The 113,608-nt window shown below is 65.2% G+C and carries 110 protein-coding genes, 7 tRNA genes and 1 other RNA gene (2 of these 118 running past the window's edge); 76 read left to right on the top strand and 42 right to left on the bottom strand.

Annotation, left to right across the window (positions count from 1 at the left end; genetic code table 11):
- Window positions 1-194 carry the end of a signal recognition particle-docking protein FtsY gene (gene ftsY / locus LOC59_RS09225; protein ID WP_227895518.1) on the top strand. The gene continues 997 nt to the left of window position 1, outside the view, so only the last 194 of its 1,191 coding nucleotides appear in the window; the start codon falls outside the window, past its left edge; its stop codon occupies window positions 192-194.
- Between the two features lie 79 nt (window positions 195-273).
- Here ftsY and LOC59_RS09220 read toward each other — a convergent pair whose 3' ends face one another.
- The gene (locus LOC59_RS09220; RefSeq protein ID WP_229971584.1) at window positions 274-1,974 is read right to left on the bottom strand and encodes a hypothetical protein; all 1,701 of its coding nucleotides are present in this window, start codon (window positions 1,972-1,974) and stop codon (window positions 274-276) included.
- Window positions 1,975-2,227: 253 nt separating this feature from the next.
- Here LOC59_RS09220 and LOC59_RS09215 point away from each other — a divergent pair, with 253 nt between their 5' ends.
- On the top strand, window positions 2,228-3,523 hold the full coding sequence (locus LOC59_RS09215; RefSeq protein ID WP_227895520.1) for an ammonium transporter: 1,296 nt from the start codon (window positions 2,228-2,230) through the stop codon (window positions 3,521-3,523).
- A complete protein-coding gene (locus LOC59_RS09210; protein WP_227895521.1) occupies window positions 3,520-3,858 on the top strand; it encodes a P-II family nitrogen regulator in 339 nt (112 codons plus the stop codon). Before LOC59_RS09215 ends, LOC59_RS09210 begins: the two co-directional genes overlap by 4 nt.
- Window positions 3,859-3,979: 121 nt before the next feature.
- On the opposite strand, the gene LOC59_RS09205 is transcribed toward LOC59_RS09210, so the two are convergent.
- Window positions 3,980-5,398, bottom strand: coding sequence for a glucose-6-phosphate dehydrogenase (locus tag LOC59_RS09205; protein ID WP_227916566.1), 1,419 nt, complete (start codon window positions 5,396-5,398; stop codon window positions 3,980-3,982).
- A 129-nt stretch (window positions 5,399-5,527) separates the two neighbouring features.
- On the opposite strand from LOC59_RS09205, the gene ffh reads away from it, so the two are divergent.
- The 14 genes from ffh (at window position 5,528) to LOC59_RS09135 (ending at window position 15,070) form a co-directional block, all read left to right on the top strand.
- Complete coding sequence (ffh, locus tag LOC59_RS09200; RefSeq protein ID WP_229971582.1) at window positions 5,528-7,111, top strand: signal recognition particle protein; 1,584 nt, start codon at window positions 5,528-5,530, stop codon at window positions 7,109-7,111.
- 86 nt (window positions 7,112-7,197) lie between these two features.
- Window positions 7,198-7,746 carry an NUDIX domain-containing protein gene (locus LOC59_RS09195; protein ID WP_229971580.1) on the top strand — a complete coding sequence of 183 codons (549 nt, stop codon included), beginning with the start codon at window positions 7,198-7,200 and terminating at the stop codon, window positions 7,744-7,746.
- Window positions 7,747-7,782: 36 nt separating this feature from the next.
- Complete coding sequence (locus LOC59_RS09190) at window positions 7,783-8,091, top strand: hypothetical protein (protein WP_442860579.1); 309 nt, start codon at window positions 7,783-7,785, stop codon at window positions 8,089-8,091.
- A complete protein-coding gene (locus LOC59_RS09185) occupies window positions 8,088-8,597 on the top strand; it encodes a GNAT family N-acetyltransferase (protein WP_229971579.1) in 510 nt (169 codons plus the stop codon). The genes LOC59_RS09190 and LOC59_RS09185 overlap by 4 nt, the downstream gene beginning before the upstream one ends.
- Before the next feature lie 53 nt (window positions 8,598-8,650).
- Complete coding sequence (locus tag LOC59_RS09180) at window positions 8,651-9,535, top strand: VOC family protein (RefSeq protein WP_229971577.1); 885 nt, start codon at window positions 8,651-8,653, stop codon at window positions 9,533-9,535.
- A 193-nt stretch (window positions 9,536-9,728) separates the two neighbouring features.
- Complete coding sequence (rpsP, locus tag LOC59_RS09175) at window positions 9,729-10,136, top strand: 30S ribosomal protein S16 (RefSeq protein ID WP_227895528.1); 408 nt, start codon at window positions 9,729-9,731, stop codon at window positions 10,134-10,136.
- Window position 10,137: 1 nt separating this feature from the next.
- On the top strand, window positions 10,138-10,380 hold the full coding sequence (locus tag LOC59_RS09170) for an RNA-binding protein (protein ID WP_055240819.1): 243 nt from the start codon (window positions 10,138-10,140) through the stop codon (window positions 10,378-10,380).
- A 121-nt stretch (window positions 10,381-10,501) separates the two neighbouring features.
- Entirely contained in the window at window positions 10,502-11,044 is a 543-nt protein-coding gene (gene rimM, locus LOC59_RS09165; RefSeq protein ID WP_227895529.1) for a ribosome maturation factor RimM, read from the top strand.
- On the top strand, window positions 11,045-11,842 hold the full coding sequence (gene trmD / locus LOC59_RS09160; protein WP_227916571.1) for a tRNA (guanosine(37)-N1)-methyltransferase TrmD: 798 nt from the start codon (window positions 11,045-11,047) through the stop codon (window positions 11,840-11,842). It begins immediately after the preceding gene.
- A gap of 228 nt (window positions 11,843-12,070) precedes the next feature.
- Window positions 12,071-12,430 carry a 50S ribosomal protein L19 gene (gene rplS, locus LOC59_RS09155; RefSeq protein ID WP_227895531.1) on the top strand — a complete coding sequence of 120 codons (360 nt, stop codon included), beginning with the start codon at window positions 12,071-12,073 and terminating at the stop codon, window positions 12,428-12,430.
- Between the two features lie 13 nt (window positions 12,431-12,443).
- Entirely contained in the window at window positions 12,444-13,139 is a 696-nt protein-coding gene (lepB, locus tag LOC59_RS09150; RefSeq protein ID WP_227916727.1) for a signal peptidase I, read from the top strand.
- Between the two features lie 11 nt (window positions 13,140-13,150).
- Window positions 13,151-13,933, top strand: a complete 783-nt coding sequence (lepB, locus tag LOC59_RS09145) for a signal peptidase I (RefSeq protein ID WP_229971575.1) — start codon at window positions 13,151-13,153, stop codon at window positions 13,931-13,933.
- 65 nt (window positions 13,934-13,998) lie between these two features.
- Entirely contained in the window at window positions 13,999-14,739 is a 741-nt protein-coding gene (locus tag LOC59_RS09140; protein WP_229971661.1) for a ribonuclease HII, read from the top strand.
- A 7-nt stretch (window positions 14,740-14,746) separates the two neighbouring features.
- Window positions 14,747-15,070, top strand: coding sequence for a DUF2469 domain-containing protein (locus LOC59_RS09135; protein ID WP_154579903.1), 324 nt, complete (start codon window positions 14,747-14,749; stop codon window positions 15,068-15,070).
- On the opposite strand, the gene LOC59_RS09130 is transcribed toward LOC59_RS09135, so the two are convergent.
- A complete protein-coding gene (locus tag LOC59_RS09130) occupies window positions 15,067-15,675 on the bottom strand; it encodes a GNAT family N-acetyltransferase (RefSeq protein ID WP_229971573.1) in 609 nt (202 codons plus the stop codon). The two genes, LOC59_RS09135 and LOC59_RS09130, sit on opposite strands and share 4 nt — an antisense overlap.
- Before the next feature lie 49 nt (window positions 15,676-15,724).
- Here LOC59_RS09130 and LOC59_RS09125 point away from each other — a divergent pair, with 49 nt between their 5' ends.
- The 7 genes from LOC59_RS09125 to LOC59_RS09095 all read left to right on the top strand — a co-directional run bounded on the left by LOC59_RS09125 (window position 15,725) and on the right by LOC59_RS09095 (window position 21,944).
- Window positions 15,725-16,345, top strand: a complete 621-nt coding sequence (locus tag LOC59_RS09125) for a 2'-5' RNA ligase family protein (RefSeq protein ID WP_229971571.1) — start codon at window positions 15,725-15,727, stop codon at window positions 16,343-16,345.
- Window positions 16,346-16,457: 112 nt separating this feature from the next.
- Entirely contained in the window at window positions 16,458-16,832 is a 375-nt protein-coding gene (locus LOC59_RS09120; protein ID WP_227895535.1) for a YraN family protein, read from the top strand.
- Window positions 16,832-18,376, top strand: coding sequence for a YifB family Mg chelatase-like AAA ATPase (locus tag LOC59_RS09115; protein ID WP_227916574.1), 1,545 nt, complete (start codon window positions 16,832-16,834; stop codon window positions 18,374-18,376). The genes LOC59_RS09120 and LOC59_RS09115 overlap by 1 nt, the downstream gene beginning before the upstream one ends.
- Window positions 18,373-19,608, top strand: coding sequence for a DNA-processing protein DprA (gene dprA, locus LOC59_RS09110; RefSeq protein ID WP_229971562.1), 1,236 nt, complete (start codon window positions 18,373-18,375; stop codon window positions 19,606-19,608). The genes LOC59_RS09115 and dprA overlap by 4 nt, the downstream gene beginning before the upstream one ends.
- A 50-nt stretch (window positions 19,609-19,658) precedes the next feature.
- Window positions 19,659-20,183, top strand: coding sequence for a methylated-DNA--[protein]-cysteine S-methyltransferase (locus LOC59_RS09105; RefSeq protein ID WP_229971560.1), 525 nt, complete (start codon window positions 19,659-19,661; stop codon window positions 20,181-20,183).
- A 31-nt stretch (window positions 20,184-20,214) separates the two neighbouring features.
- On the top strand, window positions 20,215-21,228 hold the full coding sequence (locus LOC59_RS09100; RefSeq protein WP_227895539.1) for a tyrosine recombinase XerC: 1,014 nt from the start codon (window positions 20,215-20,217) through the stop codon (window positions 21,226-21,228).
- A 212-nt stretch (window positions 21,229-21,440) separates the two neighbouring features.
- Window positions 21,441-21,944 carry a DUF3145 domain-containing protein gene (locus LOC59_RS09095; protein WP_227895540.1) on the top strand — a complete coding sequence of 168 codons (504 nt, stop codon included), beginning with the start codon at window positions 21,441-21,443 and terminating at the stop codon, window positions 21,942-21,944.
- 102 nt (window positions 21,945-22,046) lie between these two features.
- Here LOC59_RS09095 and fabF read toward each other — a convergent pair whose 3' ends face one another.
- The 6 genes from fabF to LOC59_RS09065 all read right to left on the bottom strand — a co-directional run bounded on the left by fabF (window position 22,047) and on the right by LOC59_RS09065 (window position 27,429).
- Window positions 22,047-23,288 (bottom strand): beta-ketoacyl-ACP synthase II, encoded by a 1,242-nt coding sequence (gene fabF / locus LOC59_RS09090; protein WP_227916578.1) that lies wholly within the window; start codon window positions 23,286-23,288, stop codon window positions 22,047-22,049.
- Window positions 23,289-23,384: 96 nt separating this feature from the next.
- Window positions 23,385-23,630, bottom strand: coding sequence for an acyl carrier protein (locus LOC59_RS09085; RefSeq protein WP_055240832.1), 246 nt, complete (start codon window positions 23,628-23,630; stop codon window positions 23,385-23,387).
- Window positions 23,631-23,710: 80 nt separating this feature from the next.
- The gene (locus LOC59_RS09080) at window positions 23,711-24,772 is read right to left on the bottom strand and encodes a beta-ketoacyl-ACP synthase III (protein ID WP_229971558.1); all 1,062 of its coding nucleotides are present in this window, start codon (window positions 24,770-24,772) and stop codon (window positions 23,711-23,713) included.
- Window positions 24,769-25,725 (bottom strand): ACP S-malonyltransferase, encoded by a 957-nt coding sequence (locus LOC59_RS09075; RefSeq protein WP_229971556.1) that lies wholly within the window; start codon window positions 25,723-25,725, stop codon window positions 24,769-24,771. Before LOC59_RS09075 ends, LOC59_RS09080 begins: the two co-directional genes overlap by 4 nt.
- Before the next feature lie 109 nt (window positions 25,726-25,834).
- Window positions 25,835-27,067: a PucR family transcriptional regulator gene (locus LOC59_RS09070; protein ID WP_227916580.1), complete on the bottom strand. Its 1,233-nt coding sequence runs from the start codon at window positions 27,065-27,067 to the stop codon at window positions 25,835-25,837.
- Window positions 27,068-27,183: 116 nt separating this feature from the next.
- Entirely contained in the window at window positions 27,184-27,429 is a 246-nt protein-coding gene (locus LOC59_RS09065) for a hypothetical protein (protein WP_442860578.1), read from the bottom strand.
- A gap of 33 nt (window positions 27,430-27,462) precedes the next feature.
- Between LOC59_RS09065 and LOC59_RS09060 the strand changes: the two genes are divergently transcribed.
- Window positions 27,463-27,648, top strand: a complete 186-nt coding sequence (locus LOC59_RS09060; RefSeq protein WP_229971555.1) for an FCD domain-containing protein — start codon at window positions 27,463-27,465, stop codon at window positions 27,646-27,648.
- 72 nt (window positions 27,649-27,720) lie between these two features.
- Here the strand turns inward: LOC59_RS09060 and aceE are convergent, their stop codons facing one another.
- The gene (aceE, locus tag LOC59_RS09055; protein WP_229971553.1) at window positions 27,721-30,459 is read right to left on the bottom strand and encodes a pyruvate dehydrogenase (acetyl-transferring), homodimeric type; all 2,739 of its coding nucleotides are present in this window, start codon (window positions 30,457-30,459) and stop codon (window positions 27,721-27,723) included.
- A 347-nt stretch (window positions 30,460-30,806) separates the two neighbouring features.
- On the opposite strand from aceE, the gene LOC59_RS09050 reads away from it, so the two are divergent.
- From LOC59_RS09050 to LOC59_RS09030, 5 genes are all read left to right on the top strand, one after another.
- Entirely contained in the window at window positions 30,807-31,226 is a 420-nt protein-coding gene (locus tag LOC59_RS09050) for a DUF3052 domain-containing protein (protein WP_227895546.1), read from the top strand.
- 6 nt (window positions 31,227-31,232) lie between these two features.
- A complete protein-coding gene (locus LOC59_RS09045) occupies window positions 31,233-31,718 on the top strand; it encodes a peroxiredoxin (protein ID WP_229971551.1) in 486 nt (161 codons plus the stop codon).
- 1 nt (window position 31,719) lies between these two features.
- The gene (locus tag LOC59_RS09040; protein WP_229971550.1) at window positions 31,720-32,679 is read left to right on the top strand and encodes an NAD-dependent protein deacetylase; all 960 of its coding nucleotides are present in this window, start codon (window positions 31,720-31,722) and stop codon (window positions 32,677-32,679) included.
- 84 nt (window positions 32,680-32,763) lie between these two features.
- Window positions 32,764-32,836, top strand: a tRNA-Val gene (locus tag LOC59_RS09035).
- A 199-nt stretch (window positions 32,837-33,035) separates the two neighbouring features.
- Window positions 33,036-33,902, top strand: coding sequence for a serine hydrolase (locus tag LOC59_RS09030; RefSeq protein WP_227895549.1), 867 nt, complete (start codon window positions 33,036-33,038; stop codon window positions 33,900-33,902).
- Between the two features lie 30 nt (window positions 33,903-33,932).
- Here the strand turns inward: LOC59_RS09030 and LOC59_RS09025 are convergent, their stop codons facing one another.
- A complete protein-coding gene (locus LOC59_RS09025; RefSeq protein ID WP_227916583.1) occupies window positions 33,933-35,138 on the bottom strand; it encodes a cation:proton antiporter domain-containing protein in 1,206 nt (401 codons plus the stop codon).
- Between the two features lie 202 nt (window positions 35,139-35,340).
- Here LOC59_RS09025 and LOC59_RS09020 point away from each other — a divergent pair, with 202 nt between their 5' ends.
- Together LOC59_RS09020 and gndA are read left to right on the top strand one after the other, a co-directional pair.
- A complete protein-coding gene (locus LOC59_RS09020) occupies window positions 35,341-36,774 on the top strand; it encodes a DUF2252 domain-containing protein (protein ID WP_229971548.1) in 1,434 nt (477 codons plus the stop codon).
- 137 nt (window positions 36,775-36,911) lie between these two features.
- Window positions 36,912-38,348, top strand: a complete 1,437-nt coding sequence (gene gndA / locus LOC59_RS09015; protein WP_227895551.1) for an NADP-dependent phosphogluconate dehydrogenase — start codon at window positions 36,912-36,914, stop codon at window positions 38,346-38,348.
- 64 nt (window positions 38,349-38,412) lie between these two features.
- Here gndA and epsC read toward each other — a convergent pair whose 3' ends face one another.
- From epsC to msrA, 3 genes are all read right to left on the bottom strand, one after another.
- Window positions 38,413-38,997 (bottom strand): serine O-acetyltransferase EpsC, encoded by a 585-nt coding sequence (gene epsC / locus LOC59_RS09010; protein WP_227916586.1) that lies wholly within the window; start codon window positions 38,995-38,997, stop codon window positions 38,413-38,415.
- 47 nt (window positions 38,998-39,044) lie between these two features.
- Window positions 39,045-39,980, bottom strand: coding sequence for a cysteine synthase A (gene cysK / locus LOC59_RS09005; RefSeq protein WP_227895553.1), 936 nt, complete (start codon window positions 39,978-39,980; stop codon window positions 39,045-39,047).
- Window positions 39,981-40,059: 79 nt separating this feature from the next.
- Window positions 40,060-40,584: a peptide-methionine (S)-S-oxide reductase MsrA gene (msrA, locus tag LOC59_RS09000; RefSeq protein WP_227916729.1), complete on the bottom strand. Its 525-nt coding sequence runs from the start codon at window positions 40,582-40,584 to the stop codon at window positions 40,060-40,062.
- Between the two features lie 87 nt (window positions 40,585-40,671).
- Between msrA and LOC59_RS08995 the strand changes: the two genes are divergently transcribed.
- From LOC59_RS08995 to LOC59_RS08985, 3 genes are all read left to right on the top strand, one after another.
- On the top strand, window positions 40,672-41,613 hold the full coding sequence (locus LOC59_RS08995) for a Nif3-like dinuclear metal center hexameric protein (protein WP_227895555.1): 942 nt from the start codon (window positions 40,672-40,674) through the stop codon (window positions 41,611-41,613).
- 73 nt (window positions 41,614-41,686) lie between these two features.
- Window positions 41,687-42,427: a zinc ribbon domain-containing protein gene (locus LOC59_RS08990; RefSeq protein ID WP_229971546.1), complete on the top strand. Its 741-nt coding sequence runs from the start codon at window positions 41,687-41,689 to the stop codon at window positions 42,425-42,427.
- Between the two features lie 4 nt (window positions 42,428-42,431).
- Window positions 42,432-43,406: a reverse transcriptase-like protein gene (locus LOC59_RS08985; RefSeq protein WP_227895557.1), complete on the top strand. Its 975-nt coding sequence runs from the start codon at window positions 42,432-42,434 to the stop codon at window positions 43,404-43,406.
- 18 nt (window positions 43,407-43,424) lie between these two features.
- Here the strand turns inward: LOC59_RS08985 and LOC59_RS08980 are convergent, their stop codons facing one another.
- On the bottom strand, window positions 43,425-44,195 hold the full coding sequence (locus LOC59_RS08980) for a YaaA family protein (RefSeq protein ID WP_229971544.1): 771 nt from the start codon (window positions 44,193-44,195) through the stop codon (window positions 43,425-43,427).
- Window positions 44,196-44,238: 43 nt separating this feature from the next.
- Between LOC59_RS08980 and rnpB the strand changes: the two genes are divergently transcribed.
- The 3 genes from rnpB to LOC59_RS08965 all read left to right on the top strand — a co-directional run bounded on the left by rnpB (window position 44,239) and on the right by LOC59_RS08965 (window position 47,926).
- Window positions 44,239-44,620: RNase P RNA component class A (gene rnpB, locus LOC59_RS08975), an RNA gene on the top strand.
- A 198-nt stretch (window positions 44,621-44,818) separates the two neighbouring features.
- Window positions 44,819-46,207 (top strand): MFS transporter, encoded by a 1,389-nt coding sequence (locus tag LOC59_RS08970; protein WP_227895559.1) that lies wholly within the window; start codon window positions 44,819-44,821, stop codon window positions 46,205-46,207.
- A 252-nt stretch (window positions 46,208-46,459) separates the two neighbouring features.
- Window positions 46,460-47,926 carry a glyceraldehyde-3-phosphate dehydrogenase gene (locus tag LOC59_RS08965; RefSeq protein WP_227895560.1) on the top strand — a complete coding sequence of 489 codons (1,467 nt, stop codon included), beginning with the start codon at window positions 46,460-46,462 and terminating at the stop codon, window positions 47,924-47,926.
- Window positions 47,927-48,039: 113 nt separating this feature from the next.
- Here LOC59_RS08965 and LOC59_RS08960 read toward each other — a convergent pair whose 3' ends face one another.
- The 5 genes from LOC59_RS08960 to LOC59_RS08940 all read right to left on the bottom strand — a co-directional run bounded on the left by LOC59_RS08960 (window position 48,040) and on the right by LOC59_RS08940 (window position 51,428).
- On the bottom strand, window positions 48,040-48,612 hold the full coding sequence (locus tag LOC59_RS08960; RefSeq protein ID WP_227895561.1) for a peptide deformylase: 573 nt from the start codon (window positions 48,610-48,612) through the stop codon (window positions 48,040-48,042).
- A gap of 45 nt (window positions 48,613-48,657) precedes the next feature.
- On the bottom strand, window positions 48,658-49,815 hold the full coding sequence (locus LOC59_RS08955; RefSeq protein ID WP_229971542.1) for an acyl-CoA dehydrogenase family protein: 1,158 nt from the start codon (window positions 49,813-49,815) through the stop codon (window positions 48,658-48,660).
- Window positions 49,816-49,908: 93 nt separating this feature from the next.
- A tRNA-His gene (locus LOC59_RS08950) sits at window positions 49,909-49,984 on the bottom strand.
- A gap of 142 nt (window positions 49,985-50,126) precedes the next feature.
- The gene (gene orn, locus LOC59_RS08945; RefSeq protein ID WP_227895563.1) at window positions 50,127-50,744 is read right to left on the bottom strand and encodes an oligoribonuclease; all 618 of its coding nucleotides are present in this window, start codon (window positions 50,742-50,744) and stop codon (window positions 50,127-50,129) included.
- 45 nt (window positions 50,745-50,789) lie between these two features.
- On the bottom strand, window positions 50,790-51,428 hold the full coding sequence (locus tag LOC59_RS08940; protein ID WP_229971540.1) for a hypothetical protein: 639 nt from the start codon (window positions 51,426-51,428) through the stop codon (window positions 50,790-50,792).
- 253 nt (window positions 51,429-51,681) lie between these two features.
- Here LOC59_RS08940 and mptB point away from each other — a divergent pair, with 253 nt between their 5' ends.
- Window positions 51,682-53,220, top strand: a complete 1,539-nt coding sequence (gene mptB, locus LOC59_RS08935; protein ID WP_229971538.1) for a polyprenol phosphomannose-dependent alpha 1,6 mannosyltransferase MptB — start codon at window positions 51,682-51,684, stop codon at window positions 53,218-53,220.
- Here the strand turns inward: mptB and LOC59_RS08930 are convergent.
- Complete coding sequence (locus LOC59_RS08930; RefSeq protein WP_229971536.1) at window positions 53,183-54,445, bottom strand: glycosyltransferase 87 family protein; 1,263 nt, start codon at window positions 54,443-54,445, stop codon at window positions 53,183-53,185. The two genes, mptB and LOC59_RS08930, sit on opposite strands and share 38 nt — an antisense overlap.
- 119 nt (window positions 54,446-54,564) lie before the next feature.
- Here LOC59_RS08930 and LOC59_RS08925 point away from each other — a divergent pair, with 119 nt between their 5' ends.
- Complete coding sequence (locus tag LOC59_RS08925) at window positions 54,565-55,041, top strand: DUF3224 domain-containing protein (protein WP_229971534.1); 477 nt, start codon at window positions 54,565-54,567, stop codon at window positions 55,039-55,041.
- Here LOC59_RS08925 and LOC59_RS08920 read toward each other — a convergent pair.
- The 5 genes from LOC59_RS08920 to LOC59_RS08900 form a co-directional block, all read right to left on the bottom strand.
- Window positions 55,038-55,862, bottom strand: coding sequence for a M50 family metallopeptidase (locus LOC59_RS08920; RefSeq protein WP_229971533.1), 825 nt, complete (start codon window positions 55,860-55,862; stop codon window positions 55,038-55,040). The genes LOC59_RS08925 and LOC59_RS08920 overlap by 4 nt on opposite strands.
- On the bottom strand, window positions 55,786-56,565 hold the full coding sequence (locus LOC59_RS08915) for an anti-sigma factor (RefSeq protein ID WP_229971531.1): 780 nt from the start codon (window positions 56,563-56,565) through the stop codon (window positions 55,786-55,788). Before LOC59_RS08915 ends, LOC59_RS08920 begins: the two co-directional genes overlap by 77 nt.
- Window positions 56,546-57,115, bottom strand: coding sequence for an RNA polymerase sigma factor (locus LOC59_RS08910; RefSeq protein ID WP_229971529.1), 570 nt, complete (start codon window positions 57,113-57,115; stop codon window positions 56,546-56,548). Before LOC59_RS08910 ends, LOC59_RS08915 begins: the two co-directional genes overlap by 20 nt.
- Before the next feature lie 68 nt (window positions 57,116-57,183).
- Window positions 57,184-57,855, bottom strand: coding sequence for a class F sortase (locus tag LOC59_RS08905; protein ID WP_227895571.1), 672 nt, complete (start codon window positions 57,853-57,855; stop codon window positions 57,184-57,186).
- Between the two features lie 109 nt (window positions 57,856-57,964).
- The gene (locus tag LOC59_RS08900) at window positions 57,965-58,792 is read right to left on the bottom strand and encodes a DUF4397 domain-containing protein (protein WP_227895572.1); all 828 of its coding nucleotides are present in this window, start codon (window positions 58,790-58,792) and stop codon (window positions 57,965-57,967) included.
- A 195-nt stretch (window positions 58,793-58,987) separates the two neighbouring features.
- On the opposite strand from LOC59_RS08900, the gene LOC59_RS08895 reads away from it, so the two are divergent.
- The 4 genes from LOC59_RS08895 (at window position 58,988) to ettA (ending at window position 62,241) form a co-directional block, all read left to right on the top strand.
- Window positions 58,988-59,063: transfer RNA gene (locus tag LOC59_RS08895), tRNA-Arg, on the top strand.
- 261 nt (window positions 59,064-59,324) lie between these two features.
- Window positions 59,325-59,885 carry a single-stranded DNA-binding protein gene (locus LOC59_RS08890; protein WP_227916594.1) on the top strand — a complete coding sequence of 187 codons (561 nt, stop codon included), beginning with the start codon at window positions 59,325-59,327 and terminating at the stop codon, window positions 59,883-59,885.
- A 57-nt stretch (window positions 59,886-59,942) separates the two neighbouring features.
- Window positions 59,943-60,449, top strand: coding sequence for a DUF6993 domain-containing protein (locus LOC59_RS08885; RefSeq protein ID WP_227916595.1), 507 nt, complete (start codon window positions 59,943-59,945; stop codon window positions 60,447-60,449).
- A gap of 109 nt (window positions 60,450-60,558) precedes the next feature.
- Complete coding sequence (gene ettA, locus LOC59_RS08880) at window positions 60,559-62,241, top strand: energy-dependent translational throttle protein EttA (protein ID WP_227895575.1); 1,683 nt, start codon at window positions 60,559-60,561, stop codon at window positions 62,239-62,241.
- A gap of 77 nt (window positions 62,242-62,318) precedes the next feature.
- Here the strand turns inward: ettA and LOC59_RS08875 are convergent, their stop codons facing one another.
- A complete protein-coding gene (locus LOC59_RS08875; RefSeq protein WP_227895576.1) occupies window positions 62,319-63,218 on the bottom strand; it encodes an acyl-CoA thioesterase in 900 nt (299 codons plus the stop codon).
- A 203-nt stretch (window positions 63,219-63,421) separates the two neighbouring features.
- Between LOC59_RS08875 and LOC59_RS08870 the strand changes: the two genes are divergently transcribed.
- Together LOC59_RS08870 and LOC59_RS08865 are read left to right on the top strand one after the other, a co-directional pair.
- Window positions 63,422-63,919 carry an acyl-CoA thioesterase gene (locus LOC59_RS08870; RefSeq protein ID WP_227895577.1) on the top strand — a complete coding sequence of 166 codons (498 nt, stop codon included), beginning with the start codon at window positions 63,422-63,424 and terminating at the stop codon, window positions 63,917-63,919.
- Window positions 63,919-64,587, top strand: a complete 669-nt coding sequence (locus LOC59_RS08865; protein ID WP_227916596.1) for a hypothetical protein — start codon at window positions 63,919-63,921, stop codon at window positions 64,585-64,587. Before LOC59_RS08870 ends, LOC59_RS08865 begins: the two co-directional genes overlap by 1 nt.
- A gap of 27 nt (window positions 64,588-64,614) precedes the next feature.
- Here the strand turns inward: LOC59_RS08865 and LOC59_RS08860 are convergent, their stop codons facing one another.
- The 5 genes from LOC59_RS08860 to LOC59_RS08840 form a co-directional block, all read right to left on the bottom strand.
- The gene (locus LOC59_RS08860; protein WP_227895579.1) at window positions 64,615-65,064 is read right to left on the bottom strand and encodes a globin; all 450 of its coding nucleotides are present in this window, start codon (window positions 65,062-65,064) and stop codon (window positions 64,615-64,617) included.
- Window positions 65,057-65,728 carry a mechanosensitive ion channel family protein gene (locus LOC59_RS08855; RefSeq protein WP_227916597.1) on the bottom strand — a complete coding sequence of 224 codons (672 nt, stop codon included), beginning with the start codon at window positions 65,726-65,728 and terminating at the stop codon, window positions 65,057-65,059. Before LOC59_RS08855 ends, LOC59_RS08860 begins: the two co-directional genes overlap by 8 nt.
- A 56-nt stretch (window positions 65,729-65,784) precedes the next feature.
- On the bottom strand, window positions 65,785-66,252 hold the full coding sequence (locus tag LOC59_RS08850; RefSeq protein WP_227916598.1) for an OsmC family protein: 468 nt from the start codon (window positions 66,250-66,252) through the stop codon (window positions 65,785-65,787).
- A 61-nt stretch (window positions 66,253-66,313) separates the two neighbouring features.
- Window positions 66,314-68,866 carry an aminopeptidase N gene (gene pepN, locus LOC59_RS08845; protein ID WP_227916599.1) on the bottom strand — a complete coding sequence of 851 codons (2,553 nt, stop codon included), beginning with the start codon at window positions 68,864-68,866 and terminating at the stop codon, window positions 66,314-66,316.
- Between the two features lie 154 nt (window positions 68,867-69,020).
- Entirely contained in the window at window positions 69,021-72,110 is a 3,090-nt protein-coding gene (locus LOC59_RS08840; protein WP_227916600.1) for an FG-GAP-like repeat-containing protein, read from the bottom strand.
- 221 nt (window positions 72,111-72,331) lie between these two features.
- Here LOC59_RS08840 and LOC59_RS08835 point away from each other — a divergent pair, with 221 nt between their 5' ends.
- Complete coding sequence (locus tag LOC59_RS08835) at window positions 72,332-72,808, top strand: ribose-5-phosphate isomerase (protein WP_227916601.1); 477 nt, start codon at window positions 72,332-72,334, stop codon at window positions 72,806-72,808.
- On the top strand, window positions 72,808-73,695 hold the full coding sequence (locus LOC59_RS08830; RefSeq protein ID WP_229971527.1) for an Fpg/Nei family DNA glycosylase: 888 nt from the start codon (window positions 72,808-72,810) through the stop codon (window positions 73,693-73,695). The genes LOC59_RS08835 and LOC59_RS08830 overlap by 1 nt, the downstream gene beginning before the upstream one ends.
- A 71-nt stretch (window positions 73,696-73,766) precedes the next feature.
- Here LOC59_RS08830 and LOC59_RS08825 read toward each other — a convergent pair.
- Window positions 73,767-73,837: transfer RNA gene (locus LOC59_RS08825), tRNA-Gly, on the bottom strand.
- A 139-nt stretch (window positions 73,838-73,976) separates the two neighbouring features.
- Here LOC59_RS08825 and LOC59_RS08820 point away from each other — a divergent pair.
- The 6 genes from LOC59_RS08820 to LOC59_RS08795 all read left to right on the top strand — a co-directional run bounded on the left by LOC59_RS08820 (window position 73,977) and on the right by LOC59_RS08795 (window position 79,267).
- Window positions 73,977-74,050, top strand: a tRNA-Pro gene (locus tag LOC59_RS08820).
- Window positions 74,051-74,105: 55 nt separating this feature from the next.
- Complete coding sequence (gene tig / locus LOC59_RS08815; RefSeq protein ID WP_227895586.1) at window positions 74,106-75,458, top strand: trigger factor; 1,353 nt, start codon at window positions 74,106-74,108, stop codon at window positions 75,456-75,458.
- A 299-nt stretch (window positions 75,459-75,757) separates the two neighbouring features.
- Entirely contained in the window at window positions 75,758-76,372 is a 615-nt protein-coding gene (locus tag LOC59_RS08810) for an ATP-dependent Clp protease proteolytic subunit (protein WP_227895587.1), read from the top strand.
- A 42-nt stretch (window positions 76,373-76,414) separates the two neighbouring features.
- Window positions 76,415-77,086, top strand: coding sequence for an ATP-dependent Clp protease proteolytic subunit (locus tag LOC59_RS08805; protein ID WP_227895588.1), 672 nt, complete (start codon window positions 76,415-76,417; stop codon window positions 77,084-77,086).
- 235 nt (window positions 77,087-77,321) lie between these two features.
- On the top strand, window positions 77,322-78,614 hold the full coding sequence (gene clpX, locus LOC59_RS08800; protein WP_227916603.1) for an ATP-dependent Clp protease ATP-binding subunit ClpX: 1,293 nt from the start codon (window positions 77,322-77,324) through the stop codon (window positions 78,612-78,614).
- 41 nt (window positions 78,615-78,655) lie between these two features.
- Window positions 78,656-79,267 (top strand): DsbA family protein, encoded by a 612-nt coding sequence (locus LOC59_RS08795; RefSeq protein WP_227916604.1) that lies wholly within the window; start codon window positions 78,656-78,658, stop codon window positions 79,265-79,267.
- A 92-nt stretch (window positions 79,268-79,359) separates the two neighbouring features.
- Here LOC59_RS08795 and valS read toward each other — a convergent pair whose 3' ends face one another.
- Entirely contained in the window at window positions 79,360-81,975 is a 2,616-nt protein-coding gene (gene valS / locus LOC59_RS08790; RefSeq protein WP_227895591.1) for a valine--tRNA ligase, read from the bottom strand.
- 101 nt (window positions 81,976-82,076) lie between these two features.
- Between valS and LOC59_RS08785 the strand changes: the two genes are divergently transcribed.
- Entirely contained in the window at window positions 82,077-82,496 is a 420-nt protein-coding gene (locus tag LOC59_RS08785) for a DUF488 domain-containing protein (RefSeq protein WP_331460431.1), read from the top strand.
- Here LOC59_RS08785 and LOC59_RS08780 read toward each other — a convergent pair.
- Window positions 82,426-82,869 (bottom strand): PGPGW domain-containing protein, encoded by a 444-nt coding sequence (locus LOC59_RS08780; RefSeq protein ID WP_227916605.1) that lies wholly within the window; start codon window positions 82,867-82,869, stop codon window positions 82,426-82,428. The two genes, LOC59_RS08785 and LOC59_RS08780, sit on opposite strands and share 71 nt — an antisense overlap.
- Window positions 82,870-83,461: 592 nt before the next feature.
- On the opposite strand from LOC59_RS08780, the gene LOC59_RS08775 reads away from it, so the two are divergent.
- The 6 genes from LOC59_RS08775 to LOC59_RS08750 all read left to right on the top strand — a co-directional run bounded on the left by LOC59_RS08775 (window position 83,462) and on the right by LOC59_RS08750 (window position 90,935).
- On the top strand, window positions 83,462-84,205 hold the full coding sequence (locus LOC59_RS08775) for an SDR family oxidoreductase (RefSeq protein ID WP_227895594.1): 744 nt from the start codon (window positions 83,462-83,464) through the stop codon (window positions 84,203-84,205).
- A gap of 409 nt (window positions 84,206-84,614) precedes the next feature.
- The gene (gene ileS / locus LOC59_RS08770; RefSeq protein WP_442860577.1) at window positions 84,615-87,884 is read left to right on the top strand and encodes an isoleucine--tRNA ligase; all 3,270 of its coding nucleotides are present in this window, start codon (window positions 84,615-84,617) and stop codon (window positions 87,882-87,884) included.
- On the top strand, window positions 87,884-89,263 hold the full coding sequence (locus LOC59_RS08765; RefSeq protein WP_229971523.1) for a bifunctional folylpolyglutamate synthase/dihydrofolate synthase: 1,380 nt from the start codon (window positions 87,884-87,886) through the stop codon (window positions 89,261-89,263). The genes ileS and LOC59_RS08765 overlap by 1 nt, the downstream gene beginning before the upstream one ends.
- Before the next feature lie 4 nt (window positions 89,264-89,267).
- Window positions 89,268-89,723 carry a DUF4233 domain-containing protein gene (locus tag LOC59_RS08760; protein WP_227895597.1) on the top strand — a complete coding sequence of 152 codons (456 nt, stop codon included), beginning with the start codon at window positions 89,268-89,270 and terminating at the stop codon, window positions 89,721-89,723.
- Between the two features lie 43 nt (window positions 89,724-89,766).
- Window positions 89,767-90,186: a nucleoside-diphosphate kinase gene (ndk, locus tag LOC59_RS08755; RefSeq protein WP_227895598.1), complete on the top strand. Its 420-nt coding sequence runs from the start codon at window positions 89,767-89,769 to the stop codon at window positions 90,184-90,186.
- A 101-nt stretch (window positions 90,187-90,287) separates the two neighbouring features.
- Window positions 90,288-90,935 carry a CG0192-related protein gene (locus tag LOC59_RS08750; RefSeq protein WP_227916608.1) on the top strand — a complete coding sequence of 216 codons (648 nt, stop codon included), beginning with the start codon at window positions 90,288-90,290 and terminating at the stop codon, window positions 90,933-90,935.
- An 8-nt stretch (window positions 90,936-90,943) separates the two neighbouring features.
- Here LOC59_RS08750 and LOC59_RS08745 read toward each other — a convergent pair whose 3' ends face one another.
- Window positions 90,944-91,594: a vitamin K epoxide reductase family protein gene (locus LOC59_RS08745; protein ID WP_227916609.1), complete on the bottom strand. Its 651-nt coding sequence runs from the start codon at window positions 91,592-91,594 to the stop codon at window positions 90,944-90,946.
- A 425-nt stretch (window positions 91,595-92,019) separates the two neighbouring features.
- Between LOC59_RS08745 and LOC59_RS08740 the strand changes: the two genes are divergently transcribed.
- From LOC59_RS08740 to LOC59_RS08680, 13 genes are all read left to right on the top strand, one after another.
- A complete protein-coding gene (locus tag LOC59_RS08740; RefSeq protein ID WP_227916610.1) occupies window positions 92,020-95,334 on the top strand; it encodes an Rne/Rng family ribonuclease in 3,315 nt (1,104 codons plus the stop codon).
- 366 nt (window positions 95,335-95,700) lie between these two features.
- The gene (gene rplU, locus LOC59_RS08735) at window positions 95,701-96,012 is read left to right on the top strand and encodes a 50S ribosomal protein L21 (protein ID WP_066297243.1); all 312 of its coding nucleotides are present in this window, start codon (window positions 95,701-95,703) and stop codon (window positions 96,010-96,012) included.
- Between the two features lie 91 nt (window positions 96,013-96,103).
- Complete coding sequence (gene rpmA, locus LOC59_RS08730; protein ID WP_066297244.1) at window positions 96,104-96,361, top strand: 50S ribosomal protein L27; 258 nt, start codon at window positions 96,104-96,106, stop codon at window positions 96,359-96,361.
- A gap of 159 nt (window positions 96,362-96,520) precedes the next feature.
- A complete protein-coding gene (obgE, locus tag LOC59_RS08725) occupies window positions 96,521-98,092 on the top strand; it encodes a GTPase ObgE (protein WP_227916611.1) in 1,572 nt (523 codons plus the stop codon).
- 51 nt (window positions 98,093-98,143) lie between these two features.
- On the top strand, window positions 98,144-99,385 hold the full coding sequence (gene proB / locus LOC59_RS08720) for a glutamate 5-kinase (RefSeq protein ID WP_227895608.1): 1,242 nt from the start codon (window positions 98,144-98,146) through the stop codon (window positions 99,383-99,385).
- Window positions 99,382-100,704 (top strand): glutamate-5-semialdehyde dehydrogenase, encoded by a 1,323-nt coding sequence (locus LOC59_RS08715; RefSeq protein ID WP_227916612.1) that lies wholly within the window; start codon window positions 99,382-99,384, stop codon window positions 100,702-100,704. The genes proB and LOC59_RS08715 overlap by 4 nt, the downstream gene beginning before the upstream one ends.
- Before the next feature lie 112 nt (window positions 100,705-100,816).
- The gene (locus tag LOC59_RS08710; RefSeq protein WP_227895610.1) at window positions 100,817-101,053 is read left to right on the top strand and encodes a hypothetical protein; all 237 of its coding nucleotides are present in this window, start codon (window positions 100,817-100,819) and stop codon (window positions 101,051-101,053) included.
- 35 nt (window positions 101,054-101,088) lie between these two features.
- Window positions 101,089-101,745, top strand: a complete 657-nt coding sequence (nadD, locus tag LOC59_RS08705) for a nicotinate-nucleotide adenylyltransferase (protein WP_269440063.1) — start codon at window positions 101,089-101,091, stop codon at window positions 101,743-101,745.
- A gap of 25 nt (window positions 101,746-101,770) precedes the next feature.
- Window positions 101,771-103,147, top strand: coding sequence for a hypothetical protein (locus LOC59_RS08700; RefSeq protein WP_227916613.1), 1,377 nt, complete (start codon window positions 101,771-101,773; stop codon window positions 103,145-103,147).
- 19 nt (window positions 103,148-103,166) lie between these two features.
- The gene (rsfS, locus tag LOC59_RS08695) at window positions 103,167-103,553 is read left to right on the top strand and encodes a ribosome silencing factor (protein ID WP_227895613.1); all 387 of its coding nucleotides are present in this window, start codon (window positions 103,167-103,169) and stop codon (window positions 103,551-103,553) included.
- 176 nt (window positions 103,554-103,729) lie between these two features.
- A tRNA-Ala gene (locus LOC59_RS08690) sits at window positions 103,730-103,802 on the top strand.
- Window positions 103,803-103,869: 67 nt separating this feature from the next.
- A tRNA-Ala gene (locus LOC59_RS08685) sits at window positions 103,870-103,942 on the top strand.
- A 176-nt stretch (window positions 103,943-104,118) separates the two neighbouring features.
- The gene (locus LOC59_RS08680; RefSeq protein ID WP_229971646.1) at window positions 104,119-105,069 is read left to right on the top strand and encodes an aldo/keto reductase; all 951 of its coding nucleotides are present in this window, start codon (window positions 104,119-104,121) and stop codon (window positions 105,067-105,069) included.
- Window positions 105,070-105,077: 8 nt separating this feature from the next.
- Here LOC59_RS08680 and LOC59_RS08675 read toward each other — a convergent pair whose 3' ends face one another.
- Window positions 105,078-106,178: a saccharopine dehydrogenase family protein gene (locus LOC59_RS08675; RefSeq protein ID WP_229971521.1), complete on the bottom strand. Its 1,101-nt coding sequence runs from the start codon at window positions 106,176-106,178 to the stop codon at window positions 105,078-105,080.
- Window positions 106,179-106,289: 111 nt separating this feature from the next.
- On the opposite strand from LOC59_RS08675, the gene LOC59_RS08670 reads away from it, so the two are divergent.
- Entirely contained in the window at window positions 106,290-107,201 is a 912-nt protein-coding gene (locus tag LOC59_RS08670) for an NUDIX hydrolase (RefSeq protein WP_229971519.1), read from the top strand.
- On the opposite strand, the gene LOC59_RS08665 is transcribed toward LOC59_RS08670, so the two are convergent.
- The 5 genes from LOC59_RS08665 to LOC59_RS08645 all read right to left on the bottom strand — a co-directional run bounded on the left by LOC59_RS08665 (window position 107,195) and on the right by LOC59_RS08645 (window position 112,520).
- Window positions 107,195-107,887: a lysoplasmalogenase gene (locus tag LOC59_RS08665; RefSeq protein WP_229971517.1), complete on the bottom strand. Its 693-nt coding sequence runs from the start codon at window positions 107,885-107,887 to the stop codon at window positions 107,195-107,197. The two genes, LOC59_RS08670 and LOC59_RS08665, sit on opposite strands and share 7 nt — an antisense overlap.
- An 89-nt stretch (window positions 107,888-107,976) precedes the next feature.
- Complete coding sequence (locus LOC59_RS08660; RefSeq protein WP_229971515.1) at window positions 107,977-109,311, bottom strand: D-arabinono-1,4-lactone oxidase; 1,335 nt, start codon at window positions 109,309-109,311, stop codon at window positions 107,977-107,979.
- Window positions 109,308-110,594 carry an amino acid deaminase/aldolase gene (locus tag LOC59_RS08655; protein WP_229971513.1) on the bottom strand — a complete coding sequence of 429 codons (1,287 nt, stop codon included), beginning with the start codon at window positions 110,592-110,594 and terminating at the stop codon, window positions 109,308-109,310. The genes LOC59_RS08660 and LOC59_RS08655 overlap by 4 nt, the downstream gene beginning before the upstream one ends.
- Window positions 110,595-110,692: 98 nt before the next feature.
- A complete protein-coding gene (locus LOC59_RS08650; protein ID WP_229971510.1) occupies window positions 110,693-111,481 on the bottom strand; it encodes a MerR family transcriptional regulator in 789 nt (262 codons plus the stop codon).
- Between the two features lie 34 nt (window positions 111,482-111,515).
- Window positions 111,516-112,520 (bottom strand): patatin-like phospholipase family protein, encoded by a 1,005-nt coding sequence (locus LOC59_RS08645; RefSeq protein WP_229971508.1) that lies wholly within the window; start codon window positions 112,518-112,520, stop codon window positions 111,516-111,518.
- 217 nt (window positions 112,521-112,737) lie between these two features.
- On the opposite strand from LOC59_RS08645, the gene LOC59_RS08640 reads away from it, so the two are divergent.
- A protein-coding gene (locus LOC59_RS08640; protein ID WP_227895621.1) for a fatty acid desaturase family protein crosses the window boundary here: on the top strand, window positions 112,738-113,608 show its 5' portion. Its footprint extends 200 nt past the window's final position; only the first 871 of its 1,071 coding nucleotides appear in the window; the start codon lies at window positions 112,738-112,740; the stop codon falls past the right edge of the window.

Below are 113,608 nucleotides of genomic sequence, written 5' to 3'. Positions count from 1 at the left end.
CCAAGGTCTTCGCCGAGGTTGTGAACATCACCGGCATCGTCCTGACCAAGCTCGACGGAACGGCCAAGGGCGGCATCGTCGTCGCCATCCAGCGCACCCTCGGAGTTCCCGTGAAGCTCGTGGGACTGGGCGAAGGGCCGGATGACCTGGCACCCTTCGACGCTGAAGCCTTTGTGGACGCCCTCCTGTCCTAGCAAGCGACAGTCCCGGCACCATACAAAAGAGAGCTCCCCGCACCATCCGGTGCGGGGAGCTCTCTTTTGTATGCCGGGACTACTCCTGGAACGTGAAGTTCAGGACAGTCACGGTTCCGGCGGTAAGGGCGAATTCCTGCGTCTCGGAGCCGTAGGCGAACCCGGGCAGGGTCAGCCGTTCTGCCACCGGGACCGCCTCGGCCTTCTGCCCGTCGATCATGGTGCTGTCCTCAGAGGCATAGGAGGCCCCGGTCATCTGGGTCATTGCCGCCGTCAGGGGCTTGGCCGGGAGCTTCAGGCTCACCTGCATCTGCGCGTCCGTCTCGGGGTTGTTGGCGTTAATCAGGACAACGCTGATGCTTCCATCGTCGTGATGGACGGAATAGGAGTGGCTGAGACCCCCGCCTTCCTCGCTGACCTGCAGGAACTGGCCCGGCGCCATCTCGGCGATCATGGACAGACCGAAGAAATTGGCGCGTTCCTCGACAACCCCGTTGGGCTGGAGGTAAGCACCCCCGGCGCAGATGACGGACATGGGGGGGCCGCCCTGGCAGGTGAGGAGCGAACTGTGGAGGCTCAGCCTGGTGATGCCAAGCTGGGCGGCACTGATGGCGTAGTCAGCCGCCCACAGGGCCGAAGCGTGGGTCTTGGTCGTCTCGTTGGAACCCGGGCAGGCGGAGATACCGGCTTCCGTGAGCCACGTTTCCAGTCCTGCCTCATTCGCAGGTTCCAGTGCGGCTACGCGGTACTCGTTGGCGTGGTCATGGATGCGCTGGGCCACTAGGTTGGCCAGGGTGGGTTCACCGAACGGATCAGCAGCGCCGTCACAAACGGAGAGCGGGTAGTGATGGAAGGAGAAGATCCGCTCCTGCGGAAGATCCACTTCGGTGAACTGCTTCCACCAGGACTGTGTGTAAACGCCGGGACCGATGATCTTCACTTCGGGGGCAGCCGCGTAGATGGCGTCGGCGTAGGCCTTGAGCTCAACAAGGTAGTCATCCACTGTCCAGCTTGGATCCCGTAGCCCGTTCTTGGGATAGCCATTGGGCTCGTTCCCAACCGTGATTCCCACCAGCCGGTCGCCAAAAATCCTGTCGGCGTGGGCGGCCATGTCTGCGGCGCGGGCAGGATCGTAGTTGCCAAGATCCACAGTGAGGTTGATGGTGGCGTCCAGGGCCGTCAGGAGCGTGTTGACCCGTTCCAGATCCGCCGGCGTCACCGCCCGAACGGGATGTGCCTTGTCGCCTTGGAGATGTCCGGGAATCGGTTCATTGGCCGAGGTCCAGAAGAACCGCCGGTCCACGGCGTTTCCGCCGAAACGCAGCAGGGGCTGTCCCAGGCCGCTGAGGGACTGCACCATTTCGGGGTTGTCACCGGACATTGCGGGATCAGCCAGATCCGTTGCCTCAAGTGAGAGACCGACCAAACCCTTGGGCAGCGACGTGCCGGTAGTCGTGGCGCTGATATCCAGCGAGAGCGGGTTTACAGCATTCAGGGGAGATCCCTCGGGCGGTCCGGCCTGGTTATAATAGGCGAACTCCGGCTCCGGCGGCAAAGTGGCCGCAGCAGCAATTGAGACTTTTTCACCCTCCGAAGAGTTCAAAGCGAGAGGAACGGCGATTCCAGCCGTCAGCAGGACGGCGCCCGCGATGCCGCCGGCAATCCATTTCTTCCTGCGAGCCTTGGCGGGGTCTGCACGGCGGAGGCGCCTGGGCGGCTGGGGCCCGTTCGTGTCCGGCTGCTGTGCACGGCTTCCGCGCGCAGGATTCTGTTGGGGCATGGAAAAGTTCCTCAGGACGGGGACGGGAGTCGCCTACATACTATCCGCGCGCCGCCCGCAACCCCTGTAGCCAACATCCCCGGCAAGTTCCCACTGCCGGGTAACGTTCCCGAAACCTTTCCGTCACTGGTCTTTTACACGTACGCCGGCTTTGTAACCTTCCGGCAATCCGGCCGGCCGAATGCTGAAACCTGACCCGGGCAAAGTTCTTTCCAGGCGGGAGATGCCCGCACGATTGTGGAAGGACGCGAAGATGGATCTGACAGCAGGTCACGTCTGGGTGATGATATCGGCGGCACTCGTGCTGCTCATGACTCCCGGAGTGGCATTCTTTTACGGCGGTATGACCCGGGCCAAGGCTGCCCTGAACATGATGATGATGAGCTTCGTCTCCATCGGTCTTGTCGGAGTCGTCTGGGTTCTCTGGGGCTTCTCAATGACCGGCGGAGACGGCGTTGCCGGGCTCTTCGGCAGCCCGTTCGCCTCCTTCGGCCTTGAGGGCCTGATCGGTACCGAAGACATGATCAGCGCCGGCTTCGGCGCCACCTTCGCCATCATCACCGTCGCACTCATCAGCGGGGCGATCGCAGACCGGGCCAAGTTCAGTGCCTGGGCGATCTTTGTCCCCGTGTGGGTCACCCTGGTCTACTGCCCGCTGGCCTTCATGGTCTGGGGCGGCGGCCTGCTCGGTGAAGAAGGAGCCATCGGCTCCGTGGTCGGGGAAGCCATCGACTTTGCCGGCGGCACCGTCGTACACGTCAACGCCGGCGTAGCGGCTCTGGTCCTGGCACTGATCATCGGCAAGCGCCGCGGGTTCGGCTCCGATCCGAGCCACCGTCCGCACAACATCCCGTTCGTCATGCTCGGTGCAGCACTGCTCTGGTTCGGCTGGTTCGGATTCAACGGCGGAGCCGCAGGCACTGCCGAAGAAGCCGGCCTGATCTGGGTGAACACCCTGGCAGCTCCCGCCGCCGCAATGGTCGGCTGGCTGATCACCGAACGTATCCGCGACGGCCGTCCGACCTCCCTCGGCGCAGCGTCGGGCATCGTGGCCGGTCTCGTGGCGATCACCCCGGCGTGCGCCAGCGTCTCGCCGATTGGTGCCCTGGCCCTCGGTCTGGTCGCCGGTATCGTTTCCGCCCTGGCGGTTGGCCTCAAGTACAAGTTCGGCTACGACGATTCCCTCGACGTCGTAGGCGTCCACCTGGTCGCCGGCCTCATCGGCACTGTCGCCCTGGGCTTCATTGCACTGCCGGTTGACGGCGAAGGCGGTGGCCTGTTCTACGGCGGCGGCTTGGCCCAGCTGGGTGCACAGATCGTTGCGACCATTGTGGCAATCCTCTTCTCAGCCATCATGACGCTCATCATCGGCCTGGCCATCCACAAGACCATCGGCTTCCGGGTATCCGAGGAGCAGGAAATCAACGGCGTGGACCTCAGCGAACATGCTGAGACCGCCTACGAACTCGGCGGCGTCGGCGTCGGCGGTACATTCCGTCCGCTGGCTGAAACCGTTCCCGCTGCCACCAAGGAGAGCATCAACTCATGAAACTCGTCACCGCAATTGTCCGGCCCGAGAAGTTCGACGCCATCCGGGGCGCCCTGGAAAGCTACGGAGTCCAGGGACTGACCGTCAGCCAGGCCAGCGGCTACGGCCGCCAGCGCGGACATACTGAGGTCTACCGCGGCGCAGAATACACCGTCGACCTGCTGCCGAAGCTGCGCGTCGAGGTGCTGGCCGCCAACGAATGGGTCAACGACATCGTGGATGTCCTTGTCTCCACTGCCAACACCGGCCGGGCCGGAGACGGCAAGGTCTGGGTGACCAATGTCGAAGAAGCACTGCGCGTCCGGACGGGCGAGCGGGGCGACTCCGCACTGTAGGTCCACCGCTGCAAGTCCACCACAAACAGGCATCTCCCATGAGGAAACCGCCCGGCCGAATTCTCGGCCGGGCGGTTTCTTCGTGCTGCCTGTCCATCAAACTGCCGGCAGGGTCGAAGGGCTACAGGCCGCTGCGGCTGGTGTTCCAGTCCCGGGGACCCTCCGTACCCGCAGCATAGGTTTGCATAGGGACCTTGTTTCCACGCCAGGCGGCGAGCACGGGATCCACGATCCGCCAGCATTCCTCGGCAATGTCCCCGCGGACGGAGAGCAGTTCGTTTCCCTCCAGGACGGCCTCCAGGACTTCTCCGTACGCGGTCAGCCGGGAGGCATGCAGCTCGGCGGTCAGGGAGCTGCGTTCGAGCTTGAAGATGTCCGCAGGGCCGTTGACGTTCATTTCCAGTTCCAGGAAGGCCGGATTGAAGGAGATCCTCAGCCGGGAGGGGAGCGCTGTATCTCCGGTGAAGCCTTCGGGCAGGTGGTTGACCGGCCGGAAGGTGACGACAGCTTCCTTGCGACGCCGGGCTTGGGCCTTGCCCGAGCGCAGGATAAACGGGACACCTGCCCAGCGTTCGTTGTTGATGGCGATTTCGATCTCAGCGAGGGTCTCTGTGCCCCGGTGGGGATCTACCCCCGGGGACTCGGTATAGCCGGTGATCTCCTTGCCCTCAATGACGCCGGCGGTGTACCGGGCACGCCGCGTGCTGGCCAGAAAGTCCTCCGGCACCGAGGAGGCCCGGAGAACTGCCGCAACCAGATCGCGCAGATCCCTTTCACCCAGGCTGGCCGGCGGGCCAATCGCCATGAAGGCCATCGTGTGCAGCAGATGGCTTTGGATCATGTCTTCCAGGGCCCCGGAGCTGTCGTAGTACTTTGCCCGGCCTTCCAGGGCAAGCTGCTCATCAAACAGGATTTCCATCTTTTCGATGTGCAGGGAATTCCACACGGGTTCCAAGAGCCGGTTCGAAAACCGCATGCCTACGAGGTTCATGACGGTCGTCATGCCCAGGAAATGGTCCACGCGGAAGATGTCCTTTTCCGGCACCAGGTCCGCCAGGAGCCGGTTGAGCTCACGTGCCGATGACTGGTCCGTTCCAAAGGGTTTTTCCAGGACCAGCAGCGTATTCGGGGGAAGGTCGTCGCGGTTGAGCCCCTGCACAGCCGTAAGGGTCAGGGCCGGGGGGAGCCCAAAGTACACGGCCAGGGGTGCATCGAGTGTTTGCAGCGAGGCTCCCAGGTCGTCCGGCCGGGACAAATCCATTTGAAGGTACCTGCTGCGCTGGACCGCGGCTGAAAGTTCGCGCTGCGCGTCCGGATCGGCGTCGTTGTTCTCCGAGCTGAAAGCCTCCCTCACCCGGTCCTGCCACTGCTCCTGGCTCCAGCTGCGGGACCCGGATCCGACAACCACCAGCCCGGGCGCCCGCCCCCGGGCGATCAGCCTGGCCAGCCCCGGCAAAAGCAGGCGGCGGGACAGATCACCGGTGGCGCCTAGGATCAGCAGGGTATGGACGCGCGTCTCGCGGACGCCTTCATCAGCCATTTCTCCAGCGTGCCACCGGGGGGCGCTTCGGTGTAAGGGCATGCGGCGAATACCCACCCGCGCTTGGTACCCTTAACAGCTGGGCCTGGCAAACATGGCGAACTACCCGATGAAAGAAGTGCGCAGCGCGTGTTCAATTCACTGTCTGACCGGTTGACCTCCACGTTTAAGAACCTGCGGGGCAAGGGGCGTCTGAGCGAAGCGGACGTCGATGCCACAGTGCGGGAAATCCGCCGTGCCCTCCTCGACGCCGACGTCGCGGTACCCGTGGTCCGGGCCTTCACTGCTTCGGTCAAGGAGCGGGCCCTCGGCCTGGAAGTTTCGCAGGCCCTGAACCCGGGCCAGCAGGTCGTCAAGATCGTCAACGAGGAGCTCGTCGGCATCCTCGGCGGCCAGACCCGCCGCCTGTCCCTGGCCAAGAACCCGCCGACGGTGATCATGCTCGCCGGCCTCCAGGGCGCCGGTAAGACGACACTGGCGGGCAAGCTGTCCCGTTACCTCAAGGACCAGGGTCACAGCCCGCTGCTGGTTGCTGCCGATCTCCAGCGCCCCAACGCCGTCAAGCAGCTGCAAGTCAACGGTGAACGCGCCGGCGTGCCGGTCTACGCTCCGCATCCCGGCGTCAGCTCGGAATTCGAAGCCGCCACCGGCGATCCGGTGGCCGTCGCCCGCCAGGGTGTGGAGGAAGCGCGCACCAAGCTGCATGACATCGTCATCGTGGACACCGCAGGCCGCCTGGGCGTGGATGCGGAACTGATGCAGCAGGCCGCAGACATCCGCGCGGCGATCACGCCGGACGAAGTGCTCTTCGTTATCGATGCCATGATCGGCCAGGATGCCGTTGCCACGGCGCAGGCCTTCAACGAAGGCGTGAACTTCACCGGCGTTGTCCTCACAAAGCTCGACGGCGATGCCCGCGGCGGTGCCGCGCTCTCCGTTGCCTCCGTCACCGGCAAGCCCGTGATGTTCGCTTCCACCGGTGAAGGCCTGAAGGATTTCGAGGTCTTCCACCCGGATCGCATGGCCAGCCGCATCCTCGACATGGGCGACATCCTCACCCTTATTGAGCAGGCGGAGAAGACCTGGGACAAGGATGAAGCTGCCCGGATGGCGAAGAAGTTCGCCGACCAGGAAGACTTCACCCTGGATGACTTCCTCGCCCAGATGGTGCAGCTGCGCAACATGGGTTCCATGAAGAAGATGCTCATGATGATGCCCGGTGCTGCCGGAATGCGTGAGCAGCTGGAGAACTTCGACGAGCGTGAAATCGACCGCGTCGAGGCGATCGTCCGTTCCATGACGCCGCACGAACGGGTAGCTCCCAAGATCATCAACGGCTCCCGCCGTGCCCGCATCGCCCGCGGCTCCGGCGTCCACGTCTCGGAGGTCAACGGCCTCCTCGAGCGCTTCGCCCAGGCACAGAAGATGATGAAGAAGATGGCTGCAGGCGGCGGCATCCCGGGGATGCCCGGCGTTGCAGGCCCCGGAGGGTTCGGCGGCAGCCGCAAGAAGCAGCAGGCTGCCAAGGGCAAGAAGAAGGCCCGTTCCGGCAACCCGGCCAAGGCCGCCCAGGAACTGGCGGAGGCCGAGGCGCGCCGCGCCGGGGCACGCAAGTCGCTGCCCACCGGTTCGGCTTTCGGGCAGCAGGGCGGGGAATTTGATCCGTCGTCCCTGAACCTTCCCAAGGGCTTCGACAAGTTCCTCGGGAAATAGCCGGCTGACCTGAGAGCTGTCATTCCTCCGCCCAGCGGATAGGCTTCACCGCAATCGTGAAGTGATCCGTACGGGGAGGAAAGAACGTGGCAGCTTCGGGTTTGGCCCGCTTCTACGGCAGCGTCTTCCGCCGCCGGGTCGATGCTGCCGCCCTGGTGCGCGACAGCGTGGGGGCCGTTCTTGCCGTCCGCTCAGGCGACGGGCCCTGGGCATTGCCGGGCGCCGTCGTCAAAGCGGGTGAAGATCCCCGGACTGCCGCTGCACGTGCGTTGTCGCCGGTCCTCGGCGACCGGATTCCTGCCGGCCGGATGCTTGTGTTCGACTGTGCGGTCGATTCGGCCCAGGACGCCGGCGGCCTCGCATTCGTGTACGACGGCGGATCGGTACCGGCCGCCACCTCCGGCTTTCGGGCGGCCGGCGATACCGTACATGCCAGGTTCTTGTCCATTGACGCGTGCACGAGGCTGCTGGAGCCGGCAGAAGTAGCCCGGCTGGCGGCAGCCCTGACTGCCCTGGAAACGCAGTCCGTGGCGGAGCTGGTCGACGGACGCCTGATCCCGGGTGCCCTGCCTGCCAGGCCGGGGATACCGGCCATGATGCCGCAGCTTCCGGAAGTGTCCCACCTGCTGGGTTAGAACATGTCCCGAACCTGCCGAAGATAAGCTATCCGGATGGCTCAGCAGCGGATGGCCTTTCTCCCCGAGGTGCACCCCGCAGGTGTACCCGATGCGAAGGCAGCAGCACTCCGGCGGATGCAGGCCCCGCCGGGGGAAGCGCCCCTGGAGATCGTTCCCGGGGTCCCGACTCTCGTGCTGACAGGTGGATGGGAGCCGCTGTACGAGGAAGTTGCTGCCTTTCCCAAATCCACCGGAGCAGGGCACATCGGAGCCGGCGGCAACCACCGTCCGCAGGACAGCCCTGAAGGCCGGGAGGCGATCCAAGCCTTTCTAAGCGGTTTCCGGGGGAGTGCCGCAGCATGAACGGCGCTGTCCGTCCCGCGTCGCCCGGCGAACTGTCCCTGCTTCCCGCGATCGAGGCCGCATCTGACACCCTGCTGCAGGATGTCCCGGGGACGCAGCCGGGCGCTGTGGACCGCTTGCCTCCGCCGACGAGCGAGGAGGCGCTGCACACAGCGCTCCAGGTACTCGTGGCCGGGCGGCCGCCGCAGGGTTTCGCGCGGATCGAGGAGGTCGGAACGGACGCGCACCTCGAGCAGCTTTCTGTCGATCCGCGGCACGCAGGCAGGGGAGTGGGGCGCGCCCTGGTAGAGGCCGCACTCGCCTGGGCCCGGGAGCAGGGTTATCCCGGCATGACTCTGTGTACCTTTGCCGATGTTCCGTTCAACGCGCCCTTCTACCGCAGCTGCGGCTTCGTCGTTATTGATCCCGAGGGGGAGCTGGCACGGGTCCGGGAGAATGAACGCCGTCTTGGACTGGACTCGCTGGGAGCAAGGGTGGCCATGCGCAAATCCTTCGAACAGGGCTGACGATGACAAGGCGCCCGCTAGGAAATACGTGAAGCTTCAAGTAAGCTATTTACATGAACCTTCAACCAAACCCTGATCTCCTACCCGCCGACCTTGCCATGGGCACCGTGATGCTGAAGGTGGGCAATATGGAGAGAGTGTGGGGCTATTACCGTGAAGCGCTCGGGCTCGACGTCGTCGCAGAGGCTGACGGTGGCCTGTATTTGGGGCGCGGGACGGTGCCGCTGGTGCATCTGGCACCCGCGCAGGGCCTGCAGGTCGCATCGCGGGGAGAGGCAGGACTGTTCCATACGGCGATCCTGTTCGAGTCCCAGTCGGACCTTGCGGCGACAGTGGCGATGGCGGCACAGTTCGATCCTTCCGCCTACGTCGGCAGCGCGGACCACCTGGTCAGCGAAGCCTTCTATTTCACTGATCCCGAAGGCAACGGAATCGAACTCTACTGGGACCGTCCCCGTGAGGCGTGGGACTGGGATACGACGGCGGCAGGCAAGACCGTCCGCATGGCATCGCTGGCGCTTCCCCCGCAGCAGTATTTCCGGGAGCACCTCTCCGAAGAGGCCATGTCGCGGGTTGCCGCAGCAGCAGCCGGTGTGGGGCACGTGCATCTGCAGGTCGGCGACACCGCCACCGCGGCCGAGTTCTACGTGGGTACCCTGGGCTTTGAACGCACGGCGGATTTCCATGGCCAGGCACTGTTCGTTTCCGCTGGCGGCTATCACCACCACATGGCAATGAATGTGTGGAACAGCCAAGGCGCCGGTCCCAGGAAGGACACGCTTGGGCTTGGTGAGGTGCTCATCCGGGTTCCAGGGCAGGATGACGTCGGAGCGCTGGCTGACCGGCTGAAGGCCGCCGGAGTTTCCAGCCACCACACAGGCGCCGAACTGCGCTTCGAAGATCCCTGGCGCAACCGCATCAGGGTTGCCGCCGCCTGAGCGGAGGCGAAACCTCCCCGGCGGGGCGTGAGTCGCAAAAGATGGAGGCATCTGGCACAATGGTCAGGTACTTGATCTGCGCGGCCCCTCTCTCCGTGCACGCATCTTGTCCTTTTGAACCCCAACGTATGGCCCGCCCCACGGGAGCAGAAGTACGGGTTCGCCCCATTTCAGATCAGGAGTGACCACAAAAGTGGCCGTAAAGATTCGCCTCAAGCGCCTCGGTAAGAAGTTCTCAGCACACTACCGCGTTGTTGTCATGGATTCCCGTGCCAAGCGCGATGGCCGTGCCATCGAAGAAATCGGACTCTACCGTCCGACCGAGGAGCCGTCGTACATCGACATCAAGTCCGACCGTGCCCAGTACTGGCTCGGCGTCGGCGCCCAGCCGACCGAGCAGGTCGCAGCTCTGCTGAAGATCACCGGTGACTGGCAGAAGTTCAAGAACATCGAGGGCCAGGAAGGTACCCTGCGTACCAAGGCCCCGAAGGAGCCCTTCGTGGTTCCCGAGAAGAAGTCCGTGATTGTCCCCGAAGCAATCACCCCGAAGGCCAAGAAGGAAGAGGCAGAAGCCGCTTCCACCGAGGCTGAGGCTGAGTAGATTGCTGGCCGAAGCGCTGGAGCACCTCGTGCGCGGAATCGTTGACTCCCCTGAGGATGTCAAGGTTTCCGCAAAGAACAACCGCCGCGGGGAAACCCTCGAGGTCCGTGTTCATCAGGACGATCTTGGCCGGGTAATCGGCCGCCAGGGACGCACCGCCCGCGCATTGCGCACGGTGATTTCCGCCCTGGCCGGCAGCGACCAGGTCCGCGTCGACGTCGTCGACACTGACCGGCGCCGCTGACGCACCAGCAATTCAAGCAGTTCTTAGCATCCGGCCCCGCACCAGATAATGGTGTAGGGGCCGGATGTTTTTTTACGCCGCCGGCCCCCACCGGCAGTCCCTTTCGAACCTAGGAGAATCCATGCAGTTACAGGTGGCACGCATCGGCAAGCCCCACGGCATCCGCGGCGAGGTGACCGTGCAGGTGCTGACCGATGCCCCCGAAGACCGCTTTGTGCCCGGTGCAGTGCTCACCGTCGAGCCGGCGTCCAAGGGCCCGCTGACTGTGCTGAGCGCACGCTGGAACAAGGACATCCTCCTGCTCGGGTTCGAAGAAGTGGTGGATCGCAACGGCGCCGAGGAACTGCGCGGCGTGAAGCTTTTCATCGACACGGACGAAGCCGGCGCAGAAGAGGACGGCGAAGGCTGGTACGAACACGAACTGGTGGGCCTGAAGGCCAAGGTGGGCGGCGACGTCGTCGGCACCGTGACTGCGCTGCGTACCCTTACTGTCCAGGACCTGCTCATCGTGGAAGACACGCAGGGGCGGGAGGTCCTGGTCCCCTTCGTCGAGGCGATCGTTCCGGAGGTCAACACGGAGGACGGCTATGTGCTGCTGACTCCGCCGGCCGGACTCTTTGAGCTCAACATCCCGGAGGCAGACAAGGGCGGGGCAGGCAGCTAAGTGCGCATCGACGTCTTCTCCATTTTTCCGGAGTACCTCGCCGCACTGGACCTGTCCCTGATCGGCAAGGCACGCCAGGACGGGCTCCTTGACGTGCGTGTCCACGACCTGCGCGCCTTCACCACGGACCGGCACCGCACTGTGGATGACACTCCCTACGGCGGCGGAGCCGGCATGGTGATGAAGCCCGAACCCTGGTCCCAGGCGCTGGCCTCTTCCCTGGCGGACGCCGGTGCCGGGGACACCGCCGGTACCCGGCCGGTCCTGATCGTCCCGTCGCCTGCCGGAGAAGTCTTCACCCAGGCCACGGCCTATGAGCTTGCGGAGGCAGAGCACCTGGTCTTCGCCTGCGGGCGCTATGAGGGCATAGACGAGAGGGTGCTGGAATGGGCCGGGGAGAACTTCGACGTCCGCCCCATGAGCCTGGGCGACTACGTCCTGAACGGCGGGGAGGTGGCCGTGCTGGCCATGGTCGAGGCGATCGGCCGCCTGGTGCCCGGCGTCGTTGGCAATCCTGAATCCCTGGTCGAGGAATCCCACTCCGACGGCCTCCTGGAGTATCCGGTCTATACCAAGCCTTCAATCTGGCGTGAACGTGCGATTCCGGAGGTGCTGCTGAGCGGCAACCACGCGAAGATCGCCCGTTTCCGCCGGGACGAACAGCTCAGGCGCACGTCCGAGCGCCGGCCGGACCTGCTGGCCAAACTCGACCCGGCCAGCCTGGACAAGGCAGACAAGGCCACGCTGGCAGCCCTGGGCTGGACGGTTACGCCCGAGGCCGTCCTGCCCCGGCCCTGACCCGGATGCGGTTGGGAGCTGGAACCAAAGCTGTGGCACAATAGGTAGTTGTGTCATCTGGGTCCGCACCTGCCACAGGGGGAGCGAGACCAACAGGTAAGGCACACCGGCAACCGATTCCCGGACCGCCGGTTTTCATAGCTTCGGCAGTATCTGTGCGCTGAGTGCGCATCCTTGCTGCCGTGACCAAAGTGGATGACCTGTGGCGTTCACCAGGAGTGAGTAACAATGCACATCCTAGATTCTGTTGACGCAGCCTCGCTGCGTTCGGACATCCCCGAGTTCCGCGCCGGTGACACGGTCAAGGTTCACGTCAACATCGTTGAAGGCAAGAACACCCGTGTTCAGGTCTTCCAGGGCTTCGTCATGAAGCGCCAGGGCGACGGCCTCCGCGAGACCTTCACGGTCCGCAAGGTCAGCTTCGGTGTCGGCGTGGAGCGTACCTTCCCGGTGCACTCCCCGGTCATCGACAAGATCGAGGTCGTTAGCCGTGGTGACGTCCGCCGCGCCAAGCTGTACTACATGCGCGACCTGCGCGGCAAGGCTGCCAAGATCAAGGAAAAGCGCGACTTCCGTCCCGCCAAGTAATAACTTGCCTGATATATCCGCCGACGGGGCCCCGCCCCGAAAGCACGCGAAACGCCGGTCCCTGGGGGACTGGCGTTTCGTGTTCTGGGCCGCAGCAGCGGCCGTTGTGCTTGCCGGAGTCGTCCGCGCCTTCTTCTTTGACGTGTTCTACATTCCCTCCGGGTCCATGGAGCCGCTGCTTGAACCCGGGGACCGCATACTGGTCTCGAGGATGGAATACCGCAGCGGCGAGATCCAGCGGGGCGACGTCGTAGTCTTCGACGGACGCGGCTCCCTGGCACCCCTGCACAGCAGTGATCCCCTCCTGCAGCAGGGGCTGGCCAAAGCGGGCCAGTGGCTGGGCCTGACGGGCAGCGATTCCATCTACGTGAAGCGCGTCATCGGTCTTCCGGGTGACCGGGTTGCGTGCTGCTCGGACGGCGGAAGCCTGACCGTCAACGGCACGCCGGTCCAGGAGCCCTATCTGTTCCCCGGCGACGCTGCCAGCGAGCAGGCGTTCGACGTCGAGGTCCCGGCCGGGCGCCTGTGGCTGCTGGGGGACCACCGTTCCGAATCAGCTGATTCCAGGTCGCTGCTCGGCGCTCCCGGAGGTGGACTCATCCCGCAGGATCGTGTGATTGGGCGCGCCCAGCAAATCCTATGGCCGTTCGAAAGAAGCTCAGAGATTGAACGGCTAGAGTTGGAAGCCGTATGGAATTTAGCGGAATAAGAGGACAGCACATGGCGCAGGACTTCCCGGACGATCCCCGTGACGGGAACGCGGACCCCGGCGAACCGCGCCGCAATGCCGCCCACGCCTCAGGCAAGGACGGCAAGAGCCGCGGTTTCGGTGCCTGGCTGCGTGAAGTACTCACCATTGTTGTCATCGCGCTCCTGCTCTCCTTCCTGATCAAGACCTTCCTGTTCCGGGCATTCTTCATCCCCTCCGGTTCAATGGAACAGACCCTGGAAATCCATGACCGGATCTTCGTGAACCTCCTGGTACCGGAGCCGTTCGATCTCACCCGCGGCGACGTCGTCGTCTTCAAGGACACCCAGGGCTGGCTGCCGCCCACGGGCAACGGGGATGACGGGAACTTCATCGCCGATGCGCTCACGTTCGTGGGACTGCTGCCGGACGAATCCGAACAGCATCTGGTCAAGCGCATCATCGGGATGCCCGGTGACCATGTCACCTGCTGCACCGCCGACGGCAAAATCACCATCAACGGTGAGCCCATCGACGAACCCTACGTCTATGCGGGGGCTCTTCCCTCCGAGGCACCCTTCGACGTTGTCGTGCCGGAGGGCAAGGTCTGGGTCATGGGCGACCACCGCAACGCCTCGGCTGACTCCCGGGAACACCAGGACGGCGCAAATGAGGGCTTCGTCAACATCGAGGACATTGAAGGCAAAGCCGCTGTCATCGCCTGGCCGCTGGACCGTGCCGGCTTCATCGGCAGCTACCCCGAAGTCTTCAAAAACGTTCCCGCACCAGCCGGAGCCGAAACGGTTTCCCCGTGAGCACCGAACCCCAGCTAAGGCTCCGGATTCCGGCGGGCGCCTCTGCAGCGAAGCCCGCTGGGAGCATACGCACCGCGCGGCCCAAGGCGGCGGGGGCGAAGGGCCCCTCGCTGCGGTATGAACGCACTTTTACCGCGGTCGGGCACCGGGTCCTGGCTGGATGCGACGAAGTCGGACGGGGTGCCCTTGCCGGTCCCGTCAGTGTCGGGCTGGTGGCGGTAGAGCTCGAGTCCGTGCGCTCCCTTAAGGGGGTCCGAGACAGTAAGCTCCTTTCGCCGGCGGACCGCGAAGCACTGGTCCCGCTCATCAAGAAGTGGTGCCCGGCGTGGGGAGTCGGACACGCCAGCGCCGCGGAGATCGACCTGCTGGGGCTTATGGGAGCGCTGCGGCTGGCCGGTACGCGCGCGTGGGCCCAGGTCTGCGAGACCCTCACCCCCGACGTCGTGCTCCTGGACGGCAACCACAACTGGCTCTCCCCGGCGGCGCAGGCAAGCCTGTTCGACGTCGAGGAGGAGGATGAGGGCGGCTGCAAGGCTCCGGTCCATACCCGGATCAAGGCTGACATGACGTGCCTCAGTGTTGCCGCGGCCTCGGTGCTGGCCAAGGTCGAACGTGACGCCGTGATGGTCGAGTACGCCCGGCTGCACCCGGCCTACGGCTGGGAAATCAACAAGGGATACGCCACCGAAGCGCACCGTGCCGCTATCGATACGCTTGGGCCTTCTCCGCTGCACCGCCTGTCCTGGCGGCTGGGAACCGGCCGAACAGAGGAAGATGGGCCTGCTGCAGGCCCGGTTGGGGGATGATGGTGCCATGAGCGCAGAGGATCTTGAGAACTACGAGACAGACATGGAGCTGCAGCTCTACCGTGAATACCGCGATGTCGTGGGGCTGTTCAGCTACGTGGTGGAAACCGAACGGCGCTTCTACCTGGCGAACCATGTGGACCTCCAGGCGCGGTCAGCCGACGGAGAGATCTATTTTGACCTCACCCTGCAGGATGCCTGGGTCTGGGATGTCTACCGGTCAGCACGTTTCGTGAAGAGCGTCCGGGTGATCACGTTCAAGGACGTCAACGTCGAAGAGCTGACGCGCAACGACGACCTGACGCTGCCCAAGGCCGACGAACTGGGTTAGCTGGCGGCCGTATCCGGTCCCGGCGCAGCCGGGAGACGCGGCAGGAGGCTCAGCACATCGCTCCACAGGATCCGCGGTGTTCGCGGGGCACTGGACTCCAGCTCGGAAAACCAGCCGTCAATCATCTGGCCCCGATGTGCCAGCATGTGCGGCACACTGACGGGAAGCGGAAACCCGTTGCGCCAGACGGTTTTGTAGCTGCCGAGGTTACCGACGTTGGAGGACCAGTTCAGCCGTTCCCAGCCCAGGGTATCGAAAGCGTAGCCGACCGCCAGACGGACAGCCCGGCTCATGAGTCCCTGGCCCCGGAACTCGGGGGAGGTCACGAATCCCAGTCCGCCGGTCCCCGCCCCCTGCCAGCGCAGGTCGATGCTGCCGGCATAACGTCCCCCGTTCTCCAATGCCCAGGACACCGTGTCCTGCTGGGGTGTGCCCACCGCGCGGATGTAGTTCAGGGCCATGTCCCGGGTGTAGTCCAGCGGCACCGTGGTCCAGGCAATGGTCTGCGGGTCCACCGAGCGCGCCACGACGGCGTCGGCATCCGACTCCGTGTGCGGCCTCAGCAGGAGGGACTCATCCCGCAGCAGCGGTATTTCGAGGACCATTTCTCCAAGGTACCGCCGGGGTCGGGACCAGACATCATAAACTGCCCTCGTGGCCAACTCCCAGCCCAATCCCGGCGCACTCTCCGGCGTGCGCATCTACGCCCAGCTCAAGCCTGACGAAGCGGCCCTGGCCCGGCTGCTCCTGCTGCAGGCCGGCGCCCGGGAGGCCGCGCCGGAAACCCGCCTGGTCTCCCCGGACCGGCTGCACCTGACCCTCATCCATTTCGGGAAGGCCGACGAAGCGTACTCGCGTTTGTCAGCCGTTACGGGAACAGGACCAAAGGCGTACCGGGAAGCGCTGGGCGATTACCTCAAGGACACAACTGCCGCCCTGCCTGACACGGACTTCCAGCTCACACCAACCTATTTGTCCGCCTTCGGAAGCCACGGCTCGACCCTCGCGTTGGAGCTTCGCTCCACGCCGGCGCTGGAAGCGCTGCACGCAGAGCTCTACGCTGTGCTGCTCGAGTTCCTCTCCGCCTGCGGCATTGCCGATCCGGCAGGGTACGCCGCGGGGGATCCTGCCCTTTGTTTCGCTGCACGGCTGCGGCCGCACATCAGTCTCCTGCACGGCTTCCGCGGCTTTCACGGTTTCGCGGACGACGCTGCACCGCGGGTAGACCCCGCGCCCCTGCGGCTGCAGGTGACGCCGGTGCTCTACCGGGTCTGATCGAGCGGTTTGCTCCTGCACATTCTCCCGGCAGTGCGGGCAGGTGGTGTGCATATCCACAGTGCTGCCCGCGCGTAATCTCCGCACCCGGGGACCGGCGCAGAATCAACGCATGAAAGCCAAAGACCTCCTGGGCAGGACAGGCGAAGAACTCGCTGTCGGCCACCTTGCTGCTGCCGGCTACCAAATTCTCGAACGGAACTGGCGGTGCCGGCAGGGAGAGATCGACGTCGTGGCCCGCGACGGCGACACGCTGGTGGTGGTGGAGGTCAAGACCAGGTCGTCCCTGGATTTTGGCCACCCGTTCGAAGCAGTGAGTGCTGCCAAACTGGCACGCCTGTGCCTGCTGGCTGCTGCTTGGGCGCGGGCCCATGCGGTTTCCACGCGCAGCTGGCGGGTGGACGCCGTCTCCGTCCTGCTACCGGCCGGAGACGGACCCGGCGACCGTCCCGCCCCTGTGATCGAGCACCTGTTGGGTATCGGCTGATGGGGCTCGGACGTACCTACGGCGTGGGTTTGACCGGGTTGGAGGGACGGATGGTTGAAGTAGAGGCAGACATCGGGCAAAGCCTTCCGGCGTTCATCCTTTTAGGACTGCCCGATGCGTCACTGAACGAATCCCGCGACCGGGTGAAGTCCGCTGCCAAGAACTCGGGGCTGCCGCTGAGCCGGAGGAAGATCACGGTCAATCTGATGCCGGCGGATGTACACAAACGCGGCTCCGGCTTCGACCTGGCCATTGTGATGGCGGCACTGTGTGCAGCCGGTGATGTCCGTCCGACGGGAAGGACAGTTTTCCTCGCCGAACTCGGCCTCGACGGCAGGCTGCGCCCCCTCCACGGTGTTCTTCCAGCAGTCATGGCTGCGGTCGCAGCGGGCTTTCCCGACATCGCAGTGGCGGCGGCCAACGCCGCGGAAGCGGCACTGGTGCCATCCTCGCGCGTGCGTGGCTTCGCTTCACTTGCAGCTGTTGCACAGGCGTTCGGAGCGGATCCCGAAAACCTGGTGTTCCCTCCGGAGGATGAACCGGCTTCCGGCACTGCCGCCCACGACGCCCCGGAAGCCGTGCCGGCGCCTGACCTGGCCGATATTGCGGGCCAGTCGGAGGCGCGGTTTGCGCTGGAGGTTGCCGCCGCCGGAGCCCACCACCTACTGATGACGGGCCCACCCGGTGCCGGAAAGACCATGCTGGCCGAACGCCTGCCCGGTCTGCTGCCTGACCTGGCGGACACTGCCGCCATGGAAGTCACAGCGATCCATTCCCTGGGCTGGCGGGGCCGGCCCTGCTCGGGCCTGGTCCGGCGACCGCCCTTTGAGAGTCCGCACCATACTGCTACGGCTGCCGCGGTCATCGGCGGTGGTTCTGGAATTCCACGCCCGGGTGCCGCTTCGCGCGCCCACCGGGGCGTACTCTTCCTCGACGAGGCGCCGGAGTACGAACCCAGGGTCCTGGATGCCCTGCGCCAACCGCTTGAAAGCGGAACCCTGGTGCTGCACAGGGCAGCGGGAACCGCCGTCTATCCTGCACGGTTCCAGCTGGTCCTCGCAGCGAATCCCTGCCCCTGCGGGCTGGCGAGCGGAAAGGGGACCGAATGCACCTGCAGCGCCCAGCAGAGACGCCGCTACTTCAGCAGGCTCTCGGGTCCGCTCCTCGACCGGGTCGACCTGCAGCTGGCAATCCGGAGGGTCTCCCTGCTGGACTTCACGGAAGCCGGCAAGGCGGAGCCAACGGCCGTTGTTGCCCGCAGGGTCCGCCAGGCGCGCTCGAGCCAGCGGGAAAGACTGCTGCCGCTGGGCTGCGAAACGAACGCCGAAGTGAGCGGACAGGTCCTGCGCGGACCGCTCCGCCCCGGAAGCCGCAGCACGGCGGCGCTGGACCGGGCACTGGATCGCCAGACACTCACTGCCCGGGGCTATGACCGTGTCCTCCGGGTCGCATGGACGGTAGCCGACTTATCCGGCCACGCGTGTCCCGACGCCGATGACATTGGGCAGGCCCTCGCGTTCCGGCAGCAAGCGGGCGCAGCATGAGCGCCGCCGCTCCCGGGATCCTGCTCGCCCGGGCAGTGCTGTCCCGGCTTATCGAACCATCTGACGTACTTGGCCAGGCACTCGTGGCAGTCGCCGGCCCCGAGTCCGCTGCCCGTATCGCTGCGGGACGCCAGCCGGCCGCGGGAGCCCTGCGCCGCAGCGTGGCCGCCTTGCTCGAAGAGAACGGCGTCCAGGCCTCGGACCGGACGTTTGAACAGGGGTTGGAGCGCTGGCTCCCGCGCGCGGCGGATGTGGCTCCGGAACGCGACCTCGCCACGGTGGCCCGCTTCGGGGGAAAGCTGCTCGTCCCTGAGTTCGAGGGCTGGCCGGAGGCGCTCAACGACCTGGGCTTGGGGACCCCGTTTTGTCTCTGGAGCCGGGGACCGGGCAGAGTTCCCGACGCCCGGCGCTGCATCGCCGTTGTCGGGTCCCGGGACGCGACGTCTTACGGCCTGGCAATCACCGCAGACATCGCGGCTGGACTTGCTGCCCGGGGGAGTACCGTGATTTCCGGCGGAGCCTACGGTATAGATGCCCAGGCCCACCGTGCGGCGCTCGCGGGAAGGCGGGAGCTGCCCGGGGATGATGGCGTGCCGGTGACCATAGCCGTCATGGCCGGAGGCATCGACCGCTTTTATCCCACCGGAAATGAGGATCTGCTGCGCGGCGTGGCAGAGGCTGGCCTGATCCTCAGCGAGGTGCCGCCGGGGTCTGCGCCCACGCGGTGGAGGTTCCTGCAGCGCAACCGGCTCATCGCAGCGCTCGCCGCCGCGACAGTCGTCGTGGAAGCTCGCTGGCGTTCAGGGGCCCTCAACACAGCCCATCACGCTGCCGGCCTTGGGCGCGGCGTCGGGACTGTCCCCGGTCCGGTGTATTCAGCCAATTCGGCCGGCTGCCACCGGCTTCTCCGCGAAGGCAGTGCCGTGTGTGTGACTGATGCCGCTGAAGTCCTTGAACTGGCTGATCCTTTCACCGTCCCGGTGGGGGAAGAACCCGAAGGGACGCTTCCCGATGCGCAGGAGCGGTCCCCGCGGGCGGACCACGACGGCTTGGCGGCGGAGGACATCCTCCTGCTGGACGCACTGCCGCTGAGGAAGGGCTCCAACCTGCAGAAGCTGGCCGTTGTGGCCGGCCTTGGCGTTCCCGCCGTCCGGGCCGGGCTGGCACGCCTGGAACTCGCTGGACTGGCGCGCAGGACAGCACAGGGCCTCTGGCAGCGGTCCGGCCGTTAGCGCAATCGGGATCATCCAATCCATACCAACCAGCAGAAAAGGACAACGCCATGAGGACCCATAAAGTCATTGCCACGCCCCTCGGAATCTTCACCCTGGTGGCGGAGGACTCCCTGCTCATTGCGGTGGAACCGTCCGCGCCCGATCCGGCCGCACCGGTCGCAGCCCGCTTCGGGCTGGCAGCGGAAACCGGATTCGAAGCAGCTGAACGGCAGCTGGAGGAGTTCTTCCAAGGCAGGAGGTGCTGCTTCGACCTCCCGGTGTCGCAGGAAGGGACCCCGTTTCAGCGCCAGGTATGGAGTGCGGTAAAGCTGATTCCCTACGGCCAGACCCGGACCTACAAACAGCTGGCCCTTGAGTTGGGCGACGCGTCCAAGGCACGCGGCGTCGGCGCCGCGCTGGCACGCAACATGCTCAATATCGTGGTTCCGACCCATCGGGTCCTCGGCAGCCGCGGAAAACTGACCGGCTATTCCGGCGGGGTTGATGCCAAGCGGATGCTCCTCGACCTGGAGGCAGGTCCGGATAACGAGGCGCTTCGCCAGCAGTGCTCCGGCGCCGGTGCGCCTGCTTGAAGCGGTCGCTGAAAGCAGGGAAGGTAGGACGGTGAGCAAAGAGCCGGGCAGCACTGCAGCAGCGGAGCAGACACGCCAATCCGCCGTTCCCGAGGCAGCCCAGGCCAGGGCAGATGCCGGAGGAACCACACCCAGGCCGGCGGAGTTCAGCCGGGCACTCGAGTCCTTCTGCAGCTACCTTGCATCGGAGCGGGGACGGTCGGCGCACACGGTCCGGGCCTATGAAGGTGATGTGTCGGCCCTCCTGGATTACGCTGCAGCCCTTGGTCTGACGACCCTCGCCGATATCGACCTGCAGGTGCTCCGCGGCTGGCTCGGCAAGCAGAATGAAGCTTCCCTGGCCCGCACGACCCTGGCCCGGAGAGCGGCCACCGCGCGGTCGTTTACCGGTTGGGCGCTGCGGGAAGAACTGATCGCCGCTGACCCGGCGCTGCGCCTGAAAGCGCCGAAGCGAAACAAGACCCTCCCGGGGGTTCTGCGGCCGGGTCAGCTCGAGACTCTCTTTGAGACCCTTGCTGCCGCTGCGGCGGAGGGAGGGCCGCTGGCGCTCCGCAACCGTGCGCTGGTGGAACTGCTGTACGCCACCGGTATCCGGGTCGGGGAACTTGTCGGCCTCGACGTTGACGATCTTGACCTGGAACGCCGGACGCTGCGGGTACTCGGCAAAGGCAACAAGGAGCGCACCGTTCCCTACGGACTGCCGGCAGCCCTGGCCGTCGATGACTGGCTGCGCCGCGGCCGGCCAGACCTGGCAGGAGCGGAAAGCGGGCCGGCTCTCTTCCTCGGCCGCCGGGGACGCCGAATCGATCAGCGTCAGGTCCGGTCCGTCACTTCTGCCCTTTTCGAAGCACTTGGCGATACATCCGCCACCGGACCGCACGCCCTTCGGCACAGCGCCGCGACCCACCTGCTTGATGGGGGAGCCGATCTCCGAAGCGTCCAGGAAATCCTGGGACACAGCAGCTTGGCGACCACGCAGCTGTATACCCACGTCTCGGTGGACCGGCTCCGGCAGAGTTACCAGCAGGCCCACCCGCGCGCCTGAGTCACGGCAGGTGCCTTCCGTGACAGATTTGCACTTGCAACCAAGTAGTTTCATTGGCGTAATCGAGTAACTTGCGGCACAATGATGCTAGGTCTCACGGTTAGCGGTTCCGCACTGACGGGCCCGCAGGAGATTTAGGGCTTACAACTTCAGGATTCCGTCCCGCTTTGCAGGTCGTTGGGGAAGACGCACCTACAGCTACGGAGGATGGAATGACTGTTGTGATGGCGCACGGCGTATTGTTCGTGCACTCAGCCCCTTCTGCGTTGTGCCCGCACATTGAGTGGGCCATCGGATCCGTCGTTGAAAAGCGGACGGAATTTCAGTGGACCCCGCAGCCAGCCGCTCCCGGAATGGTCCGCGCCGAGCTTGCCTGGTCCGGACCGCAGGGCACAGGTTCACTGCTCGCCTCCGCCCTGCGGGGCTGGGCGCACCTCCGTTATGAAGTCACCGAGGACCCCAGCGCGGGTGCAGACGGCAGCCGCTGGTCCCACACACCCGAACTCGGGATTTTTCACGCCACCACGGATGTCAGCGGAAACATCATGGTTTCCGAAGACCGCATCCGTTATGCCTATGAAAACGGCGCCGGTGACCCTGCGGCCGTCTACCACGAGTTGTCCCTGGCGCTCGGGGAAGCCTGGGACGACGAACTGGAGCCGTTCAGGCACGCAGCGGACGGCGCACCGGTGCGCTGGCTGCACCAGGTCGGCTGATTCCTCCTCCTCCACACGCGTCTTACACGATATTCAGCGTCAATCGGCAAAGGCCGGGATCCCCGCAGGGATCCCGGCCTTTGTCTGTCCTGCTGTCAGGAACTAGTGGCTGCGAAGGGCTACAACGGCGTTGTGTCCGCCGAACCCGAAGGAGTTGTTCAGCGCAACGATGTCACCCTGGGGCAAATCGCGTGCCGTGGTCACGACGTCGAGCGGGATTTCGGGATCCTGGTTGTCCAGGTTGATGGTGGCGGGGGCCTGGCGGGTGTAGACAGCCATGGCGGTCAGCACGGCTTCCACGGCACCCGAGGCGCCGAGCAGGTGTCCGGTCTGTGACTTGGTAGCCGAGACAGCGACATTGTCCACATGCGCTCCGAGTGCAGCCTTCAGTGCGGTGTATTCGGGTTTGTCGCCCACCGGAGTTGAGGTTGCGTGCGCATTGACGTGGACTACGTCCCCGGCCTGGGCGCGGGCATCGAACAGTGCGGCCTTCAAGGCACGGGTGGCGCCCAGCCCTTCGGGGTCCGGTGCCGTGATGTGGTAGGCATCCGCGGTGACGGCGGTTCCGGCCAGTTCGGCGTAGATGCGTGCACCGCGGGCAAGGGCGTGTTCTTCTGCTTCGAGTACCAGCGCACCCGCGCCTTCACCCATCACGAAGCCGTCCCGGTCCCTGTCATAGGGCCGTGAGGCGCGTTCCGGATCATCGTTGCGCTTGGAGAGTGCCTGCATGGAGGCGAAGGAGGCCAGCGGCATGGGGTGGATAGCTGCCTCCGCTCCGCCGCAGACCACAACGTCTGCCTTTCCGGAACGGATGAGTTCCAGGCCCTGGTGCAGTGACTCGGTTCCGGACGCGCAGGCCGACACAGGTGTGTGCGCTCCGGCCCGGGCACCCAGGTCCAGGCTGACGGCAGCGGCGGGACCGTTTGGCATCAGCATGGGCACGGTCATCGGCAGCACGCGACGGGGACCTTTCTCCCGCAGCGTGTCCCACGCGTCAAGCAGGGTCCAGACCCCGCCGATGCCGGTGGCGAAGGAGACGGCCAGGCGGTCGTGGTCAATCTCGCTCTCGGCCAGGCCTGAGTCGGCCCAGGCTTCGCGGGAAGCGACGACGGCGAACTGCGTCGAAGGGTCCATCCGTTTTGCTTCAACCCGGGAGAGGACTTCAGAGGCCGGAGTGGACACCCGTGCAGCGAAGGTGACGGGCAGGGCGTACTTCTCAACCCATTCGTCCTCCAGCGTCCGGGCACCGGAGACGCCCACCAGGGCGTTCTTCCACATGGTCGGGACGTCTCCGCCGATCGGCGACGTTGCGCCGAGGCCGGTAATGACTACTTTGCGGGCCATGATTCACTCTCTCGGAAAATTGGTGGCTCACCGCTCTGCGGCGAGGCGAGGTGATGCTGCAAAGGGCGGCCGCAGGCAGCGGCCGCCCTCCACGAACTACGCCTGGGCGTTGGAGATGAAGTCGACGGCGTCGCCAACGGTCTTGAGGTTCTTGACCTCTTCGTCGGGAATGCGAACGCCGAACTTTTCCTCGGCGTTGACGACGATGGTCATCATCGAGATGGAGTCAATGTCCAGGTCATCCGTGAAGGACTTGTCCAGCTCAACGGCCTCGGGGGCCAGGCCGGTTTCCTCGTTCACGATCTCGGCGAGACCGGCCAGGATTTCTTCGTTGCTAGCCATGGGGGCTCCTTTTTTTCGTTGGTACCGGTGCTGGACCGGTGTGGGTTTTCCAACCGCCGGGGCGGTGTGGTCTATCAAAACTAGGGAAGGACAATTACCTGTGCGCCAAACACCAGGCCTGCGCCGAAACCGATCTGCAGGGAGAGCTTGCCGCTAAGTTCGGGGTGCTCGCTGAGCAGCCGGTGTGTGGCCAAGGGGATGGAAGCCGCGGAGGTGTTGCCGGCGTCGGCAATGTCCCGGGCGATGACCACTGATTCGGGCAGTTTCAGCTGCTTGGCCATCTCATCGATGATTCTCATGTTGGCCTGGTGCGGGACAAAGGCTGAGAGGTCAGCGGCCGTGATGCCCGCAGCGTCAAGCGCCTGCTGCGCAGCCTTGGCCATTTCCCAGACAGCCCAGCGGAAGACAGTCTGTCCGTCCTGGCGGAGGGTCGGCCACAGCTTGGTTTCGCGCTCAGCCAGCACCGATGCCTGAATCGTGCCTTCGGACTCGGCAGCCAGGGAGAGCTCCCGGATTTCAAGCATGGAGTGGGTCATGCCGATTGCACCGGACTTGCTGCCGTCCGATCCCCATACTGAAGGCCCGATGCCCGGTGTATCGGAAGGACCGATGACGACGGCGCCGGCACCGTCACCGAGGAGGAACGAAATGGTGCGCTCGGTGTTGTCGATGAAGTCCGAGAGTTTTTCGACGCCAACCACCAGGACGTACTTGGCGGCCCCGGAGCGCACCAGGGCGTCCGCCTGGGCAATTCCGTAGCAGTAGCCAGCGCAGGCAGCGGAGACATCGTAGGCGGGCGCCGGTGTGGCACCGAGACGGTCAGCGACCTGGGCGGCTGCCGAAGGCGTGGCGTAGGGGTGTGTCACGGTGGAAATGATGACGGCATCCAGTGCGGATCCGTCGATGCCGGCCTTTTCGAGTGCCTCGCGTCCGGCCATCTCGGCCATGTCCACAACGGACGTACCCTTGTCAGCGCGGTGGCGGGTGACAATGCCCGTCCGCTGCCGGATCCACTCGTCCGAGGACTCGATCCACTGGCAGACGTCGTCGTTGCTCACAATCACGTCGGGACGGAACGCGCCAATGCCGTGGATACGGCTGAACTCGTTGACGGGGGACTGCTTCAGGGTGGGCGTGCTCACGCATTACCTTCTTGGGTTGTAACTGCTGCCGCGCCGGAGTGCTCGGACACAAAGGCCCGGGCAGCGGCGAGGTCTTCGGGGGTCTTCAGGGCCAGGGCCGGAACTCCGCGCATGCCGCGCCTGGCCAAACCGGTAAGGGTGCCTGCCGGTGGAAGCTCCAGGATGCCGGTGACGCCCATGCCTGTCATGGTTTCCATGCACAGGTCCCAGCGGACCGGGCGGGACACCTGGGCGATCAGGCTGTCGAGGTTGGCTTCACCGCTGACGACCGCGGTGCCGTCGTAATTCGAGAGCAGCGTGGGGCGCGGCTCGGCGGGAGAAAGCGTGGGGCGCAGTGCCTCAAGGACGCTGAGCGCCGGCTCCATATGGCCGGTGTGGAAGGCACCGGCTACCTTGAGCGCTATGACCCGTGCCTTGGCAGGGGGGTTTTCAGCCAGGCGGCCGAGCTGCTCCAGCGTGCCGGCGGCGACGATCTGTCCGCCGCCGTTGGCATTGGCAGCTGTGAGTCCAAGCTCGGCAAGGACGCGTGCCACGTCCTCCGGATCGCCGCCAAGGACGGCGCTCATGCCGGTGGGTAGCGCTGCCGCGGCGCGGGCCATGGCATTGGCGCGTTCGCGCACGAAGGCCATGGCGTCCGCCTCCGGCAGTGCACCCGCCAGTGCGGAGGCCGTGATTTCGCCGACCGAGTGTCCCGCGACAACCGTGGCCGCAGTCAGCGCTTCGGCATCAAACAGCAGCCGGCCGGCCACAAGTCCGGCCGCGACGATCAGCGGCTGGGCGACGGCGGTGTCCTTGATGGTTTCCTCATCGGAGACGGTGCCGTGGGCCACGAGGTCAAGCCCGGCGACGTCGGAGAGCTCTTCAAGGTGCTCCCGGACCCCGGGCAGTTCGAGCCACGGAGCGAGGAAGCCTGGCGTTTGTGACCCCTGGCCGGGGCAGACGATTGCAAGCACGTAACAAGCTTTCCAAAGAAGGTGCGATTTGCCGGGTGTTTAGGTGAACCAAGCTGTCTGGGGCGTGTTGTAGGAAGTCTACAAGCGAAGTCCCTGCTGGCAAGGGTGGTCAGGAGCGGGCTGCCGGCCGTTCCGCGGCTGATTTTCCGGCGGGTGCGAGGCGCCCGACCACCAGGGCTGTCTGCAGCACGAAGGCCTCCCGGGGCAGCATGGGGTCCCATCCGGTGATGTCGCAGACGCGCCTGAGCCGGTACCGGACCGTATTGGCGTGGACAAAGAGTTCCCGCGCCGTGGCTTCAAGGGAGTGCCCCAGGGAGAGATACGCCGAAAGGGTGTCAGCCAAGCCGTTGGAGGCGGCCAGCAGCGGGCGGTAGATGTTGCGTATCAGGGCTTTCCGGGCAGAGTCATCGCCGGACATCACGCGTTCGGGCCACAGGTCGTCGGCTGCCACTGGACGGGGAGCAGCAGGCCAGGCGCGGGCAGCGCTCAGGCTGGCAAACGCCGCCTGGGCCGATGGCCCGGCCTCCACGAGTGACTCCGCCGCCGGGCCGTAAACGACCGGGCCCGGCCCGAACAGGTCCGCAAGCCGGGAGAGGGCGCCGGCCTTGTCGGAGAGCCCGCCCAGGACCAGGATGAGGCGGTCGCCCTGGATGCCCACAAGGGTGTCTTCGGCGAGCCTTCCGGCAACCCTGCGCATCTCATTCACGAAGGTCGGGTTGGGGTCGGCCGGGGGACTGCCAACGATGACGGTCACGGGCGCTGCCGAGGTCCAGCCCACCGCAGCGATCCTTGACCGCAGCGCGTCCGAACTCTCCCCGCGCAGGATGGCGTCGACCACAAGCGCCTCCAGCCTGGTATCCCAGGCGCCGCGGGTCTCTGCTGCGCGGGCATAAACGTCAGCGGCTGCGAAAGCGACCTCGCGGGAATACCGGAGAACGGCTTCACGCAGCGGGCCCTGCACCGAACCGGCAGCGAGCTCCGGAACCCGGTCCTCGACAACCTGGACTACGACCCGGATGAGGGAAAGGGCTTTCTGCAGGCTGATGGCACGGGTCAGCTCAGTGGGTGCGGTGCCGAAAACATCGCTGAGCACCCAGGCCGGCGAGGCCGGGCGTTCGTACCAGTTGACGAATGAGGCGATGCCTTTTTGCGCCACCATGCCCAGCGCCGAACGCTCATCCGGACGAAGCCCGCGGTACCACGGAAGGGAAACGTCCAATTGCTTCAGTGTGGCTGTGGAGAGCTTGCCGATATTCGCTTTGAGGCGCTCAAGGACCAGCGGGTCTGCGCCGCCTGCTTCGGGCGGAGTTGTGGCCTTGGTCACCGGTGGGGTTGCTGGCATCTTTGAAGCTTACGGCCTTGGGCCCGCAACCTCCATTTTGTGAGAAGGCTACAACTGTGGACAGCAGGCGGGGAGGTTTTCGGAAGGTCCCCGCCGGCAGGTCCGTATGCCGGCGTTCACAGGGCCGATCCCAGGCGGCGGAACCTCTCAGCACGTCCAACAAGTGCTTTCCGCCCCGGGACGGAACGCAGGGTTGCAAGTTCCTCCACGGCCTTGGCCATCCGCCGGCAGAACGCCGGTGCCTCGGCGGAGGCATCGGGCCGTTCCTCCACAACGTGGTCCACGATTCCGTGAGCGGCCAGGGCCCCGGCGGTGTCGATGATCGTCAGCAGGGGCAGGTCCAGCTCTTCAGCCAGGCGCATGCCCCGGCGGGCTTCCCGGAGCGAAGCGGGGCCATGATGACGTTCATCGCCGAGCAGGTCCGCGAGACCCGGCTCGCGTCGCTGGGCCAGCCGGGGCGTCCTGAAGCCTCCCCGGCCTCCCACCCCGCCATAGCGGACGCGATCACCGCCGGTGATCCGCCAGCGGCTGCGGCCGCAATGCAGGCCCACATCGACCTGGTTGCCGAGACAGACCTGTAGCCGGCCTGACCTGTAGCATCCGCGGCGGCGGGGCCGCCTGGCCTAGCGCCCTGTCACAGCGCGGATGCCGGCTTAGGCGTCGCCGCCCGCGTTGCCGCTGGATCCCTTCGTGACATCCAGCAGATGGTACTTCGAGATGGCCTCCTGCGGCGCCGAGGCATCTACCTCTTTGCGCCGCGCCAGCATTTCCAGTGACCGGACCACCATGGAATGGCTGTCGATCTTGAAGAACCGGCGGGCTGCCGCACGGGTATCCGCGAAGCCGAAGCCGTCGGCACCCAGGGACGCAAACTCGTTCGGCAGGAACTGCCGGATCTGGTCCGGAAGCGCCTTCATGTAGTCACTCGAGGCAACGATCGGCCCCGTGGCTCCGGCCATTTGCTGCGTTACGAAGGGGACCCGTGCTTCGGCATCCGGGTGCAGGAAGGAATGCTCTTCCGCTGCCAGTCCGTCACGGCGCAGCTCGTTCCAGGAGGTCACTGACCAGACATCCGCCGAAACGTTCCAGTCGTCTGCTAGGAGGCGCTGGGCTTCCAATGCCCAGGGAACCGCGACGCCGGACGCCAGCAGCTGTGTCCTGGGTCCGTCAATGCTCGCGGGGGAGAGCAGGTAGATGCCTTTGATGACGCCTTCCACGTCAAGGTCCTCCGGCGCCTTGGGCTGCTGGATCGGCTCGTTGTAGGCCATGATGTTGAAGATGACGTTCGGGTCCTGCGAGTCCGGGCCGTACATCTGCTCCAGTCCGTGGCGGACAATGTGCCCGATCTCGTAGCCGTAGGCAGGATCGTAGGTCCGCACCGCGGGATTGGTGGAGGCCAGGATAGGGGAATGCCCGTCGGCATGCTGCAAACCCTCACCCGTCAGCGTCGTCCGGCCCGCGGTGGCCGAGATCATGAAACCCCGCGCCATCTGGTCCGCAGCGGCCCAGATGAAGTCCCCGGTCCGCTGGAACCCGAACATCGAATAGAACACATAGACCGGGATCAGGGGAACGCCCTGGGTCGCATAGGCCGTCCCGGCAGCGGTGAAGGCGGCAATGGAGCCGGCTTCGTTGATGCCCATGTGCACGATCTGGCCCTGCGGGGACTCCTTGTACGCCAGGACGAGGTCCCGGTCCACAGACAGGTAGTTCTGCCCCTGGGGGTTGTAGATCTTCGCCGTCGGGAAGAAAGAGTCCATGCCGAAGGTCCTGGCCTCATCCGGGATGATCGGCACAATCCGGGTGCCGAACTCCTTGTCCCGCATCAGGTCCTTGAGCAGCCGCACAAAGGCCATGGTGCTCGCAGCCAGCTGTTTGCCCGAGCCCCGGTTCGCTACTTCGTAGGACTTTTCGCCGGGCAGGTGGATGGGTTTGAAGTCCGAGCGGCGCTCCGGCAGGAACCCGCCCAGCTCCCGGCGCCGGTCCAGCATGTACCGGATCTCAGGCGCCTGCGGACCCGGGTTGTAATACGGAGGACGGTAGGGATCCGCCTCGAGCTGTTCGTCGGTGATGGGAATCCGCAGGTAGTCCCGGAACAGCTTCAGGTCATCCAGCGTCAGCTTCTTCATCTGGTGAGTGGCGTTCCGGGCCTCGAAATGCGGACCCAGCCCGTAACCCTTCACCGTGTGGGCCAGGACAACAGTCGGCTTGCCCTTGAATTCGACTGCCGCTTTGTATGCGGCGTAGACCTTCCGGTAGTCGTGCCCGCCCCGCTTCAGGTTCCAGATGTCATCGTCGGAAAGTCCTGAGACCATGGCCTTGGTCTGGGGACTCTTGCCGAAGAAGTGGTCCCGGACGAATCCGCCGGACTCGCCCTTGTAGGTCTGGTAGTCGCCGTCGGGCGTGGAGTTCATGATGTCCACCAGCGCGCCGTCTTCATCCGCTTCCAGCAGCGGATCCCACTCCCTGCCCCACACGACTTTGATGACGTTCCATCCTGCGCCGCGGAAGAAGGCTTCCAGCTCCTGCATGATCTTGCCGTTGCCGCGCACCGGACCGTCGAGGCGCTGCAGGTTGCAGTTGACGACGAAGGTCAGGTTGTCGAGCTTGTCGTTGGCCGCGACGTGCAGCAGCCCGCGGGATTCGGGTTCGTCCATTTCGCCGTCGCCCAGGAACGCCCAGACGTGCTGGTTGGAGGTGTCCTTCATGCCGCGGTTATCCATGTAGCGGTTTAGCTGCGCCTGGAAGATGGCGTTCATTGGCCCGATTCCCATGGACACGGTGGGGAACTCCCAGAAATCCGGCATGGAACGCGGATGCGGGTAGGAGGACAGTGCATGGCCTTCCCGGGATTTTTCCTGCCGGAAGCCGTCAAGGTCCTCTTCGGTGAGCCTGCCCTCCAGGTACGCCCGGGCGTACATTCCCGGAGCCGCATGGCCCTGGAAATAGACCTGGTCGCCCCGGCCCGGGAAGTCCTTGCCGCGGAAGAAATGGTTCATGCCCACTTCATAGAGGGTTGCAGCTCCGGCGAAGGTCGAGATGTGGCCGCCGACCCCAATGCCGGGGCGCTGGGCACGGTGGACCATTACGGCCGCGTTCCAGCGCATCCATGCCCTGAACCGGCGCTCGATCTCTTCGTCTCCCGGGAACTCCGGTTCCTGGTCCACCGGGATCGTGTTGACGTAGTCCGTGGTGGTGACCATGGGCACACCCACGGAGTGGGCCCCCGCGCGCTGGAGCAGAGAACGCATGATGAACTGCGCCCGTTCGGTGCCTTCGGTCCGGATCAGATCGTCCAGCGATTCGATCCATTCGGCGGTTTCTTCCGGATCCTTGTCCGGCAGCTGGCCCGTAAGCCCGCTGAGGATGTCCGTTTTGTCTTCTGCGGCCACGAAATTCTCCTATGCACAGATGGTGACTGGACATTGGTCTGACGCTGCGCTGATGATTCCCGGCCCTGTCTGCCGGGCGGCTGTGTGCTTTGGTCCCATGGGCGGCGTGCGAGGCCCCGGAGCCCTTTAGGCCACTGTAGACCGGTGGCCAATTCTTTCGTAGGGTCCGCGGCGAACCTCGTGCCTGCGGGGCAAGGGACCCTTGGGCATCACGTCCGGGGCGCGGCCGCAGGGCGCAAAACCCCTTGAAGCTTGCCCCCAAAAGGTGTTCCCTTGTGATCAGGAACGGGCAGTTCGCCCCAAGATGTGATTCCCTTGTATTTATGCAGTCAACCAGGAGGAGTGAAGTGAGCGAGGCCGATGCCGCCACAGAGAGCAATGTGGCGGAAAGAATGGGTTTCAAAGACGGCGACCTGATTCAGGAATTCGGCTACGACGACGACGTTGACTTCGATCTCCGGGAGGATCTTGAGGACCTCATCGGCGGCGAACTCCTGACGGAGGATGATCATGACGTCGTCGACGGCGTGATCTTGTGGTGGCGCGCCGATGACGGTGATTTGGTAGACGCACTGGTCGATTCGCTGACCACGCTGGACGACGGCGGCGTCGTCTGGGTCCTCACCCCCAAGTCCGGCCGGAACGGCTATGTTCCCCCGGCCGACATTGAGGAAGCAGCTCCCACTGCGGGCCTGCACGTCACCACCTCCCCGGGTGTGTGTCAGGACTGGGCAGCCACCCGCCTGGTGAGCCGCAGGAAGAAGTAGCGGCGCATGCCGGCTGCAACCGGTCCCAATCCCGGGGAGCCCGCCCCCGGCTTCGAGCTCCCGAACCAGTATGGGGAGCCGGTGAGCCTGGAGCGGTTGGCAGGAAAACCGGTGGTCCTGGTTTTCTATCCCTTTGCTTTCTCACGGGTATGTTCCGGAGAGCTGGCGGAACTGGCATCCCTGCAGCCGGAGTTCGATGCTGCCGGGGCTTCACTGCTGGCAGTCTCCTGCGACGCAAAATACTCGCTGCGGGCCTGGGCCGCGGAGCAGGGCTGGGAGTTTGACCTGCTTTCGGATTTCTGGCCCCACGGTGCCGTCGCGCGGCGCTACGGTGTGTTTGACGAAAACCGCGGGTTAGCCACAAGGTCCAGCTTTGTCATCGGAGCCGACCGCATCATCCGCACGGTCCTGAGCTCCGCGATGGGTGAACCCCGAGACCAGGCAGCATACCGGGAGGCGCTCCTGGAACTCTCAACGGCTGGCCGTAGCTGACATGCCCCTGGCGCGCAAACCCTCCGGCCCCGCCGGAACCGGCCTGACCGGGTTCGTAACCCGGGATCCGGCCGATGCTTCCACGGATCCCACGGATGCCGAGCGGGCGCAGCTGGATGCCGCCGTCGAACTTCTCGCGGGGCGCCGCATGGCACTGCTGACCGGGGCGGGCCTCAGCACTGACTCCGGGATTCCGGATTACCGCGGACCGGACGCGCCGCCGCGCAATCCCATGACGTATCAGCAATTTGTGGGCGATCCCGTCATGCGGCAGCGATACTGGGCACGCAACCACGTCGGATGGCACCACCTGCGGCACGCCGTGCCCAACGCAGGACATGAGGCCGTGGTCCATCTGGAGGAACGCGGGCTGCTGACGGGCGTGATCACGCAGAATGTGGACCGGCTCCACAGCGATGCGGGCAGCATCCGGGTCATCGACCTCCACGGCAGGTATGACCGTGTCCTCTGCCTCTCCTGCGGGTCCGTCTACACGCGCGAAGGGATCGCGCGGCTGCTGGAAAAGCTGAATCCGGGATACCTGGAACAGGTCGGTGCCGAGTGGGACACAGCACCCGACGCCGATGCCGAGATCGCGGACACGGAAGGCTTTACGGTCGCGGACTGCCCGGTCTGCGACGGCATGCTGAAGCCCGACTTCGTCTACTTTGGCGAGAACGTTCCCAAGGAACGCGTCCGGCTCGCTTACGCGGCCGTGGATGACGCCGGTGCCCTGCTCGTGGCGGGCTCCTCACTGACCGTGATGAGCGGACTGCGTTTTGTCCGCCACGCCGCGAAAGAGGGAAAGCCGGTGGTGATCATTAACCGCGGGCAGACCCGGGGGGATGATCTGGCGGACCTGAAGATCGACATGGGGGTGGGCACAGCACTGCAGTATCTGGCCCGCTCCTTGCCCGAGCCCGGCAGGACACAGCACGACGCCGGAGCGCAGCCGGATTAGGCGTTTAGGACGCCTGTCCGGTAATGTAATTCCTCGTGATGCGGCGCTGGCCGGGATATCCCAGCTGGCATAACGGGTCACGTCGGGTCTTTAGCTCAGCTGGTAGAGCGCCACGTTTACACCGTGGATGTCATCGGTTCGATCCCGGTAGGACCCACGGACAAAACCCGCCTCGGTAATAACCGAAGGCGGGTTTTTTCGTCCCGTGCGGAGGCAGGGTGACCCCCGGAGCACACCCGCCGAATGCCCCGCCAAGGTGGCAGCCGGCACACACCAGACTTTGAGGTTTTGGTGGTAAGACGGAACAGGCTGCCAACTAAGGCGGCCATTCCCATGTTCGATGTGAAAGACCACCGTTGCGCACCACCTTTTTCAAATCCCTCCTGGCATCGCTGCTGGCCGCGGGAACGCTGGTCTCCGCGGTTGCCGGCTGCACGCCTGTACCGGACCAAGGAGAGGCCGCGGTCCCTCAGCAAGCTGCGACGCCGTCGCCCACTGCGCGGCCCGAGACGCAGCTGATGACCGAATTGGACCGGTACAACGCCGAAACCAGCATTGACTTCTCGGTTGCACTGTACGAGCACGACACCGGCCAGGCCTGGACCTACAACCCGTCGGGACGCTATCTCGAAGCCAGCCTGGTGAAGGTGCCCATCCTCCTCACCCTGCTGAGGCAGGCAACTGAGGAGGGCAGGGAGCTATCGGCCGGGGAGCGCGCACTGGCGGAGGAGATGATCCGCCGGAGTGACAACACGGCAACTGACCAGCTCTACGCACTGGTTGGCGGAGCTCCTGAACTGCAGGCAACGTATGACCGGCTCGGCATCTCGGAGACTGTGGCAACGGAAATCTGGGGTACGAACGAGACCACCGCGGAGGACCAGTTGCGGATTGCGACGGCTGTGGCCCGGGGCGTGGACTGGATCGATCCCCAGCTGCATGAGTATGCGGTGACGCTGCTGGAGAGCGTAGTGCCGGAGCAGTCATGGGGGATCAGCGCCGGAACCCTCAGTTCCGTGGCAGAAGTGGGCCTGAAAAACGGCTGGCTGCAGGATGACCTGCTGTCCTGGAATGTGGGCAGCTCCGGGTTTGTTCTCGGAGACGGCGCCGAATACAGCCTGGTGGTCCTGACCGCAGGTACAGAGACTCTCGAGGACGGTATCGCCGTCCTCGAAGGCGCCGCTTCGATAGTGAACCGCTGGGAGCTGCGGGACTCCGCGTAGCGTCGGGGTCCGGGAGCCTGCGGACCGGAACTATTCTTCGCTGCCCTGCCCGGAGACCCGGTGGTACGCGGCGATCAGCGGAGCCGCTGAGAGCCCGTGTGCGAAGACGCTCAACAGCACCGTCGTGACCACCGTAGCCAGCAGGGTGCCCGCAGCAGGGATGCCGCGTTCATAGGCCAGCAGCCCGAAGACAACAGAGGCGAGCCCACGCGGGCCGAACCATCCCATGAACGCCTTGGTCTGCCACCCCGCCCCGCTGCCGGCCATGGCCAGGAAAACCGGGAGCATCCGCACCACGGTCAGGCTGAGCACGGCATAGAAAAGCACGGCCCATGACAGGTATGGCAGCGCAGCCAGAACCGCCACGGCACCGAAAACCATCCAGGTGGCTGCTGCGAGGACGGAGCCGGTATCAGCTGTGAACCGGGTCGCATCCTTCGTTCCGGGGCCGCCGGCAAACCGGAAGGCCATCCCTCCCACAAAAGCGGCAATGAACACGCTTCCACCGAGAGCACCCGCTGCGGCGTAGGCGCCCAGGGCAACGGCAAGCGTCAAGGGCTGGACCCATTCACTCTGCAGCCAGTCCCGTGCCCGGGCCGTGCGAAGGACATACCCCCCCCGGCCCCCGCCCACAGCCAGGCCCGCCACAGCGCCCGAGCCGATCTCTTCGGCTACAGCTGCTGCGACAGCCGACGGAACACTGCCTTCCAGCGTCGCCATCGTAATGTCCAGGGAGACGAGGAAGAACGGCACAGCGATGCCGTCGTTCAGGCCGCTTTCCACGGTCAGGGCTTCGCGGATCCGCGGGGGCATCGCGGCGTCATCGACGACGCTCTGGCCAAGGGCCGCATCCGTTGCACAGAGCATTGTGGACAGCAGGAAGACACTGGCAAGCGGCAGGCCGGGGAAAAGGAGCAGGCCCGCCCCCAGCCCCAGGAGCAGCGTCAGGGGCAGGCCGATCAGCAGAAGCCGTCCAGGCCATCCGGGACTACGGCGCAGCAGACCGAGGTCCAGCCGCGCCGCATCCGTAAACAGGAGGAAAACCAGGGCCAGTTCGGTTACGTGTTCGACGACGGTGCTGTCCACAGCGGGGCCCAGCGACCCCGGGGCCGCAGCGCCCAGGATGATCCCGGCCGTGACGAAGACCATGGCAGAGGTGACGCCGTAACGGTTCAGGGGCCGGGACAAGGTGCTGAAAAGAGCCAGCACGATGGTTCCGATGAGCAGGACAATCATGGGCTTTCCCTCCTGTGCCCCGCGCCGATCCGGACCTGCTGTACCGGTCACCGTCCCGGCAACGCGGACAAGGTCGAACCGCTTTGCTTCCAAGAATGCGGAAAACCTGCCCACGGCGGAAGCGGGCGGATATCCTGATCTGGTCGGCTGCGGTGCACAGGAGCCCTGGCAGCGCAGCAAGCCGCAGTGAAAGGCCCCGATTATGGGCAGGACAACCAGGCACCAGAGCATTCCGGAGCGCGCCGCAGGGGGCAGGCAGCGCCGGCAAGCCACACCCCGCGCCGTACACCGGGACTGGGTCCCGTCACCCGGGCGGCCGGACCCGGTGGCGCTCATCGAAGAGCAGAACCTGACCCGTGAACCGGACCTGGTACCGGTGAGGCACGCCAGGATGCTGGCCTCGCCGTTGACGTTCTACCGCGGGGCGGCGAAGATCATGGCCGCGGATCTCAAGGACACCGCGCGGGCGGGGCTGGATGTCCAGCTCTGCGGTGATGCCCACCTGTCCAATTTCGGCGTGTTTGCCTCCCCTGAGCGGACCCTGGTCTTTGATCTCAACGACTTCGACGAAACCCTCCCCGGGCCGTTCGAGTACGACGTTCTGCGGATGGCAGCGAGTTTCACCATTGCGGCCAGGCACAACATGTTCAGCCGGGAGGATGCGCGCGGTGTGTCCCTTGCAGCGATCCGGTCATACCGCGAAGCGATGCGCAGCTTCGCGCAGATGGGCACGTTGGACATCTGGTATGCGCGGCAGTCGGACCAGGACCTGCTCGCAGCGATCCAGCTCGTGGCCGAGTCCAGCAAGGGCAAAGCAGAGAAAAGGGCGGCAAAGCTGGCGGGAGAGAAAGTGGCGAAGGCAGTTCGGAAAGCACGCTCGCGGGACAGCCTGCAGGCGCTGTCCAAGCTTGCCGAACGTGTGGACGGCACGTACCGGATTGTCAGCCAGCCTCCGATCATCATCCCGGTCCGGGAACTGGAGGCAGTGTTCGGCACGTCCGCGGAAGAGATGGCGAACGACATGAGGGACCAGCTGCATTCCTACCGCCAGAACCTGCAGCATGACAGGCGCCAGCTCCTTGAGCGCTTCGAAATGCTCGACGTAGCCCGCAAGGTCGTGGGTGTTGGAAGCGTCGGCACAAGGGCCTTTATCGTTCTCCTCCAAGGCCGCGACTCCGCAGACCCGCTGTTCCTGCAGGTCAAGGAAGCAACGCGGTCCGTCCTGGAAGACCACCTGCCCCGCAGCGCCTACCGCCATCCCGGAGCGCGGGTGGTCCAGGGCCAGCGCAGGATGCAGGCCGCGAGCGATATTTTCCTGGGCTGGACCAAAGGCGTTCAGGAAAACCGATACCTGTATTGGCGCCAGCTGCGGGACATGAAAGGCTCCGCGGTCATCGAAGGCATACGGCCGATGGGGATGGGTTTCTATGCCCGTGCGTGCGGCTGGACCCTCGCCAGGGCGCACGCCAGGTCCGGGGACCCCATCGCGATCGCAGCCTACCTGGGCAAGGGGGACGTTTTCGACGAATCCGTTGCGGATTTCTGCGACCGGTACGCCGACCAAAACGAGCGGGACTATGAGGCCTTCTCAGCAGCCGTCCGCTCGGGGCGGGTTCCGGCCGCCGCCGGATCCTGACCTCCGCGTGCAGGCCGCGGCAAGCAGCCGTGTGGCGGGGGCGGCCTCCGGGAGAATAGGCTAAAGGCTGAAGACGGCGCCACTGCTGCGCCGACACCGTGCTGGTTCCCGGCACCTGAAGAATCCTTGGAGTGAACTTGAGCGCACAAATCGGTGTAACCGGCCTGGCTGTCATGGGGGCGAATCTCGCCCGCAACCTGGCCCGCAACGGCTACACGGTGGCCCTGCACAACCGGTCGGTGGAAAAAACGGACGCCCTGCTGAACGCCCACGGGGACGAAGGCGACTTCGTCCGCACGGAGACCCTGCAGGAGCTGGTGGATTCCCTCGAAAAACCGCGCCGCGTCCTGATCATGGTGAAGGCCGGAGCGCCCGTGGATTCGGTCATCGACCAGCTGGTGCCGCTCCTGGAGCCGGGCGACATCGTCATTGACGCCGGGAACTCCCACTACGAAGACACCCGCCGCCGTGAGGCCGCACTGGCCGAAAAGGACCTGCACTTCGTTGGCGTCGGGGTTTCCGGCGGTGAAGAAGGTGCACTCCTGGGTCCGTCCATCATGCCCGGCGGCTCCCGCGAGTCCTACGACTCGCTCGGCCCGATGCTGGAGAAGATTTCCGCCAAGTACAACGGCGAGCCGTGCTGCACCTGGGTCGGCACCGACGGCGCCGGGCACTTCGTGAAGATGGTTCACAACGGCATTGAATACGCCGACATGCAGGTCATCGGCGAGGCCTACGACCTGCTGCGCTCCGCTGCCGGAATTGAACCGGCCGAGCAGGCACAGATCTTCACCGAGTGGAACCGGGGCCAGCTGAGCTCCTTCCTCATCGAGATCACGGCCGAAGTCCTGGCCCACACCGACCCGAAGACCGGCAAGCCGTTTGTTGACGTCGTCGTGGATTCCGCCGGCCAGAAGGGCACCGGCCGCTGGACCGTTGTCTCGGGCCTGGACCTGGGCTCCCCGGTCTCGGCGATCGCCGAATCCGTCTTCGCCCGCGCCCTTTCTTCCCAGCGCGGCCAGCGCGAGGAAGCCCAGGGCATCCTGGCCGGTGAGGAAATCGGCGTCGAGCTGCCGGATACCTTTGTGGAGGACGTGCGGCAGGCGCTGTACGCGTCCAAGCTCGTCAGCTACGCCCAGGGCCTGGACATGCTCACCGGCGCTGCCAAGACCTACGGCTGGGATCTGAAGCTGGATGAGATTGCCTCGCTGTGGCGTGCCGGCTGCATCATCCGTGCCGAACTGCTCGATGACATCATGAAGGCCTACGCGGACGGAAAGGCTCCGGCCAACCTGCTGCTGGCCCCGGCCTTCGCCGAGTCCATTGCCCAGGCGCTGCCGGCCTGGCGCCGTGTGGTCTCCGTGGCTGTGCAGCTGGGGATCCCGGTTCCGGTCTTCTCCTCCTCGCTGGCCTACTACGACGGCCTGCGCCGCAAGCGCCTTCCGGCCGCGCTGACCCAGGGGCTGCGCGATCTCTTCGGCGCGCACACCTACAGCCGGGTCGACGCAGAAGGCACCTTCCACACGCTGTGGAGCGGTGACCACTCCGAAATCGAAGCCGTGGACACCCACTAGTTCCCGGAACAGCAGAAGGCCGGCCGCTCCCAATCGGGTGCGGCCGGCCTTCTGCTTTGCGCTGCTAAATGTAGATCGCGGGATCCACGTACTCCGCCGGATCCACGGCGGGCTGGTTCATCTTGGGGTCACGGTGCCGCCAGGTCGCGGGGATGCCGGTAATGATCGAATCGGCCGGAGCGTCCTTGACGACGACGGCGTTCGCTCCCACGGCGCTGTTGGCGCCGATGGTGACCGGCCCCAGGATCTTCGCCCCGGCGCCCACGACGACGCCGTTGCAGAGGGTGGGATGGCGCTTGACCTTCGCCAGTGAGCGGCCGCCCAGGGTCACGCCGTGGTAGAGCATGACGTCGTCGCCAATCTCCGCTGTTTCACCGATCACGACGCCCATGCCGTGGTCGATGAAGAACCGCCGTCCAATGGTTGCCCCGGGATGGATTTCGATTCCCGTGGCGAACCGTGCGGCCTGGGACAGGACCCGTGCCGGGAAGCGCAGCGCCGGCTTAGACCACATCCGGTGCGTCAGGCGGTGCACCCAGATGGCGTGCAGGCCGGAGTAGACGACGAGGTTCTCGAAGGAACCCCGGGCCGCCGGGTCGTGGGACGCGGCGGCGTCGAGGTCTTCGCGCAGGCGTGACAGGAGACGCACGTGGAACTTTCTGCTTGGTAGTTCTCCGCCGTCGCAGGCGGGGCTGGCTAGCCGCGGATGTCGTCGTAGAGAACCGTGGAAATGTAACGTTCTCCGAAGTCGCAGACAACGGCCACGATCAGCTTACCGGCGTTTTCGGGGCGCTTGGCCAGTTCCAGTGCGGCCCAGACGATCGCACCGGAGGAGATGCCGCCGAGGATGCCTTCCTGCGTACCCAGTGCCCGTGCCGTGGCGACGGAGTCCTCGATGGACGCGTCAAACACCTCGTCGTAGATCTCGGTGTCCAGGATCTCGGGGACGAAGTTGGCGCCAATACCCTGGATCTTGTGCGGCCCCGGGGAACCGCCGTTGAGGATCGCGGAATCCTTGGGCTCAACGGCGACGATCTGGACGCCGGGCTTGCGCTTCTTCAGGACCTGGCCGACGCCCGTGACGGTGCCGCCGGTGCCGACTCCGGCTACGAAGATGTCCACCTTGCCGTCGGTGTCTTCCCAGATCTCCTCGGCAGTGGTGGTGCGGTGGATTTCCACATTGGCCTGGTTGGCGAACTGCTGGGCCCAGATGGAGTTCTCCGTGGTGGCCACGATTTCCTTGGCCTTCTCGACGGCGCCGCGCATGCCGTCAGCACCCGGAGTCAGGACGATTTCGGCGCCGAAGGCGCGCAGCATGACCCGGCGTTCCGTGGACATCGTTTCGGGCATGGTCAGGATGACCTTGTAGCCGCGGGCGGCGCCGACCATGGCCAGGGCGATTCCGGTGTTGCCGGACGTGCCCTCGACGATGGTTCCTCCCGGGCGGAGGGCCCCGGCCTTTTCAGCCGCGTCGACAATGGCGACGCCGATGCGGTCCTTGACCGAGTTGGCGGGGTTGTAGAACTCCAGCTTTACCGCTACGTCGCCGGGCAGGCCTTCGGTGAGCCGGTTGAGGCGGACCAGGGGCGTGCCGCCTACCAGCTGGGTGACGTCGTCGTAAATTCGTGCCATGTGGATTTTCCTCTGTTCGTTGGCCTGTGGGCCGGCGTGAAGGCAGTTTCCTCAAGCCTATCGCCGGTCATTCACAGGATTAGTTGTCAAGCCATTCGGCGTAATATTTCCTGGCCTTCGCCAGCTTCGGGTTGATGATCACCTGGCAGTAGCCCTGTTCGGGATGCTTGGCGTAAAAGTCCTGGTGGTACTCCTCAGCCCGGTGGAATGTGGGCAGGGGGGTGATCTCCGTGACAATAGGGTCACTCCACAGCGCCTGGGCCCGCTGGACCGCTTTCTCCATCTCTTCGCGCTCCTGGTCTGTCCGGTAGAACATCGAGGACCGGTACTGCGTGCCGACGTCGTATCCCTGCCGGTTAAGCGTCGTCGGATCGTGCGAGATGAAGAACATATCCAGGATGACCTCGGCGGGGATGATGTTTTCATCGAATGTCACGGCCACGACCTCTGCGTGCCCGGTGATCCCAGAACAAACACTGTCGTAGTCCGGGTGGGCGGTAAACCCGCCGGTGTAGCCGGACACCACGCTCTGCACGCCGCGTGTTTTCTGATAGATGGCGTCGAGGCACCAGAAGCAGCCTCCGCCAAGAACATAGGTCTTCATGCTCATGTACAAGGCGGCTGCGCTGTCAAAGATTCCCGGGTTTGCGGTGTGCCCGCAAAGGGGTGCCGTGGGGTAGAACTTATATCTATGGAAACCCCACGCAACGGCGACAATGACGCCACCGGCGCCGACCTGCCGGACACTCCCCAGGAAACTCCGGGCACCCCGGCCACTCCGGATGCGGAAACCCTCTCCCAACCCACCGTTGGCGATGTCCTGCTGGCCGTCGAAGAGCTCTGGCCCGAGTCACTTGCCGAGGACTGGGATGCCGTCGGGATGGTTACGGGACGGCCCTCCCGCGCGGTCACGCGGATCCTGCTCGCCGTCGATCCCACGCATGAAGTGATCGACGAAGCACTCGAGTGGGGTGCGGACCTCCTGCTGACGCACCACCCGCTGCTGCTTAAGCCCGTCCACTCGGTGGCGGGTACCGGATTCAAGGGCGACGCCGTGCACCGGCTGATTGAAGGCGGCTGCGCCCTGGTGACTGCCCACACCAACGGCGACAGCGCCGTCGGGGGAGTCTCCGATGTCCTGGCAGATGCTTTTGGCCTGCACGACACCGTCCCGTTGGTTCCGGCCGTCAACGGACTTCCCGAGGAAGGCATCGGGCGGGTAGGCAACCTCGCGGAGGTCACGACGCTGGGAAACTTCGCCGAACTGGTTTTCAGCATCATGCCGGCTGTCGCCGGTGGAGTGCGGGTGGCGGGGGACCCGCAGGGACTTGTCCGCCGGGTTGCTGTGTGCGGCGGTGCAGGCGACAGCCTGTTCGACGCCGTCCGCGCCCAGCATGCGGATGTCTACGTCACCGCTGACCTCCGGCACCATCCCGCCTCAGAGGCGAGGGAAGCGGCCGTGAACGGCCGTCCCTACCTCATTGATGTCTCGCACTTCGGCAGCGAGTGGCTCTGGCTGACCCCGGCGGCCCAGGCGCTGGAGAACGTGCTGACGGACCAGGGATTCACCGTGGAAATCCGGGTCAGCAGCCGCAATACCGATCCGTGGGACTTTGTGCTGACCCCCGGCTGAACAGGCGCGGCCCCAGTGGCATAGGCTAGGAGGGCCGCACCAGACAGGCAAGCGGATCAAGTGGAGGTATTTGGTGGCAAAAGCATCATCGGCGGAGCAGCTGCGGCTGCTGGACCTGCAGGCATTGGACAGCAGGATGAAGCAGCTGGACTCCCGCGCCCGCAGGGTGCGCGAGAACCCGGACCTCACGGCCCTGGCCGGTAAAGCCGCCGCGGCACGCACCGCCCTCGGAGCCGCCGCCACGCAGAGCGCGGACATTGAGCGCAAGCTCGCGCGAGCCGAAGCGGACGTTGCATCCGTCGTCGCGCGCCTGGAACGCGACCAGAAGCACCTTGACAGCGGCCACGGCGGTTCCAAGGAACTCACGGCGCTGCAGAGCGAGATCGAATCACTGAGCCGCCGGCGTTCGGACCTGGAAGACACCGAGCTTGAGGTGATGGAGCGCCTCGAAGCGGTCAAGGCCGTAGAAGCCGAGCGCCGCACCGAGGCTGCGGCAGCCGAGACGGAACTCACTGACCTTGAGGGCCGGCGGGATACAGAACTTGCGGAGATTGAAGCCGAGCGCGCTGAAATCATGCGCCAGCGCACCGAGCTTGCCGGACGTTTTGCGCCCGACCTCCTGGCGGTCTACGAACGCACCCTTTCCCGGCACGGGATTGGCGCTGCCCGGCTGTTCCACGGAACGTCGGAGGGATCCGGCATGCAGCTGAGCCCGGGCGACCTTGCAGATATCCGCAAGGCAGCAGCAGACGACATCGTTTTCTGCCCGGATTCCGGCTGCATCCTGGTGCGCTCCTCGGAGTGGGGCAGCTAGTTCCGTGACCCTGTTTGACCCGTCGGACACGCCTGTCCATTCTTCAGCTGCTCCCGCCCGCCGGACCCTCATCGTCGAAGCGGACGGCGGTTCGCGCGGAAATCCGGGCCACGCCGGGTACGGGGCCCTGGTCCGTGATCCGGATACCGGGGAGATCCTCATGGAGAAGGCAGAATACCTGGGCATCGTTTCCAACAATGTTGCGGAGTACTCCGGCCTGATTGCTGCACTGGAGCTGGCCCATGAGGTCGACCCCGAGGCCTGGATCCTGGCCAAGATGGACTCCAAGCTCGTCGTTGAACAGATGAGCGGGCGCTGGAAGATCAAACACGAGGACATGCAGCGGCTAGCGGCCAAAGCCAGGGCCACAGTGGACCCCCGCCGCGTGAAGTACCAGTGGATCCCGCGGGAGATCAACAAGGACGCGGACCGCCTGTCCAACGAAGCCATGGACGCCGGAATTGCCGGCGTGCCGTGGAAGCAGCGGGAATCAACCCGCACAGCGACGCCCGCAGGCTCGCCGACGGCCGTGGAGAGTGAGGGTTCTTCTGCCAAGGAAGCAGCCAGCGCCGCGGATAGCGCCCCTACTGGCCGCATCCACCACACCGAGATCTGGGTGCGGGACCTGCCCCGGGCGGAAGAGAGCCTGGGCTGGCTGCTGGAGCGCCTGGGCTTCGTGCTGCGGGACCGGTGGGCCACCGGGGCGCGCTGGCAGGGCGCTGCGGGCTACATCGTGATTGAGGCAGGGCCCGACGTCCTTCCGGCGGACCACGAACGGCGCAGGCCAGGGGTGAACCACCTGGCGTTCGGAGCGGGATCTCCTGCCGACGTCGACCTTCTGGCCCGGCGCGCCGCAAGCCACGGCTGGAGCCTGCTCTTCGGAGATAAGCATCCGCATGCCGGGGGAGCGGACCACTACGCTGCCTACCTCGAAAACGCTGACGGTTTCGAAGTTGAGCTCGTAGCAGACCTTCCCTGATCCGACCGTGCCGCGGGACTAGTGGTCTTCGGGCAGGATGAGGTTGAGCTGATGCGGTTTTCGTCCCTGTGCCGGAACGAGCTCTGCTTCCCACTTTTCGGCTGCGGCGTGCTGCAGTTCGTCAACGGTGGACGGCTCGGCGCCTGTCCTGGTGAGCAGATGCCGTGCGAGTTCCCCGCGTGTGTGCTTGGCGAAGTGGGATACGACCTTGCGCTCCCCGCCCCGCACCTGGAAGACGTTGACTGCTGCGCTGCGCGCAGGATCCGGCTGCCAGGCCGCTGCATAGGTGCTGGATCGGCAGTCCACCACCAGATCGCCGGCAGCGCATTCATTCAGCGGCTCCGTGAGTGCCGCTTTCCAGAAGGCAGCGAGCCGCCCGACGCCGGGAAGATTTGTTCCCATGGACAGCCGGTAGGCGGGAATCATGTCCGCAAAGCCAATGGCGCCCCACAGGGCAGAAACAACAACGACGGCGGCGTCGGCACGTGCCCGCTGTGCCGGCGTCAGGGACGCATAGCCGAGGGCATCGTAGAGGACTCCGGAGTACACCTGGTGCGCCGGGGCGCAGGGCTCGCTCTCCAACACCGTGTTGCGGGTGACCTCGGCGGCCAGCGAGAGTCCTGCGCCGAGGATCTTGTGGGCATCTGCTGATGCACTGGTCTCGGCCAGGGCCGAGAGCACGAGCTTCCGGGCCGTGGCCAGCTCCGGAAAGCGGAGGAAATCGGGGTTCAGCGTGGGCCCCTGTGCGGGGCGGGTCTTGCCCTCCGAGGGCGGCAGCAGGATCAGCACTGATTAATCCTACGTTTGCGGGCAGGTAGCATTGACCGCGGGACGGGTTGGCCAGGCAATCGCGTCAGGACGGCTTCGGCCGGACCTGCCGAGGAAAGTCCGGGCTCCGCAGGGCAGGGTGGTGGGTAACGCCCACTCGGGGAAACCCGCAGGCCAGTGCCACAGAGAAGAGACCGCCCGCGTTCATGCGCAGGTAAGGGTGAAACGGTGGTGTAAGAGACCACCAGTGTCCCGGGTGACCGGGACAGCTAGGTAAACCCCACCCGGAGCAAGGCCAGACAGGATGTGTTTGAGGGCTGCCCGCCCGAGCATCCGGGTAGGCTGCTGGAGGGTATCGGCAACGGTACTCGTAGATGGATGATTGCCGCCCGTCCGCTGGTAACGGCGGACAGGTACAAAACCCGGCTTATCGGCCAGCCCGTCCCTCATGAGCTGGTTCGGCCGGTACTTTGCCGCTCTTTGGTCTCCCGGCGTGCCGGGACGGCGATCCCGCGGATGCGCCGCTTACGCCTGTTCGGAAGCGGAAACAACAGGCGGAGGGGCTTTCCGCTTCATTTCCGGCCACTTTTCTTCAAGCGCACGGCGAGTCATGCACTCGCATCCACCTCGGCTATTCTGTGTCGATGGTCACTACGTCTCCGCCATCACGGCATCTGGTGCTTCGCAACGCGAACTTCCGGGCCCTCTGGATTTCGTCGACCATGGGAATCCTGGGCGGATCCGTGACCGCGGTCGCCCTGCCGGTTATCGCCGCCGTGGAACTGGGGGCCAGTGACTTCGCCGTTGCTGCCCTTTCGGGAATGGTTTTCCTTCCCTGGCTCCTTTTTGGACTGCCGGTCGGAGTTATCGTGGACCGGCGCCGGCGGCGTCCGGTGATCCTCATTTCGCTCATCGCCAGGGTGGTGTTGCTGGCCACGCTTCCCATTGCTTACTGGATGGGAGTGCTCAGCACCGCACAACTGTTTGTCGTGTCGTTCCTGGCGGGCCTGGCTGCCGTCTATTTCACCCTCGCCGAGGCTGCTCTGATACCGCGCGCCGTCGCCAAAGACGAGTTGATAGAAGGCAACGGCTTGATGACCGGTTCCGGAGCTTCGGCCGACGCCGTTGGCCGCGGGCTGGGAGGCTGGCTCACGCACGCTGTCGGCGCTTCGAACTCGCTGCTGGTCCAGGTGGCAGCGTCCGTTGCCTCCTGCGCGGCGATACTGCGGCTCAACGTCGAGGAGCCCCTTCCGGCATCAACCGAGAAGCGTCACATCTGGCGTGAAATGGGATCGGGACTGCGCTATACGCTCAGCACAACGCCGCTGCGCGTCCTGCTGCTGGTCGCCGCACTGTGGAACCTCGGCGGCAACATAGTGGTGTCCCTGATCGTCCTGCTGGTGGTGAGGACGCTGGGCCAGACCGGGACCTGGCTGGGGCTCCTGATGGCCGCTACCGCGGTGGGCGGAACCCTGGGCGGGCTGAGCGTCAAATGGCTGGCGGACAGGTTCGGGTCGGGCGTCGTATGGCGCTACTCCATGTTTCCCGCCGCGATTGGCTACGCAGCCCTGCTGCTCATGACACCCGGCTGGGGCATGCTGCCGGGTTTCTTCGGAATGTTCCTGACCGGGCTCGCCATCTCGATGAACATCGTGGTTTCCACGAGTTTCCGCCAGCGGGTATGCCCGTCCGGCATGATGGGCAGGCTGGGTTCCGCCACCCGGATGGTGAGCTGGGGGATGCTGGCGGTTGCGTCCCTGGTCGCCGGCATCCTGGCCTCCACCATCGGCGTGCGCGCCGGCATCGTGACGGGAATCGTCATAGCTGTCCTGGCGCCCGTGGTTGCCTCCTTCGGTCCGCTGAGGGGTGTGCATCATCTGGAGGACCTGGCGCCCATGCCCGAGGATGACCCGGCGCACGAATCGCCGGCTGACAGCGGCCGGGGCACCGGCCCCGCGGCACCGGCCCCTGAAGACTTGGACGCAGACGAGGCGCGGTCCAGGGAAAACGGCGAAGCCGTCCTGGAAAAGTAGCAGGTGCCTGCCATAGTGCCTGAAGTCCGGACACCCGCCGCAGCCGCCCGCCGGCCTGTGATGAAGATCTCCCGGGCTGGTCCTGCTCTGCTGTTGTGGCCTAATACACTTAGTAGTGGTCCGCGGCACGCAGTATCTGCCGCCGGCCACAACGAAGACCCGGCCCTCAAGGGCTTGCCGCCGGTGTGAGTTCCGGCGGTCATACCAACCGTCACAAAGCAGTGCCGGCTGAGACAAAGGATGTGAAGATCTGTGAGCCAGAAGTCCGATACCTGCCTGGATGCGTGGATGGACAGGGAGGCAATGGCAGAAGCCATGATCCCGCTTATTGGCCGGCTTTACCGGGAGAACAGCGTTGTCACGTCAGTTCACGGCCGCCCGCTGGTCAACCGTTCCGTCATTGACATCCTGAAGGCACACCGCTTTGCCCGGCAGATCGACGACGTCGAACTTCCCGTCTCCGAGACCCTGCCGATCCTGCGCGCCCTGACCGAACTCGAACTTGGCGCAGCTTCCGTGGACCTGGCCCGCATGAATACCAAGTACCAGCGTGAAGGCAACGGCGTCCCGCTCCTGGACTTCCTCCGCACGGAGCTGGCGGACGTCGCCGGCAAGCACGGCGCGGACGAGCGCACCAGCACCGATGTGGTCCTGTACGGCTTTGGCCGCATCGGCCGCCTGCTGGCCCGCATCCTCATTGACCACGAAGGCGGCGGACACGGGCTGCGCCTGCGGGCCATCGTTGTGCGCAAGGGCGCCGAAAACGATCTGGTCAAGCGTGCCAGCCTGCTGCGCCGCGACTCGGTCCATGGTGCCTTCCCCGGCACCATCACCGTGGATGAAGAGAACAACACCATCCTGGCCAACGGAACTTTGATCCAGGTCATCTACTCCAACGACCCGGCAACCGTGGACTACACCTCCTACGGCATCAACAACGCCATTGTGGTGGACAACACCGGCCGCTGGCGCGATGAAGCCGGACTGGCTCAGCACCTGAGCGCCAAGGGTGTCTCCCGCGTACTGCTCACCGCTCCGGGCAAGGGCGACCTGAAGAACATCGTGCACGGCATCAACCACCAGGCCATCACCGACGAGGACAAGATCCTCTCGGCAGCGTCCTGTACCACGAACGCCATCACTCCGGTGCTGAAGGTCCTCAATGACAAGTTCGGCATCGTGAACGGACACGTCGAGACGGTTCACTCCTTCACCAATGACCAGAACCTGATCGACAACTTCCACAAGGGTGACCGCCGCGGCCGCTCCGCTGCGCTGAACATGGTCATCACCGAGACCGGAGCTGCGAAGGCTGTTGCCAAGGCACTGCCGGAACTGGCCGGCAAGCTCAGCGGCAACGCGATCCGCGTTCCCACCCCGGATGTCTCGATGGCCATCCTGAACGTGAACCTCGAGACCGAGACCACCAAGGAAGAGCTGAACACCTTCCTCCGGGAGACCTCGCTGAACTCCGAGCTGCACAAGCAGATCGACTACATCGATTCGCCCGAAGTGGTCTCCACCGACTTTGTCGGTTCAAAGCGCGCCGGAATCGTTGACGGCCTGGCCACCATCTCCAACGGCAAGAACGCCATCCTCTACGTCTGGTACGACAACGAGTACGGCTACAGCTGCCAGGTCATCCGTGTCCTGGAAGAGATGGCACATGTGAACCCGCCGGCGTTCCCGCGGGCTGAGGAGCTGGCCGTTACCGCCTAGCAACACCTCTGCCCGAATAAAAGCAGTGCCCGTCCGGTGACCCGGACGGGCACTGCTTTTATCTATGAGCGGCTGTTGGAGCGGTTGTTTGTTCCCGCTGCAGTATTCGGGTGTCAGTGGCCGAAAGGATCCGGATCGACGCCGGGCATCCAGGTCAGGCCGGGAACACCCCAGCCGTTGGCCTTGAGCACCTTGCGTGCCTTGCGCCCCCACCGGTCATTGAGCCGGTCAACATAGAGCTTGCCGTCCAGATGGTCGTACTCGTGCTGGAGGACCCTCGCGAACCAGTCGGTGGCTTCGAACTGCACCGGCTTTCCGGTCTCATCAACGCCGGAGATGCGCGCCCATTCGGCCCGCCGCAGCGGAAAGTTCTCACCGGGGACGGACAGGCAGCCCTCCGTGTCCTCATCCGGGTCCGGCGCAGATCCGGGGACCTTGGACGTGACCAGGACGGGGTTGATCAGGACGCCGCGGTCCGGTGCGTCGTCGTCATTCGGGAAATGGAAAGTAAAGATGCGCAGCCCAACGCCGATCTGCGGGGCAGCCAGGCCCACACCGTTGGAAACGTCCATGGTTTCGAACATGTCGGCCACCAGGGTGCGCAGTTCATCGTCGAAGACCTCGACTTCGGCAGCCCGGCGGTGCAGGACGGGTTCCCCGTGAATGACTATGGGACGGACGGTCATTGCGTGTTGTGCTTCTTTCTTCCGGGAAGGGCTGAGCGGAGGTTGCTAGGCGGCAATGCTGCGTCCGATGACGTCCCGCATGATTTCCGAAGTTCCGCCGAAAATCGTCAGGAGGCGCGCCGCGAGGAAGGCCTGCGCGACGGGATACTCCATGATGTAACCGTAGCCTCCATGGAGCTGCAGGCAGCGGTCGGTGATGGACTTGACCCGCTCGCTGGCCCAGAGCTTGGCCTTGGCAGCTGAGACGGCGTCCAGGGTCCCGGCGTTGAAGGCCAGCACCGCGGAATCGACGTAGGCTTCCGTGACCTCCACCTCGGTAAGGATGTCTGCGAGGACGAAACGTGAGTTCTGGAAATCAGCGACCCGCTGGCCAAAAGCAGCACGGTCCCGGGTGTACTGCCTGGTCGCTTCATAAACCGCACGGGCGACAGCGGAGGAGGCGACAGCGATGGCCAGGCGTCCCTGGGGGAGCTGCTCTGCCGCGTACTTAAGGCCCTGCCCCTGCACGCCCACGAGGTTCCCGGCCGGGACGAGGACGTCGTCAAAGAAGAGTTCAGCAGTATCAGAGGCCTTGACGCCCATTTTGTCCAGCTGGCGTCCGGTGGTGTAACCGTCGGTTTTCTCCACCATGAACAGGCTGAAGGAATCGCCCGACCCCCGCCCGGTGCTGCCGTCGGTCCGGGCGAGGACCAGGGCAGCGTCGCCGCTGATGCCGTTGCCAATAAAGGTCTTCTGGCCATTGAGCAGCCAGTCGCCGTCGGGGGTCCTGACCGCCTTGGTACGGACGCCCCGCAGGTCGCTCCCCGCCCCCGGTTCGCTCCACGCTACGGAGGTGACCTTGTCCCCGCTGACCATCTGCGGCAGCCAGCGTTCCTTAAGATCATCGGATCCATAGGCCAGCAGGTGGGGGAGGACCAGATCATCCTGGAGATGGAACGCAAGCGCCACGGCGAGGTGGTTGGAGCGGGCGAACTCTTCATCGAGGACCACGCGGTAACGGTAGTCCGGCATGCCGGCTCCGCCGAACTCTTCGGGGACGGCAAGGCCGAGGAGGCCCTGCTCTCCCGCTGCCTTCCAGATACGCCGCGGCATCATGTGGTCCGCTTCCCAGCCGGCATAGCCCGGAGCGATCTCCCGCTCGTTGTATTCGCGGGCGAGGTCCCGGAAAAGTTCGTGGTCCTCTTCGAACAGCGTGCGTTCCACGCAGCGACTCCTTGTGCAAAAACGAAACAACTACGAAGAAGGCCGCCCCGGAAATATCCGAGGCGGCCTGTCGAAGCTGGATGCCAGCCTCATTGGGGTGAGTAACGGGGGTTGAACCCGCGACCTCCTGGACCACAACCAGGCGCTCTGCCAACTGAGCTATACCCACCATGTGCACTCAGATATTCATTCACAAAGTCCAGGCGAGTGGTCCTTGTGAACTCATTTATCTGAGGCAGCGGATACAAGCTTACACGCTTTTTCGCGTGCTCCTGACACGTTGGGCACCGTGGGCCCCAAATGTGACGGAGCTAACCATCGAGGCCGTCCCGTTCCAGTCCCGCAGCGATCTTCTTCGCGGCAGCCGAATCGGGCCCGGGCGCCGGAACGAAGACAGCGGCACGGTAGTAACGGAGCTCATTGATGGAGTCCTGGATATCGCCCAGGGCGCGGTGCCCGCCGTGCTTCGCGGGGGCCTGGAAGTAGGCGCGGGGGTACCAGCGGCGGGCCAGTTCCTTGATCGTGGAAACGTCGATGATCCGGTAGTGCAGGTAATCGATGACTTCCGGCATGTCACGGGCCAGGAACATCCTGTCGGTGCCGACGGAGTTTCCTGCGAGCTGTGCCTTCTTCGGCTCGGGCACCCACTTGGTGATGTACTCGATGACTTCGGCTTCAGCCTCTGCCATTGTCATGCCGTGGGGGAGTTCCTCAAGCAGCTTCGACGTCGTATGCATCTGCCGGACGAAGTCGCCCATCTGCTCCAGGGCGGAGTCCTCGGGCTTGATGACGACGTCGACACCCTCGCCGAGTACATTCAGTTCTGAATCGGTAACCAGGACGGCGACCTCAATCAGGGCATCGGCACTGATGTCCAGTCCGGTCATCTCGCAGTCAATCCATACAATGCGTTCATTTGTTATTGGCACGAGACAAATGTACCCCGGCCGCTGGCCAGGGCGCCGGGCACTGGGCTAGAAGCTCGAATGGCTGCGCTGACTCCGGTCGCGCCGGTCGGTTGCCGGTGCTGCGGGTGTCCGCCGGCGGGTGGGGACGTACGGCTGCAGCGGCAGCGACCCGGTTTCCGGCGGGCCAAAGGTGCGCGTCCAGCGGCTGGGTCCGTCCTGCTGGAAGGACGGGCGGTCCGTAGAGCCGAGGAATTCCCGTACTGCCTCCGGGGCTGCCGGAATACGCGGAAGAGGGGCTTCTTCCGGGGCCGCAGCTTTCGCGGCAGCTGCGGCGGCGATGGCTTCCGCTACGGAGGGCGCCGCAGTATCGGGGGCCCCGCTGTTGCCTGGCCCGGCGACGGGTCCGGACACTGGGCTTGGCTGCAGCGCAGGAATGCGCGCAGGAACAGCTGCATCTGACGTTGCAGCTTTGGTGGCCGCAGCGGGAGAGAGGTACCAGGCGAGGATAAAGGCTGTGAGCAGCAGGGCGGACGCCCCTGCGGCCGGTCCGGCGGGTATCTCGGCCCAGGTGAGGCTCAGTGCGCTGGTCCCGGTGAGGAACACCCCCCAGGCCAGGAGTTCGGGATTGCGGCGCGCAGTCGTTCCCGTTTCGGGGGTACGCCTGCCCCGCCGGTGTTCTACTGGTTCTGCCCGGTGGCGCCCCACAGCCCATACCGCCTTGCCTTGTCCGATCCAACCCGCTCAGTCTATGTGAGCCGTGACGCACCTTTCGCTAAGCGCGCCGGGCAGCAGGGGAGCGGTTACACCTCGATGCTAATATTTGGCCTACTGACGAAGCCGCCTTGGCAGGGCCCGCTGACGGACCATGAGCCTGTGCGGATCCGCGGCGGCGCCCGTCTGCATTCGGGCGCCTGAACGTTGGGACAGCTGCACGAACCAGAGATTGGAACGACCCACGATGACCGCCCAGGTCCCTGCGACCGAGCCTTCGTCTCCCTCACCGGAGAACGTGAACGCCGATCGTCCCAATGTCGCCATCGTCCAAGGATTCGTCGGTTCGCTGCTGATGCTGGCCGGGTCCCTCGGTGTCGGATGGCTTTCCCTGTCGTCCGTCGAGCTGCGGCGGGTGGGCTTCATCATGTGGCTGCGCTTCGAGCCGGCAGGGGCGGTCATCTCCGTCTTCCTCCTCGCCGTCGGCGGCATGCTGCTGGTGCGCTCATGGCTCCGGCTGGGGCAGCGGATTGGGGACTGGGGGCCCGAATCCAGGCCTTACGTGCTGAAGGCTGTCCTTGCCTGGGGAGCGCCCATGACGGTGGCGCTGCCGCTGTTCAGCAGGGATGTCTTTGCCTACATCGCCCAGGGGCTGGTCATGGTCAGCGGCCTTAATCCCTACAAGGACGGCTACTCGCAGATTTCCAACTACCTGCAGCTCGGCGCGGACGATTTGTGGGCACAGAGTCCCACACCGTATGGACCGATTTTCCTGTGGATTGAGGAAATCGTAGTCCGCATTACCGGAGGGCAGACAGAGTTTTCCATCCTCCTGTTCCGGCTGATATCAGTGGCCGGTGTCGCCATGTGCGTGTATTACGTTCCCAAGCTGGCCGAGCTGCACGGCATCAACCCGAACCGGGCACTCTGGCTCACGGCCGCCAACCCGCTGTTCCTGACCAACTTCATCGCCAGCATCCACAACGACGCCCTTATGATCGGGCTCGCCCTTGCCGGCCTGTACTACGCCGCGACCAAGCGTGCCATTCTTGGCATCCTGCTGGTGACGCTTTCCGTGGGCATTAAGCCCATCACCCTGATCTTCCTGCCCTTCATTGGTCTCATGTGGGCAGGCAAAGGTGCCTCCTGGCCGCGCAGGTTCCTTTACTGGTTCCTCACCGCAGGACTTTCGCTGGGGCTGCTGGCTGTCCTGGGTGTCATCAACGGACTGGGCTTCGGCTGGGTAGGAGCGCTGAGCACTCCGGGCAGCGTCTGGATCTGGTACGCCCCGGTCGGGTTCCTGGGACTCATCGTGGCAACCCTGGGCAACGCACTCGGTCTCCCGGGCTGGTCCTTTGCGGACTTCATCCACACCGTGGGCCGGCTGGCCTCCCTGGCCATTGTCGCCTGGCTCATGTTCGTGGGGGACTACAGCCGGCTGGTCCGGCGCCTGACCCTGGCTTTCGCAGCGATCGTCATGCTGGCACCGATGATCCAGTCCTGGTATGTCGTCTGGCTGATCCCGCTCTTTGCTGTCACAGGCATCCGCGACGACTGGCAGGTGAAGACGCTGTACCTCTTTGTCTCGTTCTTCATGGTCTATGCGATCAGCGACCAGCTCGACATCTGGCCCTACTTTGAGTTCAGCCTCAGCGCTGCCCGCCAGATTGCGGCCGTTACCGCAGTGGGCTTCGCGCTCTACCTGATCTTCCTTGATCCCAAGACCAAGGTGCTCTTCCGGAAGAAGCTTACGGAGCCGTCTCCGGGCGAACTTCGGATTCGCTGAGCTCCCGGCCCGCCCGTGCCAGCCGGACGACGTCCAGGACCGCCCAGGCGAACAGGGCGATGACAAGGATGTTCCGGACGGTGAGCAGCAGTGCGACTCCGATGTTGAGGTCGTTGTACAGCGCTTCGTAGAAGATCGGGTAGACCAAAGTGGTCAGCCCGGCAATCGGGATCATCATGGCCGCCGGAACGAGCCAGGACCGGCCCTTCCAGGCAATGCCGACAGCGGCGACGGCGCCAAGCCAGAGCATGAACTGCGGCGAGCCGACCTTGTTGAAGACAATAAAGGCACCCACGAGTGCCAGGGAGCCGGAAGCCAACAGCGCCCCGGCGTCGGCTCCGCGGCGCAGCGCCCACAGCAGCAGGACGACGACGGCGGCCGCCGCCAGCACCAGGAGCGGGGTCATTAGCGCGGCAACCGGCTCGCCAAGGGCGCCCCGGACTTCGCGTGTGTTGATGATGATGTCTTCGTAGATGTGCGCATCCGAACTGCCCAGGATTGCCTGCCACAATCCAGGCGTCGTGAACGGTGCCTCCAGCTGCATCCCCCGGTCGCCCTGGGCTCCGACGAAACTCAGGAGGTGGCGGACGCCGCCCGCTGCTGCCACGACGGCGGCGATGGCTGCCGAGACCGCCGCACCGGTGGCCAGCACGGTCAGGCGCCGCCGGGAGACGGCCAGCACGGCCAGGATCACCGCTGCAGGCCAGACTTTGATCCAGGTGGCAGTTGCCAGCAGGGCCGCGGCGACGACGGGCCGCCGGGCCAGGAGCAGCAACCCGATGATGACCAGGGGTACGGTCAGGCCGTCCACACGCCCAACCGCGACCGGAGCCAGCAAGGCGGTAATGCCCATCCACCAATAGGCGGCAGCGTACCGCTGGCGGGTGCGCTGGCTGGTGAGGACGGCCAAGGCTGCGGCGTTGAGGCCCGCAAAAATGAGGAACCAGGCCAGCTGGTACGGCCCGTAGCCCAGGACGGCCGCCAGGAGCATTGGCACCAGTGCACCGATGGGATAGACCCAGTCCGTGCTGATGCCCTGCCAGTAGCCCTCCGTGATGCCTTCGAAGGCCCACTGGCGGTAGAACTGGATGTCACTGAGCACTTCGCCGGTAAAGATCAGCGGGGAAAGAAAGCCAAAGAAGAGCAGGTGAAGGACGGCGAACGTGATCCACAGGACGCGCGGCCGCATGTATCGGGAGTCGGCGGAAACCGGAATGGACGGCATGCGGGGTGGTTCTCCTTCGCGGGTCTTCGGGACACGCGAACGGCTGCGCCCCAGCGACTAGGGTACCGTCGGCGCATCACGGGCATGCAATCGCGGGCGGGACACGGAATACTGGAGGCATGTCCGACGGAACAGAACACTCAATCACTGCCGACTTTGACGTCTCCTCGTGGGAGCCGACCCCCTATGTGGTGGAGGGGACGAACAGCGAACTCTCCACAGTCCGGGCGGTGAAGATCTTCGAGGGAAGCATCTCAGGCACCAGCGTCGCTGACCTCCTGCTGGCCGGAAACGCCGCAGGTGCCGGCTACGTGGGCAGTGAAGTCTTTGCCGGCAGCGTCGAAGGCCGCGAAGGAACCATGGTGATTCAGCACTGGGGCCTCGCCGAGGGGGAGGCAACGGCGTCGTCGGGGCACATCATCCCGGGATCCGGAACCGGAGCACTTGCCGGAATCTCCGGCAAAGCGATCTTCACCCAGGCTGAAGACGGGCAGCACCGGCTGGAACTGCGGGTCACTTTCCCGGCCCCGGCGTCTGCCCCGAATGACCCTGAGGGCGGCGGGGACGCGGCAGCGGCAGCTGCGCCGGGTTACTAGCGCGGGTCCTGTCCCTGGGACACGAGCAGCCATCCGGACGCAAAGGCGCAGGCAGCGATGATGACGGCGAAGGCGCCGAGCCACAGAGCTGCCGGAACGCCGGTTTGCCGGGCGAGGATCCAAGCATCCGAGGAAGGCAGTGCGTGTCTCCGGCGGGTATGGACGCCCAGCAGGTTGAGCCAGTCGCGCACGCCGCCGACGACCAGGCCGATCCCGAGGGCAACGACGGCGTAGGACGCTGTCGCAGCGGAGGTCCACCAGAGCAGGAACACTGACGCGGCTGAGCAGCCGGCTGCGATGGCGATCCCCTGCAGGTTGCGGATGAAGAGCAGCGAGAGGGCGAGGACGAGCACGCCTGCAGAGAGGGCGGCCGGCGCCCATCCCTGGACCGCTGCCCATATCAATACGGCTCCGGTGAGGGCGGGAACGGGGTAACCCCAGAAACCGGCCCATACGGCCCCGAAACCGCCGCGCCCCAGGCTGCGCATCTGCCCCGAGTGGTCAAAGCGCAGTTCGATGCCTTTAATGCGGTGGCCTGCACTCAGTGCAGCGAAGGCATGGCCGATTTCGTGCACGAACGTGACAAAGAGCCCGAACCAGCGCCAGGACCCCCGGGGAATCGAAACCAGTGCCGCGCCGGCAACAAGAGCGGCCAGGAGCCACGGCGGAGCGCTGAGGCCCTCGGCCCGGGTGAAGCCCTCAAGGAGCTTGGCAGGGATTCCTGCAGCCCAGTCGCCTTGTTCCCTAGAGATCGAGCTGTCCGCGGAGGATGGATTTTCCGGAGTGTGCAGGATTGCCGTCGTTGGGCTCGTCGGAAACATCCACGATGGGATAGGAAGCAAGGTCGAGCCCCTCCGGAATCTGGAACCTGGCCTCGCGTCCGTCCATGGTGCCGAGACTGACCATGGAAGTGATGTCAGGCGAAATGAGCCAGACCTCCCGGTACCCCTCGGCATCCGAGCCGGTGGAGGTAACCACAAGTTCACGCTCTCCGTCCGGGAGTTCATCCACGGTGGCTGTGCCTTCATCCGTGTAGGACGGCAGCGGTTCCAGCGTCACTGAGGCAAGGACTTCAGGCTGTGCAGCCTGGTTCTGGAGGATGCCCCAGGTGGCTGCGCCTGCGAGTACTGCGGCTGCAGCGGCGGCGGCCAGCCACTTTGTTCCCCGCCGGCGGCTGCGCGCAGCATCCAGGGAGACCGGTGCCGGGGGTTCCTCGCTTGCGGGGCCATGGTTGGCAGGCTCTCCCGAACCCGGCCCGGTTTCAGCATGCTGGACGCCTTCGAAAGGATCCCGGCGAAGATCCGCTGAGAGTCCCAGGGATTCATGGATGCCGGCCCACACCGCGGGCGGAGGGATCGATCCGGCCGGGGCTGCGTCCGTACTGCGCCCGGCGCTGACTACACGCCCATAGGAAAGGACTTCGGCCTGGCAACGCTCGCAGTGCTCAAGATGCGCAGCCTCATCCGGGGTTGGTGCCTCACCCAGGGCAAGAAGGGCCAATGCATCATCGTGCAGGTGCTGCATCGCTTACCTCCAATCGTTGCCGCAGTTGGGTCAGTCCCCGGCGGATATGGCTCTTTACGGTTCCCAGCGGAAGCTCGAGACGATCAGATATCTGCTGGTGAGTGAGGTCTTCGTGGAAGGCCAGCCGCAGGATCGAATGCTGGGGTTCTCCCAGGCGGGTGAGTTCGGCGTCGAGCACAACTTTGTCCGCCACAGTTTCGGGATCCGGCCTGGCCGGAACAGACCGTTGTTCCCTCGACGCCGCGCCTTCCATGATTTCATCCTCACGGATCCTGGAGGAGGTCATCGTGGCAGCAACATTGCGGGAGATGCCGATCAGCCAGGCCGCCAGGGTGGAGCGTGCGGGAGAGTAAGTCTGCCGGTAGCGCCAGGCCCTGATGAAGACTTCCTGCACGGCGTCGTCGGCTGCAGCCGCGTCCGCCAGCCGCCGCAGCGACATGCTGCGCACCAGCGGAGCGAAGCGGCGGTAAGCCTCGGCAAGGGCTGCCTCCTCACCTGCGGCGAAGGCCTCGTCGAGGCCGTCGTCCCACTCGGGGGCACCGGATGACATCTGCTGCGTTCTCCTGCCGTTGGCCTGCCGACGTGCAGCCTGATGGCCGCTGAGCATGCGGAATGTCCCTATGATACCGGTGTTGCCGTAAGCACAACGTTATCTTCATAGTCATTCTCCGTGTCGAGCCACTTGCCGCCGCAGGTAACCAGCTTCAGCAGGTGCCCGCCGGTGCGGTCGAAGAGGCGGTGGCCGTCAAGCGAACGCTTGGCGATGTTTTCAACCTTTTCCGTTTGGTAGGTGAGGGTGGTGCCGTCCTCCCGGGTGACGATCACGCGGGTTCCGGGTTCAACGTCCTTCAAGGACGCGATGGGCAGGACTTCGGTCTGCGAATCGACGTGCGCTGCCAGCACTGAAGAGCCTGATGCTGCACCTGGAGCCGGCCCGTAGCGGTACCACCCGGCCTGGAAATGATTGTCGGGAATGGTCATGGCGCCGTTCTCCTCTACGCCGACGGGCACGACTTCAAGGTCAATCCCGGTTCCTTCCACCTGTACCCGGACCGGTGCCGGGATGCTTTCCGATGCCTCCGGTGAGGCCTGCCGGACAGGAATATTCCCGGGATCCCCGAGGGGAACCGGTGCAGGGGCCCCAGCCGCCGGTGCACTGGACGAGGCCTGTGTCTGGGTGGCAACTGGTTCCGGCGCGGATGCTCCGGTGCCGCAGGCGCCGATTCCCAGGGTTCCTGCGACGAGCAGTGCGCCCGCGAGGAAGCGGCGCTGACGTGCGGCCTTGGTCATAGGGGGTTCTCCTCCTGGACTGTGGTTGAAGGGGTGGCTGAAGGAAGGTGCAGCGCGGCCATGGGAGCCGCGCTGCACCTTCGCTGGAGGGCGCAGGGCGCCGTGGGGCCTAGAGGCCGGACTCAGCCTTGGCCGTGCTGCGGCGGCGTGCGACGAAGGCCGTGCCGGCCAGTGCCATCAGGGTCAGCCCGCCGGCTGCGGCCAGCATGGCACCGGAGTTGTCCTCAGCGGCCGGCAAGGCACCGGGTACGGCGTTCGGTGCGCTTTCCATGCCTTCGATCGTCTGCGTGGCGAGGGCCAGGTTGCCGTCTTCCAGCGAGCCCCAGGCGTAAACGATCGTGTGGACACCCTCGGGGAGGGTGAGGTCAGCCGGGCCAATGACGGGTTCAGTGGTTCCGGCTGCCGCGACCGAGGCGGAGATGGTCCCGGCGTCAACCGCCAGTGTCTTCTCCTCGGGGTTGGCCAGGTTGGTGATGACGGCGGTCCCGTTGGCCAGGACGTCAACAGCCGGTGCTGCCGCGACGTGCCGAACCGTCAGATGTGCCTTGCCCGGGTCCACGGTGGACATGTCGTTCGAGTACACGTTCGCCGTCGGTGTTCCATCCGCGCTCAGGTTGGCGACGGCGGTGAAGTTGCCGCCGGCGGTGAGCTGGGCGGAAACCGGACCGATAATTGGAGCGGAAGCGTCTGCGGCATCAGCTGCGGTGACGGCGAGCTCATAGCTTCCTGCCGGAAGTGAGAGCGGGCCCGCCATGCTGCCCGGAGTGAAATCGTCGAGGGTCAGTGCTCCGTTGACGTAAACGTCGACAGTGGTGTCGGGAACTGCGTGGAAGACTGAGAGCTGGGCATCGTCCGCGGCGGATGCCGCGGGGGCTGCCGCCAATCCGGCCCCGGCTGCCAGGCCTGCTGCTGCGAAAAGTGTGGCGGTCCTGCGCATGGCTTCTCCTTTGGTTTCGCCGGGCTCATGACCCGGCTTCTTTGTGGCCTACACCTCCTTTACTTCCGGGGCCTCCAATTTGGATGCAGATGAATGGAAAAAATTTTCGGCACCTCCGCGCAGGAACGAAATTCGCGCCCGGACGGAGAGCCTGCCCATGTCACACACTGGCTGCGTAGTATCATCGATTGGTCTGCCCCCGTAGCTCAATGGATAGAGCAACGGCCTTCTAATCCGTAGGTTGCGCGTTCGAGTCGCGCCGGGGGCACCACTGCGTCCCCGCATTAACGCCGGATGCTCAGTTCCCGGATCTTTCCTTGCCGGCGGGCGCGCGCTGATGCCTGCGGCGCTTCTGCCTGCGGACATTCCCTCCCCAGCCACAAGGACCGGGCAGTGCGGCACCCTGGATCCACAGCCCGGCCGAACCCGCCGAACCCTGCCGCCGAGTCGGGAACGATGAGGCGACCGGCGGATGTGCCGGGCTGGAGCAGGCGTCTTGGCGGGCGCCGCCACCGAAAGCAGGGGAAGCACCATGACCGATTCGATCACTCTTCGCGGGTTCGTTGCCACGGAGGTCCGCACCACCACAGCCGACAGCGGCCTGGCTATCGCCGGTTTCCGGATGTGCACCACTGAACGGCGGATAGACCGGGAAACCGGGCTCTGGGTGGACGGCCATACCAACTGGTACTCCGTGTCGATGTTCCGGCAACTGGCCACCAACGCGGGCGTGAGTGTCCACAAGGGCGACAGGGTCATCGTCACCGGGCGGCTGAGGGTCCGTCAGTGGGCCACCGACGGCGGCCGCAGCGGAACCTCAGTGGATATCGATGCCGACGCAGTGGGACATGACCTGATGTGGGGGACAGCTAATTTCAGGCGCAACATCAGTGACAAGTCTTCCCAGCGCAGCACCGGGGAAGACAGCCATGACCTGCCGGGCGACGTCGACCCGGTCACCGGTGAAATCCTGGGCAGCGGGGAAGCCGAGGGTTTCCAGCCCGCGGAGACAATGGACGCCGGCATAGGAATGGATTTCGGTTCCGCAGAGGCCCACACCGGGGAACCCGAGCGGGCGTCGGCGGCCTACTGATCGGCGTGCCGGGCCGGGCGCCTCGGCATCGTCCGGGCCGCGTGGCAGAATGGCGCAATGACCGCAGCTAATCACGGACCGGCAGCTGGCCCGGACGGTGCCCGGGGGACGAAGCAGCGACGTTCTGCTTCCGCAACCGTGCTCGCAGCAGTGACCCTCGTGGGACTGATCCTGACCGTAGGCGGCTGCAGTGCACCTGCAACCACGCCTGCCGAGGAACCCCAGTCCTCGGCAGCGCCGGAGGCGCCGGCCGTTTCCGAGCCGGCGGAAGGTGCTCCCGCAGAGGCAGAAGCCGTCCGCCTGGAGCTCACCGCGCTGGCTGCAGAGGTTCCTGCGCCGTCCCGGGACGAAGTGCGGGCAGCCTACGCTGCCGCCGGATTCAGCCCGGACGTCGTCGAAGTCTCGCAGGACTCCACGCCCACTGGACTGGCTGTTGATTCGATTGTTTCCGCCGCGGCGGTGGGGCAGGACTGCGTACTGGCAGAGATTCGAAGCGGGACCGCCACCGTGACCGTTGTGCCTGCGCTGGCCAATGGTGCCTGCCTGCTCGGTGATGACCGCTGATACGCCGGGCTGAACCCCGCCGCCGCAACCGGTGCATCGTGCCGATGACGCCTGCAGCCCGCTTCCCGCCAAATGGCACATAGTGGTGTCGACACACTAGCCTGAGAGCATGGCGGAATTTATCTACACGATGACCAAGGCCCGAAAGGCCGTTGGCGACAAAGTTATCCTCGACGACGTAAGCATGTCCTTCTACCCCGGCGCCAAGATCGGCGTGGTGGGGCCTAACGGTGCGGGTAAGTCCACCATCCTCAAGATCATGGCGGGGCTGGACACTCCCTCTAACGGTGAGGCACGGCTCAGCCCGGGCTACACCGTGGGCATCCTGCTGCAGGAACCCCCGCTGAACGAAGAAAAGACCGTCCTGGGCAACGTCCAGGAAGGCGTTGGGGAGATCTACGGCAAGATCCAGCGTTTCAACGAGATTTCCGAGGAGATGGCGCAGCCCGACGCTGACTTCGATTCCCTGCTCGAAGAAATGGGCAAGCTGCAGGAAGCTATCGACGCAGCTGACGCCTGGGACATCGATTCCCAGCTGGAGCAGGCAATGGATGCCCTCCGGTGCCCGCCGGCAGACGCCGACGTCACGGTCCTTTCCGGCGGTGAACGCCGCCGGGTGGCCCTGTGCAAGCTCCTGCTCCAGAAGCCGGACCTGCTGCTGCTTGATGAGCCCACCAACCACCTCGACGCCGAGAGCGTGCTGTGGCTGGAACAGCATCTCTCCTCCTACCACGGCGCCGTCCTGGCCGTGACCCACGACCGGTACTTCCTTGACCACGTGGCAGAATGGATCGCCGAAGTGGACCGCGGGCACCTCTACCCGTACGAGGGCAACTACTCCACTTACCTGGAGAAGAAGCGCGCCCGCCTTGAAGTGCAGGGTAAGAAAGACCAGAAGCTGGCCAAGCGTCTCTCCGACGAACTGGACTGGGTCCGCTCCAACGCCAAGGGACGCCAGACCAAGTCCAAGGCCCGCCTGGCACGCTACGAGGAAATGGCAGCGGAAGCTGAGCGCACCCGCAAGCTTGACTTCGAAGAAATCCAGATTCCCGCCGGCCCCCGGCTCGGCTCCCTGGTCCTGGAAGGGAAGAACCTGGAGAAGGGCTTCGACGGCCGCAAGCTGATCGAAGGATTGTCCTTCTCCCTGCCGCGCAACGGCATTGTCGGTGTGATTGGCCCCAACGGCGTCGGTAAGTCGACGCTTTTCAAGACGATTGTTGGCTTGGAGCCCCTCGACGGCGGTGAGCTGAAGATCGGTGAATCGGTCAAGATCTCCTACGTGGACCAGTCCCGCGGCGGCATCGATCCGAACAAGACCCTCTGGGAAGTTGTCTCCGACGGCCACGACTTCATTCAGGTCGGACAGGTCGAGATGCCCTCCCGCGCGTATGTCTCGGCGTTCGGTTTCAAAGGTCCGGACCAGCAGAAGAAAGCGGGCGTGCTCTCCGGCGGTGAGCGCAACCGGCTCAATCTCGCAATGACGCTAAAACAGGGCGGAAACCTGCTGCTGCTCGATGAGCCCACCAACGACCTCGATGTCGAGACGCTTTCCAGCCTCGAGAACGCGCTGCTGGAATTCCCGGGCTGCGCCGTCGTCGTCTCTCACGACCGCTGGTTCCTCGACCGTGTGGCCACCCACATCCTTGCGTGGGAAGGCACTGACGAAAACCCGGCCAACTGGTACTGGTTCGAAGGCAACTTCGAATCCTACGAGCAGAACAAGGTCGAGCGCCTCGGCGCCGACGCGGCCAAGCCGCACCGTGTGACGCACCGTCGCCTGACCCGCGACTAGCTCAAGCGGAATCTGCCTGACACGCGAAAGCGCCCTGCCGAACGGCAGGGCGCTTTCGCTTTTGCGTCCGCGCGGGACTACTGGAAGGCGGGATAATCCGGCAGCCGGAGCATGCCTTCCTGGGCCACGGTGGCCACGAGCTCTCCGGAACGGTTGAAGATCCGTCCGGAGGAGAGACCGCGGGCTCCGGAAGCACTGGGGGACTCCTGGACATAGAGCAGCCAGTCGTCCACACGCAGCGGGCGGTGCCACCACATGGCATGGTCAAGGCTTGCTACGGACATGCCGCGGCTGGCCCAGGAAATGCCGTGCCGCCGCAGGACCGGTTCCAGGATGGTGTAGTCCGTGGCATAGGCAAGCGCGGCGCGGTGCAGGTTCTGGTCATCGGGCATCGGACCGAATGTCTTCATCCACACGGCGTTGCGCGCTGTGCGTTCGGGGTCGGCCTGGAAATACACGGGCTGGGTCACGTGGCGGATGTCCATGGGCCGGTAATACGACCAGGCCTTCGCAACCGGGTGGTCGAAACCGGAGAGCAGCTGCGCCGTCGTAGGAAGGGTCTCCGGATCGGGTATGCCTTCAGGCATGGGCTCCTGATGGTCCAGGCCCTCGTCGGGGAGCTGGAATGAGGCAATGAGGGAGAGGATAGGCAGGCCGTTCTGATAGGCATGCGTCCGCCGGGCCGAGAAGGACCGGCCGTCCCGCAGCCGCTCCACACCGAACGTGATCGGCACTTCCGTGTCACCGGGGCGCAGGAAATAGCCGTGCATGGAGTGCATGAGCCGCTCCGGGGGGACCGTCCGCGCCGCGGCAACGAGCGACTGGCCGAGAACCTGGCCGCCGAAGACTCTCTTGCGTGGTTCCTGCTGGGACCCTCCCACGAAGATGTCTTCGTCGGTCTTGGCACCGCCCGCGTTGCTCAGGTCGAGAAGCTCGATCAGTGCGGCCGTCGGATCGAAGTCGTCGGCTGGCGCCATAGGTGTGTGTCTCCTTGCAAAAAGCGGTGGCAGTCTGCCGAATACGGGGTTCCGCCAGACGTGGATCTCTCTCGAGATTAGACGCATCAGCAGGGCCGGCCCAACATTTCGGCCCTGGCCATACAATGGCGCAGAGGTTCCGGAGCCTACCGGCAGGAGCCTGACTTCGCGCCAGCTGCGTTCTACCTGCGAAGATGGTTCGCATGCCTTTGCACCGATTTCCCATCCAGTTGCGCTTCGGCGACGAGGACGTCAACGGCCACGTCAACAACGTCCGGTACGTGCAGTTCCTCGAAGAGGCCCGGGTCCGGCTCTCCTTGCTGCCCTTGCCTGAAGCCGATGCGAAGGCGGGCGTATCCACGTTCCGCTCCGTGACCGCCGAGTTCGGAACAACCCTGGTGGCCCGCCAGGAAATTGAGTACATGACGCCGCTGACCTACAGCCAGGATCCGGCATGGATCGAGATTTGGGTCACCGAGGTGGGCGGGTCCAGCTTCTCTTACGGTTTCAGGCTCACCGATGAGTCCGCAGAGACCGTTTACGCGGTGGCTGAAGCCTCGATGGTCATGGTCAGCCGCACCACCGGACGTCCGGTGCCGCTCTCGGATGCCCAGCGCAGGATCCTTGGGGGCTGGCGGGGAGAACCCGCGCCGTTCCGCCGCCGTCGTTCCGTTGAGAGTCCAGCCGAGGGAGTTAAGTGATGCAGGCAGAGTCCTTGGATTTGGCAGACAGGCAGGTCACCGCGGACCTCCGAAACTTCGTGTCCCGCGCCCGAAGCGCCGACGACGGAGCGATCCGTCTCCAGGCCGTGGGGAACGTCCTCGCCGCGTATGTATGTGTCCTGCGGCCGCGGGTTCTCGGCGAGCCGATGCCAACCGTCATCGGGATGCGGGCGATGCCGCTGGCACGGCCGGCGTCGCTGGACACCACTGTCCAGCTCTCAGCTGTCGCGGACCGGCTGGCACGGATGGATGCGGACGCAACGAACCTGCCCATCCCGCCCATGTCCGTCTCGGAGAGCTGGGCGGGGATAGCTGCTCCCCGCTCCGGATGGCAGCGTGAGGCGGACGTCGAGACGGCACTGCTGGAACAGACGGCGCACCGCGGTATCCGTGAAGTGGCCGCGAGGATCCCCGGGCAGCCCGGAGCGGCGGTGGTCAACAACGTCCGGGTTCCGATTTGGAGTGAAGAGATCGCCGGGCTGGGCGTGGCGCTGCCTGCCGGGGCCGCCTTCGCAGCCCTGACGCTCGGATTCCTTCCGGAGAGCTCTGCCGGAGGCACCGCGGCACTCTTCAGCAACGGCCGCTGGCTGCGGCTCTCCACTGACCTTGGGCACGTACTGGTACGCCCCCCGTCGGTGCTCTTCTAGCACCGGTCCGGGGAGCTGTCCCGCCGGTTAGGCGGAGTTGACCATGGAGTGTGCGGCCCGGTCCAGGTAGTCCCAGAGTGTTTGCTCCTGCAGCGGCGGGAGCTCCAGGGCATCGACTGCCGTGCGCATGTGCCTCAGCCACGCATCCCGGGCAGCGGGGGAGACCTGGAAGGGCATGTGCCGCATCCGCAGCCGCGGATGGCCGCGCTGCTCCCCGTAAGTTCTGGGTCCGCCCCAGTACTGTTCCAGGAAGAGCAGCAGCCGTTCCTTGGCCGGGCCCAGGTCTTCTTCGGGATACATGGGCCGCATCAGCGGGTCGTCAGCGACACCGTCATAGAAGACGTCGACCAGCTTCACGAAGGTGTCATGGCCTCCGACGACTTCGTAGAAGTTATAGCCGGGCTGGGTGAAGCCGGTGCCGGGGGTCGAAGCGGTCAGCGGCAGTGCCGGCCCCTGGCCGTGCGGAGTCTCAGTCATTTCCTTTAACTTCCTTGTTTTCTGTGGCGCCTGCTGCGGCACCTTCGCCGGCGTCGTCACCGGCAGCGGGCTTGTACTTTCCCTGGGAGCGGTTGCCGACCATGGCGAACTCGCCGTTGCGGATGTACCAGATCACTCCGCGGTCATCGACCAGCCGGGTGATCCTGATACCCACTGACTGAACGGTGCCGGTGGTGGTGCCGACTTCGATCACGTCCCCGATGCCGTACTGGTCTTCCATCGTGATGAAGAATCCGGCGAGGGCGTCCCGGATCAGTTCGCGTGCGCCGAAGCCGAGGGCAATGCCGACGATTCCCACGCTGGCCAGCAGGGGAGCGATGTTGATGCCGATGGCGTCAAGGACCATGATGATCACGATCGTCCAGATCGCCACCGTGATGAAGCTGCGAAGCAGGGCGCCGAAGGTGTCAGCGCGCTGCGCCCGGCGTTTGTGGTCGAGGTTGCGCATCACCGGCTGCGCCCAGCGCATCCCGCTGATGCGGACCAGAGATGATCCCTTCTGGGCCCTGGCCACAACCTTGGAGATCAGGTAGCGGGCAACAAGCCAGACGATGAGTCCGGCGATGACGATGATTCCGGCCTCAAGCAGGCCGGTGACATCGAAGTTGATGACGGCTGGATAAATAGTTGCTGGAAGTTGCACGGTGCAGCGGCGTCCTTAGCTTCGGCGAATCGGCTTATCCAAGGCTACCGGTACGGCTATCCGCGGGTTGCCGCCTCATGCCGCACCGGGAAGTTCACACTCCGGGCGATAAAGCACAGGCGGTGCGCCTCATCGTGGAGGGCCAGGGCTGTGTCCGGGTCGCCATCGTCGATGACGACCTGCGGACGGAGCAGTACGGAAGTAAATTCGCCGCTGCCGTCGCGGTTCAGCCGTAGGGTGCCTTCGGCGTCGTCGTGATAGGAAACGACGTTGACGCCGTTTTTAACAGCGACGTGCAGGTAGGAGAGCATGTGGCACTGCGAGAGTGCGGTGAGCAGAAGCTGCTCCGGGTTCCACCGGTCCTTGTCACCGTGGAACGTGGGATCCGCGGTCCCGGCCAGGTCCGGCAGCCCCTCGGCGCGGACAATGTGGTCCCGCCCATATCCGCGGTAGTTCGTTGTCCCGCTGCCGCGGTTCCCGGTCCATTCCAGTGAGATGCCATAACGGTGCTCTGAGAGGTTCACGCCTCAAAGTTACCTTGGCAGCACCGTGGAAGGGAGCGGGAACCGCAGCGGAACAGTGCCGTTAGCGGTCGGCTGCCTGTGCCTTCAGCGCCCGGACGACGCCGTCGCGGCTTTCCAGCAGCAGCCGCCGCAGCGCCGGCGCTTCATCGCCCAGGGATGCCAGAAAGGCATCCGTGCGGTCCACGGTTGCCTGGGTGGTGAGGCGCGACGGGTAGAGGCCGACGACGATCTGCTGGGCGATCTCATGCGTGCGGCTGTCCCACACAGCGCGAATGGCGCCGAAGTACTTTTCGGCGTACGGCTCCAGCAGGGCCGTGTCATGAACGCGGCTGAATCCGCCGATAGCGGCCCGCTGGGCAGCGTTGGGCATGTCGGAGCGTTCGACGATTGCTTCCCACGCCGCAGCCTTGGCCTCTGCGGAGGGCAGGGCTGCGCGGGCTCCGGAAGCGGCCAGCGCTCCGGTCGCCGTCGCGTCGCGTTCCAGCTCGGCAGCAATCTCCGCCTCGCCTGACCGGCCGCCGGCCACCAGGGAAGCGAGCAGCTCCCAACGCAGGTCGGAGCCGACTTCCAGGCCCCCGAGCACGAGGTCGCCCGAGAGCAACCCGGCGACGGTATCGAGCTGTTCGGGGGTCTGTGCGTGGGAGGCAAAGGCCTTGACGAACTGCAGCTGGGAATCCGATCCTTCAGCGGCCCCGCGGCTGAGCTCCCAGAGGCTGTCGGCAGCCGCAGCCGTCATGGCCTGCTGGTCCTGCGGATTCACATAGAAGGCCAAGGTCGTTGCCAGCTGGCGCAGCAGGACCTGGACCACGGAAGAATCCGATTCGGAGGCAATGTTCTGCAGCACGAGCTCGACGTAGTTGCGGGCCGGGATTTCGCCGTCGCGGGTCGCGTCCCACGCGGAGGCCCAGACGAGGGTGCGCGGCAGCGACTCATCGATGTCGCGCAGGCGGCGGGTCGCCAGACGGGAGGACGCGTCGTCCAGACGGATTTTGGCGTAAGCGAGGTCGTCGTCGTTGAGCAGGATCAGGTCCGGACGCACGCGCCCGATGAGTTCCGGCACGCCGGTCAGCTCCCCGTCGACGTCGAGTTCCACCCGGTCGCTGCGGCGCAGCTTGCCGTCTTCGTCCGCTGTATAGAAGCCGATGGCCAGACGGTGCGGGCGCAGCGTCGGGTACTCCGGTACAGCGCTCTGGCGGACAGCGAAGGAGGTGATGACGCCGTCGTCGTCCGTTTCCAGCTCCGGACGCAGCGTGTTGACGCCTGCGGTTTCCAGCCACTGGGCGGACCACTGGCTGAGGTCGCGGCCGCTGGCTGCTTCGAGTTCGGAGAGCAGGTCAGAGAGTTCCGTGTTGCCCCAGGAGTGCTTGCCGAAGTACTCACGGACACCCTGCATGAACTTGTCCTGGCCGACCCAGGCCACCAGCTGCTTCAGGACGGAAGCGCCCTTGGCGTAGGTGATGCCGTCGAAATTGACCTGGACGTCTTCCAGATCGCGGATCTCTGCCACGATCGGGTGCGTGGTGGGGAGCTGGTCCTGGCGGTAGGCCCAGGCCTTTTCCATGGACGCGAAGGTAGTCCAGGCCTGCTTGAACTCGGTGGCTTCAGCCGCCGCGAGGGCTGACATGAATTCTGCGAACGACTCATTCAGCCACAGGTCATTCCACCAGCGCATGGTCACCAGGTCGCCGAACCACATGTGCGCGAGTTCGTGGAGCACGGTGATGGCGCGGCGCTCAACCGTGGCATCGGGGACGCGGCCGCGGAAGACGTAGCTTTCCAAGAAGGTCACAGCCCCGGCATTCTCCATGGCACCGGCGTTGAACTCGGGCACGAAGAGCTGGTCGTACTTCTCGAAGGGGTACGGGGTGCCGAACTGGGCTTCGTAGAATTCAAAGCCCTGCCGGGTCAGTTCGAAGATGTTCTCCGCATCCAAATACTCCATCAGGGACCTGCGGGCAAAGACGCCCAGCGGGATGGTGCGGCCGTCGGAGCTGGTGAGCTCGGAACGGACTGACTGGTACGGGCCCGCAATCAGCGCCGTGATGTAGGAAGAAATCCGGGGCGTCGGTTCGAAGGACCAGGTGGCGCTGGGGGACGTGGAATCCTCTGCGCTGGCCTTGACCGGTTCCGGTGTGGGGGAGTTGGAAATAACGTCCCAGTGCTCAGGTGCCGTCACCGTGAAGCGGAAGGTTGCCTTGAGGTCCGGCTGCTCGAAGACGGCGAACATCCGGCGGGAGTCCGGAACCTCGAACTGGGAATAGAGGTAGACCTCGTTGTCCACGGGATCCACGAAACGGTGCAGTCCCTCACCGGTGTTCATGTAGAACGCATCAGCATCCACCACGAGCTCGTTTGACTCTGCCAGGTTGGGCAGCTGGATGCGCACACCGTCTGAGACGGACTCAGGGTCCAGTGAGACACCGTTGAGGGTAATCCTGTGCACCTTGGCGGTGACTGCGTCAATGAAGGTGCTGGAACCCGGCTCGGCGGTGAAACGCACAACGGTGGTGCTGCCGAAAACGTCGTCACCGCGGGTCAGGTCAAGGTTGATGTCGTAAGACTCGACGTTGATCAGTTCTGCCCGTTCACGCGCCTCAGTGCGGGTGAGATTCATACCTGGCAAGGTTGAGCCTTTCGAAGTGGAGAAATGTTGCCGGCGTGGCACCTGGCCACGCCGGCGGCAATGAACAATTGCAACATTCTCTCACTTGGGGCTGTTCTGCCAAGCGGGGGACGGGCATTGCTGGTACGAACACGCGCGTGCAAACCTATAGCCGGCCGGCTGCACGGCGTGACAGGTACCCCTCCGACTTCATTCCGTCGCCGGAGTAATGCCATGTTTGGCCCGCAGGAGTGACACCCAGCAGGTCCGGGATTCCATCTGACGTCGTGTCACCGGTACCCAGAAGGCTGGCGAAAATGTTCCATCCGGTACCGACCTGTTCGCCCGGATATAGCGCACCGTTTCCACCGCCGCGATATAGGAGCAGGGAACCGGCGGCTGTCCGGGCCAGGATGTCGTTCGTCCCGCTCCGGTCATAATCACCGGCTGCTGTCAGCGTTAGGTTTTCCCACCCGAATTCCCCGATCTTTCGTGCGCTGGCGTAACCCTCATGGCCGTTGCCGACGCGTCCGGTACCGGCATAGAACCAGAGCGAGCCGTCTGAATGCCTGCCGATGAGGTCGGCCCTGTTGTCTCCGTTGAGGTCCGCCGATCCGAGGACCTGCCGGAAGATATTCCACCCTGTTCCGACTTTTTGGGCGTGCTTGTAACCCTCGCTCTTCCTGACACCAGCGTCGCCGGTCCCGGCGTAGAACCAGAGTGTGCCGTCGGGTTTGCGTGCGAGGAGGTCAGAACGCCCGTCACCGTTGAAGTCTCCGGGACTGATGACTTCGCTGAAGATATTCCATCCGGTGCCAATTCGGACCGGGGTTCCGTGTTTCCCTGCGGTGGTCCCCGGGTGGAGCCAGAGAGTGCCGTCACGGCGGACGCTTAGCAGATCTGCACGTTTGTCCCCGTTGAAGTCCTTCACACTGATTGTCTGTCTTGTGCTACCGAGGTTTGGTGTCTGGGTGCGGATACCGGGCTTGTAGCCTTCCGAAAGCCATACAGATCGGGTGCCTGCATAAAACGCCAGCGACCGGTCAGTGGAACGTCCAATGAGGTCCGGTTTGCCGTCCTTGTTGAAATCGAAGCCGCCGTGTATTTCCTGATAGATGTTCCAGCCGGTCCCAATGGTGAACCCTCCCCCGAAAGCGCCGTTTCCCCGGCCCGCGAGGAACACCATCCGCCCGTCCGGAGTGCGCCCGATGACATCGTTCTGGCCGTCCCCGTTGAAATCGCCTGCGCCAAGGACCTGGTTGTAGCTGTTCCATCCGCCGCTGACATAACGTGAGGAGCCGTGCTCACCCTTCCCCGTACCCTTGTACAGGTATCCCTTTCCATCATGTCCGACGGCGAGCAGATCTGCCCGCCGGCCGCCTCCGGCCTCGAACATGGGCAGGATCTGCCGGAATGCGTCCCAGCCCCCGATACCGATTTTGCGGCCAGCCCTGTAGCCCTCGTTGCCGCTGCCGACTTTGCCCGTTCCGGAATAGAGCCACAAGCTCCCGTCGGTGCCGCGTGCGAGGATATCGTTCCGGCCGTCGCCGTCGTAATCACCGGGTCCGATGAGCAGGTTGAAGATCTGCCACCCGCTTCCGATCCGCACAGCGGCACCAAACGTGCCGTTGGATTTGCCCGGAGTGAGCCAGAGGGTTCCGTCGGTTCGACGGCTAATCATGTCCGCCACCCCGTCTCCGTTAAAGTCCCCGGGTGTGAACGCACGGTAGGACCAGTCGTCTTGAACCGGGGCGCTGACGGTGATGGAAGCAGCAGAGGCATTCACCGAGTTGATCCTGATTTTGGTGCCGGTATGCGTGGTGAACGTCTGGCCGGCCTGCCAGGCATGATTGGCGTTGTAGTAGCCGGCAAACGGCCGCGTAGAGGGCGGAATGATGAGCGAGTTGATCGCCCATGAGTTGGCCCCGTCGGCCTTGACGATCTTCACGCCGCGGTTGCCGGCCGCTGCCCACTGCAGGTGCTGGTCGTATCCGGCAGGCTGGCGCAACTCCACGTAGTACGCGTCTCCTGAGACCGGATCAGTGAATTTCACCGCCCGGTTGGCCGCAGATCCGCCCCACGGGCGAAGCGAAAAGGTCCGTGATCCGTTGGCCTTGCCCGCATCGAGGATCTCGTTCCCCCTGCCGAAACTACCCGCATCCCAGAAATATGAATTGATCACGGGTTGGTGGTTCTGGGCCGAACCCATGAGATCGGTGGTGTCGCCGTATTCACGGCTGGTGCAGGCACCGTCCGCCCAGCGCCCGTTCGAGCCCGGGCCGACGTCCGAGCGCCCATTCGTGCACTGCAGGCTATTGGCATGAAGCAGGCCCAGGACATGGCCGAACTCATGCGTGACGACGTTGTTGGTGAAATTTGACGGAGCGGGCATGAGGATTCGTCCTGCCGTGCCGCCCACAGTCCACCCGCCGCCGAGGATGCCGCCGTAGCCACCGGACCGCAGATCGGCCGTGGGCACGAAGACCACGAGCGCCGTGTAGGGGTTGTCCACCCATTTCAGCTCTTTGGCGATCTTATTCATCATCGTCGCGTAGTCATCGGAAGCACGGGCGTTGGCGCTGCGGTGAATTTTCTCACTGGCTACGGACATCGACAGGCGACCGTTGGACATCGTTTTCCAGTAGTTGCTGGCGCTGGAGACCGAGTTGCGTGCGGAGGTGAGATTCACCAGGTTGCCGTTGCCGATCACCGTTGCACGGACGAGGGTGACCTTGATGTTTCCTGCCCGTGCCGCTGCGGAGAGCATGCTGGCCGCGCCGCCGCGCGCCAGCATCGGCTCTACGTGCTGATGTTCGGTCTCAACAGCAGAGCGGACGCTGCCGTCAGCCTCGGTGACCAGCGGGGTGTCAGGACCGGGAACGACATGGCCTTTACCGACAGGCACATACTCGTAGCCGTCGTCTTCGGGAACGGCTGTCTCTTCGGGGGTGTTCGAGGCATCGGCGACATCCAGTGGGACTGCCTGCTCTGCGGGCGCCGTGCTCTCCGGAGAAACCTCCGGAGCCGGAGACACCTCCGGAACCGGTGATATCGGCGCAGGAAGGGGCTCAGCGCCGCCATTCAGGGCATCTGCCGGGACCTCGCCCGGAAGAGCGGTGGGCTCAGGGCCACCGGGAGACTCCAGGACAGCATCAGGAAACGCCGGCTCCGCAGTCACGGCCGCCGCGGGAGGAAGACCTCCAAAAACGAGGCCTGCCGTCAACGTTGCAAGCAGGGCGAGTTTCCCGGTTTTCAATGGCAAATCCTTGCATAGCGTTACTTCGGAGGTGGACGTGGTTTCGCTGGGAACCCTCCAATGCCGGACTTGCCGACGGGCGAGCCCGTTCCCAGCGAAACCACTTGCACTCTCAGCTATCGGCTGGAGTTTAGGCGGCGTTACCCGTTTGCGTCACAGGAGGGCAAAAAAGTTAAGCTGGTACTGGAAGTTCCACCACATACACCCATGAACGGAAACCCATGCGCGTCCATATCGCTACAGACCATGCAGGACTCGAACTTAGCGCCCACCTGCAGGAACACCTGGCTTCGAAGGGGTATGAGGTCGTGGACCACGGTCCCAAGGAGTATGACGCGGAAGACGACTACCCGGGTTTCTGCATTGACGCCGCAAAAGCTGTTGCCGCGGACCAGGCAGCCGGAATCGATGCCCTGGGCATCGTGCTGGGCGGTTCAGGCAACGGAGAGCAGATCGCTGCCAACAAGGTCCGCGGCATCCGTGCGGCCCTCGCGTGGAACCTGGACACGGCGCGTCTTGCCCGCCAGCACAACGACGCCAACGTCGTCGCAGTCGGCGGACGGCAGCACAGCCTCGCCGAAGCGACGAACATCATTGACGCGTTCCTCGCAGAGCCCTTCAGCGATGCCGAACGCCACGTCCGGCGCATCGGACAGATTGCGGAGTACGAGACCAGCGGCGCCATTGCCGCCCGCTGATGCCTGAAGGCCACTCCATCCACCGGCTCGCCCGGCAATTCCGGTCGGTTTTTGCCGGGCAGAGGCTGGCGGTTTCCAGCCCCCAGGGCCGGTTTACTGCGGGGGCCGCACAGCTGGACGGGCACGTCCTCGTCGACGCCGAAGCACACGGAAAGCAGTTGTTCCTGGGGTTCGACAACGAACTTTTCCTGCGAATCCATCTGGGACTTTACGGTGCCTTCGATTTCGGCGGAGATGAGACGTTCCGCGGTTCGTCCAGCATCGGTGCGCCGCGCCGGGTGGGGGAGCATGAAGTAGCTGACGACGGCGGCATGGCCGCGTATGCGGGCCCGCCTGAGCCCCGGGGTGCGGTGCGCGTCCGCTTGGTATCCGATCACGGATGGGCGGATCTGCGCGGCCCCACGGCATGCGAGGTTGTCACTGAGCACGAACGCTCGGCAGTCCTGGCAAGGCTGGGCCCGGACCCGCTGCAGCCGGACGCAGACCCGGAGGAGTTCGTTCGCCGGCTGACTCAGCGGAATTCGCCGGTGGGACAGCTGCTGATGAACCAGGAAGTCCTCGCCGGCGTAGGCAACGTCTACCGGGCCGAGCTGCTGTTCCGGGCGCAGATACCGCCCCGGCAGCCGGGTAAACAGGTTCTTCAGGCCACGGCGCTTGACCTGTGGAAGGACGCCGTCGTGCTGATGGCCGACGGCGTCGCCGCCGGAAGGATTGTTACGACGCGTCCGGAGCACCGCGGCGATCAGTCGCAGCCGGCGCCGGCCAGTGATGCGCATTACGTCTATAAGCGCCAGGGCCTGCCCTGCCGGATCTGCGGTACCGCGGTGGCCATGACGGACATGGCCGCGCGGAAGCTGTACTGGTGCCCGTCCTGCCAAGCAGGATAAGGACACAAAAAAGTCCCGGTTCACGGTGTCTGTACCGTAGATCGGGACTCTTTGGGGGAAATAATCCGCCGAGGGGATGACGGGAATCGAACCCGCGTAATCAGTTTGGAAGACTGAGGCTCTACCATTGAGCTACATCCCCGGCGCCCTAAGGCAGGATTTACCTTAGCACGGGTTTTCGGCGGATGGACAATCGGCGGCTTCCGCTTCGAACGGTGTGCCGGGCAGGTCCGGAATTGTGCATGATTGCAACAATGCCGGTAGGCTGTCAGGTGCACTGACGGGGTGTAGCTCAGCTTGGAAGAGCGCCTGCTTTGGGAGCAGGAAGTCGCAGGTTCAAATCCTGTCACCCCGACTCTGTATGAACAACGGTGCAGACCAACCCCAGAACCCTCAGGAGAACTAACGCTGTGAAGAGCGCTGTAGAAAACCTCACACCCACGCGGGTAAAGCTCAACGTAGAAGTTCCGCTTGAGGAATTGAAGCCGAGCATCGACGAGGCCTACAAGACCATCGCCACCCAGGTGCAGGTCCCGGGCTTCCGCAAGGGCAAGGTCCCCAACAAGCTCATCGACCAGCGCGTTGGCCGCGGCTACGTCCTCGAAACCGCCATCAACGAAGGCCTGAACGGGTTCTACCAGGCAGCAGTCCAGGAAACGGGCATCCGCCCCCTGAGCCGGCCTGAGGTTGAGATCAGCGAAGTTCCCGATCCCACTTCGGACGAAGGCCAGCTGGTCTTCAACGTCGAGCTGGACATCCGCCCCGAAATCGAACTGCCGGACTACGCAGGCATCGAGGTCACCGTTGAGCCGGCCGAAGCCGCAGACGGCGACGTCGACAAGGCGCTGGACGAGCTTCGCGGCCGCTTTGGCACGCTGAAATCCGTTGACCGCCCCGCTGCCAACGACGACTTCCTGACCATGGACCTGGTCGCGAAGGTCGACGGCGAAGAGGTGGATTCCGCTGCGGACCTGTCCTACCAGGTCGGCGCCGGCACCATGCTTGAAGGCATGGATGAAGCAGTTACCGGTCTCTCCGCAGACGAGTCGGCAACGTTCGTCACCAAGCTGGCCGGCGGTGAGCACGCAGGCTCCGACGCCGAGGTCACCGTCACCGTGAAGGCTGTCAAGGAGCGCGAACTCCCCGAGGCCAACGACGACTTCGCCCAGCTGGCGAGCGAGTTCGACACCATCGCCGAACTCCGCGAAGACCTGGCAAAGCGCGCAGCCGAAGCCAAGGTCATGGAGCAGGGCGTCGAAGCCCGCGACAAGGTCCTCGAGAAGCTGCTGGAAATGGTTGAGGTTCCGGTTCCGGAGTCTGTCATCGAAGAGCAGCTTGAGCAGCACTTCAACTCTGATTCGGCCCACGCTGCCGGCGAAGACCATGACAACGAAGAGCACCGCGCCGAGATCCGCGAGAACACCGAGCAGGCGTTCAAGAACGAAATCATCCTGGACGCTGTCGCGGACAAGGAAGAGGTCGGGGTCAACCAGAACGAGCTCATCGACTACATCGTGTCGATGGCCGGACAGTACGGCATGGATCCCAACCAGTTCGCACAGCTCATTGACCAGGGCGGCCAGGTTCCGATGATGGTTGGCGAAGTCCGCCGCCGCAAGGCCCTCGCCAAGGTCCTGGAACTGGCGAAGGTTTCCGACACCACCGGCGCCGAGGTCGACCTGACCGCGTTCGTCCGCCCGGAAGGCGAAGAGACGGCACCTGAGGCCGACGCCGCCGAAGAGGCAGCCGACGACAAGGCCTAGGCTTTATTCCAAGCGAGAAAAACCAGCATCGCAGCACCGCAGCCCAGGCTGCGGTGCTGCGTGCTTTAATCCGGTAGTTCCAGCCTTCCGCAAAGCTGTGCGCCACGGACGCATGCGGCGGGCGGGCGCACCGTGCGCCGTCAGCGAACAGTGCGCGTAACGGGAGCAAAAGCAACACACGACCGGTTAGTGTCCAAGAAGAGATAAACGGCGGAGGCCAATCCGGTGTACACAGCGGACCGGTAACCCGCCAGAGCGAGAGGTCACTCAGTATGGCAAATGCACCCAGCACACCCACTATGGCTACTGTGGACCCGGCCAGCCGGGATGACTACATCTACAACCGGCTGCTGAAGGAACGGATCATCTGGCTCGGCTCCGAGGTTCGGGACGACAATGCCAACGCGATCTGCTCCCAGCTCCTCCTGCTCTCCGCCGAGGACCCCGAAAAGGACATCTACCTCTACATCAACTCCCCGGGCGGCTCGGTAACGGCCGGCATGGCCATCTATGACACCATGCAGTTCATTCCGAACGACGTCGTCACCGTCGCTACCGGCCTGGCGGCGTCGATGGGACAGTTCCTGCTGTCCTCCGGCACGAAAGGCAAGCGCTACGCTACGCCGCACGCACGTATCCTCATGCACCAGCCGTCCGGCGGCATCGGCGGCACCGCCTCCGATATCCGCATCCAGGCTGAACTGATCCTGCACATGAAGCAGGTCATGGCCGAGCTCACCGCCGAGCAGACCGGCCAGAGCGTTGAGACCATCCTGAAGGACAACGACCGCGACAAGTGGTTCACCGCTGAGGAAGGCCTCGCCTACGGCTTCTTCGACAAGATCTCCGCCCACGCCGGCGGAGTTACCGGCGGCGGCGGAACCAACCAGGACCAGGACGGCGAGCAGGAATAACCTGCACCGGGCAGCGCACACAAAGACTTCAGGAGTAAAGCAATGAACCACAATTTCGGAACCCCGGGCGCCATGGCTCCGCAGATGCCGTCCAGCCGTTACGTACTGCCGCAGTTCGAAGAGCGCACGCCGTACGGCTTCAAGCGCCAGGACCCCTACACCAAGCTGTTCGAGGACCGCATCATCTTCCTCGGCGTGCAGGTTGACGACGCGTCAGCCGACGACGTCATGGCGCAGCTCCTGGTGCTGGAATCCACGGACCCGGACCGCGACATCACCCTCTACATCAACTCTCCCGGCGGCTCGTTCACGGCCATGACGGCAATTTACGACACCATGCAGTACATCCGCCCGGAAATCCAGACGGTTTGCCTTGGCCAGGCCGCCAGCGCTGCTGCCGTCCTGCTGGCAGCCGGTACCCCGGGCAAGCGCCTGGCACTGCCGAACGCACGCGTGCTCATCCACCAGCCGGCCCTCGGCGGCGGTGAGCGGGGACAGGCCTCCGACCTGGAGATCCAGGCAGCAGAGGTCATGCGCATGCGGACCTGGCTTGAGGACACCCTGGCACTGCACTCCAACAAGACGTCGGAGGAAGTCAACCGGGACATCGAACGCGACAAGATCCTGACTGCACAGCTGGCCCTCGAATACGGGCTGATCGACCAGGTGCTCGATTCGCGCAAGATCAAGACACCGGCCATCAACAAGAGCTGAGCTGCCCTTCGGGCCTAAGCGCCTTGGCCCAGCTGCGGGCATCCACCACGCATGGCAGGGGCAGCGACGGAAGCCCGTGGAGCGGAAAAACCGCACCACGGGCTTCTTGGTTGCTGATTAGCTCCTCCAAGTGTCCTAGAGTGGACCATGCTGACAGGCACGCATTTCCTTCCGGCACGTTATTCCTCCGGCACGGCAACCGCCTTTCCGGGGACCATCTAAAGGGGACTGAACTATGGCTCGCATTGGTGAGAGCACAGATCTGCTTAAGTGCTCTTTCTGCGGAAAGAGCCAGAAGCAGGTGCGGAAGCTCATTGCCGGCCCCGGGGTCTACATCTGCGATGAGTGCATCGAGCTGTGCAACGAGATCATCGAAGAGGAACTCTCGGAATCAACCGAGGGCGATACCTTTGTCCTGCCCAAGCCGCGGGAAATCTTCGACTCCCTGCAGGAATACGTCATCGGACAGGAACCGGCCAAGCGGTCCCTCGCCGTCGCCGTCTACAACCATTACAAGCGCATCCAGTCCGGACATGCGACGCGCGGTCCCGGGAACCTGACCGACGCGGTCGGTACCGAGGACGTGGAGATCGGCAAGTCCAACATCCTCCTGATCGGCCCCACCGGCTGCGGCAAGACCTATCTGGCACAGACGCTGGCCCGACGGCTGAACGTGCCGTTCGCCGTCGCTGATGCCACCGCGCTGACGGAAGCCGGCTACGTGGGCGAGGACGTTGAGAACATCCTCCTGAAGCTCATCCAGGCCGCTGACTATGACGTCAAGAAGGCCGAGCAGGGCATCATCTACATTGACGAGATCGACAAGATTTCGCGCAAAAGCGAGAACCCTTCCATCACCCGGGATGTCTCCGGCGAAGGGGTGCAGCAGGCACTGCTGAAGATCCTGGAGGGCACGGTTGCCTCGGTGCCGCCGCAGGGCGGGCGCAAGCATCCGCACCAGGAATTCATCCAGATCGACACCACGAACGTCCTCTTCATCGTTGCCGGCGCCTTCGCCGGACTGGAGGAAATCATCGGCTCGCGGTCCGGCCGCAAGGGCATCGGTTTTGGCGCCCCGCTGAATGAGACCACCAAGGGAACGGATTCCTACGCGGAGGTCATGCCGGAGGACCTGCTGAAGTTTGGCCTCATCCCTGAATTCATTGGCCGGCTGCCGGTCATCACCACGGTCTCCAACCTGGACCGTACCGCGCTCATCCAGATCCTGACCGAACCGAAGAACGCTCTGGTGAAGCAGTTCCAGAAAATGTTCCAGCTCGACGGCGTGGAGCTGGTGTTCGACGCCGACGCCCTCGACGCCATCGCTGACCAGGCACTGGAGCGCGGCACCGGTGCCCGCGGCTTGCGTGCGATCCTCGAAGAGGTACTGCTGCCGGTCATGTTCGACCTGCCCAGCCGGGACGACGTCGCGCGTGTCGTGATCACCCGGGAGGCAGTGACCGACAAGGTGGAACCCACCCTGATCTCACACGACGTGATCGCGAAGCGGCGGAACAAGTCGGCCTAGCGTCACCACCCCAGCAACACACTGCGCCAAGGAGCAAACCCGTGTCCAACAGCACTGCCACAGCCGATTTCTGGTTCGATCCCACCTGCCCGTTCGCCTGGGTCACTTCGCGCTGGATGGGCGAAGTCGAAAAGGTGCGCGATGTCCGTACTGACTGGCACGTCATGAGCCTTGCGGTGCTGAACGAGGGACGCGACCTGCCGGAAGCCTACCGGGAACGGATCGACAAGGCCTGGGGCCCGGTTCGGGTCATCATTGCCGCCGCGGAGCTGCACGGACCCGAGAACATCAAGAAGCTCTATGACGCCATGGGCACGCGCATCCACGAAAAGGAAATGAAGGACTACGACGCGGTCATTGCCGAATCGCTGCAGGAAGCCGGCCTGCCGGCCGAACTTGCCGAGATCGCCGCAACTGACAAGTTCGACGACCAGCTCCGCGCGTCCCACCAGCGGGCCATCGACATGGTAGGCGACGACGTCGGCACACCGGTCGTGGCTTTCAACGGCACCGCTTTCTTTGGCCCGGTGCTCACCCGGATTCCGCGCGGTGAGGAAGCCGGAAAGATGTTCGACGGCGCCGTGCTCCTGGCCTCCAACCCGGCTTTCTTTGAACTCAAGCGCAGCCGCACCGAGACCCCGCAGTTCGGCTAGCTAAGGTGAGTTCCCCGCTCAGGAACTCCTCGCAGCCTTAAACGCACGTGCCCCCGGCCGGATCATCCGGCCGGGGGCACGTGCTTTTCGTTCTATTCCGCGGGGGCCAGCTCGACGCCGGTCACGGCCATCTCGCCGTCGCCCTCAGCCAAGTCCAGCTTCCGGACATTACCGGCAGCCAGCAGGTCAGGCAGGCCCGCGCGCAGGCGTGCCACCTGCGCTGCCGGGGCCGTCACCGTGGCCGCCAGGACCTCGGTGCGCTGCTTGACCTTTGCCTCGGACTTCGCCTTGCGGATGCCGCCGAGGGCCTGGGCAACCGTTCCCAGGATCGCAGCGTCGGCACCGGATACTTCTGCGGCGAGACCCTCCACGGCAGGCCAGGTGGCGCGGTGGACGGAACCCGCACGCCACCAGCTCCAGACCTCTTCGGTGGCGAAGGGCAGGAACGGGGCGAACAGGCGCAGGAGCGAATCCAGCGTTGTGGCCAGGGTTGCCAGGACGGAGGCCTGCTCTGCGTCACCGGCGGCGCCGTAGGCCCGATCCTTGATCAGCTCCACGTAGTCGTCCGTGAAGGACCAGAAGAAGGACTCGGTGATCTGCAGTGCCCGGGCGTAGTCGTAGCTCTCGAACGCCTTCGTCGCATTGTTGACGACGTCGACCAGCTGCACCAGGAGCGACTTGTCCAGCGGGTTCGTGATTACCGAAGCGTCGGCTGAAACCACATTGGCTTCCGTCGCGCCGAGGTTCAGCACGAACTTGGAGGCGTTGAGCAGCTTGATGGCCAGCCGCCGGCCGATCTTCATCTGTGCGATTTCGTAGGCGGTGTCCGCGCCCAGCTTGGCGGAGGCGGCCCAGTATCGGACGGCGTCGGACCCGTACTCGTTGAGCACATCAGTGGGGACCACTACGTTGCCCTTGGACTTGGACATCTTCTTGCGGTCCGGATCCAGGATCCAGCCGGAGATCGCTGCGTGCTTCCACGGAGCCGCGTGCTGCAGGGCATCAGCGCGGACCACGGAGGAGAACAGCCAGGTCCGGATGATGTCGTGGCCCTGCGGGCGCAGGTCGAACGGGAAGACCTTGGAGAACAGGTCCTCATCCACGCCCCAGCCGCCCACGATCTGCGGGGTCAGGGAAGACGTCGCCCAGGTGTCCAGCACGTCTGCGTCGCCAATGAAGCCGCCCGGAGCGTTGCGCTGGGACTCTTCGTAGCCAGGTGCCGGGTCCGCTGCCGGGTCTGCCGGGAGGGACTCGAAGGACGGCAGGATCGGGTTGTCGTAGTCCGGGTTGCCGGAGTTATCCAGCGGGTACCAGACCGGAACGGGAACGCCGAAGAAGCGCTGGCGGGAAACCAGCCAGTCGCCGTTGAGGCCTTCGATCCAGTTCTCGTAGCGGGACCGCATGAACGCGGGGTGGAAGTCGATTTCCTTGCCGCGGGCGATCAGGGCCTCGCGGCGGTCGGCGTCGCGGCCGCCGTTGCGGATGTACCACTGGCGGCTGGTGACAACCTCAAGCGGCTTGTCGCCCTTTTCGAAGAAGTTCACCGGGTGGGTGATCTTCTTCGGCTCGCCGTCCAGGTCGCCGCTTTCGCGGAGCATCTCGACGACGGCTTCCTTGGCGCTGAAGACGGTCTTGCCGGCGACTGCTGCGTAGTTTTCCTGCGCGGCCGGCGTCGTGATCCAGTCCGGGGTGTCGGCCAGGATGCGGCCGTCGCGGCCAATCACGGCACGGGTGGGCAGGTTCAGCTCGCGCCACCAGGTGACGTCGGTGAGGTCGCCGAAGGTGCAGATCATGGCGATGCCCGAGCCCTTGTCCGGCTTGGCCAGCGGGTGTGCCTTGACCTCGACCTCGACGTCGAAGAGCGGGGACTTCACGGTGGTGCCGAACAGGCGCTGGTAACGCTCGTCGTCGGGGTGTGCCACCAGTGCCACGCAGGCAGGCAGCAGTTCCGGGCGGGTGGTTTCGATGAAGATCTTCTCGCCGTCCGGGGCGTGGAAGCTGATCCGGTGGTAGGCGCCGGGCTGCTCGCGGTCCTCGAGCTCGGCCTGGGCCACAGCGGTGCGGAAGGTGACGTCCCAGAGGGTCGGTGCTTCTGCCATGTAGGCATCGCCGGCCTTGAGATTTTCCAGGAAGGCGCGCTGGCTGACGGCGCGGGAGTGGTCGTCGATGGTCCGGTAGGTGCGGGTCCAATCGACGGACAGGCCGAGGGTGCTGAAGAGGTTCTCGAAGACCTTTTCATCCTCGACCGCCAGCTCTTCACAGAGCTCGATGAAGTTCCGGCGGGAGATCACGTCGAAATCGCGCTGGTTCTTGGGCGCGGTTGCCGGCGGACGGTAATCCGGATCGTACGGCTTGGTCGGATCGCAGCGGACGCCGTAGTAGTTCTGCACCCGGCGCTCCGTGGGAAGGCCGTTGTCATCCCATCCCATCGGATAGAAGACGTTCTTGCCCTTCATCCGCTGGTAGCGGGCGAGGACGTCGGTCTGCGTGTAGGAGAACATGTGTCCAACGTGCAGGGAACCCGAGGCGGTCGGCGGCGGAGTGTCAATCGAGTAGACCTCGTCCCGGACCGTGTCGGGATCAAAAGCATAAGTTCCCTCTTCGCGCCAGCGGCGGCTGAGGGTCTCTTCCAGCCCTTCCAGGGCGGGCTTGTCAGGAACGGAAACGGTCGCGGCGGGCGTGTCTGTGCCCGGGATATTTTCAGCCATGGTGTCCATTCTCCCATGTGCCGTGCGGCTTGTGCGTCTGTGTCCTCCCCGTGGACCGAAACCCTTCCCAGCACCGGAGCGAAGCGCCTAGCCTCCGATACATGGCTGGAATCGGCGGCGTTACTCCTTCCCAACTGAGGCTGCAGCGAATCTACGCGGAGCCCGACGGCGGCTTTCGGGTCCTGGTCGACAGGCTCTGGCCCCGCGGGGTGTCCAAGGCAAGGGCGGCGTTGGATGAATGGTTCAAGGACGCGGCACCCAGCACCGAACTGCGGGAGTGGTTCGGGCACCGTCCGGAACGGTGGGAGGGCTTCACCCAGCGGTATCTCCAGAACTGGAGAACAACGACGCCGTCGTGGATTTTGCGGCCCAGTGCGCTGGGCGGCCGGAGACCGTCCTGCTCTTCGGAGCCCGCAACGAGCAGGAGAATGAAGCCGTTGTGCTGCGGGACTACCTGCTCGGCCGGAACCTCACGTAGCTGTAGCCAACCAGGAAGATGGCCAGACAGCCGGACAGGATGAGCAGGGCTCCGGTACTCCAGCCGCCGGGGAGCCACCAGTCGTGATGCAGGGGCCACCACTGGGGAACCCGGCGCCACAGTCCCCAGGTGATCCCCGCGGCAATCAAGGTCACGGCGCTGGTCAGCGCAAGGACGATCCGGGTCCAGGACTGAACCCCCTGCTCAGCAGCACGGTATGCCCGGACCTTGACCGGATGCAGCCACCGGCTGGCCCAGTGGTAGCGCAGGGACAGTATTGCCAGCCCGGCGACCAGCATCAGCAGGCCCGGCCCGGGGAGCACCAGCGCGGCAGCGCCCAGCACGATCAAGGTCCAGCCGGCTACCTCAATCCCGGTGCGGCGGACCCAGGCGGGGATTCTGTCGGAACGGGGCATGGAGCCAGCTTCGCACAGCTGCGCCGGATCGGCACGAGTCAGGTCTGGCCGGGGCGAAGGGCGTCCGGGTGTGGGCAGCCCCGGGAGGTGGAGGGGACCCGGAATGCGGCCCCCGCCTTTCCTGCCGTGCACAGCTTCCCAGCCCTCGTTACGGATGCGACGGGTGGGGTCCCACCAGGATCACCGGTAACAATGAGCGGGAATCTGCGCGCTGGGAGCCGAGCGCCGGCGTCGACCATCCCTGCACAAGTTCGGTGCCTCGACAGTGGACGGCGTGAGGCTCCACAGGTAGGGCACCTGACCGTACACGGATTGAATGCTGCTCAGACTGGGACCGTGCACGCGATAGAAGCAGTTGCATATGGCTTCTGGTGGGAGCTCAGGAGTCACAACAGTAACCAGGGGGCCGGGGACGTGCACGGGCGGGGACCGCAGGAGTCACAACAGTAACCAGGGCTGGGAAACCGTGCGGTGAGGCGGGTACGCCGACGGGATAAACCACCGCTGAACAGCGCTAGCGGAGCAAAGGATGCAAGGCGCAGCACGGCCGTGTTCCGGGCGAACCGGGATGCCGTTCGCTAGGCTGGCCCGCATGACGAACAAGCGCGTAGTGGTAACCGGAGCAAGCTCGGGCATTGGAGCGGCGGCAGTGCGCGCCCTCAAGGACACCGGCTGGGATGTCATCGCCGTTGCCCGGCGTGAGGACCGGCTGCAGGAATTGGCGGCAGAAACCGGCGCCCAGGTCCTCACCTGCGACGTCACCGACCAGGCTTCGGTGGAAGCCATGGCCCGGCAGGTGCTCGACGGCGGGGGAGTGGATGCCATCGTGAACAACGCCGGCGGTGCCTTCGGCATGGACTCCGTGGCGGAGGGAAAGCCGGACGACTGGATCCGGATGTACAACGTGAACGTTCTGGGGGCGCTCTACGTGACGCAGGCGTTCCTGCCCGCGCTGCGCGAGAACGGACACGGGTCCATCCTCATGCTCACATCCACGGCGGCGCTCGCAGCGTACGAAGGGGGAGCAGGTTACTGCGCGGCGAAAGCCGGCGAGGAAGCACTGACCCAAGCACTGCGCCTCGAAGAAGCGGAGCACAACATCAGGGTTATCGAGATCCTTCCGGGCATGGTCAAGACCGAGGAGTTCTCGCTGAACCGGCTCGGAGACGCAGCTGCCGCAGACAAGATCTACGCCGGCGTCGAGAAGCCGCTCACCGCGGCCGACGTCGCGGACGTCATGGCCTACGCGCTCAACGCTCCGCACCACGTGAACCTGGACCAGGTCGTCATCCGTCCAGTGGCACAGGCAGCGCAGCACAAAGTCATCCGCCGCTAGGCGCGGTGCCGGCGAGCGGCGCGCCGCCCGGCACGGCCACGCGGCGCGCCGCCCGCACGGCTGCGGGGGCGCCGGCCACCCGGCACGGCCGGCTCCGGCACGCAGCTTCGACAGACGCCCGGAGGTGGCCTAAACTGGGCCAAGCAGCTTTGACCCGGCCATCACCGGCGAGCTTCCGGAAGAACAGTGCCTCTCCTCGCAGGGCAGGCACCCAGTAGAACCGGACGGGTAAGCCCGTCACAGCAGTCAATGAGCGGCAGCCGGCGCACGCATCTGGAATACCAGGGCGGGCGACGGCGGCAAGCGAGGTGGTACCGCGGTTTCCCGCACGGCGTCAGCCGGAAGGGTGAATCGCCCTTGCATCCTGTTTTTACAGCCAGATTCATTTGCCGCTATCAGGATGACGAACATGCCACAGATCTACCCCAAGGCCTCCGCCGGCGATTCCGCCGAAGCTGCAGCGTCTTCGCCCAGGTTCCCCGAACTCGAAGAGCGGGTCCTGAAGTACTGGGACAAGGACGGTACCTTCCAGGCCTCCATTGATGCCCGGCCCGCCGGGGAGGACGGCTCCAACGAGTTCGTCTTCTACGACGGCCCTCCCTTCGCCAACGGCCTGCCGCACTACGGCCACCTGCTCACCGGCTACGTCAAGGACCTGGTGGCCCGATACCAGACGCAGCGCGGACACCGCGTGGAGCGCCGGTTCGGCTGGGACACCCACGGGCTGCCGGCCGAACTGGAAGCCATGAAGCAGCTCGGCATGAGCGACAAGGTCCAGATCGAGAAGATGGGCATCGACAAGTTCAATGATGCCTGCCGTGCCTCGGTCATGAAGTACGCCGGTGAGTGGCAGGACTACGTCACGCGCCAGGCACGCTGGGTGGACTTCGAGAACGACTACAAGACGCTCAACGTCGAGTACATGGAGTCGGTCATCTGGGCCTTCAAGACCCTGCATGAGAAGGGTCTGACCTACAGCGGTTTCCGGGTGCTTCCGTACTGCTGGAAGGACGAGACTCCGCTCTCCAACCACGAGCTGCGCATGGACGACGACGTCTACAAGATGCGCCAGGACCAGACGGTCACGGTGACCTTCCCGATCACCGCCGGAGACAACGTGCTCTCTGCCGAGCTCGAGGGCGTCAACGCCATCGCCTGGACCACCACGCCCTGGACGCTGCCTACAAACATGGCCCTCGCCGTCGGGCCCGACGTCCGCTACGCCGTCGTGCCCGCGGGCCCCAACGGCACGGCAGCCGGGGAGGGCCGTTTCCTCCTCGCCGAGGACCTGCTGGCGTCCTATGCTAAGGACCTGGGATACGACGACGCCGAGGCAGCCCGTGCGGCCGTCACCTCCGTGCACACGGGCAAGGAGCTCGAAGGCCTGGGCTACGCGCCGCTCTGGAACTACTACGCCGACGCCGAAAAGTGGGGCACTGCCAACGCCTGGCGGATCGTCGTGGCTGACTATGTCACCACCACCGACGGCACCGGAATCGTCCACCAGGCCCCGGCCTACGGTGAGGACGACCAGAAAATCTGCGAAGCCAACGGCATCCCGGTGATCCTTTCCGTGGACGAGGGCGGCAAGTTCCTGCCCATGTTCGGCGAAGGCCCGCTGAGCGAGATCGCCGGCCTGCAGGTATTCGATGCCAACAAGCCGATCACCCGCGAGCTCAAGGCCCAGGGGCGCCTGCTGCGCCAGGCCAGCTACGAGCACAGCTACCCGCACTGCTGGCGCTGCCGGAACCCGCTGATCTACAAGGCGGTCTCCTCCTGGTTCGTGGAGGTCACCAAGATCAAGGACCGCATGATCGAGCTGAACCAGCAGATCAACTGGATCCCGGAGAACGTGAAAGACGGCCAGTTCGGCAAGTGGCTGGAAAACGCCCGCGACTGGTCGATCAGCCGCAACCGCTACTGGGGCAGCCCCATCCCGGTGTGGGTTTCGGATGACCCCAACTACCCGCGCACCGACGTTTACGGCTCCCTCGCCGAGATGGAAGCGGACTTCGGCCGGTTGCCGCTGAACAAGGAAGGCCAGCCGGACCTGCACCGCCCGTTCATCGATGAGCTGACCCGCCCCAACCCGGACGATCCCACCGGCAAGTCCACCATGCGCCGTGTCGAGGACGTGCTGGACGTCTGGTTCGACTCAGGCTCGATGCCGTACGCCCAGGTGCACTACCCGCATGAGAACGCGGACTGGTTCGAGCACCACAACCCGGGCGACTTTATCGTGGAGTACATCGGCCAGACCCGCGGCTGGTTCTACACGCTGCACATCCTGGCCACGGCACTCTTTGACCGGCCGGCGTTCCGCAATGTCATCAGCCACGGAATCGTCCTCGGTTCCGATGGGCAGAAGATGTCCAAGTCGCTGCAGAACTACCCGGACGTTTCCGAGGTCCTGGACCGCGACGGCTCCGACGCCATGCGCTGGTTCCTCATGGCCTCGCCGATCCTGCGCGGCGGCAACCTGATCGTGACCGAACAGGGGATCCGCGACGGCGTCCGCCAGGTCATCCTGCCGCTGTGGAACGTGTGGCACTTCTTTACCCTCTACACCAACGCCGCGAACAACGGTGCCGGGTATGAGGCATCCCTGCGCCACGAATCCACGGAACCGCTGGATACCTACATGCTGGCCGCCACGGGCGACCTCATCCGGGACATGACGACGGCGCTGGACACCTATGACGTTTCCGTGGCCTGCGAAATGCTGCGCGCCTATATGGATACGCTCACCAACTGGTACGTCCGCCGCAGCCGCACCCGGTTCTTCGACGAAGACACCCAGGCCTTCGACGTTCTGTACACCTGCCTTGAAGCTGTCTGCCGTGTGGCGGCGCCGCTGCTGCCGCTGGTGACCGAGGAGATCTGGCGTGGTTTGACAGGCGGACGCTCGGTCCACCTGACGGATTGGCCCGAAGCCGGTGCCTTCCCCCGGGATCCGGATTTGGTGGCACGCATGGACCTCACCCGGAAAATCGCCTCCGTCGGCTCCTCGCTGCGCAAGGCCGCCAACCTCCGGGTCCGGCTGCCGCTTGCCGGGATGACCGTGGTGGCTCCGGAAGCCGAAGCTCTCCAGGGCCAGTTCGCTGCGATCATCGCGGATGAACTGAACCTCAAGTCCGTCCGTCTGGTTGATGCCGCAGAGGCTGATCCTGCCGAGTTCGGCATCACGCAGAAGCTGGTGGTAAACGCACGCGCCGCCGGCCCGCGCCTGGGCAAGAACGTCCAGGCCGCCATCAAGGGCTCCAAGTCCGGTGACTGGTCCGTGGCCGAGGACGGGACGGTTACCGCCGGGGGACTGGCGCTGGAACCGCACGAGTACACCCTGGAAACGGTGGTGGAGTCCGGAGACGGCGAATCTTCCAAGGCCGTGGCAGTCCTGCCCGGCGGCGGTTTCCTGGTTCTGGACACTGAGGTAACACCGGAACTGGCCGCCGAGGGCGCCGCCCGGGATGCCATCCGTGCCATCCAGCAGGCCCGCCGCGACGCAAACCTGCACATCAGTGACCGGATCCGCACCACGGTAGTCACCGGGGCACAAAGCGCGGCAGCACTGAAGGCCAATGCCGACCTGGTCAAGGCCGAAACCCTGACCGGAGAACTGGTGGTCGAGGGCTCCGGAGACCAGGACGACTCATTTACCGTGACCGTGGAGAAAATCTGATGACCACTGAAGACAGCCCCTCAGGCTCCATCGATGGCTTCTCAGTCGAGAGCGTCTACGCTGAACTGCTCAGCCGTGCCCCGGAGAACAAGATGGAGCCGCGGATGGCTCCGATGTTTCGGGCCATGGAAATCCTGGGCGAGCCGAACAAGGCGTTCCCGATCATCCACATCACCGGAACCAACGGCAAGACGTCGACGGCGCGGCTGATCGAGGGCGGCCTGCGGGCGTACGGGCTGCGCACCGGCCGGTACACCAGCCCGCACCTGAGCAAGGTTACCGAGCGCATCAGCATTGACGGTGAACCCGTCGCCGACGAAACGTTCGTCCGGATCTGGGACGAGATTCGTCCCTACCTCGAAATGGTCGACGCAGAACTCGATGCCGCCGGCGAACCGCGCCTGACCTACTTCGAGTGCGTGACGATCCTGGCGTTCGCAGTCTTCGCGGACGAACCGGTGGACGTGGCCGTGATCGAAGTCGGTCTCGGCGGCATCACCGACGCCACCAACGTTGGCGACGGCGCCGTGTCGGTGGTCACCCCCATTTCCCTGGACCACACCGAACTCCTGGGCGACGACGTCGCGGATATCGCCCTGGAAAAGGCCGGAATCATCAAGGAGAACGGGTTCCTGATCAGTGCGGCCCAGCCGGTGGAAGCCGCGCAGGTGCTGCTGGAGAAGGCCAACGAGGCCGGTGTCCCGTTCCGCTTCGAGGGGATCGAGTTCGGGGTTGAATCCCGGACCATGGCCGTCGGCGGACAGCTGGTGACCGTCAGCGGACTGGCCGGCCGCTACGAGGACCTCCTCGTTCCCCTGCATGGGGAGCACCAAGCCCAAAACGCCGCCGTGGCCGTTGCAGCGCTGGAAGCCTTCATTGGCGGGGGGACCAAGGAACTCGACGCCGAACTGCTCCGCACCGGTTTCCGTGAGGTCACCTCCCCGGGGCGCCTGGAGGTTGTCCGCACCGCACCGACGATCATTGTCGATGCTGCCCACAACCCTGCCGGTGCCAGGGTCAGCGCCCAGGCCGTCCTCGAGTCCTTCAACCTGTCCTCGCTGGTGATCGTCGCCGGCATCCTGGCGGAGAAGGACGCGGTAGGAATCCTCGCGGAACTGCGCGAGGTCCTCGGGGATATTGTCACCGGCATCTGCCTCACCCAGTCCAGCTCACCGCGGGCCATCCCGGCCGAGGAACTCGTGCAGGACGCTGTCGACGCCGGTTTCCCGGACGAGTCGATCCAGGTCGAACCGGGCCTGGACAACGCCATTGAATGGGCCGTGGCCAAGGCAGAGGAAAACAACGACCTCGCCGGCGGCGTGCTCGTCATCGGTTCCATCACCGTGGTCGCCGAAGCGCGTACCCTTCTCGGAAAGTAAGTCCATGGCACGAATGACCAAAGCCCAGCGCGAATGGCGCCCGGGCATGCCGAAAAAACGCCGTTCCATCCGCGTCATGTTCGCCTCCACAGTGCTCAGCCTCGAAGCCTTCGTGGTCCTCTTCGGAACCCTTGTTGTCTTTGGGCTGCAGCGGGAGAAGCTGGAACCCCTGGTGATCCTGATTGGCGGGATCCTCCTCGCCGCAGCCCTGATTGGCGCCTGTGCCTTCCTGTCCAAGCCGGCAGGTCCCTGGATTGGCTGGGCGCTTCAGCTGGCCATCATTGCCACCGGCTTCCTGGAACCCATGATGTTCTTCGTCGGGGCCCTGTTCGCCGGTACCTGGTGGTATGCCCTCCGGACGGGGGCGCGGCTGGACCGGGAGAACCGGCAGCGGGACAAGGAACAGGCTGAGTGGGAAGCTGCCCACGGGTCCGAATCCGGCGAAGCCGGCACCAGTTAGGCTTAGTACCAGTCACCCAACAACCTCCAAGGAGATATCCAGCGTGAGCACCGAGCGCACACTTGTCCTGATCAAGCCCGACGGCGTCCGCCGCAACCTGACCGGCGCCATCCTGGCCCGCATCGAAGCCAAGGGGTACACCCTGGCTGAGCTGAAGAAAATGGATGCCACCCGGGAACTGCTGGAGGCGCACTACGCCGAGCACGTGGGCAAGCCGTTCTACGAGCCGCTGGTCGAGTTCATGCTCAGCGGCCCGATCGTGGCAGCCGTCTTCGAAGGCCAGCGCGTCATCGAGGGCTTCCGTTCACTGGCCGGCTCCACCGAACCGACTACTGCTGCGCCGGGAACCATCCGCGGAGACTTTGGCCGCGACTGGGGAACCAAGGTCCAGCAGAACCTGGTGCACGGCTCGGATTCCGTCGAATCTGCCGAGCGCGAGATCGCAATCTGGTTCGGTAAGTAACCGGACAGCGCAGACACATCTCCGGAACGCAGGAGGCCGGCACCCGCCAAGGGTGCCGGCCTCCTGCGCGTTCCGGGCGCCGGTGGCCTAGGCTGTGGGCCATGGCACATATCTACAACGCAGACCTCAGTCCCTCCAAGGCCGAACTGATCTCGGAGTGGCTGCCCAAAGCTTCCTGGTTCCCGGCAGATGGTGCGGACGGCGCACCGGTTGACCCCCGCCCTGTCGGCGCTTTCCGGTTTGATGACCCGCAGGGCGAAGTGGGGATCGAGACCCACATCATGCAGGCGGGGCCGCTGACGGTGCAGGTGCCGCTGACGTACCGCGGTGAACCGCTCAAGGGGGCAGATACGTACCTTATCGGCACGATGGAGCACTCGGTGCTTGGCCGCCGCTGGGTCTACGATGCCTGCGGCGATCCGGTTTACGTGGCAGCCTTCGCTGCAGCGGTGATCGACGGCGTCGGGCAGGCACGGCAGTACATCGAAGAAGACGGGGTACGCCGGGAGCTGGCCCAGAGCATCACCCTGGAGGCCAGCGGAATGCCCGACGGCGAGGAACTGGTGGAAGCCCCCGAACGCGAACCGGCTGGCTGGACGGTAACCAGGATGCAGCACGAGAACTGGGAACTCTCCCTGGTCCGGATCCTGGACCTGGGCGGCCGCGCCGCGCCGCCGCCGTCGCTCGTGGCACTGTGGGACGGCCAGCAGGACCCCGCGGTGCTCGGCTGGGCGTTTCCGCTCGGCTAGCCCGGGACCTAGCTTCCCAGGAACGAATTCATGAAGCGGAAGAAAATGGATGCTGCTGTGGCGACCCACAGCAGCGCCGTGATCGCCCACGCCCATTCTGAAACGAAGCGGACCAGTCCGCGCGGTGCGGGAATAACCCCGTGGGCGAGGTTCCTGACCGTGGTGAAGACGAACAGCGGGATCATCGCCGCCCAGACCACAATGCAGTAGATGCACAGAACGTAGATATCGAAGAGCGCCTGGCTCCAGAGCCACACCACGAAAACCATGCCCAGCGTGATGCCGGCCTGGAACGACGCCCAGTACCAGTGGGCGAACCGGGCGCCGGCGAACATCGACATGGCCACGGTGGCGGTCACTGCGAAGGCGATGATCCCGATCAGGGGATTGGGGAAACCAAACAAGGACGCCTGCCAGGTCTGGAAAACGGTGCCGCAGGAGACCCAGGGGCTGATGTCGCAGCTGGTGATGTAGTCGGCGTCCGCGTAAACCCGCAGGCGTTCAATGACCAGAATTCCGGAGCCAAGCCAGCCGACGATCGAGGTTATGAGCACCAGCCAGGCAAAAGGCCGCTGCCGGACGGACCGCGGGATGCTCTCTTCGCCGTTTTCGCGGGCACGGTCCGTACGGATCGTCGGGCGGGTGGCGCTGGAAGTCACGCGGGGCTCCTTATCGGACAGGTGTCGGTCGTCCGATTCTATGCCCAGCAAGCTGGCGGAATGACCGCTGTGTGAGATAATGACTGTGGCTGATGGCGGAACCACATTCCGTCAATGGTCCAGCGACAGGCTTCCGGTGCTGTTGGCGATGCTTCCCGAGACACGAATGCCCATCAATCCGGATGGGACAGGGGAATCCGCCGTACAGTCCTACCCCAGCCCAAACGCCTCGCCGTTAAGAGCAGGTAGCAGGAAAAGCGCCGCTGGTCTTGCGAGTGATGCCGTGCCCTCACGATGGCGCGACCTGGCGGGACATTTAGACGACTTCCGGCTGGCGCAGGCTGCGATGCCCCCGCACAGCCGATACATTGCCCTCCGGGCATTGGAATGTGGCCAGTGCCGCGGGGGCCGGAGCATAGCTTTATATGAATATTGAACGCACAACAGAAGAAGCGGTCGAACCGGCGGAAGCTGCGCAGGCCGGCTCGGCAGCAGGGCAGTCGGAAGCACCGGCACAAGCGGCTGCCAAGGCACCCGCCAAGCGCCCTTCACGGGCACGGCGCAAGCCGCCGGTTGATACCGCAGCCGAGGCCGCCGGGGCGGACACCGGAGCAGGGACTGAGCCTGCAGTTACGGAAACTGCGGCAGAGCAGGCCTCCGCCGCAGCCGTAGCTGATGGCACAAACACCTCCGCCGATGCTGACGCCAAGCCCAAGCGGAGCCGCGCACCGCGCCGCAGGGCCTCCGCCGAGCAGAGCGCACCTGCCTCGTCACCCGCCGCGGACCCCGAGGCGGCAGACGTTCCCAATGATGCGGTTCAAGAACGCGCAGCCGAAGAACCCGTTAAAGCGGTTCGCCGGCGCCGCAGTCCGGCGAAGAAGCCTGAAGCTGCCGCGGAATCGGCAACCGACGCCGCACCGGATGCACCTGCATCGGAAGCTCCGGCTGCCGGGGCTGACGGGCAGCCTGCAGCTCCCGCCGCTGAGGCCGAAGAGCCCAAAGCAGCCCCGCGTACCCGGACGCGCCGCCGGGCTGCCGCCAAGGCAGGATCTCCTGCGTCGGAAGCTGCCGAGACAGCTCCCGATGCCGAGGCTGCTGATGCGCCGAAAACTACCGGCGATGACGCTGCTGCGGATGCTTCAGCCCCGAAAGAATCCGAACCGGCTGCCGTGTCTGCCGTCCTGGACCCTTTCGCTATTCCGGAATCACCTACCTCGGTGCTCTTCCACGCCCCTGACCTCACAGCCGTCAAGGCGGTGGCTTTAGCTGCCCCCGAGTCCGGCCCCGAGGATGACACCGACGAGGATGCCAAGGAAGGCGGCCGTTCGCGCCGCAGCCGCCGCCGCAGCCGTGGACGCACCCGCACTGAAGGCGACGACGCCGCTGAAGGTGAAGACAGCAGCCAGGCGACCGGTGTTGGGGAGGAGAACGCCGACGGCGTTACCTCCCGCCGCCGTCGCCGGCGCCGCCGCGGAGACGCAGACCTGGAACTGACCGGTGGATCCGATGACGATCCGCCCAACACCGTCACCCGGGTACGCGCTCCGCGTGCCCACGCCGAAGCGCCGGTCAGCGACCGTGTCACCTCGGTAAAGGGCTCCACCCGCCTGGAGGCGAAGAAGCAGCGCCGCCGCGAATCACGTGAATCCGGCCGCCGCCGCCACGTCATCACCGAAGCGGAGTTCCTGGCACGCCGCGAATCGGTCGACCGGCAGATGATCGTGCGCCAGCGCGATGACAGGATCCAGATCGGCGTGCTCGAAGACGGCGTCCTGGCTGAGCACTTCGTGTCCAACACCCAGCAGGACTCCCTGATTGGCAACGTCTACGTTGGCAAGGTCCAGAACGTGCTCCCCAGCATGGAAGCCGCGTTCGTGGACATTGGACGCGGCCGCAACGCCGTGCTCTACGCCGGTGAAGTGAACTGGGACGCCGCAGGCCTGGACGGACAGCCGCGCCGCATTGAGCTGGCGCTGAAGTCCGGCGACTCCGTGCTGGTCCAGGTCACCAAGGACCCGGTCGGGCACAAGGGAGCCCGCCTGACCAGCCAGATCTCGCTGCCCGGACGCTACCTGGTGTACGTCCCGGGCGGCTCGATGACCGGTATCTCCCGCAAGCTGCCCGACGTCGAGCGCAACCGCCTGAAGAAGATCCTCAAGGACCACCTGCCGCAGAACGCCGGCGTCATTGTCCGCACCGCGGCCGAAGGTGCTTCCGAAGAGGAGCTGATGAATGACATCAACCGGCTCCGTGCACAGTGGGAGAACATCGAGGCCAAGGCCAAGTCCACCAAGACCCTGCCGCCTGAACTCCTCTACGGCGAACCCGACCTCACCATCAAGGTGGTCCGCGATGTCTTCAACGAGGATTTCTCCAAGCTGATCGTTTCCGGCGAGGAAGCCTGGGACACCATCGAGGCCTATGTCACCTACGTGGCACCGGACCTGGTGGGCCGCCTCGAGAAGTGGACCAAGGACGAAGACATCTTTGCGGCCAGCCGCATCGACGAGCAGATCGCCAAGGCACTGGACCGCAAGGTCTTCCTGCCCTCGGGCGGCTCGCTGGTCATCGACCGCACCGAAGCCATGACCGTAGTGGACGTCAACACCGGCAAGTTCACCGGCAGCGGCGGAAACCTCGAAGAGACTGTCACCAAGAACAACCTGGAAGCTGCGGAGGAAGTCGTCCGCCAGCTTCGCCTGCGGGATATCGGCGGCATCATTGTCATCGACTTCATCGACATGGTGCTCGAAGCCAACCGCGACCTCGTGCTCCGCCGCCTGGTTGAGTGCCTGGGCCGGGACCGCACCAAGCACCAGGTCGCCGAGGTGACCTCGCTGGGCCTGGTCCAGATGACGCGCAAGCGCATGGGTACCGGCCTGCTGGAAGTCTTCGGCGAGGAGTGCACGCACTGTGCCGGCCGCGGCGTCATTACCCATGACATCCCGGTGGAGCACCGGCGCAGCACCAGCCACGCCGGCCACGCCGTCTCGGAAGACAACCACTCCCAGCACCTGAAGCAGGAGAAGCAGTCCCGCGGAGAGCGCAAGCGCCGCAACCGGAACCAGAACCAGCAGCAGCCTGCCCCCGCAGCCGCGGAGCAGGCACCGGCCGAGGAAACCCAGCCGGATGAGCGTGCAGCCAAGGCAGAGGCCGCACGCGCGGCTCTGGCTACGATTGCCGCTGCCGCCGCAGCAGCCCACGGCACTGATGAGGCTGCACCTGCGTCGCCGGCCGAGGCTCCTGCCGAGCCTGCTGAGAAGCCGCTGATCAAGGAGCCGCACGACGACCTCCCGGCGGAAGCCGGAGCAATCCTGCGGATCCAGGGCGAAACCGTGGTTGTCCCGCGGCGTGAACGCCGCCGCCCGGTCCGCCAGGATGCCCAGCTCACGCTGGAAAGCCTGACTGAGGCGTTCAACGACGTCTCTCCGGTCCCTCCCGCGGCAGAGGAAAAGCCCGCGTCTTTCGGGAACGGGTCTGCCGGCGGCGGGTCCGCAGCGGACGTCCAGCCGGTTTCTCCGGTGGAAGAGCCTGCCCGCCGTCCGCGGCGCCGCCGGGCCGCACGCAGCCCGCAGGGCGCCGCTGACGCGCAGATCATCAAGGCCGGAACCGACGGCCCTGAGTCCGCCGCGCAGGGGAGCAGCACCACAGCTGTAGCCGCACCCCCGGCGGAGCGGCCCAAAGCCGAGGCCAGCGCTCCGGTGATCCTCGGCGTCGGGGTGCCCGCGTCTGATCTCTAGGGCCGCTGCAGTCCGTTTCGAACAGCAGGCCGCCGCCCGGCATTCCAGGGCGGCGGCCTGCTGCCGTTAACCGCTGACCGTTCAGCCCGCGCCCCCGTCCACGGAGCCCGGACAGCACCGGACACAGGCATCAGCGAAGTGTTATAGAGTAGTACCTAGCGCAGTGACGTCCGTTGTGGATGGAACGCTGGATCCGCCGTGCATTTGCGGCTTACGGGTCCCTTAGCGTAACCTTGAACTTCGGTGCGAACGCCTTCGAAGCCGTTATTCGGTACAGGGCGTAACTGCATGGCGCAACCTGGACACAAATCTGGTCCGGGGAAGTGCGCATCCAAGTATTAAACGTCGAGAGAAGTGAGTTCCCAAGTGGTGTACGCGATTGTCCGCGCTGGCGGCCGCCAAGAAAAGGTTTCCGTCGGAGACCTCGTAACCCTGGACCGCGTCCCCGGTGGAGCCGGCAGCACCTTTGAGCTGCCTGCCCTGCTTTTGGTTGATGGCGACAAGGTCACCTCTGCCGCTGCGGACCTGGCAAAGGTTACGGTTACGGCAGAAGTTATCGAAAACTTCCGGGGTCCGAAGATTGTCATCCAGAAGTTCAAGAACAAGACCGGTTACAAGAAGCGTCAGGGCTACCGCTCCTCGCTGACCAAGGTCAAGGTCACCTCCATCAACTCCTGATTCCTACGTTCCGGCCCGCCAAAGGCCGGATCCGCGGGATGGCCCGCACCTTAGGCATCAACATCAGTCAGAGCAAAGGCAGGATTAGAAAATGGCACATAAGAAAGGTGCGAGCTCTACTCGCAACGGCCGTGACTCCAACGCACAGTACCTGGGCGTGAAGCGTTTCGGCGGCCAGGTCGTCAAGGCCGGCGAAATCATCGTTCGCCAGCGTGGCACCCACTTCCACCCCGGTGCAGGCGTTGGCCGTGGCGGAGATGACACGCTGTTCGCCCTCGAGGCAGGTGCCGTTGAATTCGGCAGCCGTCGTGGACGCCGCGTCGTGAACATCGTCGCAGCAGCCGAGTAATTCTCGGCAAAAAAGCTTTTCCGGTGAACTCGGTCGCACCAGCCTATTATTTCTCGCAAAAAATGCTTTACGGGGGGGGCGGGCCATGATGGCCCGCCCCACTTGTTTTTTAAGCCGGGTAGACTTGGCTTGATCCAAATTTTTTCAACAAGGAGAACCATGGCCAGCTTTGTAGACCGTGTTGTACTGCATGTTTCAGGCGGTGCCGGCGGCCATGGTTGCGTGTCCGTAAAGCGCGAAAAGTTCAAGCCGCTCGGCGGTCCCGACGGCGGTAACGGCGGCGACGGCGGCGACGTCATCCTGCGCGTGGACGGCCAGACCACCACGCTGCTTGACTACCACCACGCGCCTCACCGCCACGCCGGCAACGGCGGACCGGGCATGGGCGACTGGCGTGCAGGCAAGACGGGGGAGACCCTGGTGCTGTCCGTTCCTGAAGGTACGGTCGTCAAGTCCAAGGACGGAAAGGTCCTGGCCGACCTTGTTGGCATGGGCGCCGAATATGTCGCCGCAGCCGGCGGCCAGGGCGGCCTGGGCAACTCCTCGCTCTCCTCCCAGAAGCGCAAGGCCCCCGGCTTTGCCCTGCTGGGCACCCCGGGTGATGAGCGGGACATCGTCCTGGAACTCAAGTCGATTGCCGACATCGCGCTGGTCGGTTTCCCCTCCGCCGGCAAGTCCTCGCTGATCGCGGCCATGTCCGCAGCGCGGCCCAAGATTGCCGACTACCCCTTCACCACGCTGATCCCGAACCTGGGCGTTGTCCAGGCCGGTGATGTCCGCTTCACCGTGGCCGACGTTCCGGGGCTCATCGAGGGTGCATCCGAAGGCAAGGGCCTGGGGCACCACTTCCTGCGCCATGTGGAACGCTGCGCTGCACTCGTCCATGTCCTGGACTGCGCAGCACTGGAAACGGACCGGGATCCGCTCGGCGACCTCGACGTGATCGAGGCCGAACTTGAGAAGTACGAAGTGGACATGAGCTACGCGGGTGCCGACGGCGACGTCGTTCCGCTGAACCAGCGTCCGCGCCTCGTGGCACTGAACAAGGTGGACGTGCCCGACGGGCGCGACATGGCAGAGTTCGTCCGTCCGGAGCTCGAGAAGCGCGGTTACCGCGTGTTCGAGGTCTCCGCTGCGAGCCACGAAGGTCTTCGTGAACTCGGCTTCGCCATGGCAGCCATCGTCGCTGAAGCCCGCAAGGCAATCGAAACCGCTCCGCCCCGGGTCGTGGCACCTGTGGTGCGTCCGCGGTCCGTCAACGCCAAGGGCGGATTCACCATCCGCCGCGAGGAGCGCAACCTTGAACCGCTGTTCCGCGTCCTGGGCGACAAGCCGCTGCGCTGGGTCCAGCAGACGGACTTCACCAATGACGAAGCCGTCGGCTACCTCGCCGACCGCCTGGCCAAGCTCGGCGTGGAAGACCAGCTCTTCAAAGCCGGCGCCAAGCCGGGAGATGCCGTGGTTATTGGTGAAGGCGACGGCGTCGTCTTCGACTGGGAGCCGACGATGATTGGCGGCGCCGAACTGCTGGCTGCCTCGCCGCGCGGTTCGGACATCCGCATCGAAGACTTCTCGCGTCCGACCCGTAACGAAAAGCGCGAGGACCACCAGCAGCGCAAGGACGCCCGCGCAGCGGCACGTGCCGAGCTGGAAGCCGAGCGCAAGGCGGGAATCTGGACCGAATCGGTCAACTACAAGCATTCCAGCCCGAAGCCTGCCGAAGAGGACTAATCCCTTCACGAAGTCGGATTGGGCGGGGCTTGGGCATAGGCTGGATCGGTCATGACAGAAGAATCTGAAGCACAGACCGTGTCCGTTCCCAAGCGCCCGCTCCAGTCCCGCGCGGGCCTCGCCCGTGCCCGCCGCATCGTCGTCAAGGTAGGGTCCTCCTCCCTGACCTCGGTTGCCGGCGGCATTTCGGACGAGGCACTGACGTCCCTTGCGGACGTCCTGGCTGCCAGGAGGCAGCAGGGGACCGAGATCATCCTGGTCTCCTCGGGTGCGATCTCTGCGGGCCTTGCGCCGCTGGGCCTGAGCCGGCGCCCCTCCCAGCTCTCCACCCAGCAGGCTGCGGCCAGCGTGGGGCAGGGGCTGCTGATGGCGCGCTACACCGAAGCATTCGGCCGGCATGGCGTCACTGTGAGCCAGGTCCTGCTGACGGTTGAAGACCTGATGCGCCGAACCCACCACGCCAACGCCCACCGGGCGATGGAACGGCTGCTGAACTTCGGCGTCGTACCGATCGTCAACGAGAACGACACCGTTGCCAGCCACGAAATCCGCTTCGGCGACAACGACCGGCTGGCGGCACTCGTGGCGCACCTGGTCAAGGCGGACGCGCTGATCCTGCTCTCCGACGTCGACTCCCTCTATGACGGCCCGCCCTCAGCTGGCGCCCGTCGCATTCCGGAAGTCACCGGTATGCAGGACCTTGAAGACGTGCGCATCGGAAAGGTCGGCAAGGCCGGAGTGGGCACAGGAGGCATGGTCACGAAGGTTGAGGCCGCCACGATCGCGGCGGAGTCCGGCATCCCGGCGCTGGTCACGTCCACCGAAAACGCTGCTGCCGCCCTGGCCGGCGAAGACGTCGGCACCTGGTTCACCACCCGCGGCGTCCGCCAGCCCATCCGGTTGCTGTGGCTTGCCCACCTGGCCCGGATCCAGGGTTCGCTGGTGCTCGACGACGGCGCCGCGCGTGCCGTGGGGGAGCGCCGCCGTTCGCTGCTTCCGGCGGGGATCGTGGCGGTGGAAGGCCACTTCGAACCCGGTGACCCCGTCGCGCTGCGCGACACCTCCGGCCGGGTCCTTGCCCACGGCCTGACGAACTATGCCTCCGATGAGCTGCCCAAGATGCTCGGCAGGTCCACCAAGGAGCTGGCGAAGGAGCTGGGCCGCGGCTACGAACGTTCCGTGGTGCACGTGAATGACCTGGTGATCCTGCACCCGCACGGCGCCGGCGCAGGCGAACAGGCGCCGTCACGGACCGGACAGTCAGACGGCACCGCAGCTACACTGGGAGCATGACCGCTGCCGATACTGCTGCCGTGACCGACGACCGCACCGCCTCTTCCGCGCCCTCGCCGGAGGACGTCGAGACCGGCGTCAACAGCATCGCCGACCGGGCCCGGGTCGCTGCCCGCCGGATGGCCCGTGCCAACCGGGCGTGGAAGGACCTGGCCCTGGAACAGATTGCCCAGGACATCGTGTCCCGGCGCGACCTGGTGCTGGCTGCCAACGCCGAAGACCTGCGGCGCGGACGGGACAAGGGAACATCCGAGGCACTGCTGGACCGCCTGACGCTGACTCCGGAACGCATAGACGGACTGGCCGAAGCCCTGCGGAGCCTGGCCGGCCTGCCGGACCCCGTAGGCTCCGTTGCCCGCGGACAGACGCTGCCCAACGGCCTGCGGCTTCGGCAGGTGCACGTTCCGCTCGGCGTCGTCGGCGCCATCTACGAGGCCCGCCCCAACGTCACCGTGGACATTGCCGGCCTTGCCCTCAAGAGCGGTAACGCCGTGATCCTGCGCGGCGGCAGCGCGGCGGCAGCTACCAACACCGTGCTCGTGAACCTGATCCGGGACTCCCTGGATACTGTGGGACTTCCCTCTGACGCGGTGCAGAGCATCGATACCTACGGGCGGCCGGGCGCCAACGTGCTGATGAAGGCGCGCGGCAAGGTCGACGTCCTCATTCCCCGCGGCGGCCGCGACCTGATCCAGAACGTCGTCACCAATGCGTCCGTCCCCGTCATCGAAACGGGTGAGGGCAACGTCCACATCTATCTCGACGAATCCGCTCCTGAAGAGATGGCCGTCGACATCCTGGTCAATGCCAAGACCCAGCGTCCCAGCGTCTGCAACACCGTGGAGACCCTGCTGGTCCACAAGGACGCAGCGGCGGCCCGCGAGGTCCTGGCCGTCCTGGCGTCTTCCGGTGTCCGGCTGCACGCCGACGAGCGCATCCGGGCGATCCTGCCCGAAGGCGCCCAGGCAGTGGAGGCCACCGACGATGACTGGGGCCGGGAATACATGGACCTGGACCTTGCCGTGGCCATGGTCGACTCCATGGAGGAAGCACTCGAGCACATCCGCCGCTGGACCACCGGCCATACCGAGGCGATCATTACCAACAACCTGGCCAACGCTGAGCGCTTCATCGCCGAGATCGATTCGGCCGCGGTGATCGTCAACGCGTCCACCCGGTTTACCGACGGCGGCGAGCTGGGGCTGGGCGCAGAGGTCGGCATCTCCACCCAGAAGATGCACGCCCGCGGCCCGATGGGCCTCAAGGAACTGACCACCACCAAGTGGATCATCCAGGGCGACGGCCAGGTGCGCGTCTAAAAACACCTGCCCTGCGCCGGACCCGGACTGCGTTGTTCCGGGCGCCTACGCGTACCATTGATCTAGAAACGATGCTCCGCCGGGGTTACCGGCGGTTGATTTAGGGAGATTCATGCTGATCCAGCTTTCCAGTGCTGCGCTGATGGCGGCCGAAGTTGCCGAAGAACACGCAGAGGGAACACCCCCGCTCGTCTACGGCGCCGTCATCTTTGGCATCTTCATGGTGCTGATGTTCGCGACCATGGCCTTCACCAGCCTCGGCCACCGCCACGAAGCGACGCCGGAACACGTTGACCCGCAGCGCCAGTTCCCGAACAAGCACGACCACGGCCAGGGAATCCCCGAATAGGTCCCCGCCCCCAGGTGGAACCGGCTGGAACTGGCATGCCTACAGCAGAAGAATCGGTGGACAACGGACACCGCCCCTACCGCCTCGGCGTTATGGGCGGCACTTTCGATCCCATCCACCACGGCCACCTGGTTGCAGCCAGCGAAGTCGCGTCGGTCTTCGACCTCGACGAAGTGGTCTTCGTGCCGACCGGCGAGCCGTGGCACAAGTCTTCCCAGGAAGTCACTCCAGCCGAACACCGATACCTGATGACCGTCATCGCGACGGCATCGAATCCGCGGTTCAAGGTCAGCCGGGTGGACATTGACCGGCCCGGGCCTACCTACACGATTGATACGCTGAGGGATCTGCGCCAGGCGCGTCCGGATGCCGAGCTGTTTTTCATCACCGGCGCGGACGCCATGGCGCAGATCCTTTCGTGGAAGGATGTCCAGGAGCTTTGGTCGCTGGCCCATTTCGTGGGGGTGACAAGGCCTGGCCATGAATTGCAGAACATGGGGCGCGACGACGTCAAGCTCCTGGAAATTCCAGCCATGGCAATCTCCTCGACGGACTGCCGGCAGCGGGTCGCGGCATCGGAACCCGTCTGGTATCTCGTTCCGGACGGTGTGGTGCAGTACATCGCCAAGCACAAGCTCTATACACCTGCGCAGCAGCAGGCTCCGTCTGCCACCACTGAACCAGTAGCCTGAGCAACCAACACCGGATGGGTAGGAAATGACTAACGGTCCAGAGTCCGCAGACGCACCTCGACGCAGCCGCCGTGCGGCTGGCTCGGCGGCGGATGCGGGGCCCCAGGAGCGGGAGTCCCAGCAGCGGGCGCGCAACCGCGAAGCACTGCGCGCCTACAAGGCACTCACCGAAAGCCAGGACCGCAGGGAGCCCCCCAGCGCCAACCCGCCAACCCGGCGCCAGCTGCGCATCGCCCAGCAGCAGGCGCAGCAGGCCCAGCAGGCCCAACAACAGCCAAAGCAGTCAGACCGGGAAAAACCCGCTGTTGCGAGTCCCGTACCTTCGTCGGGGCGCCGTTCCGGTGCTGTAGTTCCTGACTCCTCTTCGTCTCCCGCTTCAGTGGCGTCCCCCGCAGCAGCGGCCGCGTCCGTCCAGGCAGCCAGCCGCAGGGAACGGCGGCTGCGCGCTGCCCAGCAGCCCGAACCTGCCGTGGCCATCCAGCCTGCCACCCCGGCACCGACGCGTGCCCCGGCCGTGTCCGGTGCCCCGGATGCCACGGTTTCCCCGAATGCCACGCAACTGTCCTCCGCTGCTCCCGCGGAGGCGCCGCCAGCCGCAGAGGCGCGGGCAGCTGCAGAGGCGCGGGCAGCTGCGGAGACGTCCGCTCCGGAGGCACCCACCACGTCCGCTCCGGCGCCGGAGGCACCCAATGCCGACGTCGCCAACATGTCCGTGGAACAGGCACTCGCGGCGCGCGAAGCGCTCAAGCACCAGGCCCGCAACCAAGTGGCTGCCATGGAAGCGCTGCAGCAGTCTGATCCCCACGCCGTCGACCTGGAACTCCTGGCCCAGCAGCGTGCCCTGGCCGAACGCGCAGCGGTGCTGAACCGGCGCACGCAGAACATCCAGCGGCTGGCCCAGGAGAACGAGCAGCGCCGCTCGCCCCAGTCCGACCCCACGACTGCCCACAACCTGGCGATGGTGACACCGCTGGAGTTTGTGGAGGTTCCCGGCGTCGGCCGGCCCGTCATGAAGCCGCCGCGCACTTCACACGTGCCGATCGTGACGTCGTCGAACCCCGCGGCACCGAATGCTCCGGGCACCGGGCGAATGGGGCAGGTCCGGAAGCCGGCATCCAACAGCCGCCCGGACCGGGCCAAACAGCCCGCCGAAAGCGCCGAAGTCCGGCACTCCCAAATTCTTGCCAGGGCCGATGCCCTGGTTAATGCGCCGCTGGAAGCAGACCAGGGGGCGAAGCCGATCGGTGCAAGAAGCGCGTTCGGCCTGGACCCCCTGGATGTCATGACTGCAGGCCTCGGCCGCACCCGGAGGATGCGCCTGGTATCCCTGGGAGCCGTAGGTGCGGGCCTTGCTGCCCTCGCCGTCGGCATATTAATGATCGTCGGCGGCCTTGGCAGCTGATACCAAACAAGGAGACACGTTGAGCGCCACCGAATCATCCATGGATATTGCCCGTACCGCAGCGAAGGCGGCGTCGGCCAAGCTGGCGGATGACATCGTCGCCATCGACGTCAGCGAACGCCTTGCCATCACCGATATCTTCCTGATCGCATCGGCATCGAACGAACGCCAGGTCAACGCCATTGTTGACGGCATCGAAGAGGAACTGGCAAAGGAAGGGCTGAAGCCCGTCCGCCGCGAAGGGCGCAGTGAAGGACGCTGGGTCCTGCTGGACTACGCAACTGTAGTGGTGCATGTGCAGCACGAGGAAGACCGCGTCTTCTACGCCCTGGACAGGCTGTGGAAGGACTGCCCGGCAGTTGATCTCCAGCTGCCCGAAACCCCTGCTGCGCAGGAATCCGAATAGCGTGTTCCCGCGCGGGCTGGCGGCCTGGTTCCGCCGCCCGCAGCGGGAATCACAGCGTTGTACTTTGATTTTGCACTCTGCGGCTTCTGTACTAAAGTAGAGGAGTTGCTTCGGCCCGGGTGGAAGAATTCGGACCGGCAATTTTCTTGATTTACTGGCTTTTGGGACAGTATTTCGGGGCTGTGGCGCAGCTGGTAGCGCACCTGCATGGCATGCAGGGGGTCAGGGGTTCGAGTCCCCTCAGCTCCACCGGTATCTCCCGGGCAGCCGGGATATATGGTTGGATGGATATCCAGTGGATCTAAAGAACTGAATTGGGGCTGTGGCGCAGCTGGTAGCGCACCTGCATGGCATGCAGGGGGTCAGGGGTTCGAGTCCCCTCAGCTCCACCCAGACTATTTGAACCCTCGACACGCGAAAGCGTGCCGGGGGTTCAAGTGTTTAAGCCCCTGGGGTTGCGGGGTCTCTCCCAGGAGGGCAGGAAGCTTCCCGATCGCCTGCCGCTATGCTGGGCCTTTGGCTGAGGTTCGCCCCGGCCAACACGGAACCCACCCGGGAGGAATCCATGAAGACTGTCCGCTTTGGAACCACCGACCAGCAGGTGCCCAGCGTGATTGCAGGCATGATGCGAATTGCCGGGGACTCCGACGAGCAGATCCGCACCCTGTACACGGCCTCTCGCGAGGCGGGCATCAGTTTCTTCGACCACGCGGACCTGTACGGGTTCAACCGACCGGGCGGCGGGTACCACCTGTGCGAGCGGCGCTTCGCCGAGTCCCTGCAGCTCAGCTCCTCGGAGCGCGGGCAGATCATCCTGCAGACCAAGACCGGCATCGTCGAGGATCCGTGGAGCTATGACCAGTCGTATGAACACATAGTCTCCTCGGCCGAGGAATCGCTGAAGGCGCTGCGCACGGACTACCTCGATGTACTGCTGCTGCACCGGCCTGACGCCCTGGTCGAACCGGAGGAGGTCGCCCGTGCCTTCGACCATCTGGAGTCCTCCGGGAAGGTCCGTTCCTTCGGCGTTTCCAACCACACCCCGCGCCAGATCGATCTGCTCAAGACCGCGGTGCAGCAGCCGATCGTGGCCAATCAGGTACAGCTCTCGATCACGCACTCGACGATCATCGCCCAGGGCCTGTCATCGAACATGGCAGACCATGGTGACTCGATCACCCGGGACGGCGGCGGCCTGGTCGACTACGCCCGGATCAACAAGATCACGCTCCAGGCCTGGTCGCCGTTCCAGCGGGGCTTCCAGGGCGGGGTCTTCTTCGACTCGCCCGACTACCCGGAGCTGAACGCCGAACTTGAAAAGCTCGCGGGGAAGTACGCAGTGACGCCTACCGCGATTGCGGTCGCCTGGATCACCCGGCATCCGGCGGGGATGCAGGCGGTCCTCGGGACCACGACGCCGCAGCGTGTCACCGATGCTGCACAGGGATCGGACATCCCGCTGACCAGGGGTGAGTGGTACGGGCTCATCCGGGCGGCCGGCCACAACGTGCCCTGAGGGTCTCCCTATCCCGGAATTGGCGCCAGTCCGGCCCCGGCGCACAGCGCAACGAGTCCTGCGGGGCCGAACGCCTCAACGGGTCCCAGGACACCGTGCCGCAGTGCTTTGCCCTCCTGCAGTGCCGTTGCACCTTCGGCCAAGAGCTCTCCGGTGAGGGTGTAGACGCTGGGACCGAGCACCTGGACCGCTGCCAGGGGGCTGCCGTTCTCATCAAGGACCCTGGCCGCCGCCAGGCTCAGTGTCCGGCTGCGTTCGGATTCATCCGGGCCTCCGGGCGGGCCGGTGACCCTGCCTCCCGCCCACTGAAGGGCCAGCTGTCCCCAGGGTGTCCTCTCCATCTGGGCTGCCAGCCAGGTGACCGGCTGCGCCACTGCGCTGAGTGCGGGGAACCAGCCGTTGAAGACCTCCACTGACGCCAGCTGCGGGAACGCCTCCGGCATGAACAGGACTTCCGTTCCCGGAGCCAGGAACGCGCGCTTTTCCCGTCCGAGGACACGGAACACCTCCGACGTGCCGGCGATGCGGTCCTCGCCAAGGCTCCGGTCCCGGTAGACGGCCGCCGGCTTCGTGAGGTTGTCGGCGAGGGTGGACCGGGTGCCCTGGCTGAGGCCGCGCCGCAGGGTGCCGGCAGTAAAGTAGCCAACGCGCAATGCTGATGCTGCCGAGCCGGCCCTCTGCATCGCCAGGGTCCCGGCCAGAAAGCCGGGGACATAGTCGTAGCCGAAGGCCGGAACCATCGTGATGCCCTGCTCCTGTGCCTGGCGGGACAGCCGGCGCCGAAGCTCCTGGACGAAGCCGACTTCGCCGGTCGAGTCCAGGTAGTGCGCCCCGGCTTCCACGGCTGCCTGGGCAGCGGCATGGCCGTAGCGTTCAAAGGGGCCAACGGTGGAGACCAAGACGTCGCCGGGCGAGACGAGCGCACGCATGGCGGCACTGTCGCGGACATCGGCGCTCCGGTAGTCCAGCTGGTCAGGTGCGGCGAGCTCCTGCAGGTTCCCCGCGTTGCGGCCTGCGAGGACGGGACGCACGCCGCGTTTGAGCAGCGACTCGACCACGAGCCGGCCCGTGTAGCCGGTGGCGCCGAAGACGATGATGCTGTTTGTCACGGGTTTCTCCCTTGCCATTGGTGCGGCCGGGCGAAGACGAAGCGCTGCCCTTCGGAGGGGAGTCTAGCCTTTGAGCACCCCGGACAGCACAGGTGTGGAAGGGTAGGGGACGTGAGAATCGAACCTCCTGCCACCGGGGAGCCGCCGCGTCCCCACGGACCGCGTGACCCGGGCGACGCCTGGGTGATTTCTCCTTCGGGGGAAAAATACTGGGGCCGCTTTGGTGCGGCCGGCCTGCTGGCCGTCGATCCGGACCGCGGTGTGCTGCTGCAGCACCGGGCCGCGTGGAGCCACCACGGGGATACCTGGGGGCTGCCCGGGGGAGCCCGGCACCAGCACGAAGGCGCTGAGGCGGCGGCACTGCGGGAATCAGCGGAGGAAGCCGGTGTTCCCGCAGGGGCTCTCCGCCCGAGGTTCATGAGCGTACTGGACCTCCAGGTGTGGACCTACTCGACCTTGATGGCGGACGTCCGGGAGCCGTTTGAACCGGTGATCAGCGATCCGGAAAGCCGTGAGCTGGCCTGGATACCGGTCGAAGACGTTGAGGCGCTGCCCCTGCACCCGGGGTTCGCAGCCTCCTGGCAGAAGCTGCGCCCGCTGCTGGCGGTGCGTCCCGCCGTCGTCGTCGATGCGGCGAACGTGGTGGGTTCCGTGCCGGACGGCTGGTGGAAGGACCGCGCCGGTGCAGCGGCCCGCCTGCTGGAAGCCATGGGCAGCCTCGCCTCGGAGGGATTGTCCGCGTCGGTGCTGTCACTGCCTGCGGACCGCTGGTATCCCGAATTCCTCGTGGTCCTTGAAGGCCGGGCCTGCGGCGTCGGGGAGGCGCAGGTACCGGCAGGCATCGGCGTCGTGCGTGCCGAAGGGGAAGGAGACGACGCCGTCGCGGGCGCCGCTGCACGCCTGGCGGATTCGGGGCGCAGCGTTACCGTGGTGACGAGTGACAAGGAGCTTGCCGCCCGCAGCCTCGCCGTCGGTGCCGGCGTTCTGGGGTCCGGGGAATTCCGGGACCTGCTCCGCTACTGATCCCTGGGCGAACGTCCGCGCAGGAAACCGGCCGCAATCAGCCCCTGCCCGGCGCAGTACGTGAGCATGACCAGCGCGCTGGTCCAGCCGGGCATGACCTCCGGCATAAAGATGCGGAACGCCAGCACCGTGTCCGAGGCCAGGAACAGCACTCCGCCGGCTGCGATCACCGGGTTGCACCGTGCTGCGGTCGCGGCTGTACCGCCCAGGACAATGCCATACAGTGCGACGGCGATCCCCAGGCCGCCGAGGGACGGCCACAAGGTCACCAGCATCAGAACCCACCACACGGGAAAGACCAGCGCCCAGCGGGGGAATGGCCCGGGGGCTGCGTACTTCCAGAGCAGCCAGATATAGCAAAGGTGCGCTATGCCGAAGGCGCCGAGCATGATTGGGAGCTCAGGTGCCTGCGGAAAGAAGGCTCCGGCACCGTCCCCGATCCAGGAGAAGAACAGTGCCGCGAGCAGCAGGATTCCCGGTGCGGTCCACGTTTTGCGCCGAAACACCCAGACGGCGGCTGCCGCCAGCAGGGGCATCAGCACGAGCTTGGTTGGGGCGGCCACTTCCTCCGCTTCGACCAGCCGTGCAGCGACGTGGACCACGGACAACGCCGCGAACGGAACGAAACCCCACCACCAGGTACGGGCGGGGGCGGTGGTGTTCCTGCGGGCGGACGCTGTAGTCACGGCACTCCTTCGGGTCGGATGACGGACTCATCGTACGGCGGGGCGGGCATGTCCCACGGGACGTGGGACGTTGTGTCGCCGCGGCTCCTTTAGGGTCCCAGGACCCGGTCGAGATAGGCGTTGGAGAAGACCCGCCCCGGATCGAGCCGGTTGCGCACCTCCTGGAAGCTTGCAAACCGGGGATAGCGGGGCGCCAGGGCAGCGGCGTCGAGGGTGTGGAGCTTGCCCCAGTGCGGACGACCGGCGTGCGGGAGGAGGACCTCCTCCACAGCCGAGAAATACTCTGCCGGGTCCTCCCGGTAGTAGCGGTGGACGGCGATGTAGGCGGTGTCGCGGCCGTAGGCGGTGGAAAGCCACCGGTCATCTGCCGCGGCCCACCGCACCTCTATGGGAAAAGAGATCCGCCACCGCGGGTTTTGCGCAAAGACCTTGCGGAGCCCTTCAAAAGCCGAAGGCAAGAGATCTGCGGGAACGGCGTACTCCAGTTCACGGAAACGAACCGTCCTGCGCTGGGTGAAAACCCGGGCGGAGGAATCGGTGTAGGCGCTGCCGCCCATCAGCCGGGCAGCCGCACGGTTGACCACTGGTATGACCGCGGGAACCGCAGCTCCGGCAGTACAGGTTGCCCTGAAGAGGGAGTTGGACAGAAGCGTTTCATCTGCCCACGCCCGCAGCGGCGGCAGGGGATCGCGCCGGGCAGTACCCGGCAGCCGGGTGTTGGTCTTCGTCGCCGCACGTTCTGTATGCGGAAACCAGTAGAACTCGAAATGGTCGCTCGCCTTGACCCTGTCGGCGAGTCCGGCCAGGACAGCGTCCAGCGGCTCAGAACTCTCTTCGGCGCGGAGCAGGAACGCCGGCACGCACTGCAGGGTTACTGAGGCAATGATGCCCAGCGCACCCAGCCCCAGCGCAGCGGCCGGCAGCAGCGGATCGTCAGCACCTATGGTGAGCAGTCCGCCGTCGGGCTGCACGAGGGTGAGGCCAACCACCTGGGTGGCGAGCCCGCCGAACCCGGCTCCCGTGCCGTGGGTACCGGTGGAAACCGCGCCGGAAATCGTCTGCCGGTCGATGTCCCCAAGATTCGGCATACCCAGTCCGTACGGAGCCAGCAGTCCGGGGATACGGTACAGCCGCGTTCCACCGAGCAGGGTCACCTGTCCGGAATCGCGGTCGGCGTGGACGAGGCCCTGCAGGCGGCCCAGGTCCAGCAGGAGTCCCGGGGCTTCGGCGATGCCCGTGAAGCTGTGTCCGGCCCCAACAGCCTTGACCCGCAGCCCGTCAGAGACCGCCGACGCAACTGCGCGCTGGAGTTCCGGAATGCCGGCGGGTGCGGCGAGGCGTTCCGGGCGGACCCGGACCGTGCCCGCCCAGTTCCGCCATTCGCTCGGCTTTGGGGCGCTGGAAGCGGGGCGGCGCGCTGTCACAGGAAGGCCTTGCCCTCGCCGCGGTATGTGGGCACTGTGCCGGTCACCGTTCCGTGCTGGACCACATGGAATTCGTTGACTCTCTCGGAGAGCTCACCGCTCTTGGCGTGGCGCAGCCATACCCGGTCACCAGGCGCGAGGTGCTCCGCGGCAGGGCCGGCCAGGGGAGTCTGGACCTCGCCGGCTCCTTCCCTCGGCAGCAGCCGCAGCCCGTGCGGCCAGGCGATCTGGGGTGCGCGGCTGGGCCCGGGCGGGCCGGAGGCGATCCAGCCGCCGCCGAGCAGCGTCGCCGTCCGGTCCTGCGGGCGGCGCACCACGTCCAGCGCGACCGCAGCTGCCGGGGCGGGGGAGAACGCCCGGTACGTATCGAACAGGTGGCCGGCGAAGAGCCCTGATCCGGCGGTGATTTCCGTGACCGCGGGATCCGCTGCTGTCGTCTCAACGGACCCGGTTCCGCCCCCGTTGACGAATTCGAGAGGGGAGATCTCCCGCAGGGCGCCCGCTATGGCGGTGCGCCGTTGGGCCAGCTCGGCCATGGAGCGGCGCTGGACCCACCTCATCACGTGGTTCATGGGTCCGGCTCCCGGGACGTTGTCGCCCACCCCGGCCACCTGGCCTTCGTACATCATGAGCCCAACCAGGGTAAAGCCGGGACGGGCCGCGATGCGGCGGGCCAGCGCGACGGCGTCGGCCGGGTTATGCAGGGGCGAACGGCGCGTGCCGATAAACCCCAGTAAAGGCGCCTGCCAGGAGGCATCGGCGTCGAGGCAGATCCGGATCTCTGGGCGACGGCCCGGCGCGGCGAGGGAATCGATAAGGTTCAGCTGTGCCTCGTCGTCGACCATCAGGGTGATACGGCTGGCCAGGACTTCATCGGAGAGCAGGCGGGTGATGGCTGCCTGCTCCACCGTCGGGTAGCCCAGCAGGACGTCGTCGATGTCCCGGGCAAGCCAGAGGGCTTCGGGGAGCGTGAAGGCCATGACACCGGCAAAGCCGGGCAACCGGAGGAGCGCATCCAGGACGGACCGGACACGGATCGATTTGCTGGCCACCCGGAGCGGCTTGCCGCCGGCCCGCCGCAGCAGGTCCCTGGCGTTCCAGCGGAGCGCGTCCAGTTCCAGGACTGCCGCGGGAGCGGGAAGGTGGGCAACTGCCCGTTCCAAGCCGGCCCAATACCTTTCCGGCTGCTGCCAGGGCTGGCCAGAGGGAGCGCTGCCAAGGTCCAGGACCGCCGGGGTTCCGGAAGGAGCGGCCGGTTCGGGGGACAGATCGGCGTGTGTCATGCATGGATACTAACCATGCCCCCTCCGCCGAGAGGCCAGTTACGGCTCTTACCAGTGCTCAAAGGAGCCGTAACTGGCCTCTCGGTGGTGGCGGGGTCTTAGTCCGCCATGCCGCCCTCGACGTAAGCCAGGAGGGCATCGCGCACGAACTCTGCACCTTCGGCCCCGCCGTAGTTGGCAGCGAAACGGGGATCAGCCACGTACATGCCCGCCAGGCTCCGTACATACCCGGAAAGCTGATCAGGGCCGGTTGGCGCGCCGGGAACGGACTTCAGCCAGTCCACGTGGCGGGCGGCCAGGCCCTGCGCCGCGGCGGAGGTCGGATCGGTCCCCTGGGCGGCGGCCTCGGTCCAGGCCCGGCCCAGTTCTTCGGTCTCGGCCTTCCACCGGCTGCGTTCGCCGTCGTCCATGTTCTTCCACCATTCATCGGAGCGCGCGTACGCCTCCCTGCCCCATTTCTGCTCCACCTCGTCCTTGTACTGCGTGTGGTCGAATCCGTCGAAGGTGTTCTCGGCCATGATGTCCTGTCCTTTCTCCAAAGCTGTGATGGTTCGCGTCACGGAGGCGATTTGCCGGGCCAGGCGGTCTTTTTCCTGTTCCAGCCATGCCAGGTGGGTCCGCAGGGCGTCCGTCGTGTTGCCCTGCCGCTCAAGCACGCCGGCTATCTCGGCCAGGCCCAGTCCCAGTTCCCGCAGCAGCAGGATCCGCTGCAGCCGGATCAAGGCGTGCTGGTCGTAGTAGCGGTAGCCGTTGCCGCCAATCCGCGAGGGTGGCAGCAGCCCTACCGCGTCATAGTGCCGCAGTGTCCGGCTGGTGATACCGGCGAGCCGGGCAACCTCCTGAACAGGAAAGTCACGTCCGGCCGCGTTCCGGGTTCCGTGATTCATGCTTTCCACGCTACGGGTTGACGCAACGTCAACGTCAACCGTCCTGTGCCAGCCTGCCGGCAAGATCCTGCAGGACTGCGGCGTCTGCGGAAACCAGGGCGTCCGCCGTCCGCAGCAGCCCGCTGATGTTTTCCGGGCTCGCATCGTCCAGGGCATGGTCGACGCCGGGAAACAGCTCGGTCTGTGCGCGAATGTACTGCTCTCCCAGAAGCAGGGCGATCAGGCGGCGCGTCAGCACCCCGGGCGCCCCGTACAGGGTCTCGACGATCGGTTCCAGCGCAGCCTTCTGCCCGGGGTGGGCGAGTTGGGCCACGGCGCTGGGCTCCAGCGAGCTGCCGCCGGCCTGTACACCGGTGCCGAGGGAAACCAACACGATCCCGGGGTTATCAGTGCTGCGGCGCTGCTGGACCATCGCCATGGTCAGGCCCACAAAAGCAGGATCATTGGCAGCCAGTCCTCCGTCCACCAGGAGCCGGCGAACGCCGTCCGTACCGGTGTAGGGCACGGGCTCGAAATAGGTGGGTGCCGCCGAGGTAGCCAGCGCCGCGGTGGCCATGGGTGCATCGCCCAGGACGCCCTGGTCAAGTCCGCCTCCGCTGAACAGGAGGCCGGCGAAGTGTGCCAGGTCAACGGTGACCACAGCGACCGGCTTTACCGCCGCTGAGAGAGGCCGGTCCCCAAAATACCCGTCCAGGTACCGGCGCAGCGGCTCGGATGAATACCGTGCCTGCCCGCCGGACCCGCCCGGTGCAGCTGGGCCGGCCTGCTCGGCCTTCGCGGCTCCGCCACCTGGGAAATCGGAGAAGATTTCCGCCCCGTGGTCCACGTACAGGCCGCGGAGGGCAACGGCGCTGTGCGGCTCCCCGGTTTTGGAAGGGCACGTCAGACCCAGTGCGATGATGCCTCCGGTGGATGTCCCCACCACAATGTCGAAGAGCCCGGAAGCGGGCTTTCCGGCCAGTTCCTCCAGCCTCATCAGCCAGGTCGCAGGAATGATGCCGCGGATGCCCCCGCCGTCAATGGACAGGACTCTGATCACGGATTCTCCCCGGACAATCGGACTGCTGGTGCAGCCATGCTGTGCCTTGCCGGGAGGGGGGTCAACGGCTGGGCCGGGATTCGAAGCGCCAGGGCAGAAGTAATTGTTACGACTTGGTCACAGCATATTTCCAGCAATTCGGGTTAGGCTGTCAAACATCTACTGAGCATTTGCTCTACCTTCGCGGCTGGGAAGTCGATGACAGCCAGAGGCGCTTATGAGTATTGATGCACAACCCCGTACCACCAGGAACCGCGAGAACGCCGTCACCAGCAGCTATTCAGCGCTGCTGAAGATCATTCGCGACGAAGGGCTGCTCAAACGGCGCCGTGCTTTCTACATCACCACCTTCGCGTTCCTCTGTGCCGGTCTCATCGCCGCCGGCACCGGCTTCTTCCTGATCGGTGAGAGCTGGTTCCAGCTCCTGATCGCCGCCGCACTGGGCATCCTGTTCACACAGCTCGCCTTCATTTCGCACGAAGCTTCCCACCGCCAGGTTTTCGAATCCGGACCCGCGAATGACCGGGCCGGCCGCTTCCTTGCCAACGCCGTTGTTGGTATCAGCTACCAGTGGTGGATGAATAAGCACAGCCGGCACCATGCCAACCCGAACACCGTGGGCAAGGATCCGGACATCGAGATGGACACCATCTCCTTCCAGGTGGAGCAGGCCGAAACCCGCAAGGGAATCATGGCTTGGATGACCCGCCGCCAGGGCTGGCTGTTCTTCCCGCTGTTGCTGCTTGAAGGCATCAACCTGCACGCAACGTCGATCAAGCACCTCTTCTCCAAGCAGAAGGTCAAGGGACGCTACACGGAGATCACCATGGTCTTCCTGCGCCTGGGCCTCTACGTGGCTGCGGTCTTCTACTTCCTTCCGGTTGGCATGGCGTTTGCCTTCCTCGGCGTCCAACTCGGCGTCTTCGGTGTGTACATGGGCGCGTCCTTCGCACCGAACCACAAGGGCATGCCGCTGATCCCGCGTGACTCCAAGGTCGATTTCCTCAGCCGCCAGGTCCTGACCTCACGCAACATCACCGGCCGCGGCATGAACACGTTCATGGGCGGACTGAACTACCAGGTGGAGC

This window comes from Arthrobacter sp. zg-Y916, assembly GCF_020907385.1.
GTDB lineage: Bacteria > Actinomycetota > Actinomycetes > Actinomycetales > Micrococcaceae > Arthrobacter_B > Arthrobacter_B caoxuetaonis.
Note: the sequence above shows the minus strand (reverse complement) of the source record. Positions and strands in the feature narration are given on the sequence as shown.

Coding starts and splice junctions, on each gene's coding strand:
- LOC59_RS09220 (WP_229971584.1), bottom strand. CDS start 1,974: ATGCCCCAACAGAATCCTGCGCGCGGAAGCCGTGCACAGCAGCCGGAC.
- LOC59_RS09215 (WP_227895520.1), top strand. CDS start 2,228: ATGGATCTGACAGCAGGTCACGTCTGGGTGATGATATCGGCGGCACTC.
- LOC59_RS09210 (WP_227895521.1), top strand. CDS start 3,520: ATGAAACTCGTCACCGCAATTGTCCGGCCCGAGAAGTTCGACGCCATC.
- LOC59_RS09205 (WP_227916566.1), bottom strand. CDS start 5,398: ATGGCTGATGAAGGCGTCCGCGAGACGCGCGTCCATACCCTGCTGATC.
- LOC59_RS09190 (WP_442860579.1), top strand. CDS start 7,783: ATGGCTCAGCAGCGGATGGCCTTTCTCCCCGAGGTGCACCCCGCAGGT.
- LOC59_RS09185 (WP_229971579.1), top strand. CDS start 8,088: ATGAACGGCGCTGTCCGTCCCGCGTCGCCCGGCGAACTGTCCCTGCTT.
- LOC59_RS09180 (WP_229971577.1), top strand. CDS start 8,651: ATGAACCTTCAACCAAACCCTGATCTCCTACCCGCCGACCTTGCCATG.
- rimM (WP_227895529.1), top strand. CDS start 10,502: ATGCAGTTACAGGTGGCACGCATCGGCAAGCCCCACGGCATCCGCGGC.
- rplS (WP_227895531.1), top strand. CDS start 12,071: ATGCACATCCTAGATTCTGTTGACGCAGCCTCGCTGCGTTCGGACATC.
- lepB (WP_229971575.1), top strand. CDS start 13,151: ATGGCGCAGGACTTCCCGGACGATCCCCGTGACGGGAACGCGGACCCC.
- LOC59_RS09135 (WP_154579903.1), top strand. CDS start 14,747: ATGAGCGCAGAGGATCTTGAGAACTACGAGACAGACATGGAGCTGCAG.
- LOC59_RS09130 (WP_229971573.1), bottom strand. CDS start 15,675: ATGGTCCTCGAAATACCGCTGCTGCGGGATGAGTCCCTCCTGCTGAGG.
- LOC59_RS09120 (WP_227895535.1), top strand. CDS start 16,458: ATGAAAGCCAAAGACCTCCTGGGCAGGACAGGCGAAGAACTCGCTGTC.
- LOC59_RS09115 (WP_227916574.1), top strand. CDS start 16,832: ATGGGGCTCGGACGTACCTACGGCGTGGGTTTGACCGGGTTGGAGGGA.
- dprA (WP_229971562.1), top strand. CDS start 18,373: ATGAGCGCCGCCGCTCCCGGGATCCTGCTCGCCCGGGCAGTGCTGTCC.
- LOC59_RS09105 (WP_229971560.1), top strand. CDS start 19,659: ATGAGGACCCATAAAGTCATTGCCACGCCCCTCGGAATCTTCACCCTG.
- LOC59_RS09095 (WP_227895540.1), top strand. CDS start 21,441: ATGACTGTTGTGATGGCGCACGGCGTATTGTTCGTGCACTCAGCCCCT.
- fabF (WP_227916578.1), bottom strand. CDS start 23,288: ATGGCCCGCAAAGTAGTCATTACCGGCCTCGGCGCAACGTCGCCGATC.
- LOC59_RS09085 (WP_055240832.1), bottom strand. CDS start 23,630: ATGGCTAGCAACGAAGAAATCCTGGCCGGTCTCGCCGAGATCGTGAAC.
- LOC59_RS09070 (WP_227916580.1), bottom strand. CDS start 27,067: ATGCCAGCAACCCCACCGGTGACCAAGGCCACAACTCCGCCCGAAGCA.
- LOC59_RS09065 (WP_442860578.1), bottom strand. CDS start 27,429: ATGCGCCTGGCTGAAGAGCTGGACCTGCCCCTGCTGACGATCATCGAC.
- LOC59_RS09060 (WP_229971555.1), top strand. CDS start 27,463: ATGATGACGTTCATCGCCGAGCAGGTCCGCGAGACCCGGCTCGCGTCG.
- LOC59_RS09045 (WP_229971551.1), top strand. CDS start 31,233: ATGCCGGCTGCAACCGGTCCCAATCCCGGGGAGCCCGCCCCCGGCTTC.
- LOC59_RS09040 (WP_229971550.1), top strand. CDS start 31,720: ATGCCCCTGGCGCGCAAACCCTCCGGCCCCGCCGGAACCGGCCTGACC.
- LOC59_RS09025 (WP_227916583.1), bottom strand. CDS start 35,138: ATGATTGTCCTGCTCATCGGAACCATCGTGCTGGCTCTTTTCAGCACC.
- LOC59_RS09020 (WP_229971548.1), top strand. CDS start 35,341: ATGGGCAGGACAACCAGGCACCAGAGCATTCCGGAGCGCGCCGCAGGG.
- cysK (WP_227895553.1), bottom strand. CDS start 39,980: ATGGCACGAATTTACGACGACGTCACCCAGCTGGTAGGCGGCACGCCC.
- msrA (WP_227916729.1), bottom strand. CDS start 40,584: ATGAAGACCTATGTTCTTGGCGGAGGCTGCTTCTGGTGCCTCGACGCC.
- LOC59_RS08995 (WP_227895555.1), top strand. CDS start 40,672: ATGGAAACCCCACGCAACGGCGACAATGACGCCACCGGCGCCGACCTG.
- LOC59_RS08970 (WP_227895559.1), top strand. CDS start 44,819: ATGGTCACTACGTCTCCGCCATCACGGCATCTGGTGCTTCGCAACGCG.
- LOC59_RS08960 (WP_227895561.1), bottom strand. CDS start 48,612: ATGACCGTCCGTCCCATAGTCATTCACGGGGAACCCGTCCTGCACCGC.
- mptB (WP_229971538.1), top strand. CDS start 51,682: ATGACCGCCCAGGTCCCTGCGACCGAGCCTTCGTCTCCCTCACCGGAG.
- LOC59_RS08930 (WP_229971536.1), bottom strand. CDS start 54,445: ATGCCGTCCATTCCGGTTTCCGCCGACTCCCGATACATGCGGCCGCGC.
- LOC59_RS08925 (WP_229971534.1), top strand. CDS start 54,565: ATGTCCGACGGAACAGAACACTCAATCACTGCCGACTTTGACGTCTCC.
- LOC59_RS08920 (WP_229971533.1), bottom strand. CDS start 55,862: ATGTTTCCGACGAGCCCAACGACGGCAATCCTGCACACTCCGGAAAAT.
- LOC59_RS08915 (WP_229971531.1), bottom strand. CDS start 56,565: ATGCAGCACCTGCACGATGATGCATTGGCCCTTCTTGCCCTGGGTGAG.
- LOC59_RS08910 (WP_229971529.1), bottom strand. CDS start 57,115: ATGTCATCCGGTGCCCCCGAGTGGGACGACGGCCTCGACGAGGCCTTC.
- LOC59_RS08905 (WP_227895571.1), bottom strand. CDS start 57,855: ATGACCAAGGCCGCACGTCAGCGCCGCTTCCTCGCGGGCGCACTGCTC.
- LOC59_RS08900 (WP_227895572.1), bottom strand. CDS start 58,792: ATGCGCAGGACCGCCACACTTTTCGCAGCAGCAGGCCTGGCAGCCGGG.
- LOC59_RS08890 (WP_227916594.1), top strand. CDS start 59,325: ATGACCGATTCGATCACTCTTCGCGGGTTCGTTGCCACGGAGGTCCGC.
- LOC59_RS08885 (WP_227916595.1), top strand. CDS start 59,943: ATGACCGCAGCTAATCACGGACCGGCAGCTGGCCCGGACGGTGCCCGG.
- ettA (WP_227895575.1), top strand. CDS start 60,559: ATGGCGGAATTTATCTACACGATGACCAAGGCCCGAAAGGCCGTTGGC.
- LOC59_RS08875 (WP_227895576.1), bottom strand. CDS start 63,218: ATGGCGCCAGCCGACGACTTCGATCCGACGGCCGCACTGATCGAGCTT.
- LOC59_RS08870 (WP_227895577.1), top strand. CDS start 63,422: ATGCCTTTGCACCGATTTCCCATCCAGTTGCGCTTCGGCGACGAGGAC.
- LOC59_RS08865 (WP_227916596.1), top strand. CDS start 63,919: ATGCAGGCAGAGTCCTTGGATTTGGCAGACAGGCAGGTCACCGCGGAC.
- LOC59_RS08860 (WP_227895579.1), bottom strand. CDS start 65,064: ATGACTGAGACTCCGCACGGCCAGGGGCCGGCACTGCCGCTGACCGCT.
- pepN (WP_227916599.1), bottom strand. CDS start 68,866: ATGAATCTCACCCGCACTGAGGCGCGTGAACGGGCAGAACTGATCAAC.
- LOC59_RS08835 (WP_227916601.1), top strand. CDS start 72,332: ATGCGCGTCCATATCGCTACAGACCATGCAGGACTCGAACTTAGCGCC.
- LOC59_RS08830 (WP_229971527.1), top strand. CDS start 72,808: ATGCCTGAAGGCCACTCCATCCACCGGCTCGCCCGGCAATTCCGGTCG.
- LOC59_RS08810 (WP_227895587.1), top strand. CDS start 75,758: ATGGCTACTGTGGACCCGGCCAGCCGGGATGACTACATCTACAACCGG.
- LOC59_RS08805 (WP_227895588.1), top strand. CDS start 76,415: ATGAACCACAATTTCGGAACCCCGGGCGCCATGGCTCCGCAGATGCCG.
- clpX (WP_227916603.1), top strand. CDS start 77,322: ATGGCTCGCATTGGTGAGAGCACAGATCTGCTTAAGTGCTCTTTCTGC.
- valS (WP_227895591.1), bottom strand. CDS start 81,975: ATGGCTGAAAATATCCCGGGCACAGACACGCCCGCCGCGACCGTTTCC.
- LOC59_RS08785 (WP_331460431.1), top strand. CDS start 82,077: ATGGCTGGAATCGGCGGCGTTACTCCTTCCCAACTGAGGCTGCAGCGA.
- LOC59_RS08780 (WP_227916605.1), bottom strand. CDS start 82,869: ATGCCCCGTTCCGACAGAATCCCCGCCTGGGTCCGCCGCACCGGGATT.
- LOC59_RS08775 (WP_227895594.1), top strand. CDS start 83,462: ATGACGAACAAGCGCGTAGTGGTAACCGGAGCAAGCTCGGGCATTGGA.
- ileS (WP_442860577.1), top strand. CDS start 84,615: ATGCCACAGATCTACCCCAAGGCCTCCGCCGGCGATTCCGCCGAAGCT.
- LOC59_RS08765 (WP_229971523.1), top strand. CDS start 87,884: ATGACCACTGAAGACAGCCCCTCAGGCTCCATCGATGGCTTCTCAGTC.
- LOC59_RS08760 (WP_227895597.1), top strand. CDS start 89,268: ATGGCACGAATGACCAAAGCCCAGCGCGAATGGCGCCCGGGCATGCCG.
- LOC59_RS08750 (WP_227916608.1), top strand. CDS start 90,288: ATGGCACATATCTACAACGCAGACCTCAGTCCCTCCAAGGCCGAACTG.
- LOC59_RS08740 (WP_227916610.1), top strand. CDS start 92,020: ATGAATATTGAACGCACAACAGAAGAAGCGGTCGAACCGGCGGAAGCT.
- rpmA (WP_066297244.1), top strand. CDS start 96,104: ATGGCACATAAGAAAGGTGCGAGCTCTACTCGCAACGGCCGTGACTCC.
- obgE (WP_227916611.1), top strand. CDS start 96,521: ATGGCCAGCTTTGTAGACCGTGTTGTACTGCATGTTTCAGGCGGTGCC.
- proB (WP_227895608.1), top strand. CDS start 98,144: ATGACAGAAGAATCTGAAGCACAGACCGTGTCCGTTCCCAAGCGCCCG.
- LOC59_RS08715 (WP_227916612.1), top strand. CDS start 99,382: ATGACCGCTGCCGATACTGCTGCCGTGACCGACGACCGCACCGCCTCT.
- LOC59_RS08710 (WP_227895610.1), top strand. CDS start 100,817: ATGCTGATCCAGCTTTCCAGTGCTGCGCTGATGGCGGCCGAAGTTGCC.
- nadD (WP_269440063.1), top strand. CDS start 101,089: ATGCCTACAGCAGAAGAATCGGTGGACAACGGACACCGCCCCTACCGC.
- LOC59_RS08700 (WP_227916613.1), top strand. CDS start 101,771: ATGACTAACGGTCCAGAGTCCGCAGACGCACCTCGACGCAGCCGCCGT.
- LOC59_RS08680 (WP_229971646.1), top strand. CDS start 104,119: ATGAAGACTGTCCGCTTTGGAACCACCGACCAGCAGGTGCCCAGCGTG.
- LOC59_RS08655 (WP_229971513.1), bottom strand. CDS start 110,594: ATGACACACGCCGATCTGTCCCCCGAACCGGCCGCTCCTTCCGGAACC.
- LOC59_RS08650 (WP_229971510.1), bottom strand. CDS start 111,481: ATGAATCACGGAACCCGGAACGCGGCCGGACGTGACTTTCCTGTTCAG.